At 40.5% G+C, this 115,343-nt stretch carries 109 protein-coding genes, 2 tRNA genes and 1 other annotated feature (1 of these 112 only partly in view); of the genes, 43 read left to right on the top strand and 68 right to left on the bottom strand.

The genetic code is table 11. The features are described 5' to 3' along the window. The 10 genes from I588_RS06955 to groES form a co-directional block, all read right to left on the bottom strand. Positions 1-109, bottom strand: the beginning of a protein-coding gene (locus tag I588_RS06955) for a tRNA 2-thiocytidine(32) synthetase TtcA (protein WP_010755759.1). It extends 656 nt beyond the left edge of the window; 109 of the gene's 765 nt are visible here — the first part of the coding sequence; it begins with the start codon at positions 107-109; the stop codon falls past the left edge of the window. Positions 110-111: 2 nt separating this feature from the next. Beyond that, complete coding sequence (locus I588_RS06960) at positions 112-1,944, bottom strand: LTA synthase family protein (RefSeq protein ID WP_010755758.1); 1,833 nt, start codon at positions 1,942-1,944, stop codon at positions 112-114. Between the two features lie 59 nt (positions 1,945-2,003). Continuing rightward, positions 2,004-3,158: an NAD(P)-dependent oxidoreductase gene (locus I588_RS06965; protein ID WP_010755757.1), complete on the bottom strand. Its 1,155-nt coding sequence runs from the start codon at positions 3,156-3,158 to the stop codon at positions 2,004-2,006. A gap of 57 nt (positions 3,159-3,215) precedes the next feature. Beyond that, the gene (gene nadE / locus I588_RS06970; RefSeq protein ID WP_010755756.1) at positions 3,216-4,043 is read right to left on the bottom strand and encodes an ammonia-dependent NAD(+) synthetase; all 828 of its coding nucleotides are present in this window, start codon (positions 4,041-4,043) and stop codon (positions 3,216-3,218) included. Beyond that, the gene (locus I588_RS06975; protein WP_010755755.1) at positions 4,018-5,514 is read right to left on the bottom strand and encodes a nicotinate phosphoribosyltransferase; all 1,497 of its coding nucleotides are present in this window, start codon (positions 5,512-5,514) and stop codon (positions 4,018-4,020) included. Before I588_RS06975 ends, nadE begins: the two co-directional genes overlap by 26 nt. Before the next feature lie 86 nt (positions 5,515-5,600). Beyond that, complete coding sequence (locus tag I588_RS06980) at positions 5,601-5,954, bottom strand: DUF1827 family protein (RefSeq protein ID WP_034692392.1); 354 nt, start codon at positions 5,952-5,954, stop codon at positions 5,601-5,603. A 189-nt stretch (positions 5,955-6,143) separates the two neighbouring features. Beyond that, positions 6,144-9,053, bottom strand: a complete 2,910-nt coding sequence (locus tag I588_RS06985) for an NADH-dependent flavin oxidoreductase (protein WP_010755753.1) — start codon at positions 9,051-9,053, stop codon at positions 6,144-6,146. A 58-nt stretch (positions 9,054-9,111) separates the two neighbouring features. Further along, the gene (locus I588_RS06990) at positions 9,112-10,050 is read right to left on the bottom strand and encodes an FAD:protein FMN transferase (RefSeq protein WP_010755752.1); all 939 of its coding nucleotides are present in this window, start codon (positions 10,048-10,050) and stop codon (positions 9,112-9,114) included. 474 nt (positions 10,051-10,524) lie between these two features. Continuing rightward, positions 10,525-12,150 carry a chaperonin GroEL gene (gene groL, locus I588_RS06995; RefSeq protein WP_010755751.1) on the bottom strand — a complete coding sequence of 542 codons (1,626 nt, stop codon included), beginning with the start codon at positions 12,148-12,150 and terminating at the stop codon, positions 10,525-10,527. A 22-nt stretch (positions 12,151-12,172) separates the two neighbouring features. Further along, a complete protein-coding gene (groES, locus tag I588_RS07000) occupies positions 12,173-12,457 on the bottom strand; it encodes a co-chaperone GroES (RefSeq protein ID WP_010755750.1) in 285 nt (94 codons plus the stop codon). Positions 12,458-12,658: 201 nt separating this feature from the next. On the opposite strand from groES, the gene I588_RS07005 reads away from it, so the two are divergent. Together I588_RS07005 and I588_RS07010 are read left to right on the top strand one after the other, a co-directional pair. Further along, a complete protein-coding gene (locus I588_RS07005; protein WP_010755749.1) occupies positions 12,659-13,297 on the top strand; it encodes a CPBP family intramembrane glutamic endopeptidase in 639 nt (212 codons plus the stop codon). A 73-nt stretch (positions 13,298-13,370) separates the two neighbouring features. Continuing rightward, positions 13,371-14,000, top strand: a complete 630-nt coding sequence (locus I588_RS07010; protein ID WP_010755748.1) for an NAD(P)-dependent oxidoreductase — start codon at positions 13,371-13,373, stop codon at positions 13,998-14,000. A gap of 44 nt (positions 14,001-14,044) precedes the next feature. Here the strand turns inward: I588_RS07010 and dhaM are convergent, their stop codons facing one another. From dhaM to I588_RS07055, 9 genes are all read right to left on the bottom strand, one after another. Then, positions 14,045-14,413, bottom strand: a complete 369-nt coding sequence (gene dhaM, locus I588_RS07015; RefSeq protein ID WP_010755747.1) for a dihydroxyacetone kinase phosphoryl donor subunit DhaM — start codon at positions 14,411-14,413, stop codon at positions 14,045-14,047. Beyond that, on the bottom strand, positions 14,406-14,984 hold the full coding sequence (gene dhaL, locus I588_RS07020) for a dihydroxyacetone kinase subunit DhaL (RefSeq protein WP_010755746.1): 579 nt from the start codon (positions 14,982-14,984) through the stop codon (positions 14,406-14,408). The genes dhaM and dhaL overlap by 8 nt, the downstream gene beginning before the upstream one ends. 43 nt (positions 14,985-15,027) lie before the next feature. After that, a complete protein-coding gene (gene dhaK, locus I588_RS07025) occupies positions 15,028-16,011 on the bottom strand; it encodes a dihydroxyacetone kinase subunit DhaK (RefSeq protein ID WP_010755745.1) in 984 nt (327 codons plus the stop codon). A gap of 171 nt (positions 16,012-16,182) precedes the next feature. Further along, positions 16,183-16,992: an MBL fold metallo-hydrolase gene (locus tag I588_RS07030; protein WP_010755744.1), complete on the bottom strand. Its 810-nt coding sequence runs from the start codon at positions 16,990-16,992 to the stop codon at positions 16,183-16,185. Positions 16,993-17,041: 49 nt separating this feature from the next. Beyond that, the gene (locus tag I588_RS07035; RefSeq protein ID WP_010755743.1) at positions 17,042-17,890 is read right to left on the bottom strand and encodes a two-component system regulatory protein YycI; all 849 of its coding nucleotides are present in this window, start codon (positions 17,888-17,890) and stop codon (positions 17,042-17,044) included. Beyond that, the gene (locus tag I588_RS07040; protein WP_010755742.1) at positions 17,891-19,213 is read right to left on the bottom strand and encodes a YycH family regulatory protein; all 1,323 of its coding nucleotides are present in this window, start codon (positions 19,211-19,213) and stop codon (positions 17,891-17,893) included. It abuts the gene before it with no gap. Continuing rightward, positions 19,210-21,033, bottom strand: coding sequence for a cell wall metabolism sensor histidine kinase WalK (walK, locus tag I588_RS07045; protein ID WP_010755741.1), 1,824 nt, complete (start codon positions 21,031-21,033; stop codon positions 19,210-19,212). Before walK ends, I588_RS07040 begins: the two co-directional genes overlap by 4 nt. 8 nt (positions 21,034-21,041) lie before the next feature. Further along, positions 21,042-21,746, bottom strand: a complete 705-nt coding sequence (gene yycF, locus I588_RS07050; protein ID WP_010755740.1) for a response regulator YycF — start codon at positions 21,744-21,746, stop codon at positions 21,042-21,044. Between the two features lie 279 nt (positions 21,747-22,025). Then, positions 22,026-22,098, bottom strand: a tRNA-Lys gene (locus tag I588_RS07055). 165 nt (positions 22,099-22,263) lie between these two features. Between I588_RS07055 and I588_RS07060 the strand changes: the two genes are divergently transcribed. From I588_RS07060 to I588_RS07070, 3 genes are all read left to right on the top strand, one after another. Then, positions 22,264-22,803: a DUF1836 domain-containing protein gene (locus I588_RS07060; protein WP_010755739.1), complete on the top strand. Its 540-nt coding sequence runs from the start codon at positions 22,264-22,266 to the stop codon at positions 22,801-22,803. Beyond that, positions 22,796-23,653 carry a DegV family protein gene (locus tag I588_RS07065; RefSeq protein ID WP_010755738.1) on the top strand — a complete coding sequence of 286 codons (858 nt, stop codon included), beginning with the start codon at positions 22,796-22,798 and terminating at the stop codon, positions 23,651-23,653. The genes I588_RS07060 and I588_RS07065 overlap by 8 nt, the downstream gene beginning before the upstream one ends. Positions 23,654-23,903: 250 nt before the next feature. Next, positions 23,904-24,983: an LPXTG cell wall anchor domain-containing protein gene (locus I588_RS07070; protein WP_010755737.1), complete on the top strand. Its 1,080-nt coding sequence runs from the start codon at positions 23,904-23,906 to the stop codon at positions 24,981-24,983. A gap of 143 nt (positions 24,984-25,126) precedes the next feature. On the opposite strand, the gene I588_RS07075 is transcribed toward I588_RS07070, so the two are convergent. Then, complete coding sequence (locus I588_RS07075; protein WP_010755736.1) at positions 25,127-25,732, bottom strand: ECF transporter S component; 606 nt, start codon at positions 25,730-25,732, stop codon at positions 25,127-25,129. 102 nt (positions 25,733-25,834) lie between these two features. Between I588_RS07075 and I588_RS07080 the strand changes: the two genes are divergently transcribed. Next, positions 25,835-26,440 carry a TetR/AcrR family transcriptional regulator gene (locus I588_RS07080; protein WP_010755735.1) on the top strand — a complete coding sequence of 202 codons (606 nt, stop codon included), beginning with the start codon at positions 25,835-25,837 and terminating at the stop codon, positions 26,438-26,440. Between the two features lie 557 nt (positions 26,441-26,997). On the opposite strand, the gene I588_RS07085 is transcribed toward I588_RS07080, so the two are convergent. Both I588_RS07085 and I588_RS07090 read right to left on the bottom strand, forming a co-directional pair. After that, positions 26,998-28,578 (bottom strand): L-serine ammonia-lyase, iron-sulfur-dependent, subunit alpha, encoded by a 1,581-nt coding sequence (locus I588_RS07085; protein ID WP_010755734.1) that lies wholly within the window; start codon positions 28,576-28,578, stop codon positions 26,998-27,000. Between the two features lie 21 nt (positions 28,579-28,599). Further along, positions 28,600-29,586, bottom strand: coding sequence for an ornithine cyclodeaminase family protein (locus tag I588_RS07090; protein WP_010755733.1), 987 nt, complete (start codon positions 29,584-29,586; stop codon positions 28,600-28,602). A 390-nt stretch (positions 29,587-29,976) separates the two neighbouring features. On the opposite strand from I588_RS07090, the gene I588_RS07095 reads away from it, so the two are divergent. From I588_RS07095 to leuD, 4 genes are read left to right on the top strand one after another with little or no spacing between them, the layout of a single operon-like run. Beyond that, the gene (locus tag I588_RS07095) at positions 29,977-31,491 is read left to right on the top strand and encodes a 2-isopropylmalate synthase (RefSeq protein WP_010755732.1); all 1,515 of its coding nucleotides are present in this window, start codon (positions 29,977-29,979) and stop codon (positions 31,489-31,491) included. A 4-nt stretch (positions 31,492-31,495) separates the two neighbouring features. Then, positions 31,496-32,545, top strand: a complete 1,050-nt coding sequence (gene leuB, locus I588_RS07100) for a 3-isopropylmalate dehydrogenase (RefSeq protein WP_010755731.1) — start codon at positions 31,496-31,498, stop codon at positions 32,543-32,545. Between the two features lie 3 nt (positions 32,546-32,548). Continuing rightward, positions 32,549-33,922, top strand: a complete 1,374-nt coding sequence (leuC, locus tag I588_RS07105) for a 3-isopropylmalate dehydratase large subunit (protein ID WP_010755730.1) — start codon at positions 32,549-32,551, stop codon at positions 33,920-33,922. Continuing rightward, positions 33,922-34,503 carry a 3-isopropylmalate dehydratase small subunit gene (leuD, locus tag I588_RS07110; protein WP_010755729.1) on the top strand — a complete coding sequence of 194 codons (582 nt, stop codon included), beginning with the start codon at positions 33,922-33,924 and terminating at the stop codon, positions 34,501-34,503. The genes leuC and leuD overlap by 1 nt, the downstream gene beginning before the upstream one ends. 143 nt (positions 34,504-34,646) lie before the next feature. Here the strand turns inward: leuD and I588_RS07115 are convergent, their stop codons facing one another. Beyond that, entirely contained in the window at positions 34,647-35,000 is a 354-nt protein-coding gene (locus I588_RS07115) for a winged helix-turn-helix transcriptional regulator (RefSeq protein WP_010755728.1), read from the bottom strand. A 99-nt stretch (positions 35,001-35,099) separates the two neighbouring features. On the opposite strand from I588_RS07115, the gene I588_RS07120 reads away from it, so the two are divergent. Continuing rightward, a complete protein-coding gene (locus I588_RS07120; RefSeq protein ID WP_010755727.1) occupies positions 35,100-35,558 on the top strand; it encodes a hypothetical protein in 459 nt (152 codons plus the stop codon). On the opposite strand, the gene I588_RS07125 is transcribed toward I588_RS07120, so the two are convergent. Next, on the bottom strand, positions 35,530-36,960 hold the full coding sequence (locus I588_RS07125) for a 6-phospho-beta-glucosidase (RefSeq protein WP_010755726.1): 1,431 nt from the start codon (positions 36,958-36,960) through the stop codon (positions 35,530-35,532). The genes I588_RS07120 and I588_RS07125 overlap by 29 nt on opposite strands. 12 nt (positions 36,961-36,972) lie before the next feature. After that, the gene (locus I588_RS07130; protein WP_010755725.1) at positions 36,973-38,850 is read right to left on the bottom strand and encodes a beta-glucoside-specific PTS transporter subunit IIABC; all 1,878 of its coding nucleotides are present in this window, start codon (positions 38,848-38,850) and stop codon (positions 36,973-36,975) included. A gap of 126 nt (positions 38,851-38,976) precedes the next feature. Here I588_RS07130 and I588_RS07135 point away from each other — a divergent pair, with 126 nt between their 5' ends. Continuing rightward, positions 38,977-39,687, top strand: coding sequence for a GntR family transcriptional regulator (locus tag I588_RS07135; protein WP_010755724.1), 711 nt, complete (start codon positions 38,977-38,979; stop codon positions 39,685-39,687). A 52-nt stretch (positions 39,688-39,739) separates the two neighbouring features. On the opposite strand, the gene lepB is transcribed toward I588_RS07135, so the two are convergent. Together lepB and I588_RS07145 are read right to left on the bottom strand one after the other, a co-directional pair. Beyond that, entirely contained in the window at positions 39,740-40,267 is a 528-nt protein-coding gene (lepB, locus tag I588_RS07140; protein WP_010755723.1) for a signal peptidase I, read from the bottom strand. Positions 40,268-40,331: 64 nt separating this feature from the next. Next, entirely contained in the window at positions 40,332-41,666 is a 1,335-nt protein-coding gene (locus I588_RS07145; RefSeq protein ID WP_010755722.1) for a dihydrolipoyl dehydrogenase family protein, read from the bottom strand. 138 nt (positions 41,667-41,804) lie between these two features. On the opposite strand from I588_RS07145, the gene I588_RS07150 reads away from it, so the two are divergent. Beyond that, entirely contained in the window at positions 41,805-42,587 is a 783-nt protein-coding gene (locus I588_RS07150) for a MerR family transcriptional regulator (RefSeq protein ID WP_010755721.1), read from the top strand. Here I588_RS07150 and I588_RS07155 read toward each other — a convergent pair. Genes I588_RS07155 through I588_RS07165 form a run of 4 tightly spaced genes read right to left on the bottom strand, consistent with a single transcriptional unit; the run spans position 42,584 to position 45,678 of the window. Further along, the gene (locus I588_RS07155) at positions 42,584-42,919 is read right to left on the bottom strand and encodes a hypothetical protein (protein ID WP_139243994.1); all 336 of its coding nucleotides are present in this window, start codon (positions 42,917-42,919) and stop codon (positions 42,584-42,586) included. The two genes, I588_RS07150 and I588_RS07155, sit on opposite strands and share 4 nt — an antisense overlap. A 3-nt stretch (positions 42,920-42,922) precedes the next feature. After that, the gene (locus I588_RS27250) at positions 42,923-43,054 is read right to left on the bottom strand and encodes a FeoB-associated Cys-rich membrane protein (protein WP_139243993.1); all 132 of its coding nucleotides are present in this window, start codon (positions 43,052-43,054) and stop codon (positions 42,923-42,925) included. After that, positions 43,042-45,207 carry a ferrous iron transport protein B gene (gene feoB / locus I588_RS07160; RefSeq protein ID WP_010755719.1) on the bottom strand — a complete coding sequence of 722 codons (2,166 nt, stop codon included), beginning with the start codon at positions 45,205-45,207 and terminating at the stop codon, positions 43,042-43,044. The genes I588_RS27250 and feoB overlap by 13 nt, the downstream gene beginning before the upstream one ends. Next, complete coding sequence (locus I588_RS07165) at positions 45,208-45,678, bottom strand: FeoA family protein (protein ID WP_010755718.1); 471 nt, start codon at positions 45,676-45,678, stop codon at positions 45,208-45,210. It lies immediately after the preceding gene. 362 nt (positions 45,679-46,040) lie between these two features. On the opposite strand from I588_RS07165, the gene nrdH reads away from it, so the two are divergent. From nrdH to nrdF, 3 genes are all read left to right on the top strand, one after another. After that, a complete protein-coding gene (gene nrdH / locus I588_RS07170; protein WP_010755717.1) occupies positions 46,041-46,259 on the top strand; it encodes a glutaredoxin-like protein NrdH in 219 nt (72 codons plus the stop codon). A gap of 119 nt (positions 46,260-46,378) precedes the next feature. After that, positions 46,379-48,538: a class 1b ribonucleoside-diphosphate reductase subunit alpha gene (nrdE, locus tag I588_RS07175; protein WP_010755716.1), complete on the top strand. Its 2,160-nt coding sequence runs from the start codon at positions 46,379-46,381 to the stop codon at positions 48,536-48,538. A 297-nt stretch (positions 48,539-48,835) separates the two neighbouring features. Next, entirely contained in the window at positions 48,836-49,801 is a 966-nt protein-coding gene (gene nrdF, locus I588_RS07180; RefSeq protein WP_010755715.1) for a class 1b ribonucleoside-diphosphate reductase subunit beta, read from the top strand. A 48-nt stretch (positions 49,802-49,849) separates the two neighbouring features. On the opposite strand, the gene I588_RS07185 is transcribed toward nrdF, so the two are convergent. The 6 genes from I588_RS07185 to I588_RS07210 form a co-directional block, all read right to left on the bottom strand. Next, positions 49,850-50,554 (bottom strand): MgtC/SapB family protein, encoded by a 705-nt coding sequence (locus tag I588_RS07185; protein ID WP_010755714.1) that lies wholly within the window; start codon positions 50,552-50,554, stop codon positions 49,850-49,852. A gap of 44 nt (positions 50,555-50,598) precedes the next feature. Next, positions 50,599-51,318 carry a pseudouridine synthase gene (locus I588_RS07190; protein WP_010755713.1) on the bottom strand — a complete coding sequence of 240 codons (720 nt, stop codon included), beginning with the start codon at positions 51,316-51,318 and terminating at the stop codon, positions 50,599-50,601. Positions 51,319-51,413: 95 nt separating this feature from the next. Next, on the bottom strand, positions 51,414-53,891 hold the full coding sequence (locus tag I588_RS07195) for an ABC transporter permease (protein ID WP_010755712.1): 2,478 nt from the start codon (positions 53,889-53,891) through the stop codon (positions 51,414-51,416). A 1-nt stretch (position 53,892) separates the two neighbouring features. Then, complete coding sequence (locus tag I588_RS07200; protein WP_010755711.1) at positions 53,893-54,552, bottom strand: ABC transporter ATP-binding protein; 660 nt, start codon at positions 54,550-54,552, stop codon at positions 53,893-53,895. A gap of 93 nt (positions 54,553-54,645) precedes the next feature. Then, entirely contained in the window at positions 54,646-55,773 is a 1,128-nt protein-coding gene (locus I588_RS07205) for a sensor histidine kinase (RefSeq protein WP_010755710.1), read from the bottom strand. Further along, positions 55,749-56,420: a response regulator transcription factor gene (locus tag I588_RS07210; protein ID WP_010755709.1), complete on the bottom strand. Its 672-nt coding sequence runs from the start codon at positions 56,418-56,420 to the stop codon at positions 55,749-55,751. The genes I588_RS07205 and I588_RS07210 overlap by 25 nt, the downstream gene beginning before the upstream one ends. A gap of 379 nt (positions 56,421-56,799) precedes the next feature. Here I588_RS07210 and I588_RS07215 point away from each other — a divergent pair, with 379 nt between their 5' ends. Beyond that, a complete protein-coding gene (locus tag I588_RS07215) occupies positions 56,800-57,816 on the top strand; it encodes a hypothetical protein (protein WP_010755708.1) in 1,017 nt (338 codons plus the stop codon). Between the two features lie 88 nt (positions 57,817-57,904). Here I588_RS07215 and nagB read toward each other — a convergent pair whose 3' ends face one another. The 12 genes from nagB to I588_RS07275 all read right to left on the bottom strand — a co-directional run bounded on the left by nagB (position 57,905) and on the right by I588_RS07275 (position 72,023). After that, positions 57,905-58,606 carry a glucosamine-6-phosphate deaminase gene (gene nagB / locus I588_RS07220; RefSeq protein ID WP_010755707.1) on the bottom strand — a complete coding sequence of 234 codons (702 nt, stop codon included), beginning with the start codon at positions 58,604-58,606 and terminating at the stop codon, positions 57,905-57,907. Positions 58,607-58,759: 153 nt separating this feature from the next. Further along, a complete protein-coding gene (locus I588_RS07225; RefSeq protein ID WP_010755706.1) occupies positions 58,760-59,899 on the bottom strand; it encodes a mannitol-1-phosphate 5-dehydrogenase in 1,140 nt (379 codons plus the stop codon). A gap of 1 nt (position 59,900) precedes the next feature. Further along, the gene (locus I588_RS07230) at positions 59,901-60,338 is read right to left on the bottom strand and encodes a PTS mannitol transporter subunit IIA (protein WP_010755705.1); all 438 of its coding nucleotides are present in this window, start codon (positions 60,336-60,338) and stop codon (positions 59,901-59,903) included. 13 nt (positions 60,339-60,351) lie between these two features. Then, on the bottom strand, positions 60,352-62,409 hold the full coding sequence (locus tag I588_RS07235; RefSeq protein ID WP_010755704.1) for a BglG family transcription antiterminator: 2,058 nt from the start codon (positions 62,407-62,409) through the stop codon (positions 60,352-60,354). Positions 62,410-62,489: 80 nt separating this feature from the next. Next, complete coding sequence (locus tag I588_RS07240; RefSeq protein WP_010755703.1) at positions 62,490-64,250, bottom strand: PTS mannitol transporter subunit IIBC; 1,761 nt, start codon at positions 64,248-64,250, stop codon at positions 62,490-62,492. 429 nt (positions 64,251-64,679) lie between these two features. Beyond that, the gene (locus I588_RS07245; protein ID WP_010755702.1) at positions 64,680-65,051 is read right to left on the bottom strand and encodes a DUF956 family protein; all 372 of its coding nucleotides are present in this window, start codon (positions 65,049-65,051) and stop codon (positions 64,680-64,682) included. 106 nt (positions 65,052-65,157) lie between these two features. After that, complete coding sequence (locus I588_RS07250; protein WP_010755701.1) at positions 65,158-66,069, bottom strand: PTS system mannose/fructose/sorbose family transporter subunit IID; 912 nt, start codon at positions 66,067-66,069, stop codon at positions 65,158-65,160. A gap of 18 nt (positions 66,070-66,087) precedes the next feature. Further along, positions 66,088-66,897 (bottom strand): PTS mannose/fructose/sorbose transporter subunit IIC, encoded by an 810-nt coding sequence (locus I588_RS07255; protein WP_010755700.1) that lies wholly within the window; start codon positions 66,895-66,897, stop codon positions 66,088-66,090. Between the two features lie 33 nt (positions 66,898-66,930). Beyond that, positions 66,931-67,905 carry a mannose/fructose/sorbose PTS transporter subunit IIA gene (locus I588_RS07260; protein ID WP_010755699.1) on the bottom strand — a complete coding sequence of 325 codons (975 nt, stop codon included), beginning with the start codon at positions 67,903-67,905 and terminating at the stop codon, positions 66,931-66,933. 73 nt (positions 67,906-67,978) lie between these two features. Further along, on the bottom strand, positions 67,979-68,473 hold the full coding sequence (locus tag I588_RS07265) for a PTS sugar transporter subunit IIB (RefSeq protein ID WP_211219404.1): 495 nt from the start codon (positions 68,471-68,473) through the stop codon (positions 67,979-67,981). A gap of 191 nt (positions 68,474-68,664) precedes the next feature. Continuing rightward, on the bottom strand, positions 68,665-71,442 hold the full coding sequence (locus tag I588_RS07270; protein ID WP_034692386.1) for a sigma-54-dependent transcriptional regulator: 2,778 nt from the start codon (positions 71,440-71,442) through the stop codon (positions 68,665-68,667). A gap of 308 nt (positions 71,443-71,750) precedes the next feature. Continuing rightward, positions 71,751-72,023: a SemiSWEET family transporter gene (locus I588_RS07275; RefSeq protein WP_010755696.1), complete on the bottom strand. Its 273-nt coding sequence runs from the start codon at positions 72,021-72,023 to the stop codon at positions 71,751-71,753. Between the two features lie 169 nt (positions 72,024-72,192). On the opposite strand from I588_RS07275, the gene I588_RS07280 reads away from it, so the two are divergent. The 5 genes from I588_RS07280 to I588_RS07300 all read left to right on the top strand — a co-directional run bounded on the left by I588_RS07280 (position 72,193) and on the right by I588_RS07300 (position 74,619). Beyond that, the gene (locus I588_RS07280; RefSeq protein ID WP_010755695.1) at positions 72,193-72,576 is read left to right on the top strand and encodes an HsmA family protein; all 384 of its coding nucleotides are present in this window, start codon (positions 72,193-72,195) and stop codon (positions 72,574-72,576) included. A gap of 11 nt (positions 72,577-72,587) precedes the next feature. Next, the gene (locus I588_RS07285; protein WP_010755694.1) at positions 72,588-72,989 is read left to right on the top strand and encodes a DUF2871 domain-containing protein; all 402 of its coding nucleotides are present in this window, start codon (positions 72,588-72,590) and stop codon (positions 72,987-72,989) included. 93 nt (positions 72,990-73,082) lie between these two features. Further along, positions 73,083-73,379, top strand: a complete 297-nt coding sequence (locus tag I588_RS07290; RefSeq protein WP_010755693.1) for a nucleoside triphosphate pyrophosphohydrolase family protein — start codon at positions 73,083-73,085, stop codon at positions 73,377-73,379. Next, a complete protein-coding gene (locus I588_RS07295; RefSeq protein ID WP_010755692.1) occupies positions 73,372-74,151 on the top strand; it encodes a helix-turn-helix transcriptional regulator in 780 nt (259 codons plus the stop codon). The genes I588_RS07290 and I588_RS07295 overlap by 8 nt, the downstream gene beginning before the upstream one ends. Positions 74,152-74,235: 84 nt before the next feature. Further along, positions 74,236-74,619, top strand: coding sequence for a VOC family protein (locus I588_RS07300; RefSeq protein WP_010755691.1), 384 nt, complete (start codon positions 74,236-74,238; stop codon positions 74,617-74,619). A gap of 34 nt (positions 74,620-74,653) precedes the next feature. On the opposite strand, the gene I588_RS07305 is transcribed toward I588_RS07300, so the two are convergent. From I588_RS07305 to rplU, 9 genes are all read right to left on the bottom strand, one after another. Continuing rightward, positions 74,654-75,292: a DUF536 domain-containing protein gene (locus I588_RS07305; protein ID WP_010755690.1), complete on the bottom strand. Its 639-nt coding sequence runs from the start codon at positions 75,290-75,292 to the stop codon at positions 74,654-74,656. Positions 75,293-75,590: 298 nt separating this feature from the next. After that, positions 75,591-76,922: a ribosome small subunit-dependent GTPase A gene (gene rsgA / locus I588_RS07310; RefSeq protein ID WP_010755689.1), complete on the bottom strand. Its 1,332-nt coding sequence runs from the start codon at positions 76,920-76,922 to the stop codon at positions 75,591-75,593. Positions 76,923-77,059: 137 nt separating this feature from the next. After that, positions 77,060-78,964, bottom strand: a complete 1,905-nt coding sequence (locus tag I588_RS07315; RefSeq protein ID WP_010755688.1) for an endonuclease MutS2 — start codon at positions 78,962-78,964, stop codon at positions 77,060-77,062. A gap of 408 nt (positions 78,965-79,372) precedes the next feature. Then, on the bottom strand, positions 79,373-81,148 hold the full coding sequence (locus tag I588_RS28035) for an ammonium transporter (RefSeq protein ID WP_010755687.1): 1,776 nt from the start codon (positions 81,146-81,148) through the stop codon (positions 79,373-79,375). Between the two features lie 376 nt (positions 81,149-81,524). Beyond that, positions 81,525-82,091 (bottom strand): methyltransferase family protein, encoded by a 567-nt coding sequence (locus I588_RS07325; RefSeq protein ID WP_010755686.1) that lies wholly within the window; start codon positions 82,089-82,091, stop codon positions 81,525-81,527. A 201-nt stretch (positions 82,092-82,292) separates the two neighbouring features. Then, a complete protein-coding gene (brnQ, locus tag I588_RS07330) occupies positions 82,293-83,645 on the bottom strand; it encodes a branched-chain amino acid transport system II carrier protein (RefSeq protein WP_010755685.1) in 1,353 nt (450 codons plus the stop codon). A 198-nt stretch (positions 83,646-83,843) separates the two neighbouring features. Beyond that, the gene (gene rpmA / locus I588_RS07335; protein ID WP_010755684.1) at positions 83,844-84,137 is read right to left on the bottom strand and encodes a 50S ribosomal protein L27; all 294 of its coding nucleotides are present in this window, start codon (positions 84,135-84,137) and stop codon (positions 83,844-83,846) included. Positions 84,138-84,153: 16 nt separating this feature from the next. Then, on the bottom strand, positions 84,154-84,495 hold the full coding sequence (locus I588_RS07340; protein WP_010755683.1) for a ribosomal-processing cysteine protease Prp: 342 nt from the start codon (positions 84,493-84,495) through the stop codon (positions 84,154-84,156). A 16-nt stretch (positions 84,496-84,511) separates the two neighbouring features. After that, positions 84,512-84,820, bottom strand: a complete 309-nt coding sequence (rplU, locus tag I588_RS07345; RefSeq protein ID WP_010755682.1) for a 50S ribosomal protein L21 — start codon at positions 84,818-84,820, stop codon at positions 84,512-84,514. A gap of 20 nt (positions 84,821-84,840) precedes the next feature. Then, positions 84,841-84,911 (bottom strand) — a sequence feature (ribosomal protein L21 leader region). Positions 84,912-85,023: 112 nt separating this feature from the next. Between rplU and I588_RS07350 the strand changes: the two genes are divergently transcribed. From I588_RS07350 to I588_RS07370, 5 genes are all read left to right on the top strand, one after another. After that, positions 85,024-85,668, top strand: a complete 645-nt coding sequence (locus tag I588_RS07350; protein WP_010755681.1) for a uracil-DNA glycosylase — start codon at positions 85,024-85,026, stop codon at positions 85,666-85,668. A gap of 4 nt (positions 85,669-85,672) precedes the next feature. After that, positions 85,673-86,341, top strand: a complete 669-nt coding sequence (locus I588_RS07355; protein ID WP_010755680.1) for an O-methyltransferase — start codon at positions 85,673-85,675, stop codon at positions 86,339-86,341. A 99-nt stretch (positions 86,342-86,440) separates the two neighbouring features. After that, on the top strand, positions 86,441-87,283 hold the full coding sequence (locus tag I588_RS07360; RefSeq protein ID WP_010755679.1) for an alpha/beta hydrolase: 843 nt from the start codon (positions 86,441-86,443) through the stop codon (positions 87,281-87,283). A 62-nt stretch (positions 87,284-87,345) separates the two neighbouring features. Continuing rightward, a tRNA-Arg gene (locus I588_RS07365) sits at positions 87,346-87,419 on the top strand. Between the two features lie 203 nt (positions 87,420-87,622). After that, positions 87,623-88,381: an SDR family NAD(P)-dependent oxidoreductase gene (locus I588_RS07370; protein ID WP_010755678.1), complete on the top strand. Its 759-nt coding sequence runs from the start codon at positions 87,623-87,625 to the stop codon at positions 88,379-88,381. Between the two features lie 225 nt (positions 88,382-88,606). On the opposite strand, the gene I588_RS07375 is transcribed toward I588_RS07370, so the two are convergent. After that, positions 88,607-91,159: a cation-translocating P-type ATPase gene (locus tag I588_RS07375; protein ID WP_245569554.1), complete on the bottom strand. Its 2,553-nt coding sequence runs from the start codon at positions 91,157-91,159 to the stop codon at positions 88,607-88,609. Between the two features lie 305 nt (positions 91,160-91,464). Between I588_RS07375 and I588_RS07380 the strand changes: the two genes are divergently transcribed. After that, the gene (locus tag I588_RS07380) at positions 91,465-91,725 is read left to right on the top strand and encodes a MerR family transcriptional regulator (protein WP_010755676.1); all 261 of its coding nucleotides are present in this window, start codon (positions 91,465-91,467) and stop codon (positions 91,723-91,725) included. A gap of 115 nt (positions 91,726-91,840) precedes the next feature. Here the strand turns inward: I588_RS07380 and I588_RS07385 are convergent, their stop codons facing one another. Continuing rightward, positions 91,841-92,359, bottom strand: a complete 519-nt coding sequence (locus I588_RS07385; RefSeq protein ID WP_010755675.1) for a S24/S26 family peptidase — start codon at positions 92,357-92,359, stop codon at positions 91,841-91,843. 339 nt (positions 92,360-92,698) lie between these two features. On the opposite strand from I588_RS07385, the gene I588_RS07390 reads away from it, so the two are divergent. Then, positions 92,699-94,249, top strand: coding sequence for a hypothetical protein (locus I588_RS07390; protein WP_051130047.1), 1,551 nt, complete (start codon positions 92,699-92,701; stop codon positions 94,247-94,249). Between the two features lie 25 nt (positions 94,250-94,274). Here I588_RS07390 and lplA read toward each other — a convergent pair whose 3' ends face one another. Genes lplA through I588_RS07410 form a run of 4 tightly spaced genes read right to left on the bottom strand, consistent with a single transcriptional unit; the run spans position 94,275 to position 97,923 of the window. Beyond that, positions 94,275-95,282, bottom strand: coding sequence for a lipoate--protein ligase (lplA, locus tag I588_RS07395; protein WP_010755673.1), 1,008 nt, complete (start codon positions 95,280-95,282; stop codon positions 94,275-94,277). Between the two features lie 11 nt (positions 95,283-95,293). Beyond that, positions 95,294-96,031, bottom strand: a complete 738-nt coding sequence (locus I588_RS07400; protein WP_010755672.1) for an MBL fold metallo-hydrolase — start codon at positions 96,029-96,031, stop codon at positions 95,294-95,296. Continuing rightward, positions 96,028-96,813: a DUF975 family protein gene (locus I588_RS07405; protein WP_010755671.1), complete on the bottom strand. Its 786-nt coding sequence runs from the start codon at positions 96,811-96,813 to the stop codon at positions 96,028-96,030. The genes I588_RS07400 and I588_RS07405 overlap by 4 nt, the downstream gene beginning before the upstream one ends. Before the next feature lie 30 nt (positions 96,814-96,843). Beyond that, a complete protein-coding gene (locus tag I588_RS07410; protein ID WP_010755670.1) occupies positions 96,844-97,923 on the bottom strand; it encodes a M42 family metallopeptidase in 1,080 nt (359 codons plus the stop codon). A 133-nt stretch (positions 97,924-98,056) separates the two neighbouring features. Here I588_RS07410 and I588_RS07415 point away from each other — a divergent pair, with 133 nt between their 5' ends. After that, positions 98,057-98,470, top strand: coding sequence for an NUDIX domain-containing protein (locus I588_RS07415; protein WP_010755669.1), 414 nt, complete (start codon positions 98,057-98,059; stop codon positions 98,468-98,470). A 76-nt stretch (positions 98,471-98,546) separates the two neighbouring features. Next, on the top strand, positions 98,547-98,819 hold the full coding sequence (locus I588_RS07420; RefSeq protein WP_010755668.1) for a hypothetical protein: 273 nt from the start codon (positions 98,547-98,549) through the stop codon (positions 98,817-98,819). Positions 98,820-98,886: 67 nt separating this feature from the next. Here the strand turns inward: I588_RS07420 and I588_RS07425 are convergent, their stop codons facing one another. The 3 genes from I588_RS07425 to I588_RS07435 are packed head-to-tail and all read right to left on the bottom strand — an operon-like array spanning position 98,887 to position 102,151. Beyond that, positions 98,887-100,077: an ABC transporter permease gene (locus tag I588_RS07425; protein WP_010755667.1), complete on the bottom strand. Its 1,191-nt coding sequence runs from the start codon at positions 100,075-100,077 to the stop codon at positions 98,887-98,889. Next, complete coding sequence (locus I588_RS07430; RefSeq protein WP_010755666.1) at positions 100,064-101,206, bottom strand: ABC transporter permease; 1,143 nt, start codon at positions 101,204-101,206, stop codon at positions 100,064-100,066. The genes I588_RS07425 and I588_RS07430 overlap by 14 nt, the downstream gene beginning before the upstream one ends. A gap of 12 nt (positions 101,207-101,218) precedes the next feature. Beyond that, a complete protein-coding gene (locus I588_RS07435) occupies positions 101,219-102,151 on the bottom strand; it encodes an ABC transporter ATP-binding protein (protein ID WP_010755665.1) in 933 nt (310 codons plus the stop codon). Between the two features lie 117 nt (positions 102,152-102,268). On the opposite strand from I588_RS07435, the gene I588_RS07440 reads away from it, so the two are divergent. Continuing rightward, a complete protein-coding gene (locus I588_RS07440) occupies positions 102,269-103,378 on the top strand; it encodes a sensor histidine kinase (protein WP_010755664.1) in 1,110 nt (369 codons plus the stop codon). Continuing rightward, positions 103,356-103,982 (top strand): response regulator transcription factor, encoded by a 627-nt coding sequence (locus I588_RS07445; RefSeq protein WP_010755663.1) that lies wholly within the window; start codon positions 103,356-103,358, stop codon positions 103,980-103,982. Before I588_RS07440 ends, I588_RS07445 begins: the two co-directional genes overlap by 23 nt. A gap of 183 nt (positions 103,983-104,165) precedes the next feature. On the opposite strand, the gene I588_RS07450 is transcribed toward I588_RS07445, so the two are convergent. Next, positions 104,166-107,897: a homing endonuclease associated repeat-containing protein gene (locus I588_RS07450; protein ID WP_010755662.1), complete on the bottom strand. Its 3,732-nt coding sequence runs from the start codon at positions 107,895-107,897 to the stop codon at positions 104,166-104,168. 740 nt (positions 107,898-108,637) lie between these two features. On the opposite strand from I588_RS07450, the gene I588_RS07455 reads away from it, so the two are divergent. From I588_RS07455 to I588_RS28180, 10 genes are all read left to right on the top strand, one after another. Next, entirely contained in the window at positions 108,638-109,351 is a 714-nt protein-coding gene (locus I588_RS07455) for a lantibiotic protection ABC transporter ATP-binding protein (protein ID WP_010755661.1), read from the top strand. Position 109,352: 1 nt separating this feature from the next. Continuing rightward, positions 109,353-110,078 (top strand): lantibiotic immunity ABC transporter MutE/EpiE family permease subunit, encoded by a 726-nt coding sequence (locus I588_RS07460; RefSeq protein WP_010755660.1) that lies wholly within the window; start codon positions 109,353-109,355, stop codon positions 110,076-110,078. A 2-nt stretch (positions 110,079-110,080) separates the two neighbouring features. Next, entirely contained in the window at positions 110,081-110,803 is a 723-nt protein-coding gene (locus tag I588_RS07465; protein WP_010755659.1) for a lantibiotic immunity ABC transporter MutG family permease subunit, read from the top strand. Positions 110,804-110,855: 52 nt separating this feature from the next. Beyond that, a complete protein-coding gene (locus I588_RS07470) occupies positions 110,856-111,524 on the top strand; it encodes a response regulator transcription factor (protein WP_010755658.1) in 669 nt (222 codons plus the stop codon). Then, positions 111,506-112,870, top strand: a complete 1,365-nt coding sequence (locus I588_RS07475) for a sensor histidine kinase (protein ID WP_010755657.1) — start codon at positions 111,506-111,508, stop codon at positions 112,868-112,870. Before I588_RS07470 ends, I588_RS07475 begins: the two co-directional genes overlap by 19 nt. Positions 112,871-113,400: 530 nt before the next feature. Then, positions 113,401-113,607: a DUF1659 domain-containing protein gene (locus tag I588_RS07480; protein WP_010755656.1), complete on the top strand. Its 207-nt coding sequence runs from the start codon at positions 113,401-113,403 to the stop codon at positions 113,605-113,607. 13 nt (positions 113,608-113,620) lie between these two features. Continuing rightward, a complete protein-coding gene (locus I588_RS07485; RefSeq protein ID WP_010755655.1) occupies positions 113,621-113,839 on the top strand; it encodes a DUF2922 family protein in 219 nt (72 codons plus the stop codon). Positions 113,840-113,903: 64 nt separating this feature from the next. Next, on the top strand, positions 113,904-114,287 hold the full coding sequence (locus I588_RS07490; protein ID WP_010755654.1) for a hypothetical protein: 384 nt from the start codon (positions 113,904-113,906) through the stop codon (positions 114,285-114,287). A gap of 34 nt (positions 114,288-114,321) precedes the next feature. Further along, entirely contained in the window at positions 114,322-114,978 is a 657-nt protein-coding gene (locus I588_RS26795) for a DUF2922 domain-containing protein (protein WP_010755653.1), read from the top strand. Positions 114,979-115,103: 125 nt separating this feature from the next. Continuing rightward, on the top strand, positions 115,104-115,184 hold the full coding sequence (locus I588_RS28180) for a putative holin-like toxin (RefSeq protein WP_425387100.1): 81 nt from the start codon (positions 115,104-115,106) through the stop codon (positions 115,182-115,184). Positions 115,185-115,343: the final 159 nt, after the last annotated feature.

Raw genomic sequence — 115,343 nt, forward strand, 5'->3', positions numbered from 1 at the left:
CACTCATTCCTACAGCAACCTTATCACCGGGTTCAATCATTTGATGGTTTAGGATAGCACGGCGCATCGGATTGTAATAGTGTTGATTATCTTTTTTCTTAAAACTCATAATTACTCCTCAAAAAATTTTTCCTGCAGACTGTACTGCTTCCCTGCTGTAATATCATACTGAATCATCTGATAATCCTTATAGATATCTTCTTGCTTTTTATTTAGTCGGGCTGTTTCACCCCATTGACCACTTTGGTAATACATTCCTTTTTCAAAAGCCGGAATCTCTTCCTGTAGAGTTAACAACAGCTGATGAAATCCCGTAGTTTGAACACCCGCTTGATTAAGCAAATCAGGCGTAAAATAAAAAGGACTGGTTATAGCATTCTGTTGATCCTGCTTCTTCAATTGATGGCGATTATCGTATAAGAAAAACTCTGTTTCATGCAATGTGTGTCCAGCATTTTCTACTTGAATCTTCTCGCTGTAAATTCCTGGTAAGTGATCACCCCAAAAAACAACCAATGTTCGTTGATCTAACGTATCCAGTTTCTTTAGGAATTCTTTCAATGATTCACTAGCATAGTAAATATCCTGCAGGTAATTGTTTACCGAAGCGTTATTGTCTCCATAAGCTTGGAAATCATTCTTAGTATATTTTCCGTTGTAAGGCATATGAGTCTGCATAGTAACTAAATGGATAAACTGTGGATTGTTTTTAGCTAATAGATCCCAAATTTCTTCATAAGCAGATGCATCAGAAATATACGGATTGTTTTCCTGTGTCTCTGTATGCTTCATTGTATCCTCATCTAAAAACTGGTCAAACCCCAATACCTCATATACGTCTTTTCGTTTATACATTGACGTATTATACGGATGGATAGCTGTTGTGTCATAATTCCGTCCTTTCAACAAGGAAACTAATGAAGGCAATCGATCCATTTTAGGTACCAGCATCGTATACGGTGTGGTCATTTGTGGATTGAACAACTCCATCGAAAAGCTGGTAAGAGCTTCAAATTCGATGTTGGCTGTTCCTCCACCATAATTTTGTGAAAGCATTTGGCCACTGTAGGTAGATTCAGCAATTTCGCGATAGTCAGCCAATGGGTCTCCACCATTGATTTGAATTCCTTTTAAACGGCTTGGATCTGAAAAGCTTTCATTCATAATGTACACAATATTTGGTGTTTCATCTGATTCATCTTTAGGGACTTCCGAAGTATATTTTTCTGTGATCTTTTTGACAGCTGCTTGAGAATAGCCTTCAGGTTCATCCATCGGCTCTACCCTTAGGTTATATAAAAAACCACCCATAAAGCCAGTATTATAATAATTCATTTCCTGACTGTAAGGAATCCATAGAGCTGTTTTATTGTAGGCCTTACGAAGCAAATTGTCGGGACTATTAAAATGACTGATATAGAGCAATCCCAAACTGCTAATTGCTAAAACAACGAAACGAGTAATCTGCTGTTTTTTAGTCAGCTTTCGACTTCTATAAATGCTGAAACCAGTAATCGCAATGCCAACAATCAGCAGTAAAAGAAAACCAATAAATAGGGGCCAGCCAACAAGATCACGAATCATACCAAACTCCTTGATCATTTTTAAATCATCTGGATAGATCGGCTCTGTCCGATACTTCATTTTGAGATAATCTGCAATTCCAATGCCGATAATCAAAAAAGTATAAAACAAACTGCCAAATAGAAAAGAGCCCATAATACTTGTGATAAATAAATAGACAATCAGTAATACTAAGCAGCCCAGAAAAAATTTCTCTGTATGCCAGGAAAAGGCAAACTTGAAGGCTAAATCAAAAGAAAAATCATTTTGCGCTAATTGTAAAAATAGATTGGAAACAATTATCAGCAAAAGAATGCCTAAAATACCTCCAGCTGTTTTCACTATTCTTTTATGTTCGCGTAATTTATTAATGTTAGTCAACTCCTACTAATCAATCATTGGTTATTTTAGCGAGAAATCAACTAAAAGTAAAGATGACATTATTTGTGGGGCTGCGCTAAAACACGTACCCGCTTCATCCCAGCAAGCTGCTGCAATCTCTCGGCTGTTTGTTGCAATTTCACCTCTTCAACTGACTCGACATCAATAATTACGTAAATGAAATCTCCTTTACGATTACTGATCATGTCTACAATCTCAAGTGATTCCTCTGAGATTGCCTCAATTATTTTTTGCCACATCTTCGATTGATTCTCATAAAATAGTGTGAAGCGATACTCTCCTCTAAAGGGTAGCTTTGCTGTAGGAAAGTTCACGGAATCTTTTACCGTGCCGTGGAGCAAAAATGCTTTCAAAGCTTTGGCAGCCGCTGCCCCACTCCCACTGAGAGCTTCTTCTGTCGTTCCGCCAATATGAGGAAGCTGCAGAATCTTCTTGTGACCTTGTAATTCGCTTTCGGGAAAATCGGTAATATAGCCAGCCAATTGTTCGTTTTCAATGGCCTCCAAAACAGCCGAGCTGTCGACAATTTCTCCCCGACCAAAGTTTAGAAGATAGGCTGTTGATTTCATATGCTGTAATTCTTGCTTAGAAAGCAGCTGTTCAGTGTTCTCTGATAAAGGCAGTAACACTACAATGAAATCTGCTTCAGTCAAAATGGTCTCTAAAGAAGCAAAACGCATAATGTCACTTTCTGGATCATTGCGAGCGTAGCCTAAGACTTCCATACCTAATTCGTAGCAGCTTTCTGCCACTAAAGAACCAATTGCTCCGATTCCTAAAAGCCCCACCGTTTTCCCCTGTAATTCTTGGCCAACAAAATCAGCACGCTTTTCTTCAGCCATAGTTAATAGGTCACTGCTTTTTAGCTGTTCAACCATCTCAGCAGCTTGGAAAATAGGGCGAGCTGTCAGAAACAGACTAGCCAAGACTAATTCCTTTACTGCATTAGCATTCTGACCAGGTGTGTTCATAACGATTGTTCCATTTTGAGTCGCTGCTGCTACATCAATAGTATTAATGCCCACGCCTGCCCGAGCAATTGCTAATAGCTGATCATTTAAAGTCTCCGCTTCAACTTCACCGCTGCGAATCATCAAAGCATCTCCAGCTTTAGTTGTAACTTTAAAATGCTTTTTGTCTAATGTTGTTAGCTGCTCTTCATCGAAATCCGCTAATAATTGAATCTTGTACATGTTCTTCACCTCTTTAAAAAAAGAAACTGGAAGCAAATCCTTCCAGTTTTCCCAAAGTTATTGTTTCCAAAAATCATCAAAGACCGTAATCGGCAAATGACGTTTGTGCTCCGTTTTATTCCACCAGTTTTCAATCGTTTCCTGCGCTTTTTCACTGATTTTTTTGCCCTCTAGATAATCATCAATATTATCATACGTTACACCTAGAGCAACCTCATCAGCAACTAAAGGTTTGCCATCCTCTAAGTCAGCTGTTGGTACTTTCAAATAAATGGCTTCTTCAGCTCCTAATTCTTTTAGCAGCATCTTTCCTTGTCGTTTGTTTAAACGGAACAACGGAAGAATATCTGCACCGCCATCCCCAAACTTGGTAAAGAAGCCGGTAATGTTTTCAGCAGCATGATCTGTTCCAATTACTGCACCGCTTTTTTCACCAGCGATACCATATTGCGTAATCATACGTTGTCTTGCTTTAATGTTTCCTTTATTGAAATCACTGACAGTTAGTCCAGCTTCTTCTAGTGCTGCTACCTGAGCATCTACAGCTGGCTTAATATTTACCCGCAAACTTACGTCTGGTTGAATAAAAGCAAGCGAACGCTGTGCATCTGCTTCATCAGATTGTTCACCATAAGGCAAGCGAACAGCAATAAATTGATACTGATCGTTTCCCGTCTCTTCTCGCATTTCTTCCATAGCTAATTGAGCTATGCGTCCAGCTAAGGATGAGTCCTGTCCACCGCTGATCCCCAACACAAATGTTTTTAAGAAAGTATGAGCCTTTAAATAGTCCTTTAAAAAAGTAATGCTGCGTAAAATCTCAGCTTTTGGATCAATCGTTGGTTTAACACCCAGCTCTTTAATGATTTCCGTTTGCAGTGTCATTGTATCGCTCCTTCATTTTTGCTACAGATTTTCGTACTTCTTCCATAATTCTATTCTTATGATCCCAGCAATCTTGTGACAAGTCCACTGGGTACTTCTGAGGGTTTAAATCCCGCTTGTATTCTTCCCATAGCGAATCCAAATTATCTTTGGCAGTTTGCTTCACTTCTTCAATTGTCGGCAATTCATATACACACTCACCTGCCACAAAAATATCCTGTAATATAGGCCGAGCTGTAAAATTGCGGACAATTTTATTAATATAAGTATAAACTGGATGAAACATGAAAATTTCTTCCACTTCACGAGGATCTTCATTCCACAGGGTTACATAGTCCCCCTCAGATTTCCCGTCTGAATTACGAGTAATGCGCCAGACTTGTTTTTTACCTGGAGTCGTTACTTTCTCAGCATTGCTTGACAGCTTGATCGTATCAATCATCTTTCCATTGCCATCTTCAATCGATACAAGTTTAAAGACTGCACCCAAGGCCGGTTGATCATAGGCAGTGATTAGTTTTGTACCTACTCCCCAAACATCAATTTTAGCATGCTGCATTTTTAAGTTTTGAATCGTACTTTCGTCTAAATCATTAGAAGCATAGATTTTAGCATTTGGGAAGCCTGCTTCATCCAACTGCTGCCGAACTCGTTTAGAAATGTAAGCCATGTCTCCACTGTCAATTCGTACACCCAAGAAATTGATTTTATCTCCCATTTCGCGGGCCACTCGAATCGCACTTGGAACACCAGAATTTAGCGTATCATAAGTATCCACTAGGAAAACACAATCTTTATGGGTTTGTGCGTAAGCCAGAAAAGCTTCGTAGTCATTACCATAGGATTGAACCAAAGAATGAGCATGAGTGCCGCTATCCGGAATACCAAAAATTTTACCTGCTCGAACGTTGCTGGTAGCATCTGCTCCCCCGATATAAGCTGCTCGAGTTCCCCAAATAGCTGCATCCAATTCTTGGGCACGTCGGGTTCCAAATTCCAACAGGGGATCATCACCAATGACTGATTTTATTCTAGCAGCTTTAGTAGCAATCAATGTTTGGAAATTGACGATATTTAGTAATGCTGTTTCCACTAATTGACAATGAAGCAACGGTCCTTCCACTTGAATGATCGGCTCGTTGTTAAATACCAATTCTCCCTCTACTGCTGAACGGACAGTACAAGCAAATTTGAAGTTGCGTAAGTATTCAATAAATTCTAGTGGATAGTTTTCGACTTCTGCCAAATAGGCCAGATCACTTTCACTAAAGGTTAATTCTTCCAAATATTTTACTAAACGTTCTAGTCCCGCAAAGATGACATACCCATTTTCAAAAGGCATTGTGCGAAAGTAGCACTCAAAAACTGCATGCAAATCTGCCCTTCCGGTTTCCCAATATGTTTTCATCATATTGATTTGATACAAATCTGTATGCAGCGTTAAACTGTCATCCTCGTATAGCTTTTCCATAATCATGCTCCTTTTAGTAATTTCAATGGTTCTATTATATCAAAAAAAAGGAAAAGCGTACGGCTTTTCCTCTTTTATCACAAATTCTATTTCACATTGTATTCAATTAAAATAATATCCTTATAGTTATGACGGGGGCGTATACCCATTTCCATGATCTGTTTTTTATAGCCTACATTAACGGTAACCTCTTTGCGATCAACCTTTAGAATGCGATGGATGATCGTATCCACCTCGTCATGCTTTATTTTTCGCTGACGATTCAACAGCAGCAAAGAAATAGTATCAAAGCGATCCAAATAGATAATCTTTGTACGATCGTAAGCGTACAGTTTATATAGTTTGACTGCCTGCTGATTAGCAAACGTCAGCTTAGATAATTCTGGATACATTGCTTCAAGATTAACATTACTGGTAATTGGGGTCTCGATTAATTTCATCATTCACACTCCTTTTTTTGCTATTGTATCACAAGGATGTGAACATATTAATCAGCGAGTCCCGTTAATCGCAAAAATTCCTTAAAAAAAAGCATAAGTTTTTCTAACATCCTACAAAGCCTTGCTATCCATTGTTAAATCAGAAAAACAGAAGCCAAGGACAAAAAGGTCTATGGCTTCTGAGTTTGTTTATTTGGCTGTAGTTTTACTTGCACTCTCAGCTGCTAATTTTCCTGAAGTTAATGCCCAAGCATTATTTGCTCCTGATGGTGAATCAGTTCCCATAACACCACCGACTACTTCACCAGCAGCGTATAGACCTTGAATAGCTTCACCAGATTTGTTTAACACTTCCAGCTGATCGTTCGCTACAAGTCCACCCATTGTGGTTGCAAAACGAGGTTTTTGCTCAATTAGGTAGTAAGGACCCTCACCTACAGGTTTTTGCAGGAATTCTGGTTGACGTCCAAACTCCTCATCCTCACCTTTTTCTACGTATTCATTGTAAAGAGCTACTGTTTCTGCCAAACTATTTCCAGGCATGCCTGCTTTAGCTGCAAGCTCGGTTAAGGATTCCGCACGGAACGCTTTTGGTGTGCCCATCCCATTATTAGAAATCCAGCGCTCTAAATCTTCATGCGCAATTCCACCTTCAGCAACAGCATCAGCAAATTTTTCAAAGTGCTCTTGATCCAACAGAATGTAAAGCATTTGTGGATTTTGTTCCAATAATTTTTCTAGTATTTCTTTATTGCTGGCACGCTCATTGACTACACGTTTACCATCAATATTTACTAATAAACCATTTTCTTTCAATACAGCGATATTGCCACCGATAGTTGATTTTGCGTAGCCTTTAGATACTTCAACACCGTTTGGATAAATCTTTCCATGTTCCATTAAACGAGTATCTGCATCAATTCCTGGTGCAGTCGCCATCAACAAGCCATCACCGGTAGATGATTTTGTTCCATAGAACAAGACCTTGTTCAATTCTTTACTTAATAGATTAGGATTGTTACCATAGCCGCCAGTTGTTAGAATAACTGCTTGAGCAGTAATATTGTGAGTTTTACCGGTTTCCTCAACCGCTTTGATGCCTACAATTTTCCCAGCTTCATCAGCAATTAATTCTTCTGCTTTTGTTTGTAGATAAATTGTTACATTGCTATTCTCTAATGCTTTACGAGCACTTGCCGCAAAACCATGTCCCCCATCTTCATAAGCAAGCTCACGATTTTTACGGTATTCAGCTAACACATGCAAGCCGCCTGCCATATCGTAATCTACGCCCATATATTCATGAACCCAATCAGTCGCTTCTCCGACGTTTTGAGCTAATAAATTCAATAGTTCAGGAACATTTTTTCCACTTCCATTTTTTAGGAAGTCTTCCACCATTAACTCTGCTGTGTCATCCGTAACGCCTGCTTCAGCCTGCAGCTTAGAACCCATTACTACTTGGTTCCCGCCGCTGATTGAAATAGCACCACCGACAAAACTCATTTTTTCCAATAGAATTACTTGTAAACCTAATTGATCAGCTCGCAGTGCAGCAGAGATACCCGCTGCTCCAGAACCTACAATAACTACATCAGCTGTTTCTTCAACAACTTCTTTCGACCACTGAATGGTTGGTTTTGGTCTTGCTAGTAGGACCTCTGAGCTTGCTCCAGCTAATTCAACTGCTTCGGCAATTCCGTCGATAACCCCTTGACTCGAAGCGGAAGCACCAGAGATGACATCAACATTCAAGGTTTGTCCATCAATAATTTGCTGTGGCAGTCGTTCGAATACTTGATCTGATAAGCCTTCTGATTCTTCACCGGAATCAATTTCGATGCTTTCAATTCGCTCGGCTGAGAAGGTGACTTTCATTTCGATTTCACTGTTATGTCCTTTAGCCGCAACTGTATAAGTGCCTGGCTTGAACTCCAGCTTCATTTTTTGCAGCTCTTTCAAGCGTTCGTATTTACGTTTTTCTTCTTCTGGGTCTTTAACCATAACCATAGAATCCATGAAGTCCCACAATGGTGTTGGGATTAATAATTCCTTTTGCTTCGCAATGTGAGCATATTCAGGAATAGGTTGACCATCTTTAATCATTTGTACCCAATTAGGCTCTACTAAGAATCCTTTACCAACAGCTAATAAATCATAACCTAGTTGTAATGCATCATCTGCATTTTCACGTTGCAGGATTGCTCCTACACCCATGATTGGAATATTTGCCAGTTCAGGTGAACGCTGAGCAAGATACTTCGTAATTAATGGTTCTGGATCATTTGATTCAACAATCGATGGACGAGTATAAGCTCCCATTGAGAAGTGGAAATAATCAGGTTTTAAGGTAGCTAATGTATTCAACAAATACATAGTATCTTCAAAACGAATTCCTGGTTCTTCTAACTCTTCTGGAGAAAAGCGGTAACCTACAACGAAGTTTTCAGCTCCTTGTTCCTTTATAACTCGTTGAACTTCTTTCATGACTTCCATTGGGAAAAGGGCACGTTTCTCACGACTTCCTCCCCACTTATCTTGTCGTCGATTAGAGTGAGGTGAGAAAAATTGCTGTAGTAGGAATGTATTAGCTCCGTGAATCTCCACTCCATCAAAACCAGCTTCAATAGCACGCCGTGTCGCATCTCCAAATAGCGTAATCATCTCTTCAATCTGTTCCTCGGTCATTTCTCTAGGAACTGGAGCACCTGGTCGCAAAGCTGCTACCGGACTTGCTGAAATCGGGACTGCCCCCCCGTTTAATTCTGGCCAAGCCATCCGTCCTGCATGATAAATCTGCATGATGGCTTGCGAACCTTTATCCTTAATTGCTGATGCCAATTCAGATAGTCCAGCAACTTTCTTATCAGTATCTACACCTACTGCTCCTGGGAAGCCACGGCCTTTATCTTCAACAAAACAGCTCTCTACGATAATCGCAGCTGCATCGCCTGAACGGAATTTGTAGTAATCAATAATTTGTTGTGTGACCTCACCATCGTAAAATGCTGATTGGGTAGTCATCGGTGACATGAATAAACGATTCTTGAATGTAGCCCCTGAATTTAGAGTGACTGCATCAAATAAACTTCTTGCCATTATTGTTTCTCCTCCTATATAAATCTATAAATTTAATTTTTCCAAATAGGTAAAAATTTTATTCCAGTAAAACGACATGAGGCTTCAGCTTTTCCGAAACAAACAGTTCATTTGTCCGGCTAATAACTATTCCTTCTATTTGGGGCATTTGGTTCAGCCAGTTAAGTACTTTGTACGGCGATTCATGAAACAATATCGTTGTCCAAAATTCGCCATCTAAGGATTGATCTGATACAATCGTCAAACTTGCGATATCATTTTCTACCGGATATCCAGTAATGGAATCAAAAATATGGTGATATTTTTTTTCCCCTGTTTTCAATACTCGCTCATAAATTCCTGATGTTACTACCGATTGATCTTTACTCTCAATGACTGCCACGAGATTACCTCGTTCCTTCAGCGGATTTTGAATACCAATCTGCCAAACTCCTTCCGGATTTTTCGCAGATTCTCCGATAGTCAAAACATTACCGCCTAAGTCAATAATTCCTGATTGAACACCATTTGCTTGAAAAAAATCCTTAAGCTGATCAGCAAAGTATCCTTTTGCTAAAGCGCCTAAATCGATCTCCATACCTTTTTTCTTTAAAAACACCGTTTGCTTTTCTGCATCTAGCTCGATGTCTTCTAGGTTGATAAGTGACAATCGTTCTTCAATCTCATGCTTTGTTGGAACACGAGCATCTGCAAAACCGATTCGCCAGAGCTTGATCAAAGGTCCAATGGCGATATTAAGCTTTGAATGTGAAGAGATTCCCATATCTCGGCCTTTTTGGATTAGACTAAATAAATCCGCCGAAACTTGGACTGCTTTTATACCTGCTTGTGCATTAACATTCATTAACTCTGAATCCTGTTGATTTGCACTAAAACGTTGCTGAAAATCTTCTAACATTTTTTGGGCCTGATCTAAGAGCCGTGGGGAGTCGGAAGTATCAATAGATAAGGTAATAACTGTACCCATCATTTCCAATATACGGGTTTCCAATGACAAAAAATGGCCTCCTCTATCAAAAGCTTGTTATCATGTGAGCATTGTATGATAAAAATAAAACGACAACCTTTAAATGTTGCATTTTTTCAATAAATACTTCACTTATGTATCTTTGCAATTGATCTCTGTCCTTCGACAACAACTGCAACCTACATTGATATTCATTTGGTACAAAAAAAGCCCATACTGTTCCATGACTATTGTAAGAGAGAGAAACTATAAAATCTAATACTTTATTTGGATTATATCTATAAAAATCATCTATAAATCAGTTTTTAAGGTTAGCGCTTACAGCTTTCTTAAAATAAGTATATAAGTAAAGAGGCAAAAAAGAAATTGATTTTTCTAAATACAAGCGAATTCCTTAAGTAATTTTTATCCTTTGTTGCTAACGTCATTTTTACTAAAACACTTTAGCTGAATTTTCGTTAAAAAAAGAACCTTGCTTGATTCAGCAAGGTTCCTTTAAAGTTCTTACATCATACCGCCCATCATTGATGGATCCATTGCAGGTGCAGCTGCACCGCCTTCAGCAGGTTTGTCAGCCACAACTGCTTCTGTTGTTAACAGCAAAGCAGATACAGAAGCTGCATTTTGCAAAGCTGAGCGAGTTACTTTAGTAGGGTCAACGATCCCTGTTTCGATCATGTTTACCCACTCACCAGTCGCTGCATTGAAGCCAACGCCTTGTTCTGCGTTTTTCAATTTGTCGATAACAACTGAACCTTCGTAGCCAGCGTTCTCAGCAATTTGACGAACTGGTTCTTCTAAAGCGCGAACCACGATATTGATACCAGTAGCTGCATCGCCTTCAGCCTCTAATTCAGAAACTTTCTTAATTACGTTTACTAGCGCAGTTCCACCACCTGAAACGATTCCTTCTTCAACTGCTGCACGCGTAGAGTTCAATGCATCTTCAATACGCAATTTCAGTTCTTTTAATTCCGTTTCAGTAGCAGCACCAACTTTAACAACTGCTACCCCGCCAGCTAATTTAGCCAAACGTTCTTGTAGTTTTTCACGGTCGAAATCAGAAGTTGTTTCATCGATTTGACGTTTAATTAATTCTACACGTTCTTGCAATTGTTCTTTGTTGCCAGCACCTTCAACGATTGTTGTGTTATCTTTATCAACGACCACTTTACCAGCAGAACCTAAGTTTTCAACAGTTGCGTCTTTCAATTCTAAACCAAGGTCTTCTGTAATAACAGTAGCACCAGTTAAGATAGCAATATCTTCTAGCATTGCTTTACGACGGTCGCCAAAGCCAGGAGCTTTAACTGCCACAACGTTAAATGTTCCACGGATTTTGTTCAATACCAAAGTAGGTAGAGCTTCACCGTCAACATCGTCAGCAATAATCAGCAATGAACGTGATTGTTGCAATACTTGTTCTAACAATGGCAAGATATCTTGAATATTAGAGATTTTCTTGTCAGTGATTAAGATATATGGATTTTCTAAAGCTGCTTCCATTTTGTCATTATCAGTTACCATGTATTGTGACAAGTAACCACGGTCAAATTGCATACCTTCGACAACATCTAGTTCAGTATCGATCCCTTTAGATTCTTCAATAGTGATAACACCGTCATTACCAACTTTTTCCATTGCTTCTGCAATCAATTTGCCGACTTCTTCACTACCTGAAGAAACAGCTGCTACTTGTGCAATCGCATCTTTAGAGTCTACTTCTTTAGAAATGCTGTGTAGTTCTTCAACAGCTGTTTTAGTTGCTAATTCAATCCCGCGGCGAATGCCCATTGGATTCGCACCAGCGGTAACATTTTTCAAGCCTTCACGAACAATTGCTTGTGTTAGCACTGTTGCGGTAGTTGTACCGTCACCAGCAATGTCATTTGTTTTAGAAGCAACCTCTGAAACTAATTTTGCTCCCATGTTTTCAAAATGATCTTCTAGTTCGATGTCTTTAGCAATTGTTACCCCATCGTTAGTAATCAATGGTGAACCATATGATTTTTCCAATACAACGTTACGACCTTTTGGCCCTAAAGTTACTTTTACTGTATCTGCTAATTTATCAACCCCGCGAAGCATAGCTGCGCGTGCATCTTCTGAAAATTTAATTTCTTTTGTCATTGTTTCTCCACCTCAATCTTTTTTATTCTACAATAGCCATAATATCTTTGGCAGAAAGAATCAAATATTCTGTTCCGTCATATTTTACTTCTGTACCAGCATATTTTTCAAACATTACTGTGTCGCCAACCGCTACGGGCATTGGACTTTTTTCACCGTTATCTAACACGTTGCCTTCACCCACTGCAACAACTTTTGCTGTTTGTGGCTTTTCTTTGGCAGCAGAGGCTAAAACAATGCCGCCTACTGTTTTTTCTTCTTCTTGAGCGACTTCAAGAATGACGCGATCACCTAATGGTTTTAACACGATAAATCCCTCCAAAATAGTAATGATGTTAAAGTCGTTAGCACTCTCGAGTTAAGAGTGCTAACTCACAGTTATTATCATACCCATTTTTTATGTCTTTTGCAAGTCATACTGTCTTTTTTTTACAAATTTTCTAAAGCAGTCTTTTTCATTATGTATGCTATAATGGCTAACAAATCTGTTACTTAGAAAGGAAAGACAATGTCTACTAAACGGTATCTTTTTCTTACAATATTTACTTATGGTCTTGTTCTGTTTTCGCCAGTCATTTTTGCACCGTTTATCGGTGCAAACGTACAGCAGTTAATCCAAATTTCAACAGTTTCTTATATAGCAGGGGCTCTATTACTCTTGCTTTACTGGAAAAAGAGTCAGCCTTTAACTATTGAAAGAACGAATCGAAGCGGAATTTCCTCTATTCTTCTGGGCTTAGCAAGTATTCTAATTTCCTTAGTGCTGCAAATGGTTTTGCTGCAAATTGAAACTCGTTTAACTAACCAACCAGCAGCCTCTCAGAATACTCAGAACATTGTTCAGCTAATGCAAGAAAATTCGGTATTTATTATTGCTACTACTGTAGCAGGTCCTATTATGGAAGAAATGGTTTTTCGTCGGGCCATTTTTGGTAGTCTTAATGAACGGTTTGGCTTTCTTTTACCTGCAATAATTAGTTCCCTTTTGTTTGCCTTAGCTCATCAGGATGGTCATTACTTGTTATACGGTGGCTTAGGATTTTTCTTTTGCTGGTTATACCAATACACTGGAAAAATCTGGACATCTATGATTACTCATGTGGGGATGAACCTGATTGTTATAATAGCTCAATTGGCAATAAGTTAGTTCCATAAAAAACTTAATCTTTACCTTTTCGCAAAATTCCTCCTACACTAGATTTAGTGAGGAGGAATTTTTTATGAAATTAGCTATTATTGGTGCCACAGGTCATGCTGGTTCGTTGATTTTGAATGAGGCCTTAGAACGGCAAATCGATGTAACAGCAATTGTTCGCAAACCAGAGAAATTAGTGGTTGATGTCCCTTACTTGAAAAAGGATTTATATGATTTGACACAAGAAGATTTGTCTAAATTTGATGTAGTCATTGATGCTTTTCGTCCGCCCCTTGGCAAGGAAGAAATGCATCAAAGTTCCTTACAGCATCTTATAGATATCTTGTCAGGAACAAAGACTCGCCTATTGGTTGTCGGGGGAGCTTCTTCTCTATATTTAGATGATGAAAAAACGAAACGAATGATTGACGTTTCTGATCCTAAAGCACCTTATTATCCAACTGCTTATAACATGTACCAAGCCTTTTTGGAACTACCTAAGTCGAAAAATTTGTACTGGGGCTACTTAAGTCCTGCTGCTAATTTCGTTCCAAACGGTCCACGAACTGGCTACTATCAATTGAGTGATAATCGGTTAAAGAAAAATAATGATGGTCAGAGCGAAATCAGCATGGCTGATTATGCAATTGCTATAGTTGATGAAGCCTTAAATAACCAACATGCCAATCAACATTTTAGTGTCGTAAGCTTGTAAACCAGTAAAGGGATCGAACATATAACTTGTTCGATCCCTTTCACTCACTTAATGATTAATTTTTGCAATTGTGCCTTAATTTCCTCTTCATCTGCTTCAGCTGCTAAAAGTGCGCTTGCTGTATAAGCACCTTCTACGAAAGCAGTATCAAAAAGCTCCACTTTTTTTTCAGTCATTTCTATTGCCATTTCCAAATTCATCTTTGCACTGCCTAAATCATAAAAGGCAAACAGTTCATTACTTTCATTCTCTTCAATAGCCTGAAGAATCTTTTCCATTGAAGTACCTGTAGAGCCATCCTCGAGACCGCCCGCCGTAGTAATAGAGACTCCTTTTGCCACTTCACTGATCAAGCGTTTTAACCCTTCCGGAATTTCAGTTGTATGAGATACCAGCAAAATACCTTTAGTCATCAAATACACCTGCCTCTAAAAACGACTCAAAAAGATAGACCGAAGACATCGCTCCAGGATCGATATGGCCAATTGAACGCTCTCCTACATAAGATGCTCGACCTTTAGTAGCTTTTAAGTCTTTCGTTTTTCCAGCGAGCTCTTGCAGTGCAGCCTCTGTCAGTTCACCTGCTTTTAGCAAATCAATAGCCGGAAACCATACATCCAGCATTGTTTTTTCGCCTAATGCTGAATTTCCACGCTTGGCAATTCCAGCTGCTGCAGCTGTCAGCAATGTAACAGGATCATCTGAATCTTTGCTGGCCTTCATCATTTCCATCATAGCTGTCCCATACAAAGGTCCGGAAGCTCCTCCTACCTTACCAATGAGTGCCATTGCGGAAGCTTTAAAGATTGCAGGTAAATCTCCATCTAGATTAGCAGCCATAACAGCCTCTAATCCACGCCCCATATTATTTCCATGGTCGCCGTCTCCAATAGGTGTATCTAATTCGCTCAAGTAATCCTTCTTAGCTTGAATTTTTTCATTAAACAGTTGCAAAGCAGTTCTTAAATTATCAGGTGTAAACATGGCTTCCTCCTACTTTTCCTTTTTTTGCTTGGATCGAATAATTTTACCAAGCGATGGTATGCACAGGCTCGTTTAAACAGCGCAAACGATCGTCAGTCAATTTGATCATCGTTACTGAAGCTCCAGCCATATCTAAAGAAGTCATATAGTTGCCAACCTTAGAAAAATCTACTGTGATTCCATCAGCTTCCAATAAGTTTTTGACATCGTTAAAATAAATGAATAGCTCCATCAACGGTGTAGCCCCCATACCGTTAACAAACAGTCCATAGCTTTCACCTGATTGCCAGTCAAACTCAGCTTTCAACTTACTCACGATTTCTTCAGCCATTTCACGAGAGGTCTTGATTTTTTCGCGACGATACCCGGGTTCTCCATGGATCCCCACTCCATATTCCATTTCATCCTCTGCTAAAGTAAAGCCAGGTTTTCCGACTTCTGGTACGGTAGCTCCTGATAAAGCGATTCCAATTGTTTTAATATCGGAAACCAACTCTTTCCCGTACTCAGTGAGCTCATTAAGATTTTTTCCTTCTCGTGCCAACGCTCCTAAAATTTTGTGGACTAAAACTGTTCCAGCAACACCTCGTCTGCCTTGGGTGTACGTACTATCTTCTACTGCAATATCATCATCTACTAAGACTGAAGCCACTTCAATGTCTTCAATTTCAGCCAAGTCCTTAGCCATATCAAAATTCATCACATCACCGGAATAATTTTTTACGATCATTAAGGTTCCTTTGCCTTTATCTGAAGCTTTGATTGCTTCAAAAACCTGATCAGGCGTTGGTGAAGTAAAGACCTGCCCGCAAACTGCTGCACTTAACATTCCATCTCCAACAAATCCAGCGTGAGAAGGCTCGTGCCCGCTTCCTCCTCCACTGACTAAAGCAACTTGGTCAAAATCATCTGTTCGGGATACAACTAATGTTTCTGGAATTTGCTTTACGTAGTCAGGATAAGCGCTTACTAATCCAGCTACCATCTCTTCGACAACATCCTTTGGTTGGTTAATAATCTTCTTCAATGTAATTCCTCCCTTTTTGTTTTGCTTCTTTTATTTTATCACTTAGCTCCTTAAACGAGAAGTTACAAGAGTTTATTAAACAAAATTCTGTTACTAGACAAAATAATTTGCTACAACAGCTAAAAAGAAGCCCGAAAAAATGATTGGGTATCACTTTTTCAGGCTTCTGTATTAAATAGCAAATAATTCAGTTGAACATTCTGGATCGGTATCATAAATATTAAACTGGTAATTTACACCTAAATCATAACGAGTCAAGGTTTCCTCCATCGTCATATGAGCTAATTCTTTCATATTGTTCTCTTTACTCAAATGACCCAAATAGATTCGTTTCGTATTATCACCAATAATATCCGTCATTACTAAAGCACCATCTTCATTAGATAAATGACCACGATCACCTAAGATTCGCTGCTTTAAGCTCCACGGGTACGGTCCCATGCGCAGCATTTCTAAATCATGATTGCTCTCTACTAAATAGGCATCCGCATTTCTAATCGTCCCACGAACATGATCGCTGGCATACCCCGTGTCTGTCAACATAACAAATGAACGACCATCTTTATAGAAACGATAAAACTGAGGTGCTGCTGCATCATGAGATACACCAAAGCTTTCAATATCCATATCCCCAAAGGTCAGCACTTTACCCATTTCAAAAATTTGCCGCTGCTCCAAAGCAACATTTCCGATTAAAGGAGCCATTGCCTCCCAAGTTTTTTCATTCGCATATACAGGTAATTTATATTTCCTAGCCAAAACACCAACACCATGAATGTGATCACGATGCTCATGAGTGACTAATATCGCGTCTAAGTCTTCTGGCTTACGATTCACTTCCGCCAGTAATGAAGTTATTTTCTTTCCGCTCAATCCAGCATCCACTAAAACTTTCTTTTCAGCACTTTCTAAGTATAAGGAGTTGCCGGTACTTCCGCTGGCTAGAACACTGATCTGAAAGGCATGATTCATTTCCAACATAAGTGATTGTCCTCTCTTTTGTAAAACTGCTCTTAGTATACAACCCTTTTTATGGATTTTCCACCTTTGATACCGAATTATTAGAAATAACCTGATTGCTAATAGCATTGACCTTTTCTATCTGAATCACTTTATCCGCATTTTCAATCCGAACAAACCAAACAGGCACATATACATTCTTTTCTTGAACCTCTAATGTCCGAAAATAACCTAAATAGATTTCCTGAATCGTGGAACCTGGTGGAATGTTATTGTTGATGTACAAGGTGTTCAGGATCTCTTTTTCCGAATAAAGGCTCATTTTTTCTCGTAAAGGTTCAATCTCTCTTAACAAAGTTTGTGTGTAGTCAGTCACCTGTGTCGTATCATCACTCGTAGTTTCAACATTTAAGGTCACTCGAGAAGTTTCATCAATAAAAGGAATTCCTTCATAGGTTTGAGCACCTACAATTTTAGAGCCCTCGTCATCTTTTTTAGAAATGCTTGGAACGTACATATATTGATCACCCGACATAATGAATTCAGGATCACGCATCAGCTCATTAAAGCTTTTCTTCACTTCTTTTAAATTGAACTCTCTCGTTTCTAAAGACTTGCTGGTTAAAATTTTATCAGACACATAGGAAGAATTCCGAATAGCTGCATTTTGTTCTTGGTCTAACCGACTATATAACTCATCTTGTTCAGCGCTTAAATAATAGCCTTCAAAGTGCTGATCAGATATTGTGCCTTTATAATGAATATCATCATTTTGCAGGCGTTGGGAGATATCTTCTCGTTGGTTGGAATTGGTTACTAAGCTTTGCTCGTGGCGACTGCTCCAGTAGATACTAAACAAAAACATATTGATTCCTAAGAAGGCGATAAAGAAGATCCACTCAATTTTGCGAAAATCCATTTAGTTCGCCTCCGTTTCTACGAAGTTGGGGTCCATTAAATAGTTAAAGGTATACCAATGCCCGTCGTATTTTATATACCATTCTGGATCAAGAGCGACTACTCGACTCACATCAGCTACATCTCGCCATGTATAACCAATAATATAGCTTTGAACCAAATTGATGTCTCGACCAGCATATAATAATGACTCCTCTATCGTGGTTGAACTAGGAAGTTCAACTGTCTCTTCAGCTGGAATTGGCACCTGGACAGTTTCCATACTGGTTTCAATTTTCACCTGACTTGACGGATTTTTAGGATCGACTGCTACTGTCATTTTCCCCTTTGGAGAAGGGCTGTCTAATTGACTAAAAATAGGATATCCCTCTACAAAAATTCGGTAGTTCACCTGATTATCTTGGCGATCAAAATACCTAAGGTTTCCAACTGCTGTACCTAACCGACTCACATAGCTGAAGGTTTGAGTATACAAACTTTGGTCCTGAAGCTCGCTAGGAAGTTCGCCAGAAAAACTAACCAATTTGTTGTCCTCATTCATGGTTAATTCTTCATGCCCGCTAACAAAAGTACGAGATTTATTCTCTTCCTCTTCTCCTTTAGCTTGTTCCGGATCTTGGAAAAAGGCATTACGAAACAGTGAGTAGGATTGCGTAGTTAAAATATAGCTGTACTTTTTCAATCGAACATTTTCTTGCGTTTGCATTAACCGAGGTACCATTTGATTCTCGGTCGTCATAGCTAAAAAGCGATCCTGATTTTCGTTGTAAATTGCTTTAATTGGTTCAAAGTCAGTAACAATCGAAGCTTCATACACTATATGCTTCTGATAATTCAAAAAACGAATTTTCTCATGTTCAAAGTCCAACTGAATTTTACCAAAAAGGATATGTTCCTCATCGTCAACTCCACTTAAATTCAACGGAATATCAAACACCTTGACATATTCAGCTAACGAAAAAGGCCCTTCATAATTCAGTTCCACCCCATTCGTCAGCTGGTAATAATCAGCCGATTCTTCTTCTGTATTAGCTACTACTTCCAATTGCCCATAGGTACTTTCAGTTAAGCGGGCTTGCAATGTAGCCAATAAATTTTCACTATTTGTTTGAAAATGCTGGCCATCTACATCCCAGATACCTCTCAATGGAAGAAAAGCATCAGTTGCTTTAGTATAATTTTGTTCATTATTTACTACCTGATTATTAGAATTTACGGTTGGCGTACGCCCAGCTGGACTTACCCAAATGGAGTAGGTAAAGAACAAACTTAGTAAAATCAGACAGATCAAAAGTCCACGCAAGATTTTTTCTGAGATTCTCATTCCCACCAATCCTCCTCATAAGGTTCATAAGGTAAAGAGAAAGAGAAGGTTGAGCCTTTTCCTTCAATACTGTCCACCCAAATAGATCCTTTGTGGGCTTTAATTACTTCTTTAGAAATGGCTAGTCCTAAGCCTGTCCCACCTTGTTTTCGTGCTCGAGCCTTATCCACCCGGTAGAACCGTTCAAAGACTTTCTCCAAATCCTTCTTAGGAATTCCTAAGCCTTCGTCAGAAATACTTAACACAACATTATTATGAGTTTCCAGAAGATGAACCGTAATTTTCCCGCCATCTGGGGAATATTTGATAGCATTGTTCATGATATTATCAATTACCTGCATAATTTTATCCGTATCAACTTCTACCCATAGATCACGCTCAGTAAAATCTCGAATAATCGTATATTTTTTGTCTTGATTATTAACCATCATGTCAAAACGATCCAGCACATAGTCCACCAGCTCATTGAAATTGACAAACTCTAAATCAAGCTGCTGATTTCCTGAGTCCATTCGAGAAAGATTTAACAGGTCGTTAATCATTCGAATCATGCGATCTGTTTCACCTAAAGTCACTTGAATAAATTCAGGGGCCACTTCTTTGTCTTCCCAAGCTCCTTCATCTAATGCTTCTAAATAACTCCGTACGCTAGTCAATGGTGTTCGCAATTCATGAGAGACATTAGAAACAAACTGACGTCGTTCCTCGGCAGTTTTTTCTTGTTCAGTAACATCGTGTAGAACTACTACTAATCCGCTGATAAACCCAGACTCACGACGAATCATGGCAAAATCGGCTCTCAGAATCATGCGGTCCTCTTCCTGATCAGATTTAGAACGATCCAACAGCAGCTCTTCCTGTGCTTCTAGTAATTTCCGCAGCGTATACTCTTCTTCTAAGTCCAGCAGGGTTAATATGGACTCTCCAATGGCCTCTTCGTTTTTTACATCCAATAGAGATAGAGCCATTTCATTAATAGTAATAACCTTTCCGCGACGATCTGTAGCGATTACTCCGTCAGTCATGTGGGTTAACACACTATCCAAACGGTTTCGTTCCGCTTCCATGGTGTCCTGAGCATCTTCGATTCGATCAGATAGCTTATTAAAGGTTTCTGCCAGCTGGCTTAGCTCATCATGACCATGAACCTCAACCTTATCAGAATAATCTCCCTGAGCAATTTTGATAGCCTGCTGCCGCATTTCTTCAATCGGTTTAGTAATGGAGCGTGCAACAAGTAAAGCCACCACCATAGAAATAACACCGGCTATTAAAGACGCGGTGAAAAAGATAATGGCCGTTTCACTTATTTCGGTATATTTCTGTTCAATATTGCTTTTAACATAAAGAGCCCCCAGCACGGCGGAATCGCCTGTCGGGGACTGAATTGGTTGAACATTGATATATACCCGTTTATTATTATCATCTAGTGCTACATATTGCTTCACAGTAAAGTCATCAATATCACTGTATTCGTTTTTCTTACCTACAATAGAATCTTTACGTCCTACATCGTTAGTCGCCTTTACAATTCCTTTGTCATCAACAACCCACATCTCCTGAATATCCGATGCATTATTGTTTTCTAACAACCGTTGTAGGCCTTCAGTACCTTCATCCTGAGACATTGTAGTTCCTAATGCGTTAGCCAGGTACGAAACGCGCTGATTCATATCTTTGGTAAAATTATTGACTGTTTCTTTTTCTAATCCACGAATAAAGTACGCACCGATAATTTCAATCGAAATCAATAGAATCAAGATAAACGAAAAAGCAATCTTGAAATTTACTGATTGAAAAAAACGGACTTTATTTTTCATTTAATTTATTACTCCTGTTCAGGGTTGCGCAGGTAATAGCCCACACCTCTTCTAGTTACTAAGTACGTTGGATGACTAGGATTGTCTTCAATTTTTTCTCTTAAACGGCGAACAGTTACATCGACTGTACGCACATCACCAAAGTAATCATAGCCCCAAACGGTTTGCAGCAAATGCTCGCGAGTCATTACTTGACCAATGTGTTTAGCTAAATAATGCAGCAGTTCAAATTCGCGGTGCGTTAATTCAATTGTTCCCCCACGCTTTGTTACCATGTATGCATCCGGATGGATCGTTAAATCACCAATAGTTAGATCACCTTGAGTAGAATCATCTTCTTCTTTAGGTGTTTGACCGCCACGACGCAGATTTGCTTTTACTCGTGCAACTAGCTCGCGGTTTGAAAAAGGTTTGGTTACGTAATCATCTGCACCTAGTTCCAAGCCCAACACTTTATCAATTTCAGAGTCTTTTGCTGTTACCATAATAATAGGCATATCATGGGTTTTACGAACCTCACGAGCCACTTCTAATCCATCTTTTTTTGGCAACATTAAATCAAGCAAAATCAAATCCGGCTGAACCTCTTCAACCTTCTCAATTGCTTCTTCGCCATCATAAGCGGTAAATACCTCATATCCTTCTTTCGTTAAGTTAAACTTAACGATGTCAGAAATCGGCTTTTCATCATCTACAACTAAAATTTTCTTCACTAAGCGTCACCTCAAACTTTTTCATCTAAATTATATGCTTCTCTATTATACCTTATTTCGAAAAGTGTTTCACCCTCTCGAGGTTTTCTGTCCTCTTCCTGTCTATCTTTTATGAAAAATTGAAAAAGTGCTTGGAAAACTTAATCACCATTTTCTAGTCACTCGAACAATAAAAACGAAACATTTTCTATACTTAACAAAAAAAAGAGAATGCGTATTCCATCTTCTAAACGTCAAAAGACGCCGACAGAATACCATTCTCGTGGGTTTGGCACCCAATGGGCCGTGAGGGGCTCGAACCCGCGACCCGCTGATTAAGAGTCAGCTGCTCTACCAACTGAGCTAACGGCCCAAATAAGCTACTCCAATATGTTAGCACTGGCGTTTTAAAATTGCAAGAAAAAAGGAGCAAAAAATTATGAAATATTCATGTGATAATTCCATCTGGTTTCGATAACTATATTGTATAATCTTATTGATTTTGTTAAAATAGATTTAGAAGGGGGTCTTATAATAGATGAAAAAAAATGAAGAACTGAAGCAATGGGCGGCTGCGCTGAAAGACATCCATTTACCGCGTTGGGAAGAACTCCCTGAACTGGAGCTTTATATGGATCAAGTAATCACACTGATTGATCGTTACCTTTCGCCAATCATTGAACCTGAAAAACATCACTTGCTCTCAAGTGCTATGGTTAACAACTATGTAAAGCATCATTTAATTCCTTCACCTATAAAAAAACGATACAACAAAAACCATTTAGCCTATTTAATTGCCATCACTCTAATTAAACAAGTGTTGACAATTCCGAATATTAAAGAACTCATTGTTATGCAGTTGGCCATTGAGGAGCCTAAAATAGCCTACAATACTTTTTGTCAAAAGCAAGAAGATTCTTTACAGCATGTAGCCGATTTAGTTTTATTAGAAGGAAAAACTTCCCCCACTGTTAAACAGTCGGATTATCGTTACTTGGCAGTAGAAAATGCTACTGCATCCTTTGCAAGCAAGTTGCTAGTGGAAAAAATCATTGAATTGGAGAAAAAAGATGACTAAAGAAAAAATTGCTATTTTAGTAGATTCAGGAACAGATACGCCACAAGAAGTTGTGGACAACGCCCCTATTTTCATGGTCCCTTTACGAATCATTTTTAAAGACAAAGAACTACTGGATCGTGTGGAAGTTAGTTCAGACAATATTTTTCCTCTGCTTAAGGAGGAACTACCTAAAACCTCATTGCCTGATGGTGAAATGATTACAAAAGTTTTTGATGAAATCAAAGCTCAGGGCTTTACTCATGTTATCTTTATTACGATCTCTAGTGGCCTGAGTGGTACCTTTAATGCGTTAAGAGTTTTAGCTGAAGATTATCATGACCTGACTTTCTATGGAATTGATACTAAAAATATTGGCATAGCAGCTGGTTTTTCAGTCATTTTGGCCGCCGATTTAGTTCAACAAGGAAAATCTTTTGAAGAGGTCATCGCTGGTGTCGAAGCATGCTTAACAAAAACCAAAGTATTTTTCAATGTAGACACTTTGGAATACTTACAACGAGGTGGACGAATTGGTTTAGTTGCCTCACTACTAGGTAGCGCTTTAAAGCTAAAACCAATAATCTCATGTAATGAAGATGGTATTTACTATACCGTAGCCAAAATTCGCGGCTTGAATAAAAGCTTTGATAAAACAATCCAAATTATCAATGACATGATCCATGAGCACAAACGCTTCAATTTAGCCGTTGCTCATGCGGATGCAATGGAAAATGCCATTAAGATGAAAAAGCGCTTAAAAGAAACTTTCCCAAAAGTAGAAAATATTTATTTTGGGCCAATATCACCGGCTTTGTCCGTACACACCGGACCAAATACTTTAGGTGTTGCTGTCCAGATTTTAGATTAAAAATAGATCACTCAAGAGAATTACAGGGATTTAAAAGCCTTGTAGTTCTCTTTTTTTCGACATTCTTTTCTGGTTTCTATTTCCAAAACCTTCCAATGTTTCAGCACATCATCTTCCTCCTAGTATTACCTCAATAATACTCAAAAACTATTCAGCAGGAAAAACTTTTGAAAAAGGACAATTTTATACTTTACAATCAGATTTCTTATGTTACAATAATATTACAGAAAGATTACAAGGAGTGAATGAGATGAAAAAAATTGTTTTGACTAGTTTGCTGGTATTAACCTTCCCAATTGCAGCGTTTGCTGAAACTTCCGAGTCCGTCCCTAATACAACTGAGTCTCGCCAAGAACAGACGGTTGAAAGTATTCCTGCTCCTGCAGCGGAAAAAATCATAGATTCTGATTCGACAACCAAAAGCACTGTTCCTAGTGTTGAAGAAGTGGCAGATGAAAAGGCAAAAACAACCAATTCTTCCGTTGCTGATCCTGAGCAAAAAGAGGCAGCTAAAACGAAAAATTCTACCACTCAATCATCAGGAACCAAAGAATCTGACGAACCAATTAAGGAAGAAACAAAAGTTTCTGAAACACCTGCTCCAGTTAAAAAAGAAGAGACAAAGGAATATACTCCAGCCGTCATCCGGGATCTTTTGACAAAAGATAATTATGGAATTGATCAAACAGAATTAACTGGATACACAGATGATCAGTTAGCGAATACCTTCAAATTATTTGAACGTTACAATTATGATGTGATTGGTATGGATATGGGCAGTTATGTTCGAGTATTGCGTATGGTCTATAAGGATAATGTCATTTCTTGGACAAATGCTGAAAAAGCTTTAGCTTTCAATCCTAGTCAGTACCAAACTACTGAGGACTTGATTAAAAATGTCGATCAACTATATAACTACATTCAAGTTCTTTATCCTAAAGGCAATGGATTTGCTGAATTAAGTCATTATTCTAAAGAAGAATTGGTGCATATTCTAAACCATCTTACACCCGCTCAAAAAGATTTGATTGCTAGACATGGCAGCTTATTCAGTGGCGTAGTCAACTGGATTCAAGCATCGTCTATAGGCAATGTCCCAATTGACAACGGTCCTAGAAAAAATGACAAAGTAACAAATGTAGCAACCAATAATAATCAAACGACTGAAGCACCTAAAAAAGCTGAACAAAAAGTTGAGCAACAAGCAGCGGTACAAAAGCAATATCCAAAAACAGGTGAACAGCGTACCATTTACTTAACTATCGTTGGAATGGTGGTAGTTGCAGCAACTGGACTGATTGCTTGGAGAAAGAAGCGAACTAGCCACTAATAGAGTATACAGACCTGTAACGGATTTTTGTGAAATATCCGCTGCAGGTTTTGCTTAAGTAGAAACGGTTTTCAACCTAAAAACACGGATCAATTTAACTTTGATCCGTGTTTCCTCTATTTAATATATAGCTAAGTGTGTTTTTAATTTCGATTGTCTGGGCTTAAATGGGTTGCTGCAAACAGTGCGCGAACAATTAAAGGCGTAATGATTCCAGCACCGATCATTTCAGTTACTCCATTCGTAAGTATCAGTGTTCCAAGGACCCTAAGCAAAGCAGATGGATTTACCCCATAGGCATCAGCAACACCATTAGTGTATAATAATCCCATAAGCGACAAGACTAAAACTGTATTAGTCAATGAACCAAAAATGGCGGCAATCACTGTAGCCATCGTCAGTTTATGATACTTTTTGTACAACCAGGTAAATAGCAGGCCGGCTACTAATCCAACTAAAATTCGTGGTAAGACTGAAACAATCGGATTAGTGAATACCAAGGTGTCTAAAGGATTGGTTGGAGAAGTAAATGCTCGAATCACGGTAAATATTCCCCACACCATTCCAATAAACATACCATCCTTGGTTCCTAAGACTACAGCAGCGATAATCACAGTAATATGAATAATGGTCAAGTCAGTAATACCTAATGGAATAAAGCCTAAAAATGGAACCATTGCTTGCAGAATGATCAAAGCCGTCAAGATCGCTCGAATCGTTAAGCGATATGTTTTATTTTTTGTATTCATTTTTTACAACTCCTATTTGCTCATTTTGATGACACACATGTCATTGGGATGATTATACATAAAAATGACACTCGTGTCATTAATTTATTTCTGAGGTGACATATGAAAAATAATTCAAATGAAGAACGGAAGCGTCAAAAGAGAGAAGCCATTTTGGAAAGTGCTCGTAATGTATTCGCTAAAAAGGGCTTAATTGACGTTACGATGAAGGATATCATTGATGCTTGCGGAATCAGCCGCGGCGGAATTTATTTGTATTTTGATTCAGTAGATGCAATTTTTATTGAGACAGTTAAACGCCGGAACAGTCGGAAATTTGATTCGATTCGCTCGGCAATTAAAGAGAATCAGCCCTTTGATGAATTGCTGGATACCTATTTTAATAGCCACAAAGAACGTTTGTTAAATTCCATCAACGATAGTATTCTGCGAGCCATGTATGAGTACTACTTTACCCATAAGTCGGAAGAAGATAGGGAATTTCAACAGGCTCAAATGGCAGCTACTAAACAGACGATTTACGAAATTCTGGAGCTAGGAGTCCAACAGGGTGTTTTAACTGATCAGCCGCTAGATACATTAGCCGAGAATTTTATGTTTGTGATTGAGGGATTAAGTGTGCTGGCTTTGATTGGAGATATCACCGAAGCCCAAATTGACAGTCAATTTTCCTTGATGAAATCCTTGTTGCCTAAAAATTTAAATTAAAGGTTATGATAGAAGTTCTTATCTTTGAAAAATAGTTGTGTCAATCATATCGTGTTCAGTAGCTGTGATGTCTTACGTTACGGCTACTTTACTTTGCTGCTGCCAAAAGGTGAGGAAGATGCAAAAGTATTTTGATACATTTACCTGAGTCTGAATGGATTCTTGCTTAGAAGTTTCTAGGAAGCATTGCTTTCCGCTTAGTCTTTACTTTACCACAAAGGGATTTTCACATAATGAGAAATGAAAGTTGATTTATTTAGACAATCCCGTTACTACACAAAAAAACTAGCTGTTGTTATTGAGGTTGTAATCACCACCCTTAGCCAATTGGAGAATTCTTTAAAATCTTCGGATGTAATTTTCCATGCTTGGGAAGTTTTATGTCAGCTGTTTAATGGCAAGTTGGCTAAATAGCTGGTTTTCACTTCGGGAGCAGCTGAATGCTTGATTGCTACTTTTGAAACAGAATATGCTGCTGATTTGGATTATCAGCTAGTGCGAGTGGTGCTTTAAAAACGCATAAAACAAACGTCACGAAAAAATCGTGACGTTTGTTTTTAGCAACAGCCTTTTCGGCAGGCTAGCTGTCGTGAAATTTCCAGTCCGGTTTCTGTCTGGGCTAATCCAGCTAGACCCGTACAACGCAATTCTGGTGGAATCATGCGGCCTACTTTATCAAAGCTGTCGATCGTTTCATCCAACGGAATCACTACATCAAATCCGGCGATGGCCATGTTGGCGGCCCCCAAAGCGTTCATACCGCACATCATATTTTTACCTAAACAAGGCACCTCTACTCGTACATCAACAGGGTCACAAACCATGCCAAAAATATTTTGCAAAGCCATCGAAGCAGCATTAGCGGCAGTTCGTGCTGAACCCCCCATCAGCTGTACCAAGGCTGCGGCAGTCATGCCTGATCCGGCGCCACACTCGGCCTGACAGCCGGCTACTTCTGCGGCAAAGGTCGCATACTCAGCTATGAAAACTCCGATGATCCCGGCAGCCAGCATGGCTTTGATGATCTCATCGTTGGATTTATTGTATTCTTTAGCAACGGCAAAAACTGTTCCCGGCAGCGCACCGCAGGAACCAGCGGTCGGTGCAGCTACGAATACGTTCATAGAGCTTTTGACTTCCATCATCGCTGTGATAAACGCAACAATATCCGCAGTCAGCGTCCCGCCAATCATCTGTGCTTTGTGTTCTTCAATTTTATAGGATTGATATCCTAATATTCGATCCTCGTATTCGGTGCCCTTCAAGCCTGTTTCGATTCCTTTACGCATGATAGCAACAATATCGGACATCTTATCATAGACTTCTTGTTCAGTAATGCTGCCGCGAACACTTTCGTACTTAGTTGCTAACTGCCAAAGTTCTAGCTGATCCTTTTCAGCCATCTGCAGCATTTCTTCTGCGGTTTTAAATGGAACCTGCTTTTCTTTTTGCGACATGATTGGTAAAACAGGATCAAAGGCAATTACCTCATCCACTTGGAAGAATTGGGCCAAGCCAGCAATCACTTCTGCAGAAACTGGCTGATGAGACTTAATATTCAAAAAGATCTTCTCACCTTCTAACCGTTGGTCCATTTGGCAAAAGCCAGTTACCTTTTCCTCGGTATAGGCCGCTAAATTCGAGATTGCAGCTGCAGGCGAATTCCCGTAGATCAAAGTTTCATAAAAACCACCAGAGATCGACACTGACTCACCTTGTATTTCAGTAAAGGCAATCATTCCACCACCAACTGATAAGGCCGTAGCCTTCACCTCTTCTCCTTGATCACTGCGAATAGTCATTCGGTAAGTGTTTGGATGCTCTGCTTTGTAAGGAACGATTCGGAAATTGATGGTCATTCCATCAGCTTCGGCTAACTCAATAGAGCGCAGTAAATCTTCATGGGTGGGCTCCATCCCTAACAGTCCGCCGACTAAGCCAACGTCAGAACATTGGGTGATATAACTAGCTGCTAAAGAACCCTTGGGATCAAAATCAGCTTGGAAATAATTGATCTTGCCTTTGACCATTTGGCGCAGCGCTTTACCAATACGAACAGAAGCAGCTGTATGAGAACTAGACGGACCGACCATCACTGGGCCTAGCACATCATTGAAAATACTTGCATATTCTGCCATTCAAATTCCTCCTTCAATTGCTTATTCCCAGACGGTTCCGACACCCTTTTCGGTTGCTTTATCGTAGATCGCTTTAGCCGTAACCAAATCCTGCGTACCAATCCCGACCGTTTCAAAAACAATAATTTCTTCGTCATTCTCGCGGCCAACTAAGTTCCCCAAAATTACTTCTCCAATATCACCAGTAAAATCTTCTTTTGTAATGGTTCCTTCTTCTAAAGGAATCAAAATATCCCCTGACTCAGATAGAACAGCTTCTTCTGAATCAAAATAGATTTTATCAGCTCGAGTTAAAATCACCGGGTCCATCTCCTGCATGTCATGCTGATACGCCCCTACACAGCTGACTGTCGCACCCTTCTTAACTTTATTACCATCAAAAACCGGTTTTTTGGAAGGGGTAACAGTAATAATTACATCTGCGCCCTCGATTGCCTCATCTGAGCTTTTGGCTGCCACAATGTGTGTACCATAGCTGGCAAGCTGCTGATTCATTTCTTGAACAAAATCCGCAGTTCGCTCAGGATTCATGTCAAAAACTTTCACTTCCTCTAAGTCCCGAGCACAAATCATCGCCTCTAATTGGCAGGCTGCTTGTCCACCAGTGCCGATTAAAGCTCCCTTCTGGGCATCTTTTCTAGCCAACACATCAAAAGCAGTTCCTGATGCAGCTCCTGTTCGTAATTGAGTGACAAAGGTGCCATCTAGGACCGAAGTAACAAAACCTGTTTCACCATCAATGAGTAAAACCTGCGCTGGTGCAGAAGGCAAGCCTTTATCAATGTTGTTAGGAAAAATATTGACCACCTTAATTCCTGCTGCCTTCATCGTTGGCACATATGCTGGCATAAACAAGAAGGTTCCTGATTGATCTTCACTAACGATTTGGGTACGTAGAGGCACTTCACTTTTCCCAGCCGAAAATAAAGAGAACGCCTCCTTGACCGCTTCAATGGCATCCTTCATTGTAAAAACTTGTTGAATATCTTTTTTTGACAATAACAACATTTCATCCACTCTCCTTTAGTTGTAAACGACTCTCATTAATGAAATTATAAGCCTTTTATCGAAAGGTTGTAAATACGTTTCATTGAATTAATCAGCATATTTCTCCTCCAAATAAAATCCTTTAATCATTTATCTTTAATCTTTTTTTCATAAATCTATTGACTTTACCCGAAATCTTTTATATGCTTTTATCAACAAAAAATTCTGACAATTGATAGGTGAATACCATGACATATAAAGCCAATAGCTTCAACAACTTATTATTATAGCAGGGACTCTTTAAGCAATTAAAAGAGAGTCCCTATTCGCATTGCATCGAGAAGAAAAATGGTTCTTCTTAGATGGGATGCTTTTTTTATACCTATTTTTTGTTAAGAGGAGCGGATGAAAATGAGAAAGATTCAATTTTTTGATACCACCCTGCGTGATGGTGAACAGACCCCCGGCGTAAATTTTAATACCAAGGAAAAAATTCAAATTGCGATGCAGCTGGAAAAATGGGGCATTGATGTAATCGAAGCCGGCTTTCCGATTGCCTCTCAAGGAGACTTCGAAGCAGTTAAGGCAATTGCTGAAAATGCAAAGCGCATGACTGTTGTAGGTCTGGCTCGCTGCCAGAAAAAAGACATCGATCGGGCGTATGAAGCCCTGAAGGATGCCGTAGATCCTCAAATTCACACCTTCCTAGCCACCAGCAATGTGCACATGGAATATAAATTAAAAATGACCAGAGAGGAAGTACTTGCTTCTATTAAAGAACATGTCGGCTATGCTCGGACGCTTTTTGAAAAGGTACAATTCTCACCGGAGGATGCTTCTCGGACAGATCGAGATTTCCTGCTGGAAGCTGTTCAAACAGCAATTGATGCTGGTGCTACAATTATCAACGTACCTGACACAGTTGGTTATTCCAACCCAACCGAATACGGCGGTATTTTCAAATACTTGATTGAACATATTAAAAGCGACCAGGAAATCACCTTCTCTTCACATTGTCATGACGATTTGGGGATGGCCACTGCCAACGCTCTAGCAGCCATTGAAAATGGTGCAAATCGGGTAGAGGGTGCCATCAACGGTATTGGTGAACGGGCCGGCAATACAGCATTGGAAGAGGTGGCTTTGGCGCTGCATATTCGCAAAGATTTCTACAACTGCGAATCAAATATTGTGCTGAACGAAACCAAACGCACCAGTGATCTTGTGTCAAGGTTATCAGGGATTCCGGTTCCTAGAAACAAAGCAATCATCGGCGACAATGCCTATGCGCATGAATCTGGAATTCATCAGGATGGTGTTTTGAAGAATCCAGAAACCTATGAGATTATCACACCGACTTTGGTGGGTGTCAGTCAAAACTCACTGCCGTTGGGCAAGCTGTCAGGGCGCCATGCTTTTGTAACAAAAATAGAAGAACTAGGCTATCAGTTGACGGATGAAGAAATTAAAACAGCCTTCAAGCGTTTTAAGGATTTGGCTGACAAGAAGAAACAAATTACAGATCAGGATTTGATTGCTTTGTTGACGGATCAGTCGCGGGAAGAAAGCGAACGCTGCAAGCTGGCGAACGTGCAAGTTCAATACAGCTCAGGCGGTTATCAAGGTGCGATCGTTTCGATTATCAATGAAGCTGGTGAAACCAAAGTAGCTTCTACGATCGGCTCAGGAAGTATCCAGGCCATTTATAATTCGATTGATGAGCTGTTCCAGCAAAAACCAGAACTATCCGAATATGAAATTCAAGCCATTACCGGCGGCGAGGATGCTCAGGCTGAGGTTCGTGTAACCTTACATGATCCAACAACCAAGCAAGACTTCCGTGGGATCGGTATTGATTTTGATGTATTGCAGGCTTCAGCTAAAGCGTACATCCAGGCGAGTAATCAAATGAAAGAACAGGAGTAAGGAAATGACGAAAAAAATTGTAGCTTTAGCCGGTGACGGCATCGGACCAGAAATTATGAACAGCGGCCTGCAGGTTTTAGCAGCGGCCGAAGCGTTAACTGGAGAACCCTTTGAGATTGCAGAACAGCCTTTCGGCGGAGCTGCGATTGATTTAACCGGACAGCCTTTACCAGAAGCTACCTTAAAGGCTTGTGAAGAAGCCGATGCCATTTTATTAGGAGCAATTGGCGGACCTAAGTGGGAAAAAGGACCAGAAACACCGGAAAAAGGCTTGCTGGCTTTACGTAAAGCATTAAATCTTTTTGCCAACATCCGACCAGTTACTGTTTCTGAAGCTTTGCTTCACCTGTCTCCTTTAAAACCAGAGATTATTAATGGCACAGATTTGGTTATCGTTCGTGAATTGACTAGCGGTATCTATTTCGGAGAACCTAGAGAGCTGGGAGTTGAGGAAGCTTACGACACCAACCGCTACCAAAAATTTGAAATCGAACGGATTTTGCGCAAAGGCTTTGAAATTGCTCAAACCCGCGGCAAAAAAGTTACCTCTGTAGACAAGGCCAATGTGTTGGCTACCAGCAAATTATGGCGTTCAGTTGCTGAAGAAGTGGCGAAGGATTACCCAGATTGTACCTTAGAACATCAATATGTCGATTCGGCGGCTATGAAGCTGATTCAAGCTCCAAGCAGCTTTGACGTTATTGTTACTGAAAACTTATTCGGCGACATTTTAAGTGATGAAGCTTCCGTATTACCTGGTTCGCTGGGTGTACTACCAAGTGCCAGTCATAGTTCTGAGGGGCCATCACTTTATGAACCAATTCATGGTTCAGCCCCAGATATCGCTGGCAAAGGCATTGCCAATCCAATTTCGATGATTTTGTCAGTGGCCTTAATGCTGCGTCAATCATTTAATGAAGAAAAAGCTGCACAAGCAATTGAAGCAGCTTGCGATGCAATCTTAAAAAAAGGCATTTTCACTGGCGACTTAGGCGGGAATGCTTCAACTGAAGAATTTACTCAAGCTGTACTAACAGAAATGAAGGGAGCATAACCAATGGCACAAACACTTTTTGATAAACTATGGAACCGCCACGTGGTGCAAGGCGAAGAAGGCGCACCCCAACTGCTTTATATTGATCTGCATTTGATTCACGAGGTAACTTCACCTCAGGCCTTCGCTGGAATTCGCGAGGCCGGTCGGAAATTGCGTCGTCCTGAGCGTACCTTTGCAACAATGGATCACAATACACCGACAGTTGATATTTTCAATTTTACCGATCTAGTAGCAAAAAAACAAATCGATACCTTGCGAGAAAATTGCGAGGAATTTGGCGTTACTCTTTGTGATAATGGCAGTGATCGTCAAGGAATCGTCCACATGGTTGGTCCTGAAACTGGATTGACTCAGCCAGGAAAAACGATTGTCTGCGGCGATTCCCATACGGCTACTCATGGCGCTTTTGGAGCTCTGGCTTTTGGGATTGGGACTAGTGAAGTGGAGCACGTTTTTGCAACACAATGCTTGTGGCAAAACAAACCGAAAAACATGGGCGTTAAAGTGACTGGTGAACTTCCTAAAGGTGTATACGCCAAGGATATTATCTTAGCTTTGATTGCCAAATATGGCACTGACTTTGGTGTAGGCTACGCTGCGGAATTTTATGGCGATACTATTCGTTCTCTATCGATGGAAGAGCGCATGACAATTTGTAATATGTCAATCGAAGGCGGAGCAAAAATCGGCTTGATTGCGCCGGATGAAAAAACGTTTGCTTATGTTGAAGGGCGCGAATATGCACCGAAGAATATGGAAGCCGCGATTAACGACTGGAAAGAATTGTATACCGATGAAGATGCGAAATACGATACGATCCTAACTTTGGATGCAAATGAATTGGTACCATTTGTAACTTGGGGAACCAATCCGGAGATGGGTGTGCCAGTGGATGGTACCTTCCCAGAGCCTGAAACAGAAGAATACAAAAAGGCCTATGAATATATGGACTTGAAACCTGGTCAAAAACCAACCGACATCAACATCGGCTATGTCTTTATTGGTTCTTGTACCAACGGGCGCCTATCTGATCTGCAGGAAGCTGCTCGCATGATCGAAGGTAAAAAGGTGAATGAAAATGTTACAGCAATCGTGGTTCCCGGCTCTCGACCTGTACGTAAAGCGGCTGAAAAAATCGGCTTGGACAAAATTTTTAAAGATGCCGGCTTTGAATGGCGTGAACCAGGCTGCTCGATGTGCCTAGGCATGAACCCTGACCGTGTACCACCAGGCGTTCACTGTGCATCAACCTCAAACCGCAATTTCAAAGGACGGCAAGGAAAAGATGCGCGGACCCATCTGTGTAGTCCAGCAATGGCGGCATTGGCTGCGCTAAACGGAACCTTTGTTGACATTCGCAAGGAGGCAATCTAATGGAAAAATTTACGGTTTATACTGGAACCACCGTTCCTTTTATGCAGGATAATATTGATACCGATCAAATTATTCCTAAAAACTTTTTAAAACAAGTAGATAAAAAGGGCTTCGGCAAGCACTTGTTTGATGAATGGCGTTACTTGGAGGATCGTTCACCGAATCCAGATTTCATTTTAAACGCGCCAGAACGTCAAACGGCGACGATTCTCGTTTCAGGTGAAAACTTCGGTTCAGGTTCTTCACGTGAGCACGCAGCTTGGGCTTTGCAGGATTACGGCTTCCATGCAGTCATTGCTGGCAGCTATAGCGATATTTTTTATATGAACGCTTTGAAAAATGGTTTGCTGCCGATCCGCATGCCCGCCGATGTCCGTAAAGAACTAAGTGAACTGCCAGCGGATGCTGAAGTAACGATTGATTTGCCGAATCAAACGATTGTCACACCAAATGCTCGTTATGAATTTCCTATTGATGCAACCTGGAAGGACAAACTGGTCAAGGGCTTGGATGACATTGCCATTACCTTGGAGCATGAAGCGGCGATTACGGCTTACGAAGAAAAAATGCCTAACTATTAAATACAGCAACAGGACCCATCGTATGGATGCGTCCTGTTTTTTTGCATGCACTGCAATCGATTTAATAATTAAGATAGCTACGATCACGATGATTTTAAGAACAGCTCGAAAGTTTTTTGGGAAAACATCTCTGTTTAAATCATCTATTCTGTCATAAACACTTCGCCGTTTTCTTCGCACCACTTATTTACAGCTTCGTAAATTGGCATCAATTCTATACCAGATCTCGTTAACTGATATTCTACTCGCGCTGGAATTTCAGGATACTCGATACGTTGAACTAATCCACTTTTTTCCAAATCCTTTAATTGAGCTGAGAGTATTTTGTGACTAATCGCTGGTAAAAGCCGTTTCAATTCTCCGTAACGCAGCGTATGCTTTTGTCCCAAATGATAGATTAGTTGGATTTTCCACTTGCCGCCAATGATGGATAAGATTTTTTCCAGCTTTTCAAATCCATAATCTGCTACGATACAGTAATCTTTATTTTCTTCCACTTGCTTACCTCCTAGTTAGTATCTTACTTATTTGTGCGTAATTGTGTAAGTTTTTTTCCTATTATATACTGAAAAAAACAATAAGGGAGAAAAACATCTATGTTGGAGTGTTTTTGTTTAATTGCAGCACTTGGTTTCTTCGCCAATGCACTACTGCATCTATTATTAATTGTTGGATTTCCATTAGGTGAATATGTACTGGGAGGTAAGCAGACGGTACTACCTTATTCTATGAGAATACTCAGTATGCTATTCTTGATTGTTTGGATCAGTGTTGGCATTTGCTATCTGAATTATGGAGGATTTATCAGTTTGTCTAGGCTGGAGCACCTGGACCGATGGGTAATTATTGCAGTAACGGTCTTTCTGCTTTTTGCGATTTTCTCGAATGCCTTTTTAACGAATAGTAAAAAAGAGCGTCTAGTAATGACTCCCTTTTGTCTAATCACCTTTATCCTCAGTATCGGTGTTTTATTTTTAACTTTAAAAAAATGGAACCCTCCTAGAAGGTCCCATCCTATAAAATTGTTTATAGTTTTTCGCCGTTTGATTCAATGACCTGTTTGTACCAATCAAAGGAATCTTTTTTGTAACGTTCCATGGTTCCATTACCTTCATTGTCGCGATCGACATAGATCATGCCGTAGCGTTTTTTCATTTCACCAGTAGTAAAAGAAACCAAATCAATGATGCCCCAAGGCGTATAGCCCATTAATTCAACACCATCATAATCAACGGCTTTTTTCAAGGCTTCGATATGTTTAGTTAAATAGTCAATCCGATTTTGATCATGAATGGAATGATCTTCTTCTACCTGATCAATTGCACCAAAGCCGTTTTCTACGATGAACAAGGGTAATTGATAACGATCATACAAACGATTCATAGTATAACGCAAGCCTTCAGGATCAATTGCCCATCCCCAGTCACTGCTTTCGATATACGGATTTTCCACACCGTTTGGTAAACCACCATTAACTACATTGCCTAAGTTATCATTGCTCACGTCAGCCTTTACAACGGTGGACATGTAATAGCTGAAGCCGATGTAGTCGACTGTTCCTTCTTTTAAGACTGCTAAATCTTCCTCGCGAATATCTATTTGGTAGCCTTCCCGTTCGAATTCTTTTAGCGCGTAAGTTGGGTAATATCCGCGAACATGGACATCTGCAAAGAAGAAACGCTGATGCATTGCTTCCTCAGCAGCCATAATGTCAGCAGGATTACATGAATAAGGATAAATTGGTACATGCGAAACCATACAGCCAATTTCAAATTCAGGATTAATTTTCTTACCGGCAATGACCGCTTTGGCGCTGGCAACTAATTCGTTATGAGCCACTTGGTACATCACTTCTTTTTCGTTTTCGCCTTCTTCAACCAATACTCCGGAGTTAGTCCATAAGAAAATGGGATTATTAGTATCCATTTGATTGTTGATTTCATTAAAGGTCATCCAGTATTTTACTTTATCCTTGTAACGATCAAAACAAGTCACTGCAAACTTTTCAAAGAAGTCAATCACTTTACGGTTACGGAAACCGCCGTACTCACGAGCTAAATGCAAAGGCATTTCAAAGTGAGATAATGTAATTACAGGTTCAATATTATGAGCCAATAGCTCATCAAATAAATCATCGTAAAATTGCAAGCCTGCTTCGTTAGGTGTTTCTTCATCACCATTTGGGAAAATGCGAGTCCAGGCAATCGAAGTTCGCAGACATTTTAAACCCATTTCAGCAAAAAGTTTTACATCTTCTTTATAGCGATGGTAGAAATCAATCGCTTCATGGTTCGGATAAAATTTATCAGCTTCGATGGTTGCTGTAATTTCCCGTGGTACACCATGAGCGCCAGCGGTCATAACATCAATCACACTAGGACCTTTGCCATCTGCATCCCATCCACCTTCGAATTGGTGAGCGGCTAAAGCGCCGCCCCATAAAAAGTTGTCGTTCATTTTGTTGTCCTCCTAATTAATTTTTAAAACTGCATCGTCCGGGCAAACTGTACCCAATTTTTCTTCTTCCACTGAATCATAGGTTAAGGTATTGGTCACAATGATTGGTGTGATTGTCGAATAGCCAGCTTGTTCAATAGCTGCTAAATCAATTTCCATCAATACGTCGCCTTTTTTCACCTTTTGGTCCTGCGCAACTAAACAGGTAAACGGTTTGCCTTCTAGGTTCACAGTATCTAATCCTACATGGATCAATACTTCTACCCCTTCATCAGAAGTTAAACCGATCGCATGTTTTGAAGCAAACAAGCTGGTTACAATACCATCAAACGGCGCATAAACTTTGTTGCTGGTAGGTTGAATCGCAATTCCTGAACCCATCGCTCCACTAGCAAATACTTCATCGGGTACTTCATTCAAACTAATGGCTTCGCCTTCTAGCGGTGAGCTGATAAAATGAGACACTAATGACCCTGGAACAGCTGCATCTTTTTCGATTTCTTGACTCATTTTGGCATCTTCTTCGATGGTTTCTCCAAAACCGAAAATTTGAATCAGTACTACTGGTCCTGCAATCGCAATTACACAGCCAATCACAATTCCGATAAATGAGGTTGGTACACTGCTGTCAATTCCATTAACAATCGTTAATAAGCCTGGCAGACCCGCATAAGCAAAGTAATAAGGCTGGAAGAAACTAGCAACGATTGCGCCAATTCCTCCTGAGAGACAACCAAAGATAAATGGTTTTTTGAAACGCAATGTTACACCATAAATAGCTGGCTCAGTAATTCCGAAAATCCCAGTAATAAAAGCTGAAAGCGAAACATTCTTCAGTTCTTTACTTTTCGCCTTCAGGAAGACACCTAGCACAGCTCCTACTTGAGCAACTACGGCAATTGTTTGGAAAGCTTGAAAAGAATCGCGTCCATACATGTCAAAGTTTGCCAAAACCATCGGCGTTACCCCCCAGTGAACACCGAAGATTACGACTACCTGCCAAAAACCGCCGATGATCGCGCCAGCCAATGGTGGTGCAACTGACACTAAGAAATTATACCCGTTAGCAATTGCTGTTGCGGTAATCGCTGAAGCTGGTCCTAAAACTAAAATCGTTAATGGCACCATGATTACTAGGCACAACAAGGGTGTAAATAATGGTTTAACCACATCTGGCAAGATCTTTTCGATCCCTTTTTCTACATAAGACAGTAACCACACTAAGATAAGCGGTGGTAAAACTGATGATGTATAGGTAGTCTCAGTCAAAGGAATACCGAAGAATGCTAAACTTTGTCCGCCGGCAATCTCAGCAGCCATCGTTGCCCAATCTGGCGATACTAAAGCCATCGCACAGGCTACCGCAATATACATATTTACCTTAAAATGCTTCGATGCCGTAATCGCAATGAAAATCGGCAGGAAAGTAAACGGTGCCCAAGAAATGAAGCTGAACACACGATACGTATCGGTGGTTGAAAAGGCTGGGAAAGCTAAATTAATAAGAATAAGTGCGCCCTGTAAAATCCCCGCTGCTGCCAATACATAAATAAAAGGTGCAAATACTGCAGACATAGTGGCAATAACGCGATTGAGAATACTTCCTTTAGGTTCTTCAACTTCTGAACTTGTATCAACATTTACCAGCTTGGTAAACGCATCATATACATCCCCTACATGGGTACCAATCACGATCTGAAATTGTCCATTATTAATCACTACCGAAATTACTCCAGGTAATTGTGAAATTTTCTCCTTAGCTCCTGCTGGCACTTCTGTCAAAACTAAACGCAGCCGGGTTGCACACCGGGTAACGTTTGCAATCTTATCTGCACCGATGATATCTAAAATATCTTGGGCTAATTTAGAATAATCTCTGACTTTACTCATTTTTCAACCTCTTTCTTTTTATTGTACCTACACATAATAATTGTGAATGCACAATTTGTCAAGACCTGTATAATTTTTTTGAACTGTGGTATGATACTAGCGAGAACAACACAAAGGGGAAACGATATGCTGAAATATATGGAAATCGCAGCGGATATTGAACGGACTATTGTTGATAATGATTTAGCACAAGGAACCAAGTTGCCAAAGTTTGATGAATTAATCAATAAATATGGGGTCAGTAAAAGTACGATCGTGAAGGCGTTAAATATTCTTGAAGGTCGGGGAGCTATTTATCAGATTCAAGGCAGTGGCGTTTTTGTCCGTCGCCGTAGTCGTTTAGGCTATATCAACATGATCGAAAATCAAGGCTTTACGACGAACTTGGATCATTTTGATATTACAGCGAAGGTCCTTTCGTTGGAGAAGATTGTTCCTGATCTGGAAGTGCGCGAAAATTTATTATGTAAGGAAAATGAGGAAGTTTATCGAGTAAAACGAATTCGCTATGTTAACGGACAAGTGCTTTGCATCGAGGAATCTTTTTTCAAAATGGACATTGTAACCTTTTTAAATTTGGAAATTGTTGGCGGCTCGATTTTCAATTATTTAGAAACTGCTTTGAAATTGAGTATTGGCTTCTCAGATAAATATTTGCACGTGGTTAAAGTAAATCAAGAAAGTAGTGAGTTACTGGGCTTACCGGTTGGCGATCCCGCATTGCTCATCGAAGAACTGTTTTATTTGTCCTCCGGTGTGCCTTTTGACTTTTCCCGAACTACTTACCATTATGAACACTCGCAATTTTTCGTTCAAAGCAGTAATTTGAATCATTAGTTTTTCGTTTGAACGCAAAAAAAGCAGCAAATCCTCGATTTGCTGCTTTGTCTTAATCCACAGTGCCTATTTTATTGATTGGCCAAAAGACGACTTTGGCATTGGCGAAAATTTCTTTTTCGTCTATTGCTCCCAGCATTCGACTATCTTTGGAGTTCTGACGGTTGTCCCCCATGACAAAATAAGTGCCCTCAGGAACTGTATAAACAAAGTTGTCTGTTAACAGCACTCCTTCAGGAAGAGCTTTTTTATTCTCAGCTAAGTAAGGCTCATCAATTTTCTCGCCATCAATATACAATTGATCATTCGCATACATGACTTCTTCTCCTGGCAGACCAATTACTCGCTTGATATAATCCTTATCCTCAACATCTGGTGCCGCAAAGGAGACAACATCCAAACGCTTAATTTCTCCCATTTTCAAGCCAAACAAGCGCTCGCTGTCTTGCAGGGTTGGATTCATTGAAGCACCAATGACTTCAATCGGGGTAAAGACAAAATGACGGGCTAGCAGCATGGTCACCATCGCACAGACAAAAAATACAATATCTGATACCTTAATCCAAGGTTCTTTCTTCAAACAACAACCTCCTAAATATCTTTTCTTTATTATAGCAAGAAAGATTTATAAAAAACAGTTGTTTTTAAATGTACTTCATATAGGAATGAGCAATACTTGGAAAAATATAAATCAATTCTTCCTGGTCAGGCGCTTTCAGCTTGGAATTCATTACGTCCAGTAATCCATCCACCGTTTCCACTGCATCGTTCCCAACATTCGTTACCCCAACCATGTAGTCATCTTTATCATAGACAAAAGTGATTTTATTAATCTCGTCATTTCCGACTTGATGGAACCAATCTTTTCCAGCATAATCCACCGCAGTAATCTTATACTTCTCAGGTGATTGCTCTGCCTCCTCTACTGTTATACCTGCCGTAGCGATTCGTGGTGAGGTAAAGACATTGTAAGCAATTGGTGGATAAACAATCGGCTGATTGGTGTCTCCCGCAAATAAATGCGCCAAATATTGTGACTCATAGGCAGCTACTGGCGTAATTTTCGGCTGCTTCTTGTCTAAAATATCCCCGGTTGCATAAACACCTGGAAGATTCGTTTCTAAATACTCGTTCACGGGAATGCCTTTTACTGCATCAAATTCCAGACCAATGCCTTCGAAGTTCATATTCTCGGTTTGAGGTACTCTTCCAGTGGCATCGATAACGTAATCAGTCGTATGCTGGTAGCCTTCTTTCCCATGCAGGACAATGCCATTTTCAGTTTGTTCAGCAGCTTCCAACGTAACCTTCATTTGGAATTTTACGCCGCGACGTTTTAGATCGTTTACGACTTCTTGAACATAGGGCTGATGGAAATCGCGTAAAATTTTGGTTCCTCGCAAAATGACGGTCACATCACTGCCAAAAGCATTGGCAATCGTCGCAAATTCCATTGCAATATATCCGCCACCGATCAGCGTCATACGTTCAGGCATCTCTTCCATCACAAGAAAATCTGTACTATCATGGAATAACTCACTACCAGGAATATTCAAACGATGTGGTAAACGACCACTGACAATGACAACTTTTTCCGCAGTATAGTTTGTATCTGCCACTTCAATTGTATGGCTGTCGACAAAGGTTCCATGACCGATAATCGTTTTCACGCCAGCATTTTCCAGCTTCTGCTTGTTGCTCTCAGCCAGACTGTCAATGACTTCATGCTTATGAGCCATTAAATCGTGCCAATTCAAGGCTGGCAGACTGTCAAACCCTCGACCCTGCAGATGCTCCACCTGGCGCAAAAGCTCCACTGGTCGATCCAACGTAATTTTTGCGTTACAGCCGCGATTGGTACAGACACCGCCAAATAGACCTTCTTCAATTACGCCAACCTTTAATCCCGCTTTCGCCATTGGAATGGCCCCATTCCATGCGCCCTGTCCACTGCCTAGAAATAATACATCAAAATCCATCAAACCGCTCCTTCGCTTTTCTTTTAATCTTACCATTGATTTCCTAACAAAACTGCGCTTTTGCTCATGATATAATAGAAGCAGGAATTTTTTGGCCCCTTCGTTGACAGAAATGGACCAATAGAAACGAGGAAATGTATGCTAACAATTAGTCAATTCTCGAAAATTGCCCAAGTGACTACCAAAACACTGCGCTATTACGACGAAATCGATTTACTGAAGCCCGCGATTATCGATCCAAATAACGGTTATCGTTATTACCAAAGTCATCAGATGGCGACCGTCTTTCTAATTCAAAAACTGCGCAAATACGAATGTTCATTAAATGAAATTAAAGAAGTTCTCCAGGACAATCAGTTACTGAAGCCGCTGCTGAAGAAAAAGCAGGCTGAAATTGACGCGAAGCTAAACAGCTATGCTTCTTTGACGGATTTGCTGGACAAGGATCTGACAGCTCTATCTGAGGGAAATCTATTTATGGCTCATCAGGAGAACATTGAAGTAGCCGCTACCCCAGAATTAACAATTTTTTCTATCCGTAAGGTCATCAACGTGAAGCATGCTGGAGAATTAATTAATGAGGTGTTTGAAGCTATCAGCAAAGAACCTTTCGAACCCATAGGAGCACCGCTGTTTATTTACCACAGCCCTGAATATAATCCTGAAAGCTATGACATGGAATTTGCTATACCAGTGCCAGAAGTTAGCCCAAGAACACGAAGCTTGCCTTCGGTTAGGGCGGCGAAGCTTTATTATGCTGGTAACTATCAGGGACTGACGGAGGCCTATCAGCAATTAGGCCAATGGGTGGAGCAGCAGGGCTATCAAGTAGTTGGGCCAACAATGGAGCTGTATTTAACAGATCCTAACACTACGGCTGCTGATAAAAATGAAGTATTGATTTATTTGCCGATTGATTAGAAGGCATAGCAAAGAACTAAAAACAGGATAAAAATCATGATCAGATCAAATAGCAGATTGTCTCGACGCTCTTTGAAGCAACCCCTGTTCTCTTCTGCATAATAATTCAGAATTGACAGTAGTAGATAAGAGCCAACAATCAGCATCCCGCGCCAAAATGAGTAAACGAATGTCGGCATTAGGACAATCGCCGCCAGCATAAGCAGCGTTAGGCATAGCTTGATGTACCAGATCTCTTTTTTAGCAAACATCTGAATCAACTCTCTCCTTTTTCTTCTATTATATAATAATCGCCAAAAACCCGCAGAAGATTCTTTTCTCTGCGGGTTCATTCTCTATTTTTCCTGTTCATGTTTTACTGGGCAGCTGCAGTCGCATTCTTCACAAGAACTGCCGTTTTTTATTTTCCGGTAGACGATCACACCGGCACTGCCAAAAATCAAAATAGATAAAACTATGGTTGCCATTCTTTCACCTCTTTGATGTGTTCAATCGTAACAGTTGGCGTACGTTTTGCAGGTTTTCTTACTAAGAAGTATAGCATGACGATGATTAAAGCTATCGCCAGAACTAAACCTAGGCCAATCGTTCCACCCTCAAAGATAACGTGGCCGATTTGATAAATAATAAAGCTGACTACATAAGCCAAACCACATTGATAAGCAATTGCTCGCAAGGTCCACTTCGTATCGCCCATCTCCCGATGAATCGCACCGATTGCCGCAAAGCACGGTGCACACAGCAAGTTGAATACTAAAAAGGAATAGCCGGCAACTGGTGTGTAGGCTGCTCTTAGGGCCTGCCAAATTTCCACACCATCCTCCGCTACTTCAGCATGACGATACAAAATACCAAAGGTGCCAATAACATTTTCCTTGGCTACCAAGCCCGTAATCGCCGCTACGGCACCGCGCCAGTCACCCCAGCCTAAAGGTGCAAAAATTGGAGCAATTAACCCACCTAAGAAAGCTAAGATGCTGTCGTTCTCATCCACTGATTGCAGTGAGAAGTCGTAGCTGGAAATAAACCAGATAATGATACTAGAAACAAAGATAATCGTTCCAGCCCGTTTTATAAAGGATTTGCTATGGTCATAGGTGTAGCGTAAGGTATTGCCAATTCTAGGCATATGATACAGCGGCAGCTCCATAATGAAGGGTGCTGGATCGCCAGCAAACAGCTTAGTTTTCTTTAAGGCAATCCCAGATAAGACAATCGCACCCATGCCAACAAAATATGCTGACGGCGCAACCCAGCTGCTGTTAGGGAAGAACGCGCCTGCCACTAGAGCAATAATTGGTAATTTTGCGGAACAAGGCATAAAGGTTGTTAACATCGCAGTCATACGACGATCTTTTTCATTTTCAATCGTTCGGCTGGCCATTACCCCAGGCACTCCACAGCCTGTCGCAATCAGCATCGGAATAAAAGATTTCCCTGACAAACCAAACTTGCGGAAAATTCGGTCCATAACGAAGGCAATCCGCGCCATGTAGCCGCAGTCTTCCAACAAAGCCAAACAGAAGAAGAGAACCATTAATTGCGGCAAGAAGCCTAACACTGCTCCAACACCTGCAATAATTCCATCTAAAATTAAGCTTTGCATCCACTCGGCCACATTCCATGAAGCCAAAGCATTGCCAACAAAATTCGGTACTGCTTCACCAAATAGGACGTCATTTACCCAGTCAGTCCCCATTACCCCAATGGTTTGAATCGAAATATAGTAAACGAGCCACATGACAAGGGCAAAAATTGGCAAAGCCAAAAATCGATTGGTAACCACACGGTCTATTTTATCCGAAACAGATAATTTAAATTCATTATGATCAACAATACAGAGTGTTCGCAAATTGGTAATAAACTCATAGCGCTCATTAATAATGATGGTTTCTGCATCATCGCCAATGATTTTTTCAGTAATTTTGATGGTCTCTTCAATTTCTTTTTGCTGGATATTGCTTAAGCTCAGCTGCTCTTGTGCACGTACATCTCTTTCAAACAGCTTTACACTGTACCAACGGCTATATTTTTCTAAAACCGTGTTGCCTAAGACTGAGACAATTTCACTAAGGGCGGCTTCTACTCGCTTGTCATAATGAGGATAGTTGGCTTCTTCAGGAGAGCCTTTTTTCGCTAGTTCGATCGCTTGCTCCACCGCTTTATCGACACCCCAATTTTTCAACGCACTAATACCTATAACCGGAACACCAAGCGCATAAGACAATTTTTCCAAATTGATTTGTTTGTCCTCTTTTTTGATCAAATCCATCATGTTGACTGCAACAACTACCGGAATTCCGGTCTCAATCAATTGCGTAGTCAAATACAAATTGCGTTCTAAATTCGTACCATCAATAATATTCAAAATGACATCCGGGATATCTGATAACAAATAATCGCGAGCTACTACCTCTTCTGGAGAATAAGGCGACAATGAATAGATCCCAGGCAGATCATCAATAATTATGTCATGCTGTTTCTTGTACTTTCCTTCTTTACGTTCAACGGTTACCCCCGGCCAATTCCCAACAAATTGATTGGTTCCAGTCAGTACATTAAAGGTACTAGTCTTTCCACTATTGGGATTACCGGCCAAAGCAATATGCAATTCTGCCATCTATTCCGCCTCCTTGGCTACAACAACCATCTCTGATTCACTTTTTCTCAAGCTTAATTCATATCCGCGAACCCGAATTTCCATTGGATCGCCTAAAGGTGCCAGCTTCACAACCTTCACCTTAGTTCCTTTCGTCAACCCCATATCCATCAAGCGACGCTTCACCGCACCACTGCCATGAACATTGACGATCTGACCTTCTTCACCAATAGCTAATTGATCTAATGAAGACCAGGCCTGCTGATCTTCTGTTATCTCTTTCACGAGAATATTCATTAATAAAGACTCGTCTAAAGCCACGCGGGTATTGTGTAATAAAACAATACTATTGTCTCCGGAATGATTTACTACAGCTACCTTTGTTCCTACTGTCATTCCCAAATCCTGCATGTGGCGTTTTAATTCACTATTTAATTGAATGGCTTCAATTTGTACCACCTGATTTAACGGCATTTCTGCTAATGTAGTCATGGCTCCTCCACCCGCTTTTCGCTCTCATTAATAATGATAATCTTTCTCATTTAGAATACAGTGATTGCCATGAGAAGTCAATAAATTCTTGAGCATTTCAGTTGACAAATCGCTGATTCTATAGTTGGATTTTGGTCAAAAAAGTTATTCTAACTTTTTTTATTTGCTAAAAAAAACGTTGACTAACATTGTTCTTTCTTTAAAACCGCTAAAATCTGTGTAATGGTGTGTTTTCACCATTTTCCAAAAAACACAAACTATTGTGCATGTGCTTTCTTGCAGCACAATATGTAGTATCTTGTAATTGACTTTTCTTCTATATCTTTTATACTAGAGAATGTAAAGAAAAAGGAGGCCTTCTTATGGTTAAAGTATATTCAAAAAACAACTGCATGCAATGCAAAATGACAAAACGTTATTTATCAGATAATAGTATTCCCTTTGAAGAAGTGAATATTGACAACGAGCCTGAAGCACTAGATTTCTTGAAAAACCAAGGTTTTCAAAGTGTTCCTGTCGTTTTCGGTGGTCAATCAGCCATTATCGGTTTCAGACCTGATCAACTAAAAGCCTTAGCTTAACCTGGAGCTTTGCAGTCGAAGGATTGCAAAGTTTCTTCTATTATAGCTCTACACTAATGGACTAATTTTTCAGCTGGAAGAATTAGTCCAAAACTATGAATAAGGAAAGAAGTGACGATATGAGCCTGAAAGACTTAGGAGACGTAAGCTACTTTAAACTAAACAATGAAATCAATCGTCCAGTTAATGGACAAATCCCCTTAAACAAAGACAAGGAAGCGTTAGAAGCCTTTTTTAAAGAAAACGCAGAACCAAATACCCGCAAATTTGCCAGCACCCAAGAAAAAATTGCTTATCTAGTAGAGCATGATTATTTAGAAGAAGAATTTATTGCTAAGTACTCGCCAGAATTTATTGATCGTTTATTTACCTTTTTAGATGAGCAAAATTTCACCTTCAAATCCTTTATGGCTGCTTACAAGTTTTATTCACAGTATGCCTTAAAGAACAACGAAGGCACTGAATACTTGGAAACTTATGAAGATCGTGTGGCTTACAATGCTTTGTACTTTGCCAACGGCGATGAGGAATTAGCCTTACGTCTAGCTGATGAAATGATTCATCAACGCTATCAGCCAGCGACTCCGTCCTTCTTGAATGCTGGTCGCAAACGTCGCGGTGAATTGGTTTCTTGTTTCTTGATCCAAGTAACTGATGACATGAACAGCATCGGCCGTTCGGTAAATTCAGCCTTACAGCTGTCACGAATTGGTGGCGGTGTTGGAATCAACCTGTCAAACTTGCGTGAAGCCGGTGCGCCAATTAAAGGATACGATGGAGCTGCCAGCGGTGTTGTTCCCGTAATGAAATTATTTGAAGATAGTTTTTCTTACTCCAATCAGTTAGGCCAACGTCAAGGTGCTGGTGTCGTTTACTTAGATGTTTTCCATCCAGACATTGAAGTATTCTTGTCTGCTAAAAAGGAAAATGCTGACGAAAAAATTCGGGTTAAAACCTTATCCTTAGGTGTCACTGTGCCAGATAAATTTTATGAATTGGCTCGTAAAAACGAGGATATGTACTTGTTTAGTCCTTATGGTGTTGAGCGTGAATATGGTGTTCCTTATTCTTACGTTGATATTACTAAAGAGTATGACAACCTAGTGGCGAACCCAAATATTCGCAAGAAAAAAATCCGCGCCCGCGATTTAGAAAATGAACTATCTAAACTGCAGCAGGAATCAGGTTATCCATATATTATCAATATTGATACAGCTAATAAAGCGAACCCTATTGATGGAAAAATCGTCATGAGTAATCTTTGTTCCGAAATTCTGCAGGTGCAAACACCTTCAGTAATTAACGATCGTCAAGAATACGATGAATTAGGAACAGATATTTCATGTAACTTAGGCTCAACCAATATTGTCAACCTGATGGACAGCCCAGATTTTGGTCAATCTGTTCGTACCATGGTTCGTGGTTTAACTTATATTACCGATGCTTCAAACATCGACGTCGTTCCTTCGATTCAAAATGGCAATAGCTTGAACCACACAATCGGTTTAGGTGCGATGGGCTTGCACAGCTTCTTTGCGAAAAACTTAATGGTTTATGGTTCTGAGGAATCAATTGATTTCACTAATATTTACTTTACCTTATTAAACTACTGGACCTTAATGGAAAGCAACCAAATTGCCAAAGAACGCAAACAAGTTTTCCATAATTTTGAAAAATCAAAATATGCCGATGGAACTTATTTCGACAAATATTTGACGAATGAATTCTTGCCTAAAACGGATAAAGTCAAAGAAATTTTCAAGGACATTTTTGTTCCAACCAAAGAAGATTGGCAAGCACTGAAAGAAGCGATTCAAGAAGACGGCTTGTATCACCAAAACCGTTTAGCTGTCGCTCCAAATGGTTCAATTTCATACATCAATGATACAAGTGCCAGCTTGCACCCAATCACTCGCTTAATTGAAGAACGTCAAGAAAAGAAAATTGGTAAAATTTACTATCCAGCTCCTTACTTGAATAATGAGACTTTGCCTTACTACACTTCTGCTTACGATATGGATATGCGGAAAGTGATCGATGTTTACGCAACGGCGCAACAACACATTGACCAAGGCATGAGCTTAACCTTGTTTATGCGTTCAGAAATCCCACGAGGCTTGTACGAATGGAAGAATGAAACCAAACAAACCACCCGTGACTTGAATATTTTACGGAACTACGCCTTCTACAAAGGCTGCAAATCCATTTATTACGTTCGTACCTTCACTGAGGATGCCGAAGAAATCGGCTCAAACCAATGTGAAAGCTGTGTGATTTAATTGCCAGTTGCCAGTCCTGCTTTTCACAGTTTAACAATTGTGAACATCAGACATGAATATTTCATCTATTATAGACTCATACTGTCTAGCAGGATGGTATGCGTACGACAATCAGACTAATTTTTCCAAAGAAAAATTATTTCCATGTTCAGGAGTTAGCCGCCAGTCCCAAACTTATCACTATACAAAAGACTAAGCACCTATCTCTGCACAGAAGAACGACAAGAACAAACATCACGAATCTATCTCGGTTCGTGATGTTTAACAGTAGTAAAGCAAGATCAAGGAGGAAACTACATGGCAGAAACTTATTACAAAGCCATTAACTGGAATGAAATTGAAGATGTCATTGATAAATCAACCTGGGAAAAGCTGACTGAGCAATTTTGGTTGGATACTCGGATTCCTTTATCCAATGACTTGGATGACTGGCGCAAGCTGTCTGATTTAGAGAAAAAAGTGGTTGGTTACGTTTTTGGCGGCTTAACACTTTTAGATACGGTTCAATCAGAAAGTGGCATGGAACAATTACGTGCGGATGTACGTACTCCCCATGAAGAAGCTGTTCTGAATAATATCCAATTTATGGAGTCTGTTCATGCTAAAAGCTATTCTTCTATTTTCAGTACATTAAATACGAAGGCAGAAATTGACGAGATCTTTGAATGGACCAACACCAATGTTTATTTGCAAAAGAAAGCAGAACGTGTGAATGAAATTTATAAAAACGGCACCCCGCTTGAGAAAAAAATCGCTAGTGTCTTTTTAGAAACCTTCCTATTCTACTCTGGTTTCTATACTCCGCTATATTATTTAGGCAACAACAAGTTGGCTAACGTAGCGGAAATTATCAAATTGATCATTCGCGACGAATCTGTTCATGGCACCTATATTGGCTACAAGTTCCAACGTGGCTTCAACGAGCAGCCGCAGGAAGAACAAGAACGCTTGAAGGAATGGATGTACGATTTATTGTATGAATTGTACGAAAACGAAGAACGTTATACAGAAGAATTGTACGATGAAATTGGCTGGACTGAAGAAGTCAAAACCTTCTTGCGCTACAATGCCAACAAAGCTTTGATGAACTTGGGAATGGACCCACTGTTCCCAGACACTGCTGATGATGTAAATCCGATCGTGATGAACGGTATCTCTACCGGTACCAGCAACCACGACTTCTTCTCCCAAGTTGGAAATGGCTATCTGTTAGGCCAAGTAGAAGCGATGCAAGACGATGACTACCTAATCGGGATGGATTAAAAAAAACCTTTATGACTGCAAGCACAATCGGCAGTCATAAAGGTTTTTTTATACATTAATCAATCGCAGCTTGGTAATGTTTTTGTACATGGACAAATCCTCAATGACATCTGTGTAGGATAAGCCCTTCGGCAGATCAATCGTGTATACGTTAGTATAAATCCGGTAATCATTGCGGAAGTCAACATTGAAATCGACATTGTCTACTTCGATTTTTTTGCTTTCGAAATAGTTCATGATGAATTCTTTGGTTTCTTCTCGGTGAATGAAGCGTATTTCCAGCTTTTTAACCGCATGAACCTTGATGATTTTTTTTACCACTGTTAACGCCAGCATTACTCCTACAAAACTGGCAAGTGCAATATTGTAATACCCCATTCCAATTGCCAAGCCTAACCCAGCACCTGCCCAAATCGAAGCCGCTGTAGTCAACCCCGTAATCGAGCGATTGGTCACGATGATCGTCCCCGCCCCTAAAAAGCCGACACCGCTAACTACTTGTGCGATTAGGCGGGCTTCATCGGAACGAACGACTCCTGCTAAGTTAGGATTTTCGATGGCGTACCGTAGGGAATTGCTGGCAATCTCGGTTTGAATCAAAGCAATAATGGTTGCCCCCATACAAACAAGAATATGAGTGCGAATCCCTGCCGGTCGATTGCGATACTCTCGCTCGATACCGATTGCTCCGCCCATAACCATCGCAATCAGCAAACGAAGCATAATCTCTGTAATAGATAAATCCATTTCCATTCCGATCACCTCTAGTTAAGTATAGCACGTCGGCGAAGGAACAATTATTCAGAACCCTTCAATTGCGTCAATTCTGCTCTACTTAGTTCACGGTATGCACCCTTTGCCAAATCATTCGGTAAAGAGAGTCCACCCATGCGAAGACGTTTTAAATACGTCACTTCTTTTCCGCAGGCTTTCACCATCCGCTTCACTTGATGAAATTTCCCCTCCTGTAAAATAATTCGCACGATTGAGGTTTGTTTCTCTTCATTGATTGCATCAATTATCAGCTCTGCTGGCAAAGTTAACGCGCCATCCATGGGAATGCCTTCATGAAAACGCTGTTGATCGGTGGCTGTCATCACACCCGCCACCTGTGCCAAATACTCTTTTTCCACATGCTTTTTCGGTGACAGCAATTCATGGGCCAACTGACCATCATTAGTAATAAGAAGAAAGCCTTCAGTATCCTTATCCAAACGTCCCACAGGAAATAAATCACTGCGATAATCTTGGGCCGCAAATAGATCCAGCACTGTACGATCCTTTTTATCTTCAGTGGCACTAACTACTCCAGCTGGTTTGTGTAGCAAATAATAGTAATATTCTTGATAATTCAAGACTTCCCCAGCATAAGCCACTCGATCTTTTTCAGGCTCAACCTGAAGTTTGTCCTTTTTTTCAACTTGGTCATTGACTGTAATTAGACCTTTTTTTATCAGCTGTTTGACTTCTTTTCGGCTGCCTAATCCAGCCTCGGCTAAAAATTTATCTAAACGCATGTTTTTCTCCCTATGTTTTTTTCCATTATGCCACAGAAAAGGACCGGCACAAAAGAAAAAACCGACGATCTTGGATGATAATCGGTTAATGACAATTATTCAGCTGCTTGAATTCGTTGAATGACTGATTCTTTATTAACGATTGTGGTCGTAGCAATCGTCAAAAGCAACTGGACAACAACTGTTACTAAAATAAGCAGTCCGACCTGAACAAAGGGGTAGTAATAATTTTGAATTTGCATCAGCGCATTGGCTGCGGCATAGCGATAAATCAGATAACCAGCAATACTGCCAATTCCAACCGACAGCAAGATAATACCGCCAGCATAAAACAGACTTTCCAGCTGCAGCATCTTCCGCATTTGCTTATTGGACATGCCGATTGCCTGCATCACACCTAATTCTTTTTTACGGCTTAGAATGCTGTCAATGGTCGTGTTTACCAGATTCATAATACCTACTACTGCTAGTACTAAAAGAATACTATAGCCGGCACCAACGGTCATCAAGGTCGCCGACTCCCAGGTACGTAAAAGGTCCTCATAGCTTTCCAGCTGATAAAATTCACTTTCTCCCTTGATTGCCTCCAGCTCTTTTTTAACTGCCGGCAGCTGCTGACTATTGGCTTTAATATCCACAAACTTAATCAAATTATTGTCAGACAACGCTCGAACGGTTTTTTCAGAAGCAATTAAGCTGGCGCTGTGAACGATTTTTTCAGGCAAGTAGCCAGCAGCAATAATCGTCATTTTTTCGACGGAGCGTTTGTCTCCGTCAAATACGATTACCTCTGTGGGCTTACCTAGTTCTAAATCAGGATAGTTTTTTAACATAAAACCGCCGGCGATTAAGTAATTGCCTTCTGTTAACTTTTCATAGGTTGCACTGCCTTTTTCGAGATGCTTAGTTATCTCCTTCATCTGGCTTTCTTTGATCCCCGCAATTGAGACAGCTAGCGGCTCGCCTGTGTCAACCTCCTTAATCGAAGTCAATTCACCACTAATAATCTCCTGCGTATCCACTTTTTCGACCCCAGGAAGCTGCCTGATCGCCGCAATGGTCTCAGGTGTCAGCGGATTGTTTTGCTGCAGCTTTCTCCATTCTCGTTCTGGATTCATCTGATCTCCGCTCCAGGTCTCCAGCCCCAGCCGAAAATCTTCAGCAATCAGCTGATGGGCAATTTCCTCCGGCTGCATACAGTTAAAGACGGTCGATACCGCCACGAATAAAATCCCGATTAAACCCAAGGAAACAATAGTAATCAAGGTTCGTTTCTTATTTCTTGCTAAATTTGCGCCTGTTAAACGTTCCAGATTCAGCTCCGTAAAGCCGCTGCGCTTTTTCTGCTTAGATTCATTTTGCCCAGTGTAACGCATGGCTTCAATCGGCATGATTTTGCTGGCTAAACGCATAGGCTTTAACGATGCCACTAATACCGTCACTAGTGAAATGCCAATGGTTAGAGCTATTACCCAAGGAATAATTAATTGAACCTCATTGTCTCGAACAATTTGCTGCATGGTAGTAGTCAAAACTGACCCTTCTTGTAAAATTCCGACGATTCTGCCAAAGAAAAGCTTGGTGGCGATCATTCCAATAACCAAGCCAATGGGAATAGCAATGCAGGCAACCAATAGATTTTCCCGCAATACAATTTGATGAACCTGCTTTTTCGTTGCCCCCAATGCTTTCAGCTTGCCGAATTCCTGGACCTTACTTATTAAGGATACGTAGTAAATACTGTAAATCGTTAGGGCCCCAGCGACTAAAATAATCCCAATAACAATAATCATGCCACTGTAAAAAGCCGGATCAACATAGTTGGCAAATAGATACTCCTGGTTGATGACCACATCGCTTTCAAGAACATTGAAGCTTTTACCAATCTTTTTGGCTTCTTTTTCAACTTCGTCGGTAGTAGCAAACTCCTCGGCGGCTAAACGAATCATCATTCGATAAGCTCGTTGGTCTGAAGGAATGTTAGCTTCCATGAACTCTTTGGAAACCAGTATGGCGTACATATTATTCCCATTGGCTGTCTGTGTATCATCCATTAGGCCAACAATTTTGAAAGCTGTCGGTTCAGCCAAGCCCATCCCATCTTCTGTATAGCGTTGAAAAGGCAGAGTTAGTTCATCCCCCAGCTTTGCTTGATCATGGCCGATTTGTTTTAACATCGTCAACGAAAAAACCGCTTCATTTCCACTTTCAGGGGCTCTTCCCTCATCAATTGCGGTTTTATTCAAGCGTTGCGCGTTCTCATCCAAATGAAGCAGGATAGCGGAGCCTTCGTCCAAGCCGATTTGTCCGACATCCTGGCGCAGGCCATACGTTTCGATCGCTGCATGCTGAGCTAGTTTATCCTTGTTCTCTTCCGAAACGCTTCGATACATGGTATGCCAAGTAGGAAAAATTTTATTCACTGCGGCATTTTGCGTGTTAACTGTGCCTAATCCGATGGTAACAATTAAAAATACTAGAACCGACGTCAGAATAATCGCCACACCTGTCAAGATATTTTTTCTGCGATGGAACTTCGTATTCGCCCAAGCCACCGTATTAACCATTTTCATTTTAGATCACCCGCCAGTCTTCAATGTGAATAATCCGATCGGCGGTTTGAGCCACCCCTTCGTCATGCGTGATCATAATCAAGGTTTGACCAAATTTTTCTACTGAGCTCTTTAACAGGGACATGACCTCAAGCTCAGTTTTGGTATCCAGGTTCCCGGTCGGCTCATCAGCCAAGATAATTGCCGGCTCTGCTGCAATTGCTCGGGCAATGGCTACTCGCTGCTGCTGGCCGCCAGAAAGCATGCTCGGCAAAGCTTTTTTGCGATCGTTTAAGCCAATGGTAGTTAATAAATCTTCGATAAAATGAACATTTACTTTACGATTATCTAAGCCAATTGGCAAAACCACATTTTCCCAGACATTTAGTGAAGGAATCAGGTTGTAATTTTGAAAAATGAACCCAATTTTTTGACGGCGAAAGACCGCTAACTGCTCATCTTTCATCCGGTAAATATTTCTGCCTTCCACTAAGACTTCACCAGAATCCGGCCGATCCAAGCCGCCAATTAAATTCAGCAGGGTACTTTTGCCTGATCCCGATTTCCCGACAACGGCAATAAATTCCCCTTTATGCACATCCAAGTCAACCTGGTCAACTGCTTTTACAATACTGTTTCCATCGTCATAATGCTTCATCAAATCCCTAATTCTTAAGATCATCCTAGTCTCCTTCTTTCTTTTACCTTACCTTTAGTCTACTGTTTGAACCTTGCGACTCACTTGCAGAGAACGTTACAAAACTGTAAGAAAGGATTAGGATAAAGGAAACGTTAATTGAAAGTTTGCCCCCTGAGCCACACGATTTTTAACTAAAATGGCACCCCCCTGCTCTTCAATTATTTTTCTAGTTAGATACAGACCCACCCCTGAGCCTTCTACCTGCTGACTGTTTTCGCCACGATAAAAGCGCTGATAAATCAAGGTTTGTTCCTGCTTGGGAATACCTGGACCTTCATCAAGAATTTCTAACACCACATATGTTACTAACGAGTTGCTGCGAAGTTGAATCGTAGTATGCGCAGGTGAATATTTAATCGCATTTTCCAGCACATTGCTGATAGCTTCTAGGGTCCATTTGTGGTCAACAAAAATAGTGACCTCATCCATTGCTCCTACTTCAATTTCGATTTCTTTTTCAAGAGCTTTGATGATCACACCATTAATTGCTTCTTTTACTAATTGCTTTAACCGGTATTTTTGCGGATTGATTTGAATCAAATCGGTCTCCATTTGCGAAATTTTCGCCAATCCATCCAGCATTAAGTCCAATTTGTTGATTTGCAGGACTGCTTGCTCACTGAATTCCTGACGTTCGACTGCTGTATAGTCTTCAGACAATGCAATCTCCAAACTCAGCTTTAAAGAAGCTACCGGTGTTTTTAGCTGGTGGGAAATATCCGTGATACTTGACTTGATTTGACTATCCTCCTGGCGGGTACGATGCAATAAAAGAGCGGATTGTTTTTTTTCAGTAAGGGATTGATGCTCTACACGCTCCAATTCCTCCCGCAGCTTTTGTTGCTCCTTTAGATTCCGAATAGACAGCAGGAATAATAATAAAACGGCAGTAAACACCAGTAGCAAATCCCGCAGTAAATAAGATTGAACCAATGACTCATACGCTGTTTCCCGCGTGTTCAGCCCATATTTCACCTCTAATTCAGCGCCGTTATTATAATCGGCTGCATTGCCAGCTTGATTGAAGGATTTGATTAATTGCGCCTCAGAAAAGTCTTCATTTTCACTTAAGCTTCCTAGAAGAGCAGTTCGATCAGCTTCTAATGCTGTCCGCATTGCGACATGATTCCAGCTGATGAATCCTAAGCTGATCACGATAATCCCGATAAACGCTCCAATTATTTTTGCACGTCGGAAACCCATAAATAGCCTACCCCTCTGACTGTTTTGATCTTCTCTTTGCCAATCTTTTGTCGCAGCCGGCTGATATTTACCGAGACCGTATTGCTGTCAATATAGTTTCCCTTTGTATCCCAAATTTGCTCCAGCAGCTGATCAGCAGAAAGAATTTGTTTAGGATTCTTCATAAAAATAGTGAGCAGCTGCAACTCCGTTTTACTCAGAAGCAAGGCTTCGTTGTCTTTCGTCACTTTCATCTCTGATAAAGACAGGCAGAGCTCCTCAGAAGTTAATTTCTGCGCATTTGGCTCCGCAATCCGTTTAACCAATGCGTTGATCTTAGCGATTAAGACCATTAAGCTAAAGGGTTTAGTAACATAATCGTCTGCGCCATGTTCATAGCCGGTAACAATGTCATACTCTTGATTGTAGGAGGTCAACATCACAATTATTACGCTGGATTGGCGGCGGATTTCCTGGCAAAAGTCCAGTCCACTGCCATCGGGTAAAGATATATCGCTGATGATGACATCAATTTTATTTTGCTTAAATGCCGCCTTAGCTGAAGCAATGTCTAAACAGGGTACTACCTCATATCCTTCCTTGGTCAAGCAGAGATTTATGCCCCGATTCAAATTTTTATCATCCTCTAGCAGTAAAATTTTTCGCATTGGCCTTCCTCGTTCCTATTGGTATAGTTCTACTTTAGCAAGGAATACGGCTGGATACAATCTTCGCTTAAAAAGTACCGCTAAAAATCTTTGGACGAACTAATCTCTTCGTCTAAAAAAACAGTTTTGTCTAAAAATTTTTTACAAGCGCTAAATAACAGGTTCTATTTTAAAGAAATGACATTTCGTATCGTAGAATCTATTTTTGATGCAGAAATGAAATTTTTCTCATTTTTTAAAAATACAAGTTAAATTCTAAAAATGGCATTACTGTTAAAAAGAAACAAATTTTTAGTAACATTGCCTATTGAAATCCCTTGCAAAAAAATTTAGAATGGGGAATGTGAGATTATAATAACATTTGTAAGGAGAGGTCATCATGTCAAAAACTACCGCATCAAACGTAAAGCTGGAAGCCCGCCAGCTGTTCTCAATAAAAAGCAAAAAGACGCTGGAAGCCCGCTTTGAAAGTCATTTTACTGAAAACGCTAACGCAGTGCACATTATTCAAGCAGCACTTGTTGTTCTAGTACGCAATTTTTTCAGTGAGAACGATTTCTCCGATGTAGCCAGAAAGCGAATTCGCTCGTTGTTTTTGACGAGCTCTGATGACCTTTCCTCTGTCCGTCATTTATGCAGCTATTTTCAACCTTTTTTCAGTTCGCAGGAATGGCAAACTGTTATTTCTCGTTTATTTAAGAACCAGCAAGAATTCTTAACCTTGACTGAGCAAGCGCGTTCACATATGAATACTTTAGGACCAATTCTGCATTCTAAAGAACAAACGACAGATAGAAAACGAATCCTAAAAGCCGCCTTTGAAGATGAAAACGGCAAGCTGCACAGTTGGAGTCTAGGTAATGCGGTGCGTCCGCTAACCAAGCAGGATCGTAAAGCCGTGTTGGATATTTTAGGCGAAGTAACTATCTTACAAAAGGATGATGGCACCCGCAAATTTGTTCGAGTGGTGAAGATGCATTTCGCCGTGGATGAGCGGGAGTATGACTTTAATATGCGTGACGAAAAAGATCCCATGTTTGAATCGCAGGAGGCTGAGAAAGAATCATCTGCATCGACTAGCAAAACTGCATCAGCTAAGCCAAGCAAAGCAGCACAAGTGCCTGACAGCAACAGCCAGATAATCAAGTCAAACAAAACTGCTGAATCAAAGCCAGACAAGGCTTCCCCAGCGGAAGAGGCAGCCCCTCCTGTCAAATCCCAGTCTGAACTGGCTCGCGAGATGATAGGAAAACTGACGTCAGATCACTCCAAGAAACTTAAGGACTCTAATACATTGTTTAATAAATCAAAACAAGAAAAAAAGCCGACTATCGAACAAGCCTCAAAAAAGAAAGGCAAGAAAGGCAAAAACCGTAAACGGAACAGGCGGAAATAAGCTGACTAGCAGTCCTCTGCTCTGATGATTCCAACAAAAAAAGCCGACAAACTGTGCGTTTGCCGACCAATCGTTTAATTATGCTTGTTTATAGCTTGCTGGCTGCTTCTTCGTCAATAATTACGATTACGTCAGAATGATTTTGCAGCACACTTGCTGGTAGATCTTCTGTTACTGGGCCTTCGATCATGCCTTTAATTGCATCAGCTTTTGCTTCGCCAAAAGCGAGCAATAAGATTTTTTTGCTTTGCATAATTGAGCCGATACCCATGGATAAAGCATGTGTTGGTACATCTTCAGCCTTATCGAAGTAACGTTTGTTAGCTTCAATTGTTGATTCAGTCAATTCAACGACATGCGTTGTTTCATCAAATGGTGTACCTGGTTCGTTAAAACCGATATGTCCGTTGCGGCCAATTCCTAATACTTGAATATCAATTGGATGCTCAGCAATGATATCATCGTAATGCTTGCCTTCAGCTTCCAAATCTTCTGCTTTACCGTTAGGAACAAAAGTTTCTTTGAAAGGTTTTTTGTTGAATAAATGGTCATTCATGAAGTAGCGGTAGCTTTGTGTATCTTCGCCGCCTAAACCTACGTATTCATCTAAATTAACAGAAGTCATGTTAGAAAAATCCAAATCACTGCGGGTCATTTCTTGATATAAGGTTTCAGGAGTGCTGCCAGTTGCTAGTCCTAAAACTTTCGCACCATTAGCCATACCGTCTTTAATTAGTTCAAATGCTTTTTTTCCGCCTTCTTGGGCATCTTTTACGCGAATTACTTCCATGGTAAACGCTCCTTTGTCTATTTGGTATACACCAATTTTAACACCATCCAGCGGATTAAGCAATATAAATGTCTAGACCAAATCATAAGAAATTGCTAAGTCGATTATCAATGGTTCTCATGAGAATCAAAAAAAGATCCTGAAAATCAGGATCTATTTATTGTATTCTGCAACAATTTCAGCAATTAACGTATCGTCGTCTACACCTGTTACTTCAGTAATAACAGCTTCCAAAGATTGCTCCTTCAGCATGGCTTGCAGTTGAACACTTTGCTCATCCTGTGGATCTTTGTATTTCAAGATCATTGCTACAACTTCAACTAAGTGCATGTATCCTAAGCCACGAGCTTTCAGCTCACGGATTGGTCGAATAAAACGTTCATCGTAACCTAGCTTGCGAATTGGCGTACGAGCCACTCGATCAATACTGTCAGAGATATGAGGATTTTCAAAACGACCAACAATTTTGTTGATGTAAGCCTGGTGTTGCTCTTGGTCAAAGCCCCATTTAGCAATTAACAGACTGCCGGTTTCTGCCAGCACTGCTCTCAACTGATCTAAAACCTCTTGGTGCCCGATTGCTTCATCAATGGTTTGATAACCAGCATTTGCTCCAGTGTAAGCCACTGTTGCATGACCGGTATTAACTGAAAACAATTTGCGTTCAATATACGGTTCCAAATCTTCAACATAGGTCACATCACTTAAATGCAGTTCTTTGTTTTTGCATTGTGTTTGGTCAACGACCCATTCACTAAAGGGTTCCACTGATACAAACAATGGATCTTCGTGATGCTGAATCGGCACAATTCGATCGACTGCTGCATTAGGAAAACCAACATAAGCTTCAACATAGTCCATATCTTCATCAGTTAAATACTCTTTAACTTTTTCAAATAGAAATTGGCTGCCGCCAATCATATTTTCACAGGCGATTACGTCAAGTGGTGCGGTATTGTTTTCAGCTTTTCGTTGTTGAATTCCTTTAGCAATCAATTCCGCAATAAAAGGCAACACATTCGGACCGATTGCGGTGGTCACAATGTCTGCTGCAGCAACTGAATTTACTACTGCTTCAGGGTTCGTCTGATTGTTAAGGCCATCCACATTCTCAACATGAATTTGCTCTTTGTTTTCATCAGCCAATTCAATGGTGTATTCCTTGCGTTCATTTAACGCATCAATAATGGTGGCATTGATATCAACAAAATCGATTGAAAAACCATTTTTGGCTAAAATTTCTCCAATAAATCCGCGTCCAATATTACCGGCACCAAAGTGAGTTGCGCGCATCCTATTCAACCTCCTGCAAATAACCGATGATTTCTTCTTTTGTTTGAGCATCGGCAAGCTTCACGACATTTTCCACATCTGAACAGAAAATCGCAATTTTTTGCAACAAGTCCAAATGTTCATTTTCTACCCCAGCAATACCAAATAGAACCATCGCTACGTCTTCTGTGTCATCGTTGCCAAATTGTACGCCGTTTGGTGCTTGAACGATTGAAATGCCACTTTTTTTCACAAAACGTTTTGCTTCGTCCGTGCCGTGAGGGATCGCAATAAAATTCCCCATATAAGTAGACACTAACTGATTCCGTTCAATCATGGCTTCAATGTACGCTTCATCCACACAGCCATTTTCCACAAGTAGACGTCCACACGCGCGAATCGCTTCCTCTTTGTCTGCAAAGGATTGATCCAATAAAATCATTTCTGGTTGTAAATCCATTTGTATTTCCTCCTTAGTTCTCTTTAATCTCTTTAATGAACAGTGAACTGAGTAATTGATACACTAGCTCATGATTACCAAACTTATAAATCTCAGTGTTCAAATCGCTCTCAATAACAGAACTGCTGATTTTTCCCAGCAAGCCTTTTTGCGCTTCCAGCAACGGGTCAGGTGCTAACAGCAGCAATACCCGAGTCAACTTGATACTCTTTTTATCCATACCCAAAATCGAGAAGGCCTTATCCAAATCATAAATAGCAAAATACGGCTCCAATACATGCTTGTTGGCACTATGGAACAGGGCAAAGTTGGTATTTGGAACCCCAATTGGCGCAACAATATAGCGGTCAATTACCTTTTGTGTAACATACTCAGCATTGGTCACTACTGAACCTTCCAGTTCGCCAATCACCTTTTCCAAAGTTAACTCAATCGTTTCTTCTGCCGCGAATGGCCGCACCTCAAGCTGATTCAATAAATGATTGGCCGTACGCATCGTTTCATAAAGATTATTGAAATCTTCCCCGGGCTCTTGAACAGTCTCTTCAACTACCATGCGTTCCGTCTCCGGCCGCACGTCATGGATATACGTCCGCAGCTCTTGGATTTCTTCATCCAAGAGCAGTGGTGAAATTACTTTATACGGCAGCGTAAATTCTGGTAAAAAGACCGTAGCCAGAATCAGGTCATACTGTTTGAAATTCAACCGATTCATCTCAGAAATCTTTGCGACTTGAATTTGTTGAATTTCCGGCATGTATTTCTTGATGCGACTCTCTAAAATTCGAGCGGTTCCAATCCCGCTGGAACACAGGACTAAAACAAACAATCCTTTGCTGGAGGGATTGCGCTCCAGAGAAGTGGCAAAGTGAATGACGACATAGCCCAGCTCATCGTGGGTAAACTGATGATTGGGAAAAATGACTGCCAGCTGATTGGTTACGGCTTGCGTCAACGTACTATATTTTTCCTGAATTTTTTGCAGCAGCGGATTTACCATATTCGGCAATACCGTCATACTTCTTTTTAAAGCCGCTGACATATGAGTAAGCAAATCATTAAACAATTGCTCATCTTTACGAAACTCTAGACCACTGTCCTCTGAAACTAGGCGAATGAGTTCCTTAATCTGATAGGACAGCTCCACATCAAAATGATCAATAAAAATATTTTGCGGCTTCTTGTAATTAATACCTTCCAGCTGATAAGCAAAAAAGCGAACCTCCTGTGCCGGAATCGAATGCCCGCAATAAGTAGCCACCTTGATCATAATCTGACTGGCAATCTGCATGCTTTCTGGCTTCGGACTGCTGTCCTGCTCTTCTTCCACAAACTTACCTTGACGAATCCGGTCAACCGACAGAGCCAGCAAAATCAGAATTCGCTGTAACTGATTGTCGGTAACTTCCTTTAGCGAATACTGTGGTATATGGTAAAGAATATCTCTAGCTAAATACAAGCCTTGCGGAGATAGCTGCTTTAAGAAAAAATTGTCTGTCTCAGCTTCAGTAGTCTCTTCATTTAACTGATCAATGAATTGAAAAAATTCATATTCATTCACTCCGTTAAAAATTAGATTTCCCAAAATTTGCCGCTTTTCTTTTTCTCGGCCGGAAATTTTTATTCCTCGACCCTTTAATCGCAGCAGCTGCAGACGATAGTCCTCCAAGCTTTGCTCAATCGCCTGTAAATCAGAAACAATCGTTGATGGACTGACCTGAAAATCAATTGACAACCCTTCAATCGTCTCCTCTTCATCCAGCATCAGCAAATTAGTAACAATTGCACTTTGCCGTTGCACATTATCGGTAAACAGCTCTTCTTTATTTTCCTCCAGCTGATCCCTCAGCTTATCAAGATTAATACTCTCACCAACGATTCGATATCCCTCGCCGCGAGGTTTGATAATTTGAACATCTAAAGGCTTGATAGTTTTTTCTATACTGGAAATTTCACGATAAATCGTACGCTTGCTAACGTTTAGCTCATGCTGAAGCTGATCCAGCTGAACCCCAGCTGGGTAAGCCAACAAAAGAGCTAAAATCTTTTTTTCTCGAACCGAAAAGTACACGAGTACCTCCTCCAAATAGTAAAAGGGTAAAAGCAGTGAATACTCACTGCTTTAAGGGTAATACGATTCTGCAAAAAAGACTACTTATTTTTTAACTGAGCGACAATTTTATCATATTTTTCTGAGGTTACCATATCAGCTACCGGTACGTGAACAGCGCTTGGTGCTTGCTGCTCCGCGTTCACTGTTTCTGTTTTAACCGTAACGATCATAGCTGAAGGCTCATCCTTCAATTCTTGGATCATTGCTACAGTTACTGGCAAGCTGACACCATGCTCTTTTAAGACCTTCTTCATGACAGTTGCGCCCATATTGGCTGAGCCTTTTCCTTTTTCATACGCAAAGACGATGTGGTCTACTCTGTCGTAATCGGCAACACCTTCAACGACATCGTCACTCAACTTTTTTCCATCATTACCTGCTGCTGGACCATCAGATAAACGTTCAACGATTTCATCATAACGTGGTGAATTCATGAAGTTCTCTACTTGGACAAAGGTTGCGCTCGGCGCTTTTTGACTTGCACGATCATACAATTCTTCTTGCGTTACGACTAAAGCATTTGGATCATCAGACAAATTATTAATCGCTGAATTTGATACTGGAATATTAATTCCTGCTTTTTTCACTTTGTCTCGTAATACAGAAGCACCCATTGCACTTGAACCCATACCTGCGTCACAAGCGAAGATGATTTTGTTTACATTACCGAACATTTCTTGGTTGCCGCCTTGAACAGCTGCTTGACCTTTACTTGCAGATTTTGCTTCTTGAACAGCTGCTTGAGTTGCTGCTAAATCATCTTCTTCACTGTTATCCGCTTTAATGATAACCATAGCAATCAAGAATGAAACAGCTGCACCAACGATAACCCCTGCAATAACAGCGAGCATACTATCTGGTGGTGTCATTGCCAGGATTGCAATGATTGATCCTGGTGAAGCCGCTGCTCGTAAACCAGCACCTAGTAATTGGAAGGTGAAGGTTCCAGCAATACCGCCGCCCATAACTGCTAGGAACAACAATGGTTTCATCATTACATATGGGAAGTAAATCTCATGGATACCACCCAAGAATTGAATAATAATCGCACCTGGTGCAGAAGATTTCGCTGAACCTTTGCCAAATAGGGTGAAGGCTAACAACACACCTAAACCTGGCCCAGGGTTTGCTTCAAGTAAGAATAGAATTGATTTTCCAGCTTCTGCTGCTTGATCTGCCCCTAGAGGTGTTAAGATTCCGTGGTTAATTGCATTGTTCAAGAATAGAATCTTCGCTGGCTCAATAAAGATATTTGCTAATGGCAATAGACGCATGTTAATGATTGCTTCAACACCTGCAGCCATTAAATTTGTTAGTGAGCCTACTACTGGACCAATCGCGTAAAAACCGACAACCGCTAAAGCAAAACCGATTAAACCAGACGAGAAGTTGTTAACCAGCATTTCAAAACCGGCTTTAATTTTTGTTTGAAATACGTCATCAAATTTCTTAATACACCAACCGCCAAGAGGTCCCATAATCATCGCTCCAATAAACATCGGAACTTCTGATCCTACAATAACCCCCATCGCTGCAATTGCCCCAACAACCGCACCACGTTGACCATGTACCATGCTACCACCTGTGTAAGCAATCAATAATGGCAATAAGAAAGTAAGCATCGGACTAACGAGTGTCGCTAACTGCTCATTTGGGAAATACCCCGCTTCAATAAATAGTGCTGTAATAACACCCCAGGCAATAAAGGCCCCGATGTTTGGCATAACCATCCCTGACAAGTGGCTGCCTAGTCGCTGGACTTTTGCTTTCAGTCCGCTTTTCTTTGCAGTAGTTTCCATTTTCATTTCCTCCTTCAAAATAATAAAATAGAATGATTTCGTTTACATGTATATTGTAGCCTGTATCAGTAAGTGCTTTCAATTAATAGTAAATAGAGCTTTGGCACAGAACTTTGTGCCAACTTTGTCAGGCACAATTTTTGACAGATTGTCATAACTGTTTATATTTGACTTGAATAAAGCTAATATATAAATCTTTAGGTTGTTAACGTCATAAAATTGATCCTGTGACAGATCATCGCCTCTTATTGAATAAATTGGGCACTTTTCAGTAAAGCAGCCTATTCTGTTTTGTGATCATTCATAGAAGACGCAATTGCTAGTTTCTTTTCATCAGATAAATTATTTATGGGGATTGGTTTGGCATCTGATAATTCAGCAGCATTTATGTACATTTGAGTAAACAAAAAACTGACTGCAATAGCCAGTTTATCTACTAAATCTTGACTTAAATCCTCGTTTGACAACATCCCAAAAGCTTAAGGATTGCACCATGTGATTTGGATCAACATACTCGCGAATTGCCCGTAAAACTCTTTTAGGTTCCTTTGAAGAGAAAGTAAAGGTTCCATTCTTCTTAGTTTGAATGGCATAACGAGGAATCCATTTTCCTTTGAACATTACAGAAGCAATTACTTGATCTACTTCCTCCCAAGGAATTTGAATGAATTTGCGTGCATCACGATCATTGAAAAATTCGAACCCTTTATCACCAATCATAATTTTCCCATAATCGGTCATTCCCATATGAGAAGTGGCATTCATGACTAAGTCAACTTGGGTGTTGATTGATTGAACCATTTGCTTTGCTCCATCTCCTTTTATTTCACTAGTCATTATACTGTTTTTTAGCCTTTTAAGCAAAAGACATAAAAAGCCCAGGCATCACTGCCCAGGCTAGTTTTTCTTACATCAATCCTACTAAGTGAGCAAGGATACCCACTACGAATAAACCAAGAATGATAAAAATTGGTGAAACTTTTTTCTTAAGCAACCACATACATAGAAGTGTTAATCCTAAGCCAGCTAATCCTGGAATTAAGCTGTCTAAATTGTCTTGTAGTGTTGTTACTTTAACATCGCTTAATGAAAGACCTGCTGCTTGTTGCTCTAATGCTGATTTGATTCCTGCAGCACCTGATGGCAAGCTACCCCAGTCGATATAAGCGCCTTTGTCCAATTGTACTTCAGATACTGTTGGTTTGAAGCCAACGGATACCCAGCGGTTAACCAATGATCCTAGGATGAACATCCCCAAAATTGAAGCACCTTTTGTAATATCTTGCAATAATCCACCAGATAAGTCATCAGTAATTTTAGAACCAGCCCTGTAGCCAAATTCTTGAGTATACCACATAAATGCCATACGAATTACGTTCCAACCAACAAAGTAGATGATTGGTCCTAAGATATTTCCAGCTAATGCTAAAGAAGCAGCTAGCGCTCCAAGAATCGGTTTAACTGTGAACCAGAAAACTGGATCTCCAATACCAGCTAAAGGTCCCATCATACCGACCTTAACCCCTTGAATTGCTACATCATCTACAGGAGCGCCATTCGCACGTTCTTCTTCAAGTGCTAATGTTACACCGATAATTGGTGAAGCTACATATGGATGTGTATTAAAGAATTCCAAGTGACGTGTCAATGCTGCGGCACGATCTTCTTTATTAGGATATAATTTCTTGATTGCTGGGATCATTGAGAATGCCCAACCACCATTTTGCATACGTTCATAGTTCCAAGAACCCTGAATAAAGGTTGAACGCAACCAAACGGAAATACGATCTTTTTTCGTTAATTTCAATTGCTCTGCCATTTCGTGTTAGCTCCTTTCTTAATAGTTATCAATGATATCGCCTAGTGGGTCACCAGTGTTAGAACCGCCGCCGTTACCTGAACCGCCACCTTGTTTAGAAAGGGCCAAGTAAATAAGAGCAAGAGATACACCGATTGCACCAAGACCAATAAGAGTAATTTGTGAAATAGTTGCCAATACAAATCCGATTGCAAAGAATGGCCATACTTCTCTTGTAGCCATCATGTTGATAACCATTGCATAACCAACAGCCACTACCATGCCACCGCCGATTGCTAAGCCATCTGTTAACCAAACAGGCATAGATTCTAACAATCCACGTACCGGACCTTCTCCAATAGCTAAAATTAGGACAGCAGGGATTGCGATACGAACCCCTTGCATAGCAATTGCAATAATGTGCCATAACTCAACTTTTTTGATATTGCCTTCTTTTGCAGCAGCATCCATAAAGTGAACGAAAGCTGTCGCAATTGTACGACAAATGATTGTTAACAATAGACCTGCAACTGCTAGAGGAACTGCGATAGCGATCGCTGAAGATACTCCAGCTTGTCCTTGTCCACCAAGTACTAAGATAATTGCTGATGCAACAGATGCTAATGCAGCATCGGGTGCTACAGCGGCACCAATGTTCGCCCAACCAAGAGCGATCATTTGCAAGGTACCACCAAGAATAAGACATGGCAATAAGTTACCTGTAACTAAGCCGATTAACGTACAAGCGATTACTGGTTGGTGGAAATGGAATTCATCCAAGATACCTTCCATACCAGCTAAGAATGCGACGATAACGACTAATATCATTTGAATAATGTTTAATTCCATGATTATTAATCCTCCGTTTCTCTGATAAAATAATTATTTTTGTTTGTTCAATTCTTCTTGCGCTTTTTTCATGATTTCGTCCATGTCGCCTTTTGAATCATTTGGCACTTTTCGAACATCGAAGTTTAAGCCAAGTTCTTTCAATTTTTTAAATGCATCTAGATCATCTTGACTGAAAGCTAAAACCTTATTTGGTTGAACTTTACCTGGTGAGTGAGCCATTGATCCTACATTAATAGTATCCAATGGAACGCCTCCTTCAACTGCTCTAAGTGCATCTTGAGGATTTTCAAAAAGCAATAATGCGCGTTGTCCGCCAAAGTGTTGGTCGTCTTTTGCCAGTTCAATCATTTTATCAACTGGTACAACGTGAGCCTTCACACCTGGAGGAGCAGCTTGTTGGATTAATTTCTTACGAAGTTCATCCTTCGCCACAGTATCAGATACTACGATAATCCGTGTTGGTCCGGTAGTTTTAGTCCAGGCAGTTGCTACTTGTCCATGCAGCAAACGAGAATCAATACGTGCTAAAACATACTTAAATGTTCCAGGAGCGCCAGCATTAGAAGGCTGTGCAGCAGCTGGAGCGGCAGCCGTTTCTGCTGGTTCCAACTCTTCAGGTCTTACTTTGACCCCTTCTTTTGCAGTGCCCAAGATATGAGCAGCGATTTCGTGAGCAGTGTTCATTGAGAAACGAGAAGCATAAGCTTCAATCAACATTGGCAAGTTCATACCAGCAACGATTGCCCAAGTGTCTTTGTGTTCTTCAAACAAGCTATTGGCTTGGTTGAATGGTGTTCCACCCCAAAGATCGACTAAGAACAGCACTTCATCCTGATTTTCGAAAGAAGCGATCGCATCTTTCATTTTTGCCTTAACGTCATCAGGACCTTCACTTGGCATTAATGTAACTGCTGCTACATTTTCTTGTTCTCCAAAGATCATTGCTCCGGATTGCAAGATACCATTAGCGAATTCACCATGACTGGCAATGATAATTCCTACCATCTTTTTACCTCCTACTATTATTGTTACAGTCTAAATAATATAAATAAGTTCTAAGAACCTGTAACCAGATTTTTTACGGCAGCATCTTTTCTTTTTGGATCTGCTGAATCAAATCATTCTTGCGATCGGTTGGAACCTTACGTGTTTCTAGTTCTATCCCATACTCAGCAAGTTTTAAGAAACATTTGACATCGTCTTCATTTAAGGAAATAAAATTTGTTACCATTTTCTTCCCCTCTAAAAATCGCATGCCTCCAATGTTGATTGACTTTAAACCAACACCCGATTCTACTATTTCTAAAACATCCTGTGGTGTAGCGAATAAGAGCATAACGCGCAGTTGATCAAATAATTGATCATGATAGATTTCAACCATTTTTTTCTTCGTAATAACATTGGATTTGATTCCTGGTGGAGCAGCTTGCTTTAACAGGAATTTCCGCAATTCATCGTGAGCCACTTCGTCACTGACGACAAGTATTCGTTCCACTCCAGTAGCTTTTGACCAGACAGTTGCCACTTGCCCATGAATCAAACGATCATCAATCCGTGCTAGACGGACATCCATCACCATTGCGTCACCCCCAATTCTGATTCAACTTATTAAAAAGATCCGATGTGCTGATGAGTACACAAGCACTCACTTATATATAAGCAAGTACCGTGCCAAAATACACTATCTGTAAAAAGCTTTATATCAAGCCTTTTAAACAATACACAAAAAGCGATACAGTATACTGTATCGCTTTTTGTGTATCTTTATTGTACTAGTTCTTCATGGTTCTTTAACAACTGATAAATATAGTATCGCTCTGATTCTGAAAATGTTACCTTTAACTGATTTTCTAAATCATTTAAAGCACGATTCATTGCTGTATTGTCTGTAACATGCTGGTATTCAGTCAATGTCTCTTTATCAATTTGCAGAGGCTGATTTAAGATACTTCGTTCAATCGCACCAGCCATATGCATAACAAAATTTACCATTAAAGCATAATCGGAGGAATGTCCTTCATCCAGAATTACTGAATTTGCCAAACGCCAGACAGGTTCAATGATCTTTTTCGGATTAACGAAGGTGTAGCTTTCTTCCATAAACTTGATACACAATTCGCGTGCCGTTTCATGGGTCAGCTCTACCTCGGCTTGGTTCTCCAAATCATTTTCCAACAGCAACTCATCAATTACCTGATCCGCACGCTGGTTAATGAATTTTTCCATTTGAATATACGGAACACCAATTTTAGGGTCCATAATTCCGGTTGTAGCGATTATTTTGTATTCCTCTTTGAATTGAGGGATCTTGGTTTTAATTTCAGTCACCGAAAGGGTCAGCACCCGGATATGCTCTAACTTGCGCTGTTTCAACGGCCATTCAATAATTTCCTTAAGTCGTTGAGCTGTTCCTTCACCGGAAGCACAAATGGCTAAAATTGCCTGTTTTTCTTCTACCTTAGGCTTCTCTTCTTCCAAAGCCACTTTTCCGTAACCTCTAAAGCCTTTCAAAGATTCATACAACTCTTCAATACCTGAGCCCAACACACTAGATTTTCTAGCAGCTTCTACTACTAGCGGAGTGGTCACCATGTCCAAAGTTCGGATAGGTACTCCGGTTTCTTTTTGTAGCTCATCATTAAATGAAGCCAATGAGCCCATATCCACCATCAGTAATACACCGCTGCCTTCCTCCACTTGAAGAACAGCTTCGCGAATTTTTTCAAAAGCCGTTCTAGGATGCATATCTAAAGGCATGTCGACAGCCCTTAAATTATTTACATCCAGCAGCTCTCTTACGACCTGAGCCATGGAGGAAGCCGTACTATTTCCGTGAGCTGCGATGACAACACCAATTTTACCTGTTGGTTGATCTTCTCTTAATGAAACGAGTAGGACGGTCAAATAATAATCTTCACTATCAGGAATTTTAACCTGAAATTCCTGTTCTACTAACTGACGAATTTCCTGCGCTACCTGAAATTCCTTAGGATAGTTTGTTGCCATCTCACGAATGTTGGCATTGGTTTCCCGCGTTTCTCCTTCCTGAATTTTTTTCAAAAACGAAGAAATGTGCAGGCTCATAGCGTAAACAAAATTCTGCTGGAAGTACGTATTCAACCGCTCACTTACTAAAGTAGCAATTCGATTACTTACTTCAATTACATGCTTGTCGACAAATTCGGCTAAACGCGTTTCTGTATCAAAGGTAAAGCCATGATCTTTATAGAAGGATTTCAAATGAATATTGATATCGGTTGAAATAAAATGATTGATGGTTTCCTGATCCAATCCTTCCATTTTTAAGAGAGCCGCTTTGTCGCCAATAATATCGTAAAGATTGTAAGGCAGTTCGTAGGTATCTGTTTTGATTAATTCTTCAATCTCATTCGGTGTGACAATCATCTTAGGTTCCAAATAAGGTGAAATATCAGTCGTTTTGAAACGATCTGCTGACAATTGAACCAAACCTGACTTGATCCCATCGGTCAGATCATTCAAGGTAATAGAAATTTTGTCCTGATTCATATGCAGCATAAAGCCACGCGCACAGACTAGCTGAACATTGGATTTCAACTGACCGACATTTCCATAGGTCACACTTCCCAACAATGCCTTTACCACGTCTTCAGCCAAAGTAATATTGCGTTGAATCCGATTAGCCTCCATAGCCACCATTACCCGTACCAGATCAACTTGTTCAGCAGGTGGCCGATTATTAAACGGCGGCATCTGAATATTAATAGGAATTCGGCGGACAAAGGTATCTAGTAAAGAAGAATGCGGGTCTTCCGTAGTTGCCCCTACAATCCGAACATCTGCACGATGGTTTTTGCCGGTTTCTCCTAAACGATTATAGCTGCCGTGATCCATAAAATAAAAAATCATTTCCTGACCTTCTGGCGGTAACCGGTGAATTTCATCTAAGAAGAGCATGCTGCCATCAGCCTGTTGAATCAGCCCTTCCTTATCGCTGTCAGCCCCAGTAAAGGCCCCTTTTACATAACCAAATAAGTGGCTCATCAGCAGCTCAGGATTGTTGGCATAGTCGGCACAGTTAAACACCACTAGTTCACGATTTTCGTCAATCACCTGCTGCGATTGAGCAAATTGGAACATGGCATGGGCAAAGAAAGTTTTTCCCGAGCCGGTAGGACCTGTAATTAAACAATTCAATCCACGTGGCGGGTATAGAATTGCTGCCTTAGCCTGCTCAACAGCATTACGCATACTACCGCTGGAGCCGATGATTCTCGTAAAAACATCACCTTGCTGTTGCTTCAGAATTCTTTTTTCTGGCCGTTCCTTTTGAACAGCAGAAGCCGCCTCAGTAGTCACTTGAGCTAATTCTGATTTTTGCGCTGGTGCAAAATAGCGAACCGGACGTCCATCACTTTTGCACAACGTCCCATCTTTCACTAACAAATTCAGATCTTTACTAGCGTTGGTTCGTTGAATTTGCAAAGCATCCGCAACTTCATTGGTTGTTACATTGGCGTGATCACAAACATATTGGTAAATACGATCAATTCGTCGTTCCATTTTTCCACCCACTTTTAAGTGTATCATTTCTTCCTATCCACTTCACAAATTCATAATTATTTTCTAAAGAAATAATACACTAGTTTCTTCTCAAACACAAAAGATTACCCTTTCACTTTACGCATTTATAATATATTTCATTAAGCAAATACCCATTATTAAAGGAAGAATATCTTTAGATAATAAAGATTAATTCTTTCAATAAACATTATCTGTTGCATTATTCGATTAGTGTATTATTATCAACAATCAATACCATCATATAATTGAAAAAGCAGAATTCAATAAAAAAGTCCCAAAAAAGGGACTTAGATTGCCGTAAAAAAGGTGATTGCACCCAAAAATATTCCTGGCAAATTGGCAATGACCAACGGCCAATCCTTTTGCTTCTTCAGTGCGCCGTAAATTACCCAGCACGTACAATTGACCATTGCTACAAAAGGTTGGATTGGACTGCCCTTATCCCCTTGAAGATTGTTCAAAATCTGGGGAATGTATGAAACATACATCAACACAGATAAAACCGAGGCAGCTCGGCCTAACTGTTGAATTTTATGTTCTCTCTCGTTTTTTTTACTCATTTTGCTCATCCCTTATACTAAGTTTTCCCGGTTAGTATAGCATAACCTCTCTGATTACCTAAGTTAAAAAGCTCAAGGAAAAGGCTGCCCTTATTTAATAGTGACATTTCGTCACCTATAGTTTATACTTATTACAAAGAGTGACATACCGTCACTCAAGGAGGGAACTATGTCAACCAAATTATTATTAGCTATCATTACGATTACTCTAGCTCTTGTCTTTTATACGTGGGGTGTTTTTTCTGAGCGTCGTGCTGGAGAATTAAAACTGAAGCATCTTTTTCTTTTTGCCTTTGGGCTCATTTTTGATACGACTGGAACCACTATCATGTCAGCTATAGCTAAAACAGCTCCCGCTGCTGGGCTAACCTTGCATCAAGTAACGGGTGTTTTAGCTATCATTTTGATGGCTTGTCATCTAATCTGGGGAATCTACGTTTACTTCAAAGGAAGTTCCAACGCTAAACATACGTTTCATCGCTTTAGTTTAGTTGTTTGGCTTTTCTGGCTGCTGCCGTATGTTGCTGGCTTAATTGTTGGAATGAATCACTAGGAGGAAAAAAAATGCGCAAATTGGCTCAAACAAGTTTGATTTACATGATTGCCGGTCTAGTTTTCGGAGTGTATTACCGAGAATTCACTAAGTTCACCGCTTTTTCCGGAAAAACACAGTTGTCCGTCCTACACACGCATACATTAGTTTTAGGAATGCTATTCTTCTTGATTGTTCTGTTGCTAGAAAAGAATTTCAAGCTAAGCGAACAGAAGCATTTCCAGAAGTTTTATTTATTTTTTAACGCTGGTTTAGTAATCACTATAGGAATGTTGCTGCTTCATGGTACCCTGACCGTTCTCGGTTATCCGGATTCGGCGGCCATTTCAGGGATTGCCGGCATCGGTCACCTACTGTTAACTATCGGTTTAGGCTTTTTCTTCCATAGCTTATTAAAGGCTTTGCCGGCATGATCGATCGTTCCTCTGTTGCTGAGGAGCGATTTTTTCTTTTCATCCCAAATTCTACTCTATATAATAGAAGAAAACCGATGGAGGAGCGCAGCGATGAATGAATTGTTAGACGAAATTTTCCGAACAGCAGAAAAGGAACAAAAGAATGAACAGCAACTGGTATTAAAGCTGATGGAGGAAGTGGGCGAAACAGCTCAAGCCCTGCTTTCCAGCCAAAAAGCACCAGGCAGCGAATACAAAATGCTGACAACCGAGGATGTAAAAGAAGAAATCGCGGATACTCTATTGGTTGCCTTTGCCCTTTTGCATAAATTAGGCACTAGCAATGAGCAATTACAGGATTTACTAGAAACCAAGCTGGCTAAATGGCAGGCAAAACAAGATGCTTAAACCTGCTGGCTACTATCCTGTCCAAATTCCTAACCTGCTGTCGAAAGCCTTCCGTCAATCTGTGGATTATCAGGAAGAAGTCATTGAACCATTAAGTGAATTTGTTATTTGTGTTTGGCAGATGCTTCCACGTATTGCAGAAGCGCGACATCTTGAAAACATTATTATCGCTGATGGTTGTATTGATTTAGTTGTCGCCTTCGATCAGCAGCAAATCGGGTTTTCCGGCACTCGGGAGACAGATTTTCATTTTCCGATTTTTTCTAATGAACGCTTTCTAGGACTGAGAATGAAGCCTGGTGCGTTCAACCAATTATTCCAGCTGCCAGCTGAGCTTGGGATGGATCGCTTTTTACCTATTGAAACAGTTGATCCTGCCTTTGATTCAGATAAATTTTTCTCTCTACCATTTTTTGCTGCTAAGGACTACCTCATTCATTATTGGACACAGCTATTGGAAAGAAAAAAAGCAGACACCTTCACCCATTTGTTCGATAACTTAAACGAACAGCTGCCTATGACAGCTACCGATTTATATAATCAGCTTGAAATGAAAGAACGTAGCTGCCAAAGAATGTTCCAAGAGAAGTATGCCTTGTCTCCAAAAAAAGTCCTGTCTATTTTACGTTTTCAAAAGGCTCTGCAGGGATTAATGCAGGTTGATGAGGCGTCTACTTTGGATTATTATTACGATCAATCTCATTTTATCCAGGATTTCAAACGCAATATTGGAATCACACCACGAGAATTAATTCAGCATTACCGTCAGTGACGGATTTTTCCTATCCATCTGGGCCTTTTTCCCATAAAGTAGAAAAAAGGGGTTCAATTAAGAACACCGATGGGAGGAATACTTATGTATCAACAATTAACTGCTAATTTAATGGTGGACAGCATTGAGGAAACCTTGGTTTTTTATCAAGAAAAATTAAGCTTCAGCCTAGTCGCGTCTGTTCCCAACGATGAAGGCTATCTTCAGTTTGCCATTGTCGAAAAGGACGGGTTGCATTTAATGTTTCAAGAACGCCGCAACCTAATCAAAGAATATCCGATGCTGGAAACTTCAGCAACCAAACCAGGCATTACTCTATTTATTAAGGTCACGGATTTCGATCAGCTTTACCAATCTTTGAAGTCTAACGTTACTCTGGCAGCAGACCTTCACGAGACTTTTTATGGCACAAAGGAATTTGCTATTCTTGATAATTCTGGTTATGTACTCACCTTCGCCGAAAGCTAAATCAGCAGCCCAGCTAAATTTAGCTGGGCTGCTTCTATTTAAAGCTCCAACGTTTTTTCAAAAAACTCGTTTGTCCAGCTGTCGCCTTATCATACTTCTCCTGCAAATCAGCATAGTAATTCATCCAATGATTCAAGTTTTCCGTCACCCGCTGCTTTTCTTCAGTTAGCCGAATTTCCTTTTGCTTCAGGCGTAAATTCTCCTGCTTTAATTGTTTATTTTCTAGTACCAGCTTCTCAACAATTTGTTCATCTAGAAATGGGATCTGCTCCGATGATATAAATTCTCGGGTATTTTCTATCAGCTGACTGCTGAAAAAACGCAGCATCCGCTTATCTTCAAGACTCAATTGCTGCTGCTGATCTAAAAGCTTCTGCAGTTGAGTGATTGTTCGATCCTTTTGTTCCAGCTGCTCTAGAACAAACTCCCCTACACTAGGGAACCCTCGTTCCTCGACACTTTCTTCTAAGATTTGTTCTTCATAGGATTCAGCAGTAATTTTCTCCTGCTGACGTTGCCGCTGACTGCTGACAATTAAACGAATAAATTTCACCTGTTTATCGCTTAAACCCGTTTTGCCAACGTCAACAATACCCATTTGGTTTAGCAATTTTTTCAGTTGGCCTTTGCTTATGACTAATTCCTGCGCTAACTCCTCTAACGTTTTATTCATATCTGACTCCCCTAGTTAACGTTCTTTTTCACCTATCAATTAAATTATAAATCAATCGATACTGTTTAACAAACCTGCTCATTTGCTAGTTTTTTATAACTTTTTATTAAAAACAGGCTCAACTCCCATCGAATTATACCTGTTATTTATATTAGCTTACATATGGTAAATAGAAAGTCGGGAAAAAGTCTTGATTACGCTTATTTTTTGTTAAAAACAAGGAGTGAATCTTAAAGAAAAATGATAAGAGAAATAAAAGACTATAGCAACCTTTTATTCAGCTGCTATAGTCTTTTGATCATTCTATTGGAAAAGGTGCCTGCTGCATTACTTGTTGGATTAGCCTTAGCAGTGCTTCTTGATTGTCATCTGCGGCCACTCGGTTAGATTTTAACACACCACAGGAACGACAACGATGAATAATTGCCCACTCCCCCTGTGCTCTTGACCAGAGACTAACCGCCTCCATGGTTCCTTGGCAAAGGGCCGCCCGATCACCAGGGCGATTATCTACATGCTTACTAGCCAGACAATGAGGACAATGGTTACGATGTTTGCTTCCTGCCGCTTCAGGCACCGCCGCTTTCCCACAATCCTCGCAAACAAAGCTGTCTGTGCAGGCTTCATTACGATAATCTGGTTGTTTCAGTTGCTTCGCAAATTGAGAGATTTGCTTAAGACGCTTCTCCTTTTTCCGCAAATACTCTTCCTTGTCTTCTGTAAAACGAGCTTCAATTGTAAGTCTTAAATAGCTCTCCCATCTTTCCAGTGAAAGCTCTCCTGCCTGAAGCGCCTCTTTTACTCGGCAGCCAGGTTCTTTTTGATGCTGACAATTATTAAATCTGCATCGACCTAAGTAATCACTGACATCAGCAAAGCTTTTTTCCAAGCCTGCAGAACTTTCCCACATACCAAGCTCCCGCATTCCAGGAGTATCAATCACCCTGGATCCTTCTTGCAAGGTAATCAGTTGACGATGACTAGTAGTATGACGACCTCGTTGATCCTGCACTCTTACCTCGGCCGTATCCATATATGGTTCCCTTGCTAAATAATTTAATAAGGTAGATTTACCAACTCCCGAAGAACCTAATAAAACGATGGTTTTGTCGGGCTGCAAATACGCCTCCAACTCCTTCATCCCGGCACCAGTAACTGCACTGACTGCATGAACCTTAGCTCCTACAGCAACTCCTTTTGCCGCCGCGAGCTGACGAGAATAGTCTGACACTTCATCAATTTTCGTTAATAAAACTACGGGTAATCCTCCCGACTCCCAAGCCAAACTCAGGTATCTTTCCAGTCGTCGCAAATTAAAGTCATGACCGATTGCTTGCAAAATGAAAACATAATCAAAGTTAGCCGCTACAACTTGCCTTTTATAACCGCAGACAGCTGAATCAGCCCGAGCAAATAACGATTTGCGCGGATAAGTTTCTAAAATCAGACTGTAATCCTGTCCTTGATAATCTAGTGCTACCTTGTCGCCAACCGTCGGATAATCCTCCGCTTCTTTCAGGTAGTTTCCTCGCTTCACCTTAGCAAAACCCGCACCTTTAGCACAGGTAAAGCCAAATAAATCTTTATGAACAGAAGTAATTAATGCTTTTTCTGAATGGTTTGTATTCATGGTTTTACTCCTTATGTTTAGTTATCTGCTCCCTTCTTGACTTTTCAGCTTTTTTCTCATTATTGATCCATCAGCTGAAAAGCCGATGGTTGACAATTGACGTCAAACAACTACACCTCTTTCTACTCATTTCCGAATTATTTACCAGAGAAACGTCTTTCTCGCATCTCTTTGTCTAATTGTTTTTGGGCTTTTTTCGATCCGCGATCCAAATCACGATTTCTTTTCCGAGTTTGGAAATCAACAAACAGGCTGTCTAAATCATAGTCCTGCGGATAGAGCTGCTGAGCGGACATGACCAACTGAACTCGCTGACGCTGTACTTCGATGATTTGATCATCAACCAAGACGTCAACCCGATCCGCACCTTCGTCTTGATAAACCAAACCAATTGCTTCTGTTTCTGTCAAACGCACACGATCCCCTTTGTGATACTTAGTGATTTCTTTTTCTTTTCTGAATAAACTCACTTCTTCTACTTGCTTGAAATGCTGTTTAGTGATTCGATAATCCTTTTGATCGATATATTTCTGAGCCTGACGAATCAGCTCCTTGGACATATGCATTTTTTTAGCAATCCATAAGGCCTGACTGTCACCAATTTCACCAACCTGCAGTCGATACTTCGGTGTTAGCGTTTCTCGGTCAAAAGCCATTGCTGCTGGGACAAAATCTTCATGAATCTCAGCAAAACGTTTGATCTCCCCATAATGTGTAGTGGCAACCACTAAGGCACCTTTTTCATACATAGCTTCCATAATCGCAACAGCTAAGGCAGCTCCCTCGTTCGGTTCCGTTCCACTGCCAATCTCATCTAGTAAAATGAGCGTATTACGTTTTACCTTAGTTAGAATTTGAGCAATATTATGCATATGGCCCGAAAAAGTACTTAAGGCATTCTCTAAATTCTGCTGATCGCCAATATCAACAAACAAATTATCCAGCACCGCAATTCTCGTCCCAGCTTCAGCCGGAATCTGTAAGCCAATCATCGTCATCAAAGTCAGTAAGCCAACTGTTTTCAGCACAACTGTTTTACCTCCAGCATTGGCTCCGGTAATCACCAAACCGCGGTAGTCTTCCCCTAATGTGAAGTCCAACGGTACAGCATCCTTTGGCAAAAATGGATGACGCCCCTTTTTAATCTCGATGACTTCTGATTTATTTACAGTCGGCGTAATCCCCTGTAGCTCGCGACTATACTTCGCTCGAGCAAAAATAATATCAAAGGCCGTAATAGTTTCTATTGCAAAATCAATCACCAATTCATGCTCAGCAAACAAACCAGTTAATTCTGCCAGCACTTGATATTCTTCAGCAATTTCCTCAGCCTTCAAAAGTGCGTGTCGTTCATTCAACTTCGCAATTGCCATCGGTTCGATAAACGCTGTTTGCCCCTTACTGGATTGCTCTACGATGGTTCCAGCTACACGATTTTTGTAACTGGCTTTAATCGGAACGGTGTAATGTTCACCCTTTTTGATAATTAAAGCTTCTTGCAGCATCTCTTTATTAGAAGGATGGCGAATAAACTTCATTAACTTGTCCTGAATATTTTTTTCCGTTTCCTGCAGCTGCTTGCGCACTCTTCGCAAGCCCTTAGAAGCATCATCGCTAACCTTCTTATTATGAATCTTTTGGTAGACACTTTCTTCAACTACTTCCAGCTGAGGCAATTCCTTAGCATAGTTATAAAGTAGTGGTGTCTGAAATTTATTTTTTTCAAAAAACTTAGTAATCATACGACTACTGCGTAAAAAGTCAGCAGCTTCAATCAGCTCTTGCGGGGACAGAATCATTCCCTTTTTTACTTGACCGATCAACTGGTTAATCTGACTTAACCCCATAAAAGGAACATGCTGACTGCTGTCAATAATCAGCCGTGCTTCTTGAGTTTCCTTTTGCCACATTTTCACTGTTGCCAAATTGCTTTGCGGTGTGATAGCCGCGATTCGTTCTTTACTATAGTCACCGATTGCCCGACTTTGGATTTCACTAATAATTCGGTCAAATTGTAAATGGTTAATTGTTTCGTTATTCATTGATCTCTTCTCCTTTTTCTGAAGAGAGATACCCGTCCCTAAATAAATTATTCACCTAGAAAATACAAAAAAGACGATAGTCATACTATCGTCTTAGAACACACTCATTCTATCTATCGACAGGTATCACTCATATAAGCACGCCAAATAAACCTTCATGTTTATTGGCTATTCAACTTACTGATTTAGATACCTGTTACACTCACAAAAAAGTCCCCATTCGTTCTAGGTTTTAATTTATTCTCAAAAACACTATACCAAGCTGACGAATCCCTGTCAACTTTATCAAAAAAACTGTATATATTTTCTTGACGCATCACTTATTCAAAACTAAAAACACGACCTGCTGGTGTTAAGCAGGTCGTCAAAGAATGAGAATATGTCAAGCAGGTTTAGACCTAGCTAACATCATATTTTGGTATCATATCCTTGCAGCGCTTCAGTTCCTTCATCGCTGTTGCTGATACGAATCACATTTTCCATACTGGATACGAAAATTTTTCCATCGCCAGGCTGGCCGGTATGCAGAATACGCTTCATTTTACCTACCACCTGTTGAACTGGAATACTGCTAACCACTACATCTACCTTAACCTTTGGCAAAAGCTTAGTTGGCACTGGCGAGCCACGATAGTATTCAGTGTGACCCTTTTGAATCCCGTGACCAAGCACTTGAGTGACCGTCAAGCCTTCAATTCCGATTTCTTCCAGACCTTTCTTCAAGCTATCCAATTTATTTTCGTTGATCACCACCGAAACTGTTGTGATCCCATGACTATCTTCCCCCTTCGAAGGGCGTAACCAATCCTTGGAAGTAGTCGTTGAATTCGTTTCAGCAACAGTGTCCTCCAAAGTGATATTCGTCACATTAGTTGCCAACTCCGGTGTTGGCGAAAACATTGTACCATTTGCCTGTAAAGCATTTTGCGCAGCCAGCTGACCAGTTGCATCTGTCATGTCTGGACCGAAAACAAAGCCGCTGTACGCTGTTGGCAAGCCATGCTCCATAATATCCATACCGGCAAGTTCATCCTCTTCTGAAACTCTCAAACCAACTGTATACTTCAAGGCAGTGAACAACACGGTAGTCGTTGCTGCAACCCATGCCATCGTAATCGCCACACCCAACAACTGAGTCCCTAAAAAGCTAGCGCCGCCGCCATATAACAACCCACCATCTAATGCAAATACTCCAGTCAACAATGTTCCCAGCGCTCCACAGACACCATGAACTGCTACCGCACCAACTGGATCATCTACGTGTAACTTTTTATCAATCAATTCAACTGCAAAAACCATTGCAACTCCTGCGAATACCCCAATCGCTAAAGCCCCTGGTGCACTAACCATATCACAGCCCGCGGTGATCCCTACTAATCCTGCCAATGTCCCATTTAAGGTCAAAGACACATCCGGCTTTTTAAATTTAATCCAAGAAACAATCATTGCAGCCAGAGTTCCAGCAGCCGCCGCAATATTGGTATTCACTAAAACATTAGATGCCAATACCATCGTATCGTCACCTGTCATCGAAGTGGTTGACCCACCGTTAAATCCAAACCAGCTAAACCACAGAATGAAAACTCCCAGAGCTGCAAAAGTTAGGTTATGTCCTGGAATCGCCTGCGATTTTTTGTCTTTAGTATACTTGCCAATCCGAGGCCCTAAAATTGCTGCTCCGACAAAAGCTGCTACGCCACCAACCATGTGAACAGCCGTTGAACCAGCAAAATCATGGAAGCCCATCTCAGACAAGAAGCCGCCGCCCCAAATCCAATGCCCCGAAATCGGATAAATCAATCCACTAATCACTGCACTGTAGATACAGTAAGCGACAAAGCTAGTCCGCTCCGCCATTGCTCCTGAAACGATCGTTGCCGCTGTTGCACAAAAGACCGTTTGAAATAGTAAAAAGGTTGGTGTTGGCAGATCAAAGGTCAATGATCCTGAAGCGAAAAAGTTTAATCCGCCAAAAATTGCACTACTACTGCCGAACATAATGCCAAAACCAATAACCCAATACAAAATAGTCCCAAAACAGAAATCAATCAAATTCTTCATAATAATGTTACCGGCATTTTTTGCTCTTGTGAATCCCGATTCCACTAAAGTAAAACCTGCCTGCATAAAAAATACTAAAAATGCCCCTAATAACGTCCATACCACATCAATTGATGAATACATCCTACCAACCCTTTCGTATATGTTACCTTTTTTAACATCATACATACACGAACTAAAACAGTCAAGGTCTTATGTTAAATTTTATTACATATACTGGATTTTTTTGGCGGTTTTTCTATTTTTATGTTATATGAACTTACATAAGGTAAAAAATATGATGTTACCACACTAAACTTTTAGGAGTTTCAACAGGAAATTTCTCTAACATCCTTATTCAAGCACTTTGGTCATCCGCCGGTACTTACGCAGCCGTTCTGATGCTTACAGGTACGCTATTTTCCAGTGTTACTTATCAACTAAATACTCGAACCATCAAGGAAGTCACCCACTCCTAAATAAAAAAACTCGGTCCCAGGATCGAGTTTTCCCTTCATTATTAGAGATATTTCCGTACCTTCTGTTGATAATTCCGATAGCTTTCACCAAATTCAGTCAGCAAATACGTTTCCTCTTGCTTGATTTGAAAATGAAAAAGCACCAATGCACTAATCGCTAGCAATAAGGTCAATAAATTGGGAAACACCATAGCTATCCCCACGTACAAACAATCGAAACCGACAAACGCCGGATTGCGGCTATAGCGATAAATTCCCGTAGTAACTAGCTCTGTTACCTGCTCTTCTCCAAAACCAACTCGCCAATTATTTCGCATTGTTCTCACGGCAACGACGAAGATCCCCGTTCCAAAACTCGCAATCATCAATCCTACTACACTTAACGCCAAAGGGCCAGAATTTACAAAAAATGGCAGAACAAATTGGAAAAATGCTCCCACTCCCGTTATTACCCGTAATACCCATTCAAAAAGTACGGTTTTTTTATCCTGCTTTTCATCTCCTAAAAAATTTACCTTAATCCCTTGACGAGCCAACAACATTGCTTTTAACAAATACGCTACATAAAATAGCAAAACGATTACTAACATCAATCCCCTAACCATCATTTCAATCATCTCACTTTGCATGTTCTTTCATTCATATGAACATTATCACATATGACCAATTGTCTAGTCAATAGACTTTTTCATACCCCTCACTTCACTAGAATAAAGTACATGATTTTCGTTATTCAACGAAAAATCCATTTTTACGCGCTAACAAAAAAAGCTCACCAACTTGGTGAACTTTTTTCGAAACTATGTTTTCTAAACAGCACGTTTACTTTCCGTAAAGAGTGTGTAGATTATCCCAATCAAAAATCCGACAAAGGCTGGCAATACCCAACCCATCCCTATATGGAAAAAAGGCAAATATTTTCCAGCAAGGGTTAAAAGCGAATCCACACTAGGTATGTTCAAAATGCCAGAAGGACTAGCAGCCAACCCATCGAAAATCGCTGGCACAATAGTAAACACCGTAGTCATTTGATAGACAATTCTCCGATGTTTAAACAACGGACTTACTATAGATAGCAAAATCAACGTCATCGCTAACGGATAGACAAACATCAAAACAGGTAAAGAGAGTTGAATAATATTCGTCAAACCGACATTGGCAAATAGACACGGCAGGATACTTGCAACGACAATGAAAAATTGATAACTGCGGCTTGGAAACAGTTCAACAAAGGTTTCTGAGAAGGCCGTTACCAAACCAATCGCCGTCTTTAAACAGGCCGAGATAACTATCAAAGCCAAAAGTACGCTGCCAGCCGTTCCTAGATATTCATTGGCAATTTGTGCCAAGGCAATCCCGCCATTTTCACTCAAAGCGAATTTTCCCAGACTCATGGTTCCTAGATAAGCCAGCAATGTATAAATGACACCCATCAATACAATACTAATCGTTCCAGATTTAATGGTGTCTTTAGCAATTTGGTTCGGCTTTTCGATTCCCATGGATTGAATCGTCGTCACAATAATAATCCCAAACGCCAGCGAAGCTAGAGCATCCAGCGTATTATACCCTTCGATGAACCCTTTTGAAAAAGCCGCAGTCGTATAAGAAGGCTGCACCACCGCACCAGCTATCGGCCCCAACGGACGAGTAAAACCTAAAAACAGTAGTGTTCCCAGCAACAGCAAAAAGATCGGATTTAAAAATTTACCCACATAATCCAATATTTTAGTGGGCTTACGGGAAAAGAACCAGGTTGCCACGAAGAACACTAGACTAAAGACCGCCAAAACAATCGATTGATTTCCATCACCAACAAACGGCGCCAGCCCAATTTCAAAAGAAGTTGTTGCCAATCGAGGCAGTGCGAAAAACGGCCCAATAACTAAATAAATCAAAACAGTAAAAATAAAGGCATACCTGCGGTCGATTTTTGAAGCTAACTCAAAAACCCCTTTGCTTTGAGAAACCCCTATAGCAATCACACCTAAAAACGGCAACCCAATCCCTGTAACCAAAAACCCCAGATTCGCCAGCAAGACATTTTCTCCAGCCAACTGCCCCATGTTAACGGGAAAAATCAGATTCCCCGCGCCAAAGAACAAACCAAAAAGCATCGATCCTACATATAAATACTGTCTAAATGAAAGTTTTTTCTCCATAAACTCGCCTACTAACTATAGAATGTAAAGAAATCTAGAGTAATAGTACCTAAGAGCATGAAAGTTTACAAGTTATTCTCCTCAAATTTTCATTCTTGAGTTACATGAAGAGTTTTTTTGTAAAAATATATGCATAGCTAAGATTCCCCAATAAAAAAAGACCAAAACCCCAAAGGATTCTGGTCTTATTTCTACTAATTAAGCTTCTTGAGCTACTGGATATACTGATACTTGTTTTTTGTCGCGGCCTTTACGTTCGAAACGTACTACGCCGTCAACTTTTGCGTACAAAGTATCATCTCCGCCTTTACCCACGTTTACGCCTGGGTAAATTCTTGTACCGCGTTGGCGGTAAAGGATTGATCCACCTGTAACAGTTTGACCGTCTGCACGTTTAGCGCCTAAACGTTTAGATTCTGAGTCACGTCCGTTAGAAGTTGAACCGCCACCTTTTTTATGGGCGAAGAATTGCAAATTCATTTTCATCAACATGAGATGCACCTCCTGGTTATTGTTTGATAGTTTTAGTTTGAATGTACTGATCGTTCTCTTCTTCAATGGCCTGTAAGCCCAACAACAAATTCTCTAATAAAATTTGCGTGATATTGGTTTGCTCCTGAGTCAATCCTTCTGTGAGCTCCATATAAAGGTAGCCACCTTCAACTTCGTCCGCATCAATGATCGGCTGGGTTCCAGCTAATGCATCAATACCATTAACAGTACTAATTGCTAGAGCAGAAACAGCGGCACACACAATATCATGTCCGTATTCACCGGACTGCGCATGACCAGAGAGTTCAAAAGAAACAATCCGTCCTGATTCATTCCGTTTGAATGTACCTGAAATCATTTAGGCACCTTCTTTGTTACGCTTTGATTGAGTCAATGACAACTTTAGTGTAAGGTTGACGATGACCTTGTTTACGGTGTGAATGTTTTTTAGGTTTGTACTTGAATGTTACGACTTTCTTTTGTTTGCCGTGTTTTTCAACTGTACCTTCAACTGTTGCACCTTCAACGATCGGAGCTCCTACTTTCGTAGTTTCGCCGCCGACTAAAACAACTTGATCAAAAGTAACTTTTTCGCCAGCTTCAACATCTAATTTCTCGATGTAGATTGCTTGACCTTCTTCTACTTTGATTTGTTTGCCGCCTGTTTTGATAATTGCGTACATGCTTGTGGCACCTCCTTATAATTTATACTTAGACTCGCCATCACAAGTGACTTGCGTACTTAAGACTTGCTCTGTGCGGTTGTAGCTGTGGAGTCCACAATTACAACATTCTTAGTTTACTAAAAAAATACTACCAAGTCAATGATTAAATTATTGACGAGAGGCTAGGTTATTCTTTACTATAGAAAGGCGAGGTGAAATCCATGGAATATCCTGACAAATTGGTCCAATTAGTGAAAGAACGATCGACTGGCCTGCGTTTGGAGGGCTTTGTGGCTGGACAAGGTCCGAGGCACCCCAAATTAATGCTCGTCGGCGAAGCACCCGGTCGTAATGAAGTTGAAAATTTTATTCCTTTCAGCGGCGCAGCCGGCAAGGAACTGCTGAGCGCGATGGCTTCCATTGGACTAACACGGGAGAACACTTATATTACCAGCGCGGTACGCAGTCGCCCTTTTAAGGAAGTCCACCGCATCAATCGCCGGACAGACCAGGAAGAAACCGTTTATCCGAATCGAACGCCTTCAAAAAAAGAAGTGCTGGCTCATGCACCCATTCTTGATTATGAATTATCAGTGATCGACCCACCGATGATTGCTACGTTAGGCAATATTGGATTGCAGCGTTTATTAGGATCTGGTCATCAGATTACTGACATGCATGGAAAACTTTATCACGGACCGATCCAAAAGCTGAATCAGACGCAAAATGACTATCAGTTTTCAGCTAAAGAATATTTAGTTTATCCACTATATCACCCAGCAGCTATTTTTTATAATCGTTCATTAACAGAAAGCATCGCCGAGGATTGGAAAAATCTCGGTTTAATAATAGAAGAAAAGAGGTAACAACATGCTTAATGAAATGATGCATCGTCCAATTGTGAATCAGGACGTCTTACATTATATGCGAACCGAACAAAAACAACTTACTGGTAAATTAGGTGAATTGGAGGCTTATGCTCACGAACAGGGTGTCCCGGTTATTCCTCACGAAACCGTCGTTTTTATGCAGTTTCTATTAAAACAGCTAAAAGCGAAAAATGTTTTGGAAATCGGAACAGCAATTGGTTTTTCTGCTAGTTTAATGGCGGAAACCCTAGGCGAGGAGGCTCATATTACTACTATCGATCGCTTCCCTGTCATGATCGAAAAGGCCAAAGCAAATTTTGAAAAAATGGGCTTATCTGAGCGCGTAACTTTGCTGGAGGGTGAAGCAGCCGAATTATTACAAACGCTTGAAGGCCCTTATGATTTCATTTTTATGGACAGCGCCAAATCAAAATATATTACATTCTTACCCGAATGCTTGCGTTTATTGAAGCCGGGTGGTGTCTTGATGGTAGATGACATTTTTCAGGCGGGCACTATTTTCCACCCTATTGAAGAAACACCCCGAAAAAATCGTGCCATCTATCGCAAGCTGAATGAGTTTTTAGAGACAGTCACTAAGGCTCCCGATTTAACCTCCAGCCTGCTTCCTTTAGGCGATGGAGTAGCACTAATTACCAAAGACAAATAAAGCAATCCTTACTTTTTTCTTGAGAATTTCTATTTTCTCTTGTTCCCAAGGTAAAGCAGCATAAACTAAAGAGGAAGATTCAGTACGGAGGTCCTTGGCATGAACAAAAGAAAAAATTCACTGATCACTTATTTGATCATTACTATTGTTACTTTAGGGTTGGTTTGGATTGGAACAAAAGATCGCGCAGCTGCCTCACCGCAGGATCAGCATGCTTTGCCAATTTCGGAGCCTGTTGTCATGGTGCCCGGTACAAATGGCAATGTAGATCAGTTTGACGGTCTAATCAAAACGTTGAAAAAGAAAGAATCTGGCATTGATGTAGTGAAGCTCACAGTCGAAACAGATGGTTCGGTACAAAGTGCTGGTAAGTTTTCCCTGGAAACTCAGCATCCGATTTTAGTCGTCGCCTTTGACGATGGCTCAGACGAGTCGCTGCCTAAGCAATCCCAATGGCTGCAAAAAGCGCTCGCCTATACTGAGCAGTTTTATGCTTTTTCAACCTATGACTATTTAGGCTATTCTAACGGGGGATTAATTCTTACTGGCTATTTGGAAAATGACCAGCAAAAAAGCGACCCTGCTCTCAATCATCTAGTAACTCTAGGAACACCTTATAATGGTACCTCTTGGGAAGACAACGACAACAGCACTGTTTTTACCGAGCCAAGAAAAAAGAGTGCTCTTTTAATGGATTATCTAAAGGGCCGTGATAATATCCCGAAAAATATCTCCGTCTACAATCTTAGCGGAAATGTCGATAATCAAAATACCGATGGAACAGTTCCACTAACCAGTGTCTTAGCCGGAAGACTAATCTACGGCGATTCAAAGAGCTATCAAGAAATGACAGTTGATGAAAATGCAGACCATGGATCACTCGTTGAGAATGCAAAAACTGTGCAGTTGATTCAAAAATATCTCTTTGATCAAATAAAATAACTAAATAAAGATTGACATTCTAAAGTAGTTTTTCTATAATAGCTATTGTTGCTAAACTACTTGTGCTAGTAGCTCAGCTGGATAGAGCACTCGCCTTCTAAGCGAGCGGTCGTGGGTTCGAATCCCTCCTGGCACGTACAAACAACATTTCAACTGATGATAGCTGTCAGTAGGTTAAAAATCTGTTAGGCCTCTAACAGATTTTTTTCTTTGTTCAAAACCCTCTTAGACAAACTCCAACGCTTTTAACTAGTCTATTTATCCTAAAAAAGTATATTTGCAACCCTCTTGTGAAAAGGCTTTCTATTTGCTAACATGATAAAAAAGGGAGGGATTTTTTTGAAAAATTATTTAGATCTAACTGGTCGTGTTGCAGTTGTTACAGGTGCATCATCAGGCTTAGGCCGAGAATATGCAAAAGCTTTAGCTGAGAACGGCGCTAAGGTAGCTGTTATGGCACGCCGTGTAGAACGCTTAGAAGAAGTTAAAAATGAAATTGATAGTGCCGGCGGTGAATGTCTGCCTGTCCCTGTCGATGTCACTGATGAAAATGCCGTTGTTGAAGCTGTTCAAAAAGTAGTAGATCATTTTGGTAAGATTGATATCTTAGTCAATAATGCAGGATCGATTCAAGTAACCCCTTCTGTTGATTTATCTTTAGCAGACTGGCAGCAGGTAGTCGATGTCAGCTTAACCGGCTATTTCTTAATGGCACGAGAAGTTGGTAAAAACATGATTGAAAATAACTATGGACGAATCATCAATACCGGGTCGATGTTTGGTATTATCGCAGGTATGCAAATGCCGAATTTAGCCTACAACGCAACGAAAGGAGCTGTACCAAATTTCACCCGCAGCCTTGCGCAAGAATGGGCACAGTATAATATCACAGTTAATGCCATCGCACCAGGCATGTTCCCAAGTGAAATGATGGTAATCGACGAATCGGTTGAACAGCTATTGAAATTCCGTACTCCAATTGGACGTCCCGGGAAAATTGAAGAACTTCTAGGACAATTATTATTGTTTGCTTCAGAAAATTCTTCTTATACAACCGGACAAACGATTGCCATTGATGGCGGATGGACGGCAGTCTAACTATTGGAAATACAAAAGAGCTGCAAAACACCTCACAGCAAGTGTTTTGCAGCTCTTCTATTATTCCACCCCAAAAAACTTCTTGGCAATCGTTACACTTTCCAGTGCATCCTTCAAATAATAATCCGCACCAACGAATTCTATCGTTTCCTGCCATTGAAAGCAAAAATAGGAAGTAGCTTTTATCCTACTTCCTAACTCATCAAATCACCGTAATTCAGTAAACTAAATTTGCTTATTCTCCATTGCTAACTGACTATTCTTTTCCATTTTATTCTTGACCAGTTTCACCACATCATACCAGCAGACAGCAGCCATTCCCAGCAAAGCACAGCTTGCTAATTGGGACATAGATAAAGCTGCCAAATCTAAAAAGCCATTGATTGGCGAATAGATCAGTCCCAGCAAAGCAACAATGGTACCTCCCAATATTCCCCAAATCACTTTATCACGACGCAGCTGAACAAAGGTTTGAATCCCCAATAAATGATTCGAGCTGTTTACCATCACCAAAAAGATATTAGCAACAATCAACACAGTTAATCCCATTGTTCTGGCTAACTCATCATTAGTCGGAGCTTGCTGCAGGCTAAGATAGTAAGCTCCAAATGATGCCGCAAAAATAATCAATCCTTGAACCACACTTTTCAGCAATAATTTTGAAGATAAAATATTTTCATACCGACTTCTTGGCGGACGATTCATAATATCTGGCTCGCTGGGCTGTCTCTCTAAAACAACCGAACACGTCGGATCAATCACCAATTCTAACAATACGACATGCGTCGGCAATAGAAATAACGCTGATTGAGCGATTCCTAATAACGGTCCAAACAAAGCGGTCAAAGCAATTGGAATGTGAATAACAAAGATATACCCAATCGCCTTTTTGATGTTGTCATAAATTCGCCGACCGTCTTTAATAGTATTGACAATAGTTGAAAAATTGTCGTCCATCAAAATCAGATCAGCAGCCTCGCGGGAAACCTCAGAACCACGTTTACCCATGGCGATGCCAATATCCGCATACTTTAAGGCGGGCGCATCGTTTACTCCGTCACCTGTCATAGCAACAACCTCATCATTTTGCTTAATGGCTTTGACAATTTTCATTTTGTGCTCCGGAGTTACTCGCGAAAATACGTTGACTCCTTTCACCTTTTCCGCCAGCTCTACCTCAGTCAACTGATCTATTTCGTTGCCTGTCATCGCATAATCAGCATTCGCAATTCCTACCTGCTTGGCAATAGCACTAGCTGTAATCCCATTGTCTCCGGTAATCATCACTACTTTAATGCCAGCTTTTCGACATTGTAAAATGTCGTTCTTCACACCAAGACGCGGTGGATCGCTTAATCCCACCAACCCTAAGAAAGTAAGAGAACACTCTTCAATGGATGCAGGAATCTCAGATTTTTCAGCAACTACCTGCTCACCCACTACCAAAACTCGCAAGCCTCTTTTAGCAAATTGCTTGATTTCATGCGTAATTACTCGTTTGTCTTCTGGTGAGAGGGTTGAAATAGCCAAAACACTCTCCGGTGAACCCTTCACGGCAATCGTCGGCTTGCCTGATCGCTGCCAAACATGCCCCATCATCTTCAACTCGTCAGTAAAAGGATATTCTGTAATTAATTCATTAGAAAACAAGGCTTCTTTATCCCAATTATGCTCAGCGGCATATTCCAAGATCGCAATTTCCATCGGATCGTACGGCTCAGTCTCACAGGCCAAACCGACAATTTCGGTAAAGCGTTGCTGGCTTGCTTGATCTTTTATCCAACTATCGCTAACAGTCATTTTGTTTTCAGTAATTGTTCCGGTTTTATCCACTGCCAAGACAGATACCGATCCCATCGTTTCAACAGCTGGCAGCTTACGGATTAACGACTGCTTTTTAGCTAAGCGCCACGCACCCATTGATAGGAAAATGGTTAATACCACAGGAAACTCTTCTGGAATCATAGCCATCGCAATAGTAATTCCTGATAAAATACTTTGAATGATCCGATCTCCAAAAGCCAAATTACGGTCATTGAAGAAAGTCACTACGGCAACAAGCAATAAAAAAATAAAGGCAATCGTAGCACATACCTTTACCAGCTTACCTATTTGTTTGTCTAAAGGAGACGGCATATTCTCTACTGTAGCCAAGTGCTTGCCAATTTTGCCATATTCTGTCTGTGTCCCCGTTTTATCCACAAGAATCGTTGCACTGCCAGTTGTAACCAATGTTCCAGTATAAACGTAGTCGTCTCGCCAGTAATCCTTTCCAGTATTTTCTTCAGTTAGCGCAAGCTTTTTCCAGACGGCTTCAGCTTCACCTGTCAATGACGATTCGTTAACTCTTAGATCATTAGCCTTCATAACAAAACCATCTGCAGGAATTTTCACACCTTCTTCAATCAGCATTACATCTCCTGGAACTAGATCCTCGCTCAAAATCTCCACTGTCTGCTTGTTACGGATCACTTTGACTTTCGGCGCAGATAGGTCCTTTAACGCATTCAATGTTTGATCGGTTTTCCACTCTTGAACCACTTCGATCGCAATAATCACTGCGACAAAAGTCAGCATAATTAAGCCATCCTTTGGTTCTCCCAGAAAGAAATAGATCAGTGCCGCTACCACCAACAAAAGAAACATCGGTTCTAAAATAATGTGAAAGACCTTTAGATAAAATGGCTCCTTTTGCTTTTGCTCCAGTTGGTTCTTACCATATTCTGCTAATTGTTTATTCACTTGATCAGTCGTCAAGCCCTCCCAATTCATTTTCATCATACTCTCTCCTTCTACCAAAAAAATAAAAACGGTTCACTCATAATACCTGTCTTTTTTAATGATTACGACGCTATTTTTCTATTTCTTAGGCAACTTTTACTGTTTAGCAGAAACGAAAAAAACAAAAGCTGGGCGCTTAAAAAAATTTCTATAGGCCACCCTAATATTATTTTACATACGGTTAAAATTCCAATCAGCTAGACCCAAAATCTGCTCTAATGTATCACGAAAGCTATTGGTCAACGGAGCCTATTAGGTTATACTTGTTTTTAAAATAACCATTTGCATGAAGGAGGAATTGGATGACCTATAGCATTGGAACCTTTTCAGAATTGACTGGCTTCAGCATCGATACAATACGTTATTATGAAAAGCAAGGAATTATTCTGACTAAAAGAGATCTTAACAATCGTCGGATTTTTGATGAAAAAGATGTGGAGTGGTTAGTCTTTATTCGTAAATTGAAGCAAACAGGGATGAAATGGCTCAATTTCTATTGCAGCTTTATGATAGCCGAGAAGTTGTTGGCTCTATCAATCGGGATTCCTTCACCTTTAAAATAAGTCAAGGACGTTTGCCATCCGCTGCAGGCTCAGGAAACAATCAGAAATTTAAGTGATTTTCTTTTAAGAGAATACATGAAAAAACCTGTTATCGGATCACATTGATAACAGGTTTTCATTCATCCTCTAATTTTTCAAGCATCTGCTTCTTACCATAGTAATCCTTTTGATGCAAAATCGTCAGCAGGGTCAACAAAATCGCCAATAAGAACAACGAAGCCTTTACTATATTCATAAACCGGCTATTTACTATAAAGCCTAAATAAGGTAAATAAAAAGTCGGTTTTCCTATGAAATTACGAAAATGCACCAACCCCATTTCAGCTTCCGAGACATTATCCCCTTTAACAAAATAGCCATGAATTTTCTCATCAACAGACAAGACACGACGCGTTTTCACAGACTTCCCTTGATTCTCATAATAAGTAATCGACTCTCCTGCTTGCGCCTGCTTTTTGTTAGGACGGACAAATAAAAGTCCTCCTTTACGATACTTCGGTGCCATTTTGTCATCTTCCACGACATAAGGAGTGACCTCTAACAGACGAGGAATAACAATTGTTAGAGTTGTAAGCAAGAAGAAGAACACAATAACTGTTCCACAAACAACAGTTATCTTTTTATAGTAATTCATTCTTTCCCTCCTTTATTCTACTAGTTTCCCTCATTCATTTCTATCATATCATATTCATTCAATCAATGGATATGACAGTTATCTTTACCACCAATTTATTTCTAATTTTCAATTGTTTTCTAATATGATAGTATTAATGTAGCTACAATTTTAAAATAAGAAAACTGATGAAAGACGAGGTATTATTTTATGTCCCAAAAAGAGAGCAGACACGTCCCTAAGCTACTTTCTTTCCATTCACGACACACCTCGATACTCGTTACCATAATAACCGTTATTTTAATCCTGTTTTCTATCACCTTTTTTCAAATAGGAAAAGAACTTAAAAAAACACATGTTATGGAATTAAAGAAAGACTGGGTTTTCTTTGTTGAAAACCATTCTGATCAGCAGTTGTTTGGTGAGAATAATCGTCGGATCGAATTTGTTGATCCCAATGAAGTCTTAATTATGCAGCAGCCCTTACGGCAAACGGTCAAAAATCCTGAGCTCATTTTGCGAACCAATCATCAATGGGTCACGGTTTTGCTAAATGACCAGATTCTGTACCAGTATCAGAAAACAACGAATCAAGAGAATCCTGGACTCTTATTCACCAAAATTTCATTACCAAAGGATTATCAACAGAAATCTTTGAGAATTGTAACCCAGAGCCCTTACCCTTACTATGCTGGATTACCCGCTCAAGTTTTTTTAGGAGAAACGACTAAAGTAAATCAATTTTTCTTAATGCATTCCGTACCACAAATAATCATTCTGATGCTTTGCTTAGGTATTGGTATATCAGCCATTGTTCTGTTAATTCTACGAAGGAATTTGAGTAAAAAGCGTATTGCTCTAACTGGTTTATTGAGTATCTTCTCATTACTGGTAGGCATTCAATCTTCAGTAAACAATCTTTCTACTGGTACCTTGTTTACACCTGATAAACTGTCGCTGTGCTATAGCTTAACAGCTACCTTGATTCCGATTGCTTTAACCAGTTACTATTGGCTGAGAACTACCTTGTATCGTAAATGGTATTTTCCCGTCATCGCAATCGAATATGTATTATTGGTACTCACAATTATTAGTTTGATAACACAGCAGATAGCTTTGCCGGTTATTCTTCAGGTAGTTAGCGGCTTAAACGTATTTTTAACCTTGTATACAGCCATGATTTCTTTATTAGAGGCAGCTTCTGACAATCGCTTTTATATCATTTGTTCACCAGGGATTGTCATGGCAGCAGTCATCCACTGCTTCTTTTACATTCAATTATTCATTGGTGCTGCGAATCTGATTGTTGATTGGCCGATGATTCTATTCACTGCCTTAGCGGTTCTGATTTGCGGATATCATTTCTGGGAGGAATATGCTGCACTAAGCAAACGAAAAGCTAAAGAACAATCTGCAGCTTCTCGTTCAGCCTGCTTTGAACAAAAACTTCAAGCCTTAAACTGCTACTTTAGCTCGTTAGTTTATAAAGAAAACCACGTACAAGCATTACCGATAGGTTTAACCTTAGCTACTTTACGAAAGTACTACCAAGAAGCTTTTGCAAAGCTTGACGGAAAACTAGCCTGTGAATTCCATTTGCAGCAGAAGAACCAAGTGCTGGAAGAAGAACTACTGCAGCTATTGATTCAAATTTTTGAAAAATTACTGCTTTTAAAGCAGCATACCGGCTGCGATGCCGCTCTTTCTATTAGCCAAAAAGAAGATCAACTAATTATTGAAAGTCATATGGAGCCATATAGTCGTCCTACCTTCGATCAGACAATTCAAGAGGATTTGACGTTTTATCAGCAGAAATTGAGAAATTCCGTTGGAAAAAGAAAAGGTCATTATCAACGGTTAGAGCACCAATTAATTATTCGCCTCTCACAAAAGGAGCAGCCAATCGCCTAACAAGCGATCGCTGCTCCTTCTGCTCTTAATAGATTAACGTCAAGAATTCTTCTTTTGTAATGTTGCCGAAGTAATGAGTTAAGTCAATTTGATCGACTACCTTTTCTAAGGCTCCTTTTTCATATTTTGTACCGATAAGCTGATCTTCAACATCTTTAATTTCCCCTAGTCCAAAGAAATCACCGAAGATTATGGCTTCCTTGATTTCACCTTCAGCTACATTTAAACGTACCTCAATGGAACCGATGGCAAAACGCTGGCGACGTTCCAAGTTAAACTCAGGAGAACGGCCATAATTCCAATCCCAATTCCGGTAGTATTCATCGGAAATTTGATTGATGGCTTTCCAATCCTCATCGTTTAATTCATGGGTCTTCACTTGATCCACGCTATCCACGCCAAAAATTTGTAATAGAATCGCTTGGCGGAATTCTTCAGTCGTCATTCCCTGCTTATCTTCAGGTAAGAATGGCTTAATATTGGTCACACGGGAACGAATGGATTTAATCCCCTTTGATTCAATCTTGTCTTTACGAACCTTCAAAGCATTAACAACTTCATCCACATCACTGTCAAACATCAAAGTACCATGAGCAAACATCCGTCCATTAGTTGAGTACATGGCATTGCCAGAGAATTTCTTGTCCTCAATTACTAAGTCATTACGTCCCTTCAATTCAGCACCTTGAACCCCAAGCTTATGCAGCGCTTCTACGATCGGTTCAGTCAGCTTCTTAAAGTCTCGGAAGGAATTGCCATCATCTGGCATAATAAAGCTAAAGTTCAAGTTCCCAGTATCATGATAAACAGCTCCCCCACCACTTAAGCGGCGAACAACCTTAATACCGTGTTCTTCCACGTATTCCTTGTTAATTTCTTCAATCGTATTTTGATTGCGCCCAATAATAATTGAGGGCTCATTAATGTAAAACAACAGGATTGGCTCATCCAAAGGCATGTTGCGCAATAGATAGGTTTCAATCGCAAGGTTTACTCGTGGATCACGTTCTTGATCGTTTGGCACGTAAAGCATTCAATCATCTCCTAAATAATAAATTGTTTATGCGGTGCAGCCAATTCTACTGGGATTTCGCCACTGGCTGCTTGAGCCTGTTGACGCAGTTCCTCTAAATCACCCTGCTGTGGTAAATGAGTAAGTACTAGCTTTTTCACAGCAGCATTTTTGGCAAAGGTTCCGGATTCTTGTGCAGTGAAATGGGCTTTGTGATGCTCGTTTCCATTAAATAAATACGTATCTGCTAAGAATAAATCAGCATCCTTAGCAAACTCATTGAAGCCTTCCAGATAACCAGAATCACCGGTGAATACGAATATCTTCCCTGTTTCATCCTCCACAAAACGCATCGCATAGCAAGGAACCGGATGGATTGTCTTCATAAAGGTAATCGTAAGTGGTCCTACCTTCAAGTCTTCTGCTTCAAAATAAGGACGTCCTTCTGTTACTCCATCCATTGTTAAATCATTGAAGTGAAACTCATCTTCCGTATGACCATAAATCGGTAAAATCGGTTTCGGTACTTGGGTTGGATAAAGCTGCCAGTAATACTGCAGCACACCCAAATCCGCAATATGATCATGATGATAATGGGTTAAAATTACTGCATCCAACTCTAATGGATCCAACTCTTTTTCCAGTTCAACTAAGGTTGCACTACCTGCATCCAGCAGCAAATTGAAATCACCGCTTTGCAGCAAGTAGCTGGTGGTCCCTTGTCCTTCGTAAGGATACGCACCTAGGCAGCCTAAGACTGTCAATTTCATACAATCGTCTCCTCTGTTTCCAGTTTCTCTTTCAGTGCCTGATCATAAAAAGCCGCAATAGCTGTATTTGAATAAGCAATGGCCCAAAGTAATGGGATAACAAATAATAGTGTACCTAAAATATACCAGCCAATAAATGAAAGCTCTAGTAAAATGTATTGACCCCAACGATCCTTGATCAAATCCCAAGCCTTTTTAATACAATCCATTGCACTTAACTCAGGATAGTCAAATCGTAAATAAGCAGCAAAGCGGAACAAACCGCCAACAATACTTGTTACAAATAAGAATAAAATCAAGGTAATTAGAAATAAAAGCACAAAACCAGCAGTCGCTAATTGCCCTAGGCTGAAGTAATCAATACTTCCTGCCCCAATAACTAAACTGAAATAAAAGGCTAGTCCTCCTTGTAAGATTAGCGGTATGAAAATAACAAACCCTAATACGTACTGTACAATCAAATAGATGACATTAATTATCAGGACTGGCAGGTAATACTTTCCTTGAAAAACCACAAATAATTGGGCAAGGTCCGCTCGACCGCCTCGAACCACAAATAAACCAACATAGTAAGTCGCATAAGAAAAAGCAAACAAGACAAAGGTGCTGATTAGAAATGACATCACTGATTGAACAGAACCGTTATTAACTACACCTGTGACTTGTCCAATGGCCATTACCAATAACGAATTAAGGAAAATAAATCCAGCATTAATCCCCCATTGACCTCTTAGACTCTCTTTAGCAATTTTACGATAATCGCTAACCTTTAATTTTTCCATTGTATACCTCTTTCATTTTCCATCTCTATTTTAATAATCTCTCAAGCTTGCTAATGCATCATTGTCCAACCGAGCCACTACCTCTGTGACTAAACGAACGGTATTTAAATAATCATCTTCATGAATGATTGTATTGTGAGAATGTAAGTAACGTACTGGCACGGTAATTGCCAAAGATGGTACGCCATCGCGAGTTAAGTGCATTTGGCCTGCATCCGTTCCACCACCAGCAATCACAGTATATTGGAATGGAATCTCTAATTCTTCAGCAACCTTAATTACAAAGTTCAATAGTCGTTTGTGAGGAATCATTGACGCATCGTAAATTAGAATTTGCGGTCCTTTACCTAAAACAGAATCTGCTTCTTTGGGTGTCATCCCTGGAGTGTCCCCAGCAGTTCCAGTATCCAAAGCAAAAGCTACATCGGGATTTACCAAATGAGTACTGGTACGTGCGCCGCGTAATCCAACCTCTTCTTGCACATCGCTGCCAGCAAATAATACGTTGTGATGTTCACGTTTTGAAAGATTTTCCAACACACGCAAAGCAACTGCGGTTCCCACACGATTATCCCAAGCCTTAGCTAATAAAAATTTTGTATTGTTCATACGTTTGTATTCAGTATAAGGTGTCACCATGTCACCAGGACGAATCCCCCACTCTTTGGCTTCTTCTTCACTGGAAGCCCCAATGTCAATAAACATATCTTTAATTTCGTAAGGCTTTTTACGCGCTTCAGGTGACAGCACGTGCGGCGGTTTTGATCCAATTACCCCATGAATGATTTCGCCATCCATTGTCTTAATTTCCACCTGCTGTGCCAGCATAACCTGATTCCACCAGCCGCCAATGGTTTGAAACTCCAAAAAGCCCTTTTCAGTAATTTTCGTAACCATAAAACCTACTTCATCCATATGTCCAGAGATAAATACTTTTGGACCGCCGCCAGCACCATGTTTGGCAATGACACTTCCTAAGCCGTCAAAAAAGATATCATCCGCAAAATCCTTGGCATAGTCTTTAAAAACCTCTCTTACCTCGTCTTCATTTCCAGCAATTCCTCGGGCTGAAGTCAAATCAATTAGTAGTTGTTCTTCCTTTTGATCCACAATACATCCTCCTCATTCCTACAAATACATGAAACTATGATGATTTTTTTCACACTTCCAAGTATACCATTGTAAAAAAACTTTGCGTAGTCTAGATGTTTTTTCTTGGTATAATATACCCGAGGTGAAGAAAATGTCACGATTGTTAGCTGTAGAAGTAACGATGATGGTCATGATTGAAAATACCAAAGGCCAAATCCTCGTTCAAGACCGCCAGAAAAAAGACTGGCCTGGCTGGACATTCCCTGGTGGACATGTCGAAGAAAATGAAGGCGCCCGAGCGGCTACGATTCGGGAAATTAAAGAAGAAACGGGCTTAACGATTGATCCAGTTTTGATGGGGATAGCTGAATGGAATCATTTAGCAAAAAAAGAACGGGAACTGGCGTTTTTGTATACTGCTAAAACTGCCGAGGAACCCTATGCCAAGAGTAATCTTTTCTGGGTGAACAAAGACGATTTACAGACACAGCGCTTAGCTGGTACCTTGAATAACTTACTCCCCGTATTTTTTGGCGAGCTTCAACATTATTATCAAGAAGATTAAGCTTAACTTGAAAAAATAGTGTATTATATCCGGCTAATTATTGGTAAAATAAGGAAAAATGGAAGGAAGGTAAACAATGCGCGGAATAATATCTAATGATCAACGAGTCTATCGCTATGAGTCCCCTTTTTTGCTACAGGGAGAAAACGACTTGTCCTTAAGCGAACTTAGAAATATCTTTATCCGACAATTAACCGGTAACCCTCAAGCAAAATACGTTGCCAACAACTATGCTTTAGAAAAAGACAAACGTACTATTTCAGTTTGGCGCAAAGATGGAAAAGTCCTTTCCGATGATGAACAGGTTCGAATTGATCAAGTATTGCCAAGAATTTTCGAAACACATTAAAAAGGGACCAAAAAGTGATCCCTTATACTTGTGATACGCTGGTAAGCTTCATTGCTTGCCAGTTTTTTTAATGTTCTAAGACAGCTGCTTCTTTTTTGCTAAATAAACTCAAGCCGCCTTTTTCCTTCATAGTGATCAAATGAATAACCAAGAAAACTGCTGTAAAGGCTAGTAGAATCAACGTCTGCTGCAAGAATTTATCCTTGAAGGCTTGATTAAACTCGATAGTTTTACCTAGTAATTCATTGTTTTGAACGAACCAATAGGTTGGTGTGAATGAACCGATCTTCATTACCACATCAGGTAATATATCGGTTGGGACAAAAACTCCGCTGATGAAGCAAGAACCCATAATAAAAACATTGTTAATCCCGGCAATCGCTTCACTACTCTTAATCACACTAGTAACCAAGATAGAAAAAGCAACCATAACAGAGAAGAAAGCCAACGTGTTCAATAAAAAGTAACCTGTCAATTGATTAAAGCCGCTCTCCGTAGCAAAGAAAACAAAAACCATGAAAATCACTAAACAAAATAGCGAGTAGGCCAGACTGCCAATTGAAATACGACGAGACAATTTACGACGAGAGACTGGTGAACAGCTGTTGCGATCTTTGATTTCCTTCCGGTTAAACGCTAAGTTGATTACCGAATAGCCGCTGAAAATTGTCATAAACAAACCATAAGCTAATAGATTGTAAATGCTTGCCTTAACTGTTTGACGTCGTTTCTGATGATACGTAGTGTCAAAATGGACCGTGCCTTCTTCACTCAAGGTATCTTGGGTCATACTCAGGATTTCTTTCTGACTCACTGAGGGCATTTGCTTTTGAAAGGTTTGATAAGTGTTCAAAAAATGATTGATTGTTGTATTAACCAATGACTTCGAAAAGGTATCTGGCTTTGTCTGACTATCAACGGCTGCTTTCGTTCCGGCAGCTAAATCTGCACCAAAGTTTTTGGGAATAGTTAATACATACTCTGCTTTATCGAAATAGAGTGCATCGTCAATTCCTTTTTGACTATCATCCTCTAAGGTTACTCGTTCATGTTGTCGGGACAGCTGTTGCACCAAGCTGCGACTAATCGCTGAATCGTCCTTATCAAAAATTACAATCTTTGCGCCTCCTAAATCCTTTGGTTCAGATTTTAACTGTCCTGCATAAAAGACAGTTATGATGCCCATAATAATAATCCCCAATAATAAAGAGCCTTTGTTTCGTTTCAAAATTTGTAAGATTGCATTATATGTGGTCATATTGAACCTTCCTCTCGAAGTAATAGTTTAATAAGGTGAAAAGTATCGCAAAGCCGATCATCCACATCAGGTTTTGATAAAAAGGGCGCAAGGATTCATAATAAAACAATTGATACAAACTGTCGCTAATCAAATTAACAATATTCAGCTTGCCCAAAAGCGGTAAATGTAGGTCAATCCAGTACTTCAACGATTGTGATCCCATCATACCGGCAAAGAAACTCATCGCCATCGAAATTCCTACACCCACACTAATCTTCTGCTGAAAGGTCATTTTAGTAAATGCATTTCCTACTAAGGTTCCAAAGGACAGTGTAGCCAATGAAGCAATCGCATAAATCAGTAAAATATAACCCCAGCGATCCCCGAAATCTACACCGTAAACAAAACGGAAAACAGCTAGAATCGCCATACTTTGAATATAGAAGAGAACAAAGCTTGCTAGTAAATTAGCGGTAGCTACCACCAATTTATTTTTCGGGATAATACATAAGCGAATACCATTAGCTGATTGGTTCGCCTGCTGATCATTCGCATTCTTCAAGCCCCACATAAACCCATACATAATTGCCATCGCCACCAAAGTAAAGAAGTAAAAAGATTTGATGCTGAAATTACTAGATTCATGGCTTTCAGTGACAAAATCCTCTGAGCCAAAGGTATCTGCAGACAAGCTCTGAGGATCAACGGTTCCAGAAGCAAGTAACGCCTCTATCTCAGCACTTCTTTGAACGTATTGATTCAAAAATTCCTTCAAAACTGTTTGGGGAATTCCACTTTGACTAACGGAAAGAGCGATGTCTTCAGGCGTGATTTCATAGTAGCCAGCAATCTTGTCGTCAGCCAATTGTTTAACCGCCTCCTGCTTACTCATCCGCTCGCCTTGATACACTGGCTTGCCCTGGTCGTCTTCGATTGAATACAAAACATCTTCAAAGGATTCTGTTTTTTGCTTATCACTGGAAACAATCCCTACCTGAGTAGTTTCTAGACTATCCATATCATCCAATCCACTAAAAGCTAAGTTAAACAATAAGCCTAAGACTACTGGGAAAGCGAAGGTCCAAAATAGCAGAACTTTATTTTTTAATAATACCTTGATGCGGTAAACAAACAATCGTAAAAACATCTTCGACTCCCCCTAATCTCTCAGCTCTTTGCCAGTAATTTCTAAGAACACATCATTCAATGTCGCTTCTTCCGTAACCAGATTGGCATAAGGAATATTTTCTTGTTCAAAGTAGCTTAATACCGGAAGCATACTTTGCTTCAATTCTTTTGTGTATAAGGTTAGGTACATTTCGTCGTAACTGACATCGGAAACACCTGGCAATTCACTAACTGCCTTCAACTGTACTTGAGAAATATCTGGTACTTCCATGATTACCTTTTCGCTGGTACGAACCATATTCTTTAACTGCTCCTTCGTGCCTTCTGCAATTACTTGACCCTGGTCAATAATCACGATTTGGTTACAAAGGATTTCAACTTCTTCCATATAGTGCGTGGTGTAAACAATTGTTGCCCCCTGGCGGTTTAGTTCTTTGATGCTTTCCAAAATCTTGTTGCGGCTTTGTGGATCAACTGCTACGGTGGGCTCATCCAAGAAAATCAGCTCCGGCTTATGAACAATTCCACAGGCTATATTTAGACGGCGCTTCAAGCCCCCACTAAGCTGTGCAGGGAAGAACTTGCAAAACTCTTCCAAACCAACTAGAGAAATAACTTCCTCTACATATTGTGCTCGTGTTTTTTTGTCGTTGATGTACAATCCGCAGTAATAGTCGATATTGTCTTTTACATTCAATTCTTCAAAAACAGCGATTTCCTGTGGTACTACACCAATTTTTTGTTTAATGTTGTATTTGTTAGGACCCATTTCTTCCCCAAAAATTTTGATATTGCCGCGATCATAAGACAGCAGCGACAATACACAATTAATGGTTGTTGATTTTCCGCTTCCGTTTGGTCCTAATAGTCCTAGAATATCTCCTTGCTTAACTGACAAATTTAAATGATTAATGGCTAAGAAATCACCATAGCGTTTTACTAAGTTCTCAATTTCGATCATCATGAGTAAAAACTCCTTTTCTTTTTCTTATTACCATGACTATAATGGAAAATGAGCAGAGGAAATAGTGAGATTCTGCTAAATACAACATGACAAATGTCACATGATCAGGAGACGGACATGACGAAATACACCTACTGGCTTGAATATCTCTTCCTATTTATCAGTGGAGCGCTCTTATTATTCAGTGGCGGTTTTCAGCCAGAGAATGTTTGGTATGTGCTGATTGCGATTCTATTGATTGCCCCAGCACCCCTACTTCCTAAGCAATACGGTACTTGGCTGTCCTTTGCTGCCATTTCCGTTACGGGGGTGATTGTGCCCAGCTTCCTATTTTTCTTTCCAGCAACCTTACGGATTGTTTGGCGAGAAGCTAAAAGCTATGATTGGTTAATTCCTTTAGCCATTATCGGAGTGCTGCTGCAGCCAGCAATCACAATCTTTATTCGCGGCATCCTTGCCAGCCTGTCGCTGTTTGCCTTGTATCTGTGCTTAAGAGAACGAGAATATACCCAATTAAGAGGGGAACTGCTGCAGCTAAAGGATGATAGCTGGGAGAAGCAGGAATTACTGAAGGAACAAAACGATGAATTGATTCGCTCACAGGAAACCTTTCTTGAGCTGGAGATTGCTGAAGAACGTAACCGGATTGCCCGAGACATTCATGATAATGTTGGACATTTGCTTTCTAGTGCCATCATTCAGCTAGGTGCAGTGGAGGCCGTCAACCAAGATTCAACAGTTAGCAAATTATTGGAACAACTGAAAGAAACCATTCATAGCGGTATGAATAGTATCCGAAAAAGTGTGCATGATCTCCATAACGACTCACTTAATTTGACAAAATCGGTTCCGCTTTTGTTGGCGGACTTCCGCTTTTGTCCTGTGAAGCTAGAAGGAACTATTCCTGAAAGCTTATCGAAGTCTCAGCAAAAAGTGCTTCTGACAGTAATCAAAGAAGCGTTGTCTAATGTCATGAAGCACAGTCAAGCTACACAGGTTCGTTTGATCTTCGATGAATTACCCGCTTTTTATCGTCTGAAAATTTTAGATAATGGCAAAGCAATTCCAGAAAATCCTGAAATCACTAATGGCATGGGATTGGCTAGTATGCGACAGCGGGTCCAAAAAATGAATGGTCAGCTGCATATCCATCCTTCACAGCAAGGGTTTCAAATCAATATAATCTTACCAAAGGAGGCATCCGATGATACGGGTAGCAGTAGTTGATGATGATTGTCTGGTAACCGAATCCTTAAAAACGATTCTTGAAGCCAGCGGGGAAATTAAAGTAGTGGGCACCGGTCATTCTGCTCCTGAAGCAGTGACCTTATTTCTCAAAGAACGGCCCGATGTTTTACTAACTGATATTCGAATGGGAGAAAGTACAGGCATTGAAGCTTCTAAAGAAATTCTCCAGCAGGTACCAGAAGCAATTATTTTGCTTTTGACTACCTTTTCAGATGATGAATACATCCGAGAAGCTTTGGCTTTGGGTGTGAAGGGGTACTTAATTAAGCAAAACTTGTCAGCTATCGTCCCAGCAATTAAAGCTGTGAACAACGGACAATCTGTCTTCGGAACGGAGATAGTAGGTAAACTAACCGAGATTTTGCAGAATACAGCCCCTAAAAAGACTCATGATTATCAATTATCCGAGCGAGAAGAAGCGATTTTGTTAGAGGTGGCTCACGGCAAAAATAATAAGGAAATTGCCGAAGCACTTTTCTTAAGTGAAGGGACCGTTCGCAATTATATTAGTCAATTGCTGGAAAAGCTGGAGGTCCGGGATCGAACGCAGCTGGCCATTTTTTATTATCAGGAGTATCAATAGAATAGAAGAAATAAAAAGCTCCCATAATAATCTTTACATGATTATTATGGGAGCCTTTCTACTATTTTACACGAAAAGAGATGAATCACTTCTATAAAGTAGGGACTGATAAGCGAATTATTGGCTGTTAGCCCCTACTTTGCAGCTATTTATATTTTGTTATTTAACTTTTCAATAGTTTCGTTAAACCAACCCAGCTTCTTTTAAGAAGACATTCCACTTACCAAATCGTCGGGAGACTAAACTAGCATACTGAAAGTCTTTTGTTTTTGGGGTTCGACCTAATTCGGCGGCTAGGGCTTGAACTTGCTCAATCAACTCTTCGTTGCTGATGTCTGTTTTCCTTTTCAAGCCTGCATGTTTTAGAAAAGCTAGCCATTTTCCAAATCTGGTCATTGCTACTGCAGCATGTTGAAACTCTTCTATTGTCGGTGTTCGACCTAATTCGGCGGCTCGAGCTTGAACACGTTCAATTAACTGTTCATCGCTGATTCGAGGACGTATTTTTACTGGTTCCAGACCCGCTCTTTCGATAAAAGCATGCCAACTTCCAAATCGATCGGTAGCTATTTGAGCACGCGGAAACTCTTTTCTTACCGGTGCTCGACCTAATTCAGCGGCCCGAGCTTGAACACGTTCAATTAACTGTTCATCGCTGATTTGTTTTGCTGGCTCCAGACCCGCTCTTTCGATAAAAGCGCGCCAACCTCCAAATCGACTGATTGCTATTTGAGCACACGGAAACTCTGTTTTTATCGGTGCTCGACCTAATTGATGAGCTCTTTGCTTAACCAATTCAAGTAGCTGTTTGTTGCTATTTTCTGTTTTATACTTGCCGGCCTTTTTCAAGCCAGCATGGCTTAGGAAAGCGGTCCAGCTTCCAAATCGACTGACTGCTAATCCACCATGTTGAAACTCTTTTATTATCGGTGTTCGGCCTAATTCGGCTGCTTGCGCTCGAACTTTCTCAATCATCTCTTCAGTGCTGATTCGAGGTGCCGGTTTTTGCGGTTTTGCAGGTTCTAGGTTTGCACTTTGGATAAAGGCGTTCCAAGTTCCAAATCGTCTAATTGCTAATTGACCACGCGGGAACTCTTTTGCTATCGGTGTTCGGCCCAATTCGATGGCTTGGGCTTGGACCCGCTCAATCAACTCTTCGTTGCTGAGTTTGACATCCGATTTTATCGGCTTGGCAGGCTCCAGACCCGCTCTTTCGATAAAGTCGCGCCAGCTTCCAAATTGCTTGACTACTGCTTGGCTATGACGAAATTCCTTTTTCTCCGGTGTTCGACCTAATTCGGCAGCTTGCGCTCGAACTTCCTCAATCATCTCTTCAGTGCTGATTCGAAGAGCTGGTTTTTGCCGTTTTGCAGGTTCTAGGTTTGCACTTTGGATAAAGGCGGACCAAGTTCCAAATCGTCTAATTGCTAATTGACCACGCGGGAACTCTTTTTTTATAGGTGTTCGTCCCAATGCGGCAGCTTGCGCTTGAATCTGCTCAATCAACTGCTCATTGCTGAAGCGAGAACCTGTTTTCACAGTCGTTGGAGGCTCTAGACCTGCAAGCTGTATAAAAGCGGTCCATCTTTTAAATCGGGAGATTGCTAATCGAGCATGTTTAAACTCTCTTATTAGCGGTGTTCGGCCTAATTCGATGGCTCGGGCTTGAACCTGCTCAATCAACTGTTCGTTGCTGAGTTTGACATCCGGATTTATCCGCTTGGCAGGCTCCAGATCCGCTCTTTCGATAAAGACGCTCCAGCTTCCAAATCGTCTGGCTGCTGTTTGACCATGAGAAAACTCTTTTTTTGTCGGTGTTCGACCTAATTCGACTGCTTGAGCTTGAACCTGCTCAATCAGCTGCTCATTGCTGATTCGAGAAACTGCTTTTGGCGGTTCCACAGTTTTTACAAGTTCTAGGTTTGCACTTTGGACAAAGGCGCTCCAAGTCCCGAATCGTCTAGTTGCTAATTGACCACGCGGAAACTCTTTTTTTAAGGGTGTTCGTCCCAATTCGGCGGCTTGTGCTTGAATCTGCTCAATCAACTGTTCATTGCTGAAGCGAAAACCTGTTTTCACAGTCGTTGCAGGCTCTAGTCCTGCAAGCTGTATAAAAGCGGTCCATCTTTTAAATCGGGCGATTGCTAATCGAGCATGTTTAAACTCTCTTATGGTCGGTGTTCGACCTAACTCTGCTGCTTGCTCTTGAACCCGCTCAAGCAATTGCTCATTGCTGATTTTGGCTCTTTTTATGGTTCTTTCTTTAGTTATTTCTTTAGTTATTTCTATCGGTGGCTCTTCTGGCTCCAAGCCGACAATTTTTAGAAACCTTTCCCAGCTGTGAAATCTGTCTTTCGCCAGCTCTGCGTATTCAAACTCAATAATGGTCGGTGTTCGTCCCAATTCCTCCGCCTGGGCTTTGATCAATCGAAACATCTGGTTATTACTAAGTTTAAGAATACTTTTCATCTCTGCAGCTGGCATCCGCTCTGCCGCTTTTAAGAAGTTTTGCCAACTGCCATAGCGCTTAACCGCTAGTTTACAATAGGGATCTTCTTCCCAATCTGGCACTTGACCTAATTCCACCGTTTTGGTCCGAATCAATTCAACTAGTCTTTCGTCACTGACCCGAATAAATTTATCAGGATTCACTTTCGCTTCCAGTAAAAATTCGGTCCAGTTACCATATCTAGCGACCGCCTGATCTCCGTGTTTAAACTCTTTTCTCTTCGGGGTACGCCCTAATTCAGCCGCTTGCGTGCGCACTGCCTTTATCAGCTGCCTATCACTGATTAATTTCTGATACTTTTTAGGCTTCTCACTTGTTAAACCCGCACGGAACAAAAAGTTTTGCCAACCTCCAAAGCGATCACAAGCCTGCTTATTCTGAGTAAACTCGTATTTTTGAGGAGGTCGACCCAATTCGGCGGCTTGCGCTTGAACCAATTCTATCAGCTGTTTATTACTCAGTGCTCTCTGACTTTTTTTACGCTCCTCCATTTCCAGACCGGCGCTAGCTAAAAAGCTTTGCCAGTTCCCATACCTTTTTGTGACCGTTGCCCCCTGAGCAAACTCATATCTTTTAGGCGTTCGGCCTAATTCAGCCGCTCGAGCTTGGACTAACTCGATTAACCGTTCATCACTGAACCGTTTTCCTGGCACTGTATGTCCATTAGACCCCATTTTGACTGGTTCTAGATTTGCCGCTAGCAAAAAGGCGGCCCAACTACCATATCTGCTTGCAGCTGTTGCTCCCTGAACAAACTCATATCTTTTAGGCGTTCGGCCCAATTCAGCCGCTCGGGCGTGCACTAACTCGATTAACCGTTCATCGCTGAATTGTTTTTTTGGCATTTTGTCTCTGCTTTTTTTCACTTTGGCTGGTTCTAGATTTGCCGCTAGTAAAAAGGCGGCCCAACTACCATATCTGCTTGCAGCTGTTGTCCCTTGAACAAACTCATTTTTTTTAGGTGTTCGGCCCAATTCAGCCGCTCGGGCGTGCACCAGCTCGATCAGCCGTTCATCACTGATGAACTTACATTTTTTTCTTTTTGGTGGTTTTAGTCCCGCAGCCTTCAAAAATTTTTTCCAGCCGCCATATTTTTTAATCACCGTTCTTGCCTGAGTAAACTCAGACCTTTCAGGTGTCCGTCCCAGCTCGGCGGCTTTGGCTTGAATCAATCGGATTGCTTCTTCATCACTCATCGGAGCATTCCCCTGACTATTGATTTCTAGTCCAGCACTGATAAGAAAGTTGTTCCAACTGCCAAAGCGTCTAGTGGCTGTTGCTGCTGCGGCCACCTCAACATCTCTAAGTGCAGGCGACCGACCTAATTCGGCGGCTTTATGCTGGATTAAGGCAATCAATTCTTCATTGCTGATATTTTTGCGATAGCCAATTCCGTTTTCATTCATCTATCAAGCTCCCTGCCTCTTATAAATTACCTTGAAAATTGTTGTTACCCATACTTAGTCTCGCTGACTTTCCAGCTTGATTAGCTCTACTGTCCACTAATCAACAAAAATGCTGATTTCATCTTATTCTATGTACACTGCATTTAAAAATAAACTGTTGCTTATCTCAGGAAAAACTGAAACACGTGGACTATTATACTTCATTGAATTCTTTGATAAAATAGGAAATTACACAATCTGTTCACTTTTTTGTTTTTCTTATATAAAAAATGTCGCAAGGGGTTCCTAACTTATTTTAGTTCACTCTTATCAATAAAGCTTATACCCTTATAACTGAATAATTTTTCGAATGAGTGGAGCAAATGAAGGTTCGAAATCAAACTCAATTTGAACGTTTGGATTAGCAGGACTATTAATCATTAAGCAGGTTGATTTAATTATTTTGATCTCTTTTTTTCATGCAACTTTAGTAAAGAAAATTGAACACCACGCTTAGTCTGAAATTCCATCGTTTATTCATCTAAATAATTATATTAAGAAATGCCACTATAATTAGAAATTGTTTGCCCTTAGCTGGTTGAAAAAATAAGGAGCTTCCTAATTTAAAATCGAATCGTTCTTCTATAGTCTGTATAATTCCTTTGATACGAGCTTTAGAAGCTTCTCCAATAAAAATCGTTCTTCCTTATACTTTCCTTAGATTCTTTCATTATAGTAAAACCATCAAAGGAGGACTTTACATGACAAAAATGATTTTAACCACTGAACATCTAAGCAAAACCTATCATCACCAGCAAGCTGTAGCTGATCTTTCCCTGGCTATTCCAGAAAATAGTATTTACGGTCTTTTAGGTCCAAATGGCGCTGGAAAATCAACTGTTCTTAAAATGATCGCAGGAGTGGTGCAGCCAACTACTGGCTCGATCACTTATCAGGGAAAACCTTGGCAACGACAAGACTTAACAGAAATCGGAGCCTTGATTGAAAGTCCGCCGCTCTACGGCAACTTGACTGCTTATGAGAATTTGCTGGTTCGAATTACCACTCTAGGCTTGCCTAAGTCACGAATTCATGAAGTATTGCAATTAGTAGATTTGACCAATACTGGAAAGAAAAAGGCCCGTCAATTTTCCATGGGGATGAAGCAGCGCTTAGGAATTGCGCTGGCCCTTGTAAATCATCCTAAGCTATTGATTTTAGATGAGCCTACAAACGGCTTAGACCCTTTAGGCATTCAAGATTTGCGAGAGTTAATCCGTTCTTTTCCCGCTAAAGGAATTACAGTGATTTTTTCCAGTCATATTTTATCCGAGGTGGAAAGCACTGTGGATACGATTGGGATCATTGCTAATGGGCGCTTGGGCTACCAAGGAGTCTTGCCAAAAAGTAGTGCTGCTTTGGAGAATTTATTCATGGATGTTGCTCGATCTCATCGTGAGCTGGGGGTTGGTTAATATGAATAAACTGATTCAAGGAGAATTCATTAAAGGACGTCGCAGTTTTGGACGTAAAAGCCTCATCCTATTTCCGCTTCTTGTGTCTTTGATGGCCATTTTTTTAATGGGTGGTCAACTCACCCAAATAGGAGCTTATAACTGGTGGTATATGATGCTGCTGCCTACTGTGGCTGCCCTAGTTTGTATCAATATAATTAATCCTGATAAACGCTTAGATTTTTTCAATACCTCCATCCTACCGCTTGCCCAAGCAAAAGTTTGGCAGGCGAAAATCTGGACCGGTTGTTTCTATGTACTCTTGGCAAACAGTGTTGTCTTTGGTCTGACTACACTTTCCGGCTCGCTGTTCGATGCTCAATATCCTGTATGGCGCGGCTTAGTAGCTGGCTTAGTTTTAACAATTACTTGGCTTTGGCAAATTCCATTGGGCATGTTTCTAGCCGCGCAATTCAATTCAATCGTTACCTTTTTGAGTATTTTAATTTTAAACATCGGGTTTTCCACTCAAAATATTGCTGGTGGTTCCCTTTGGTTCATTCCTTTTGCTATTCCAGCTCGACTAATGGCTGCGTTGATCAAAATCAATCCAAATGGTGTACCGATGGATACCGCTAGTCCCTTACATGACTCTAGCGTAATTTTACCAGGAATAGCCATTACCACCATCCTATTCGTGCTACTGTATTTATTAACAACCAAATGGTTCAGTCAAAGGAGGAAGTAACTATGTTAAAGCAGCAATTAAAAGCGGACCAACTCAAATTAAGTCGTACCCCTTTTTTCCTTCTGCATCTCGTGATTCCTTTACTAGGTCTAGTCATTTTCATCAGTTATCAACTAATGACCCAATATCCCGCAGAAGCATTAACCATTAATTATTATCAGCTGTTGACTTTAATCTACCCTTTAATCGCTGCTTGGATGTGTACACTGATAACTGATCAGGAAATCGAGGCCGGCGGTGGTTTCTTTCTACTAAATACTACTTCACGCAGCCATACATTAGCTTCCAAGCTGATGGTTCTGATCGGTTCCGGTCTATTCGCTTGTTTATTGGTAGTGATTGGGTATCACTATATAGTGAGCCTGCTGTTTGTCGATTACTCTCTGCCGTTAAGCACCTGTTTGCTCTTAGCTTTAGTGATCTGGGGCTGTGCGCTGTTTCAATACTCCTTTCACACTTGGATCGGCTTACGCTTTGGCCGGAATAGCAGCTTTGCAATTGCGGCTGTTGAACTGCTGCTGGCTGCTCTTTTACTTACTGGGCTGGGTGAAACGATTTGGTTTTTCTTCCCTTGTGCTTGGGGAATTCGACTGGTTCCTCTAGTAGCGACTTCTCAATCAGCAACAAAACTAGGCTTTGCAGCAGTAGGAATTGGTACTTTATTGATGCTGATTTTTCTTTTCCACTGGTTTCAAACTTGGGAAGGTCGTAAAAATGAGGACTAGCCCACTTGTCCCACAGCAGAGTTCAAAATATACTTAAGCAGGAGGTGCACAGATGGCACAGATTTTAGCAATTGATGATGATCGCGAGATTTTGAATTTTATCAAAACTGCCTTGGAAAGAGAGGGGCATCAGGTTACTACCTTCACCTCAACTAAAGAAATTACTTCAGCAAAGGCCGCCTTTGCTGAGTTAATCTTATTAGATGTTATGATGCCGGAAGAAGACGGCTTTACCTATTGCCAGCGAATTCGCCAGCTGGTGGACTGCCCCATTCTTTTCGTAACTGCTCGAACAGCAGAAAACGATTTGGTCCATGGCCTAGGTATTGGTGCTGACGACTATATTCAAAAACCCTTTACCGTAGCAGAGTTGAGAGCTCGAGTAGCTGCACATCTTAGACGAGAATCACGGACTCATACTCATGTATTACGCGTAGATGACTTAGTATTGAATTTAACCAGCAAACAAATTTTATATAACGAAACACCTGTTAGCTTTACCAAATCAGAATACGGTATTTGCGCCCACCTGATGGAGCATGTCGGTCAGGTATTTTCTAAAAGGCAATTATACGAGGCTGTTTTTGGCTATGAAGGAGAATCCGATGAGAGTGCCATCGTGGAGCATATCAAAAATATCCGTGCTAAATTAAAAAAGCTTGGATTAGAGCCAATTGAGACAGTTTGGGGGATCGGCTACCGATGGCAACGAAAAAAATAATTAGTTTAACTGGTTATATCACCAGGATTTTATTGGTAGCCTTTTTAGGAGTCTTTGTCATTCTTGCAGCCGCCTTGCTTTTCTTTCAATTGTTGATTCAGTCCGGCTTCATTGCCCCAGCCAATGCTGGAGAGACTGCTGCCCGATCAGAAATTGAACGGTTAAAACAAATGAATAAATTTCCTGATGACTTACAACCAAGCTATTATGATTTTATTTATTTTGACCAACATAATCAGGTAATTTCATCCTCTTTAAGTGGCGATAAACTAACCAAGGAAATCGATAAATACGCTTCAGATAGTCTTACCTATTCAACTGGTGCTTATATCCAATTTGACGATGGCAGTCGCTGCCTGTTGACTTGGAAATATAACGCGCAATTTACTAACGAAACCCTACACCGCCTTTTACCAAGTGCTGAACTAATTTTTATGATTGGAACTGGGCTAATGCTGATCCTCTTCTTTCTGATATACACTCGCAGAATTAGTCAGAAACTACGAGAAAAGCTGGTCCTGGTAACTGCTGCCAGTCAGCAGATTACTGAACAAAACCTTGAAGAGCCCATCTCCACAGCTGCAGGTATACGTGAATTCAATCAGACCTTGCAATCAATGGAGGACATGCGAGAGGCTTTAAAGATTTCACTGCTCCAGCAATGGGAAGCTCAGCAGCAACGAAAACAGGAAATTGCTGCCTTGACCCACGACATCAAAACTCCCTTAACTGTGGTTAATGGCAACGCTGAACTTTTATTAGAAGATGATTTAGATGAAGAGCAGCGAAGCTTAGTGCAAGCAATCTATCACTCTGGAACCAAAGCTAAGCAATATGTAGGTGCTCTCCAGCAATTATCTAATTTCGAAGTAGTTAGTGAAGATAAAACACCCTTATCGATTAATTTCTTGCTTCATGAATTGGATGAAGCTCTTGCTCCCTTAGCTCTAGCTAAGGGAATCAACTTAGACTATCACTATACTCAAAACTTACAGAACGTTGTCGGCTCAGAATACATGCTGACACGGGCACTTATCAGTATCGGCGAAAACGCTGTTCGCTTTACTGATTCAGGTACTGTAACAATTCAAGTAACCCAAACAGAAACCGAAACCCACTTCATTTTTGTGGATCGTGGACCAGGCTTTAGCAACGAAGCCTTACAACATGCCACAGAAATGTTTTGGCAGCAGGATAAAAGCAGGACACCAGACAGCAATTACGGCATTGGCCTAGCCATCGCCGAAAAAGCCGCCCAGTTGCATGGCGGCCGATTGGTGTTGAGTAATACTGAAGTTGGTGGAAAAGTTGAGTTGGTGATTGTGAATTCCTTAAGTACTTCATAATATTTTTTCCCGATAATTCTGTACTCAAATTTTCTGTTTAGCTAGATTTGCTGCAAAGTAACTATTGAATTTTGGTGATTATATTATGTGACTCATAAACCATTCCCTCTAAAGCAACAACTTCTCTGATTGATCAAGAATAAATAACTTAAAACTATAGGTAGCTTCCCTTTTCCCAGGCGAAGCTGCCTATTTGTTTGCTCCTTTCCTTCTCTAACTCTGTTATTTTTTAATTCCACAAGATTCTGCTCAATCCACACCTTTATTGTTATATCAGCCTTTATCTGACTTTTTTTGTAAAAAGGATAAACCCGGCTTAAAAAAACTTTTCTGGTACTAGAGGCCCTTTTTTTGCTTGCTAAAAAATCAAAAGCCTATTATATCAAGGTTTTAGTTTTTTCAAAAGGCCGTTTAATCCCTATTTTTGCTCTCTGGTTCCTATAGCTTTTTTTTGAAAAATTATTTATTGTTTAGTCACCGGCCGGGAAATAAAATCGAAAAATAAAACAACAACACAGGAGGAACGAAAAATGATCCAACTTCTAGGAACCAAATTACAAGTCCAAATCGAACAAGCGGGCGAAGACAAACAAAAGAAAGTGAATTTCAGCAATATCGTCAATAATCCAGCGGAAGCCGACATCTTAGCTTTAGGTGAAGTGATGGCGGATCTGGCACCTGATGGCAGCTCATTGGATAGTGTGATTGTCACCAATCAAACCCGTGTGACCCATTAAAAAGGAGGAGCCTATGCCCACAACAAAATTAGTTGCTGTCTTCCAAACGGAGAATGGAAAAAATCAAGTCTGGAGTTATGAGTCACCCAACACCGACAAGACACCAGAAGAAATCAAAGCAACGCTGGAACGAATGACCCAGCTGAACCTATTTCAAAAGCATGGCATTCGTCAGTTTGCGGCGTTGCAAAGCGCTGAATTTATCACCACCCAAGAAACAACTATTTTTTAGTCACTAAAATCAAAAAAATAGCCCCCGCAGTCTGAGTCCTGCGGGAGCTTAAGGAGGAAAATCGATGTCAGAGCAGCCCTTTACCCCTCATCAGCTGTTTCATTCAAAAAAAGAAAAATTGGAGGAAGCGATTCTAACGTTTTATCAACAAACACAAGACAGCGGGACAACGATTCAAGTATTATTAGCCGCAAAAGTCCGCTATCAGCTAGGGGATACGAGCTTTAATTTATTCATGAAAGAATTGGTACGGCATTTGTTTGCCAAGGCTACGATTAACCGAGCCCTTCGCCGCTATTTCTTTTTCTTTGCGGACTATTTCACCCAGGATGAGTGGAAAAAGCTGTCTGCTCGGTGTTTCCCCACTGAACCTGTCGCCACTGAATTAGTTGAAGTCACTGAAGCCGCTATGCCTGGAGCCGTTCCGACTGCAGCGGAAAGCTCCTGAATAAGATAAAAAATAAAAACGAGGAGAGATATGTATGTTAAAACTAAAAGCGTCATTTGAAGATGAACTGGGGAAAAGACATCCTTGGTCCTACAATGAACCCAACCCAAACCTAACACCTGAGGAAATTCGTACTTCCTTAGAAACCTTAACCACCCTAAAATTATTTGAGAAAGACAATGTGAAGCAATTCCAAAAGGTGGTTTCTGCTAAATTCGTCGAAACAATTGAAACACCGTTGTTCGATTTATCAAAACCAGACCCACAGGCTTATGTAGCAGATCCTACTAATATATTCGCACCACAATTTATTACTGAAGAAGTAGCCCAAGTCTCTGAAGAAGTTACTGAAGTGAAGGAAGAAAAGACTGTAAAACCAGTAGAAGCAGTTAAACCCGCAGAACAAAAACCAGTCATTTCTGTTTCAATAGAAGAAAAATTAGAGGCAGATGTAAAGAAAACCGTTCCAGCCGCTAGTCCGGCAAAAGTCTCTGTTCCAACAGCGGCTGTTCCTGAAGAAATGAAAGCGAAGAAGCTGCCAAATGATTCGGCTAAGCAGCTGCTTGAAGCCGCTAAATCAGAAGAACCCGAAGTCCCAGTTAAGCCGGTCAATCCAAGGAAGGCTCAGATCGATCGTGTTCGAGCCTTTCATGAAGCCAAGAAGAAAAAGAAGACGAAGAAAAAACGCTAAGTCTTCTCCCTAATCTGAGCTGTCGTAAAGGGGGTGATGCCGCATTTAGCAGTGTTTCTGGCGGTGGCTGAACTCTAAGAAAGGAGTGATGCTGCTATGTTCATCCTAGGAAAGGAACACCCGCCATGACTGTGTATCAGGCGTTGACATTGGCAATTGCCTTTGCCACCTTGATCATTACCCTTGATCGACACCAGAAGAAATAGTTTCTACTCTCACAGTCACTGTCTTAAACAGTGCTATTGAGGTGCCAGCGCGCGGCACCTCTGATCTGAGTAGAGGATTTGGTCCTTGAAAATCGAATAGTATTAACACTGATGGATATTTTGAGGAGAAGTAGGATACATACTAAAAGTCAACTTCAC

This window comes from Enterococcus pallens ATCC BAA-351, from assembly GCF_000407485.1.
In the GTDB taxonomy this organism is placed as follows: domain Bacteria; phylum Bacillota; class Bacilli; order Lactobacillales; family Enterococcaceae; genus Enterococcus_A; species Enterococcus_A pallens.

Excerpts from the sequence above, each read along its gene's own strand:
- I588_RS07165 (WP_010755718.1), bottom strand. The coding sequence starts at position 45,678 with ATGACTACATTAGCAGAAATGCCGTTAAATCAGGTGGTACAAATTGAA.
- I588_RS07040 (WP_010755742.1), bottom strand. The coding sequence starts at position 19,213 with ATGAGAATCTCAGAAAAAATCTTGCGTGGACTTTTGATCTGTCTGATT.
- I588_RS06980 (WP_034692392.1), bottom strand. The coding sequence starts at position 5,954 with ATGAAATTAATCGAGACCCCAATTACCAGTAATGTTAATCTTGAAGCA.
- dhaM (WP_010755747.1), bottom strand. The coding sequence starts at position 14,413 with ATGACTAAAGGTATTTTGCTGGTATCTCATACAACTGAAATTCCGGAA.
- feoB (WP_010755719.1), bottom strand. The coding sequence starts at position 45,207 with ATGGCAGAATTGCATATTGCTTTGGCCGGTAATCCCAATAGTGGAAAG.
- leuB (WP_010755731.1), top strand. The coding sequence starts at position 31,496 with ATGACGAAAAAAATTGTAGCTTTAGCCGGTGACGGCATCGGACCAGAA.
- I588_RS07125 (WP_010755726.1), bottom strand. The coding sequence starts at position 36,960 with ATGAACGACAACTTTTTATGGGGCGGCGCTTTAGCCGCTCACCAATTC.
- I588_RS07250 (WP_010755701.1), bottom strand. The coding sequence starts at position 66,069 with ATGGCAGAGCAATTGAAATTAACGAAAAAAGATCGTATTTCCGTTTGG.
- I588_RS07265 (WP_211219404.1), bottom strand. The coding sequence starts at position 68,473 with ATGGATGTCCGTCTAGCACGGATTGATGATCGTTTGATTCATGGGCAA.
- I588_RS07420 (WP_010755668.1), top strand. The coding sequence starts at position 98,547 with ATGCGCGGAATAATATCTAATGATCAACGAGTCTATCGCTATGAGTCC.
- I588_RS06965 (WP_010755757.1), bottom strand. The coding sequence starts at position 3,158 with ATGTACAAGATTCAATTATTAGCGGATTTCGATGAAGAGCAGCTAACA.
- I588_RS07005 (WP_010755749.1), top strand. The coding sequence starts at position 12,659 with ATGTCTACTAAACGGTATCTTTTTCTTACAATATTTACTTATGGTCTT.
- I588_RS07440 (WP_010755664.1), top strand. The coding sequence starts at position 102,269 with ATGACGAAATACACCTACTGGCTTGAATATCTCTTCCTATTTATCAGT.
- I588_RS07415 (WP_010755669.1), top strand. The coding sequence starts at position 98,057 with ATGTCACGATTGTTAGCTGTAGAAGTAACGATGATGGTCATGATTGAA.
- nrdE (WP_010755716.1), top strand. The coding sequence starts at position 46,379 with ATGAGCCTGAAAGACTTAGGAGACGTAAGCTACTTTAAACTAAACAAT.
- nrdF (WP_010755715.1), top strand. The coding sequence starts at position 48,836 with ATGGCAGAAACTTATTACAAAGCCATTAACTGGAATGAAATTGAAGAT.
- I588_RS07425 (WP_010755667.1), bottom strand. The coding sequence starts at position 100,077 with ATGACCACATATAATGCAATCTTACAAATTTTGAAACGAAACAAAGGC.
- I588_RS07145 (WP_010755722.1), bottom strand. The coding sequence starts at position 41,666 with ATGGATTTTGATGTATTATTTCTAGGCAGTGGACAGGGCGCATGGAAT.
- I588_RS07260 (WP_010755699.1), bottom strand. The coding sequence starts at position 67,905 with ATGGTAGGAATTATCATTGCCAGTCATGGTGAATTCGCTAATGGTATC.
- I588_RS07305 (WP_010755690.1), bottom strand. The coding sequence starts at position 75,292 with ATGAATAAAACGTTAGAGGAGTTAGCGCAGGAATTAGTCATAAGCAAA.
- rsgA (WP_010755689.1), bottom strand. The coding sequence starts at position 76,922 with ATGAATACAAACCATTCAGAAAAAGCATTAATTACTTCTGTTCATAAA.
- I588_RS07010 (WP_010755748.1), top strand. The coding sequence starts at position 13,371 with ATGAAATTAGCTATTATTGGTGCCACAGGTCATGCTGGTTCGTTGATT.
- nadE (WP_010755756.1), bottom strand. The coding sequence starts at position 4,043 with ATGACACTGCAAACGGAAATCATTAAAGAGCTGGGTGTTAAACCAACG.
- I588_RS07095 (WP_010755732.1), top strand. The coding sequence starts at position 29,977 with ATGAGAAAGATTCAATTTTTTGATACCACCCTGCGTGATGGTGAACAG.
- I588_RS07355 (WP_010755680.1), top strand. The coding sequence starts at position 85,673 with ATGCTTAATGAAATGATGCATCGTCCAATTGTGAATCAGGACGTCTTA.
- I588_RS07315 (WP_010755688.1), bottom strand. The coding sequence starts at position 78,964 with ATGAATAACGAAACAATTAACCATTTACAATTTGACCGAATTATTAGT.
- nrdH (WP_010755717.1), top strand. The coding sequence starts at position 46,041 with ATGGTTAAAGTATATTCAAAAAACAACTGCATGCAATGCAAAATGACA.
- I588_RS26795 (WP_010755653.1), top strand. The coding sequence starts at position 114,322 with ATGTTAAAACTAAAAGCGTCATTTGAAGATGAACTGGGGAAAAGACAT.
- I588_RS07375 (WP_245569554.1), bottom strand. The coding sequence starts at position 91,159 with ATGAAAATGAATTGGGAGGGCTTGACGACTGATCAAGTGAATAAACAA.
- I588_RS07225 (WP_010755706.1), bottom strand. The coding sequence starts at position 59,899 with ATGCGCGCAACTCACTTTGGTGCCGGTAATATTGGACGCGGATTTATT.
- I588_RS07470 (WP_010755658.1), top strand. The coding sequence starts at position 110,856 with ATGGCACAGATTTTAGCAATTGATGATGATCGCGAGATTTTGAATTTT.
- I588_RS07120 (WP_010755727.1), top strand. The coding sequence starts at position 35,100 with ATGTTGGAGTGTTTTTGTTTAATTGCAGCACTTGGTTTCTTCGCCAAT.
- I588_RS07155 (WP_139243994.1), bottom strand. The coding sequence starts at position 42,919 with ATGAACCCGCAGAGAAAAGAATCTTCTGCGGGTTTTTGGCGATTATTA.
- I588_RS07400 (WP_010755672.1), bottom strand. The coding sequence starts at position 96,031 with ATGAAATTGACAGTCTTAGGCTGCCTAGGTGCGTATCCTTACGAAGGA.
- I588_RS07455 (WP_010755661.1), top strand. The coding sequence starts at position 108,638 with ATGACAAAAATGATTTTAACCACTGAACATCTAAGCAAAACCTATCAT.
- brnQ (WP_010755685.1), bottom strand. The coding sequence starts at position 83,645 with ATGGAGAAAAAACTTTCATTTAGACAGTATTTATATGTAGGATCGATG.
- I588_RS07300 (WP_010755691.1), top strand. The coding sequence starts at position 74,236 with ATGTATCAACAATTAACTGCTAATTTAATGGTGGACAGCATTGAGGAA.
- groL (WP_010755751.1), bottom strand. The coding sequence starts at position 12,150 with ATGACAAAAGAAATTAAATTTTCAGAAGATGCACGCGCAGCTATGCTT.
- I588_RS07430 (WP_010755666.1), bottom strand. The coding sequence starts at position 101,206 with ATGTTTTTACGATTGTTTGTTTACCGCATCAAGGTATTATTAAAAAAT.
- I588_RS07405 (WP_010755671.1), bottom strand. The coding sequence starts at position 96,813 with ATGGAAAAATTAAAGGTTAGCGATTATCGTAAAATTGCTAAAGAGAGT.
- I588_RS07350 (WP_010755681.1), top strand. The coding sequence starts at position 85,024 with ATGGAATATCCTGACAAATTGGTCCAATTAGTGAAAGAACGATCGACT.
- I588_RS07065 (WP_010755738.1), top strand. The coding sequence starts at position 22,796 with ATGACTAAAGAAAAAATTGCTATTTTAGTAGATTCAGGAACAGATACG.
- I588_RS07090 (WP_010755733.1), bottom strand. The coding sequence starts at position 29,586 with ATGTTGTTATTGTCAAAAAAAGATATTCAACAAGTTTTTACAATGAAG.
- I588_RS07130 (WP_010755725.1), bottom strand. The coding sequence starts at position 38,850 with ATGAGTAAAGTCAGAGATTATTCTAAATTAGCCCAAGATATTTTAGAT.
- I588_RS07435 (WP_010755665.1), bottom strand. The coding sequence starts at position 102,151 with ATGATGATCGAAATTGAGAACTTAGTAAAACGCTATGGTGATTTCTTA.
- I588_RS07230 (WP_010755705.1), bottom strand. The coding sequence starts at position 60,338 with ATGGATTTACAACCAGAAATGATTTTATTGGATCAATCCTTTGCAGAC.
- I588_RS07485 (WP_010755655.1), top strand. The coding sequence starts at position 113,621 with ATGCCCACAACAAAATTAGTTGCTGTCTTCCAAACGGAGAATGGAAAA.
- leuD (WP_010755729.1), top strand. The coding sequence starts at position 33,922 with ATGGAAAAATTTACGGTTTATACTGGAACCACCGTTCCTTTTATGCAG.
- I588_RS07380 (WP_010755676.1), top strand. The coding sequence starts at position 91,465 with ATGACCTATAGCATTGGAACCTTTTCAGAATTGACTGGCTTCAGCATC.
- I588_RS07060 (WP_010755739.1), top strand. The coding sequence starts at position 22,264 with ATGAAAAAAAATGAAGAACTGAAGCAATGGGCGGCTGCGCTGAAAGAC.
- I588_RS07475 (WP_010755657.1), top strand. The coding sequence starts at position 111,506 with ATGGCAACGAAAAAAATAATTAGTTTAACTGGTTATATCACCAGGATT.
- I588_RS06975 (WP_010755755.1), bottom strand. The coding sequence starts at position 5,514 with ATGGAAAAGCTATACGAGGATGACAGTTTAACGCTGCATACAGATTTG.
- I588_RS07270 (WP_034692386.1), bottom strand. The coding sequence starts at position 71,442 with ATGGAACGACGAATTGATCGTATTTACCAATATGTTTGTGATCACGCC.
- I588_RS07070 (WP_010755737.1), top strand. The coding sequence starts at position 23,904 with ATGAAAAAAATTGTTTTGACTAGTTTGCTGGTATTAACCTTCCCAATT.
- I588_RS07325 (WP_010755686.1), bottom strand. The coding sequence starts at position 82,091 with ATGATGGTTAGGGGATTGATGTTAGTAATCGTTTTGCTATTTTATGTA.
- I588_RS07285 (WP_010755694.1), top strand. The coding sequence starts at position 72,588 with ATGCGCAAATTGGCTCAAACAAGTTTGATTTACATGATTGCCGGTCTA.
- walK (WP_010755741.1), bottom strand. The coding sequence starts at position 21,033 with ATGAAAAATAAAGTCCGTTTTTTTCAATCAGTAAATTTCAAGATTGCT.
- I588_RS07030 (WP_010755744.1), bottom strand. The coding sequence starts at position 16,992 with ATGTTGGAAATGAATCATGCCTTTCAGATCAGTGTTCTAGCCAGCGGA.
- I588_RS07035 (WP_010755743.1), bottom strand. The coding sequence starts at position 17,890 with ATGGATTTTCGCAAAATTGAGTGGATCTTCTTTATCGCCTTCTTAGGA.
- I588_RS07275 (WP_010755696.1), bottom strand. The coding sequence starts at position 72,023 with ATGAGTAAAAAAAACGAGAGAGAACATAAAATTCAACAGTTAGGCCGA.
- I588_RS07080 (WP_010755735.1), top strand. The coding sequence starts at position 25,835 with ATGAAAAATAATTCAAATGAAGAACGGAAGCGTCAAAAGAGAGAAGCC.
- I588_RS07360 (WP_010755679.1), top strand. The coding sequence starts at position 86,441 with ATGAACAAAAGAAAAAATTCACTGATCACTTATTTGATCATTACTATT.
- dhaL (WP_010755746.1), bottom strand. The coding sequence starts at position 14,984 with ATGTTTACACCTGATAATTTAAGAACTGCTTTGCAACTGTTTAATGAA.
- I588_RS07195 (WP_010755712.1), bottom strand. The coding sequence starts at position 53,891 with ATGAAAATGGTTAATACGGTGGCTTGGGCGAATACGAAGTTCCATCGC.
- I588_RS27250 (WP_139243993.1), bottom strand. The coding sequence starts at position 43,054 with ATGGCAACCATAGTTTTATCTATTTTGATTTTTGGCAGTGCCGGTGTG.
- nagB (WP_010755707.1), bottom strand. The coding sequence starts at position 58,606 with ATGGAAGTAATTCGCGTAAAAGATGCCCAAGAAGGCGGAAAAAAAGCA.
- I588_RS07385 (WP_010755675.1), bottom strand. The coding sequence starts at position 92,359 with ATGAATTACTATAAAAAGATAACTGTTGTTTGTGGAACAGTTATTGTG.
- I588_RS07210 (WP_010755709.1), bottom strand. The coding sequence starts at position 56,420 with ATGCGAAAAATTTTACTGCTAGAGGATGATAAAAATTTGAATCGGGGC.
- I588_RS07150 (WP_010755721.1), top strand. The coding sequence starts at position 41,805 with ATGCTAACAATTAGTCAATTCTCGAAAATTGCCCAAGTGACTACCAAA.
- I588_RS07255 (WP_010755700.1), bottom strand. The coding sequence starts at position 66,897 with ATGGAATTAAACATTATTCAAATGATATTAGTCGTTATCGTCGCATTC.
- I588_RS07340 (WP_010755683.1), bottom strand. The coding sequence starts at position 84,495 with ATGATTTCAGGTACATTCAAACGGAATGAATCAGGACGGATTGTTTCT.
- I588_RS07290 (WP_010755693.1), top strand. The coding sequence starts at position 73,083 with ATGAATGAATTGTTAGACGAAATTTTCCGAACAGCAGAAAAGGAACAA.
- I588_RS07390 (WP_051130047.1), top strand. The coding sequence starts at position 92,699 with ATGGAATTAAAGAAAGACTGGGTTTTCTTTGTTGAAAACCATTCTGAT.
- I588_RS28180 (WP_425387100.1), top strand. The coding sequence starts at position 115,104 with ATGACTGTGTATCAGGCGTTGACATTGGCAATTGCCTTTGCCACCTTG.
- I588_RS07450 (WP_010755662.1), bottom strand. The coding sequence starts at position 107,897 with ATGAATGAAAACGGAATTGGCTATCGCAAAAATATCAGCAATGAAGAA.
- rplU (WP_010755682.1), bottom strand. The coding sequence starts at position 84,820 with ATGTACGCAATTATCAAAACAGGCGGCAAACAAATCAAAGTAGAAGAA.
- I588_RS07465 (WP_010755659.1), top strand. The coding sequence starts at position 110,081 with ATGTTAAAGCAGCAATTAAAAGCGGACCAACTCAAATTAAGTCGTACC.
- I588_RS07490 (WP_010755654.1), top strand. The coding sequence starts at position 113,904 with ATGTCAGAGCAGCCCTTTACCCCTCATCAGCTGTTTCATTCAAAAAAA.
- I588_RS07445 (WP_010755663.1), top strand. The coding sequence starts at position 103,356 with ATGATACGGGTAGCAGTAGTTGATGATGATTGTCTGGTAACCGAATCC.
- I588_RS07085 (WP_010755734.1), bottom strand. The coding sequence starts at position 28,578 with ATGGCAGAATATGCAAGTATTTTCAATGATGTGCTAGGCCCAGTGATG.
- I588_RS06985 (WP_010755753.1), bottom strand. The coding sequence starts at position 9,053 with ATGGCAAGAAGTTTATTTGATGCAGTCACTCTAAATTCAGGGGCTACA.
- I588_RS07190 (WP_010755713.1), bottom strand. The coding sequence starts at position 51,318 with ATGCGTTTAGATAAATTTTTAGCCGAGGCTGGATTAGGCAGCCGAAAA.
- I588_RS07460 (WP_010755660.1), top strand. The coding sequence starts at position 109,353 with ATGAATAAACTGATTCAAGGAGAATTCATTAAAGGACGTCGCAGTTTT.
- lplA (WP_010755673.1), bottom strand. The coding sequence starts at position 95,282 with ATGCTTTACGTGCCAAACGATCAAGAACGTGATCCACGAGTAAACCTT.
- leuC (WP_010755730.1), top strand. The coding sequence starts at position 32,549 with ATGGCACAAACACTTTTTGATAAACTATGGAACCGCCACGTGGTGCAA.
- I588_RS07295 (WP_010755692.1), top strand. The coding sequence starts at position 73,372 with ATGCTTAAACCTGCTGGCTACTATCCTGTCCAAATTCCTAACCTGCTG.
- I588_RS07185 (WP_010755714.1), bottom strand. The coding sequence starts at position 50,554 with ATGGAAATGGATTTATCTATTACAGAGATTATGCTTCGTTTGCTGATT.
- rpmA (WP_010755684.1), bottom strand. The coding sequence starts at position 84,137 with ATGTTGATGAAAATGAATTTGCAATTCTTCGCCCATAAAAAAGGTGGC.
- I588_RS07200 (WP_010755711.1), bottom strand. The coding sequence starts at position 54,552 with ATGATCTTAAGAATTAGGGATTTGATGAAGCATTATGACGATGGAAAC.
- I588_RS07135 (WP_010755724.1), top strand. The coding sequence starts at position 38,977 with ATGCTGAAATATATGGAAATCGCAGCGGATATTGAACGGACTATTGTT.
- I588_RS07245 (WP_010755702.1), bottom strand. The coding sequence starts at position 65,051 with ATGGTTCAATCAATCAACACCCAAGTTGACTTAGTCATGAATGCCACT.
- I588_RS07240 (WP_010755703.1), bottom strand. The coding sequence starts at position 64,250 with ATGGAAACTACTGCAAAGAAAAGCGGACTGAAAGCAAAAGTCCAGCGA.
- I588_RS07280 (WP_010755695.1), top strand. The coding sequence starts at position 72,193 with ATGTCAACCAAATTATTATTAGCTATCATTACGATTACTCTAGCTCTT.
- I588_RS07205 (WP_010755710.1), bottom strand. The coding sequence starts at position 55,773 with ATGGGTTTCCGACGTGCAAAAATAATTGGAGCGTTTATCGGGATTATC.
- I588_RS28035 (WP_010755687.1), bottom strand. The coding sequence starts at position 81,148 with ATGTATTCATCAATTGATGTGGTATGGACGTTATTAGGGGCATTTTTA.
- I588_RS07215 (WP_010755708.1), top strand. The coding sequence starts at position 56,800 with ATGTCAAAAACTACCGCATCAAACGTAAAGCTGGAAGCCCGCCAGCTG.
- I588_RS07480 (WP_010755656.1), top strand. The coding sequence starts at position 113,401 with ATGATCCAACTTCTAGGAACCAAATTACAAGTCCAAATCGAACAAGCG.
- I588_RS07075 (WP_010755736.1), bottom strand. The coding sequence starts at position 25,732 with ATGAATACAAAAAATAAAACATATCGCTTAACGATTCGAGCGATCTTG.